We start from the raw sequence: 115,343 nt of genomic DNA on the forward strand, positions 1-115,343 counted from the left end.
TTGACGATGCCCGCGTGCGCGTTCATCGCCCCCTTCGGACGGCCCGTCGAGCCGGACGTGAAGATGACGTACGCCAGCGAGCCCGCTTCCGCCTCCCAACCGGGGTACCCCACCGGTTCTCGGGTTTCCTCGGCCCACCCGCCGTCCAGGCTCACCACTCGCGCGCCCGTCGTCGGCAGCACCGACTTCAGCTTCTCCTGCGTGACGAGGACAGGCGCGTCCGCGTCCTCCAGCATCCCCGCCAACCGCTCCCTCGGGTACGCCGGGTCCAACGGCACGTAGGCCGCTCCCGACTTGAGCACCCCCAGCAGCGCCACCACCAACTCCAGCGAGCGCTCCAGGCACACCCCCACCAGCACCCCCGGCTTCGCTCCCAACGTCCGCAGGTGGTGCGCCAGCTGATTGGCCCGTGCATCCAGCTGCGCGTAGGTGAGGGTGCTTCCCTCGAAGCGGACCGCCTCCGCCTCCGGTGTGCGTCGCACCTGCGCCTCGATGAGCGCGTGCAGCGTCGCCTCCTTCGGGTACGCCTCCGTGCGTCCCTGGAACCCCACCAGCACCTGCTGCCGCTCCTCCTCGCCCATCAGCGGGAGGTCGGCGATGGGGCTCCGGGCATCACGAACCACTGCCTCCAGCAGGACGCGGAAGTGCTGTCCCAGTCGCTCGGCGGACGCGGCCGAGAACAGGTCGAGGCTGTACTCCAGCGCGCCATCGAGCCCGCCATCCGGCTGCTCCATCATCGACATCGTGAGGTCGAGTCGCGCCGTGTTCGTCGTGGTCTTGAGCACGTCCACGCGGACACCCGGAAGCGCGGGAGGCTGCATGGGCGCGTTCTGGAGCGCGAACATGACCTGGATGAGCGGGGACCTGCGGCCCTCGCGCTCGCCACCGAGCGCCTCCACGAGCTGGTCGAACGGCACGTCCTGATGGACGTACGCCGCCAGGGACTCCTCTCGGACGCGAGACACGAGCTCGCTGAACGTCGGGTTGCCATCCACGCGGGCGCGCAGCACCAGCGTGTTGACGAAGAAGCCGATGAGCGGCTCCAGCTCGGACCGGGTGCGCTGCGCCACGGGGCTGCCGACGCAGAAGTCCTGCTGCCCCGAGTAGCGGGACAACAGCACCTCGAACGCCGCGAGCAGGACCATGAACAGCGTGGCCCCTTCCTTCCGCGCCAGCGTCTCCAGCTCCGCCACCAGCTCCGGCGGCAGCGTGAAGAAGTGGCTGCCTCCCCGAATCGTACGGGTCGCCGGACGGACGGTGTCCGCGGGGAGCTCCAGCGCGGGTGCGCCGGTGAAGCGGGCACGCAGGCCCTCGAGCTGCGTCTGGATGCCCTCCGACTTCACCCACTCGCGCTGCCATGCCGCGAAGTCCGCGTACTGCACGGGCAGCGCGGGCAGGGGCACGGACCGGCCCTCCGCGAGCGCCTCGTAGATGGACGCCACCTCGTGGACCAGCACGCCCATGGACCAACCGTCCGAGACGATGTGGTGCATGCACAGCAGCAGGACATGCTCGGAGGCGGACGTACGCACCAGCACCGTGCGCAGCAACGGTCCGCTCTGGAGATCGAACCGGTGATGCGCCTCCTCGGACATCCGGGCACGCAGCGCCGATTCACGCGCGGAGTCCGGCAGCGTGCTCAGGTCCACCACGGGCAACAGCCACTGCTTCGGCGCGGGCTGGATGCGCTGGAACGGCACACCCTCCCGAGCACCGAAGGTCGTCCGCAGCACCTCGTGACGGCGCACGAGCGTCGCGAACGTCTGCGTCAGAACCTCGAGGTCGAGCGCGCCCGTCATCCGCAGCGCCACGGGGACGTTGTAGACGGCCTGTCCCGGCTGGAGCTGCTCCAGGAGCCACAGGCGCTGCTGCGCGAACGACAGGGGCAACGCCTCGTCGCGAGCCACCGATACCAGCGGCGGCATCTGCGTCCGGGACGCCTTCAGCATCAGCTCCTCGAGGTGTCGCGCGAGGCCGGCCAGCGTCGGGGCCTCGAACAACACGCGCAGCGGCAGGTCCACGCCCAGCAGCGCGCGCACCCGGGTCACCAGCTGCGTGGCCAGGAGCGAGTGGCCTCCCAGCTCGAAGAAGTCGTCGTCCGGGCCCACCCGGTCCACCTTCAACACCTCGCGGAACAGCGCCGCGAGCTGCTGCTGGAGGAGGGGCAGGGAGTCCTCGGAGACGGTCGTCGTCGAGCCGAGTTCCGGCGCGGGCAGCGCCTTGCGGTCCACCTTGCCGTTGGGCGACAGGGGCAGTGCCTGGAGCGCGACGAACGCGGTGGGCACCAGGTACTCCGGCAGCTGACGCCGCAGGTGCTCGCGCAGCGCGCCCGTCTCCAGCGACTCCGGGACCACATAGGCCACCAGGCGCTTGTCACCGGGCGAGTCCTCGCGCACCACCACCGTGGCCTCGACCACGCCCGCGTGGGCGCGGAGCACGGCCTCGATTTCGCCCAGCTCGATGCGGAAGCCACGCACCTTCACCTGGAAGTCCGTGCGGCCCAGGAAGCGCAGCGTGCCGTCCTCCGCCCAGCGCACGCGGTCTCCGGAGCGGTACAGCCGCGCTCCCGGCGTCGACGAGAAGGGGTGGGGGACGAAGCGCTCGGCGGTGAGGGCGGGCTGGCCCAGGTATCCGCGCGCGAGGCCATCGCCACCGATGAACAGCTCGCCCGGGACACCCACGGGCACGGGCTGCATCGACTCGTCCAGGACGAAGACCTGGGTGTTCCCGATGGGGCGACCGATGGGCACGGACAGGCCCACGTCGTCACCCGGGGACATCCGGTGGCAGGCCGTGAACGTCGTGCCCTCCGTGGGGCCGTAGCCGTTCACCAGCCCCTGGCCACTCGCCAGTCGCTCGCGCACTCGCGTCGCGGGCAGCACGTCGCCACCCGCGAGCAACTGACGCACGCCAGCGAGCGCCTCCGGCTGATGCTGCTGCATCTGGTCGAACAGCGCCGCCGTCAGCCAGAGCAGTGAGACCTGGTGACGGACCAGGGCCTCGCCCAGCTCCTTCAGGTCCGGCGTCGCCTGCGGGTAGATGACCAGCCGGCCGCCGAACAGCAGCGCGCCCCACAGCTCCAGCGTGGACGCATCGAAGGCCAGCGGCGCGAGCTGGAGGACCACCTCCTTGGGCCCCAGGTCCACGAAGCGCGCACCGGTGAGCAGGCGGATGACGCCTCGGTGCGGGATGGCCACGCCCTTGGGCGTCCCCGTGGAGCCCGACGTGTACGAGACGTACGCCAGGTGGTCCGGACCGAGGTCCGCGCTCACCGCGTGCGTGGGCCGGCGCGCGATGGCGTTCCATTCGGAGTCCAGGCTCACCAGGAACTGCGAGCCCGCGGGCAGCTCGTCCTCCAGCGAGGACTGCGTGAGCACCGCCACCACGCCCGAGTCCTCGAAGAGGAACGCCAGGCGCTGCGCCGGATACGACGGGTCCAGCGGCACGTAGCAGCCGCCGACCTTGAGGATGCCCAGCACCCCCACGACCATCTCCAGCCCCCGATGCAGGCACACGCCCACGCGGGACTCGACGCCCAGGCCCAGGGCGCGCAGGTGGTGCGCGAGCTGGTTGGACCGCTCATCGAGCTGCGCGTACGTGAGCGTCTGACCTTCGACCTCCACCGCCACGGCCGACGGAGTCCGCGCCACCTGCGCGGCGAACAGCGCGGGAATCGTCGCCACGGCCGGCAGGTCCACGTGGGTGTCGTTCCACGTGCGAAGGAGCGTCTCGCGCTCCTCGTCGCGCATCAGCGGGAGCTGGCTGAGCCGCTGCTCCACGCCGCCCCGGGCCAGGGCCCCGAGCACCACGCCCAGGTGCTCGGCCATCCGGCGGATGGTCGCCTCGGTGAAGAGGTCGGTGCTGTACTCGAGCTGTCCCTCCAGCGCGCCGTCGCGCTCCATCAGCGAGAGCGTGAGGTCGTAGCGCGCCGTCCGGGTCGCGCTCGGCAGCAGGTCGACCTGCACACCCGACAGCGACGGAGCGCGCATGGGCGTGTTCTGGAGCACGAACAGCGTCTGGAACAGCGGCGTGCGGGACAGGTCTCGCTCACCGCCGAGGGCCTCGACGACCCGCTCGAAGGGCACGTCCTGGTGCGCGAAGGCGGCCAGGGCCACATCCTTGACCTGCTGGACCATGGTCGCGACGGTGGGGTCCTCGTGCCACTGGAAGCGCAGCGGGACGGTGTTGACGAAGAAGCCGATCAACCCCTCCAGCTCGGGCCGCTCGCGGTGGCCCACCGTCGTCCCGGTGGTGAAGTCCCGCTGTCCCGAGTACCGCGCCAGCAGCGCCTGCCAGCCCGTCATCAACACCATGAAGAGCGTCGCGCCCCGCGCGCGCCCCAGGGACTCCAGCCCCGTCACGAGGTCCGCGGGCAGACGGAAGGCGTGCATCGCGCCCTGGTAGCTGCGCGACGCGGGCCGCGAGTGGTCCGTGGGCAGCTCCAGCACGGGAGCCCCTTCGAGTCGCGAGCGCCACCACTCGACCTGCGCGCCCACCGTCGCTCCATCCAGCACCCGACGCTGCCACGCCGCGAAGTCCGCGTACTGCACGGGCAGCTCCGGCAGCACGGGCGCCTTGTCCTCCAGGAGCGCGGTGTACAGCTCGGCGATCTCCCGGATCAGCACGTCCACGGACCAGCCGTCCGAGACGATGTGATGCATGCACAGCAGCAGGATGTGCTCCCGCGCGCCCAGCTTCAGCAGGGCGGTGCGCAGCAGCGGACCGTGCTCCAGGTCGAAGGGTCGGTGGGCCTCTTCGACGATGCGACGCTCGGAGGCGGCCTCACGCGCGGGGGACTCCAGCGCGCTCAGGTCCTCGACCTCCAACGCCCAGTGCTCGGGCGCGGCGTGGATGCGCTGCACGGGGCTTCCGTCGCGAGCCGTGAAGGTGGTGCGCAGCGACTCGTGTCGTCGAGCCACCTCGCGGAAGGCCCGGCGGAGCACGTCCACCTGGAGCGGCCCGCGCAGCCTCAGCGCCGCGGGCATGTTGAACGCCACGAGGCCCGGCTGGAGCTGGTCCATGAACCACAGCCGCTGCTGGGCGAACGACAGCTCCAGCGCGCCCGAGTCACGGGATACGGGCACCAGGGGCGGCAGCTCGGTCACGGGCGACGCGGCGGACAGGTGCTCGGCGAGCCGCGCCACGGTGGGCGCCTCGAAGAACGCGCGCAGGGACAGCGACGTCCCCAGCCGGGCGCGCAGGCGCGTCACCACCTGGGTGGCGAGCAGCGAGTGGCCACCGAGCAGGAAGAAGTCGTCCTGTCGGCCCACGCGCTCCACGCGCAGCACCTCGCGGAAGAGGTCCGCGAGCTGTCGTTCCAAGTCAGTCCGGGGCTCCTCGAAGTCCGCCGCGCCCGACGTGAAGTGCGGCGCGGGCAGGGCCTTGCGGTCGACCTTGCCGTGGGACGTCTGGGGCAGGGTGGCGAGCGTGACGAACGCGCTCGGCACCATGTACTCGGGCACGTGGCTCCGCAGGTGGACACGCAGTGCCTCCACGTCCACGGTGGCGGGCGCGACATAGGCCACCAGGCGCTTGTCGCCGGGCGCGTCCTCTCGCACCACCACCGCGACCTCGGCGACTCCGGCGTGGGCACGCAGGAGGGACTCGACCTCGCCCAGCTCGATGCGGAAGCCGCGCACCTTCACCTGGAAGTCGATGCGCCCCAGGAACTCGAGCGTCCCGTCCTGACGCCAGCGCACCCGGTCGCCCGAGCGGTAGAGGCGCTCGCCGGGGGTGGTGGCGAAGGGATGCGGCACGAAGCGCTCCGCGGTGAGCGCGGGCTGATGCTGGTAACCCCGCGCGAGCCCCGGGCCGCCGATGAACAGCTCACCCGGGACACCCACGGGCACCGGACGCAGGTGTGCATCCAGCACGTAGACCTGCGTGTTCGCCAGCGGGCGTCCGATGGGGATGGAGTCACCCGGCACGTCACCGGGGTTCAGCGTGTGCTGCGTGGCCGCGACGGTGGCCTCGGTGGGACCGTAGCCGTTGGTGATGGAGCGCCCCTGCGCCAGTCGCTCCTGGACGCGAGGCGCGGGCAGCACATCGCCACCGACCACGAGTCGCCGCACCTGGGCCAGGGCCTCCGGCTGGTGCTGCTGCATGACGTCGAACAGCGCCGTGGCCAGGACGGCCGCGTTCACCTTGCGCTCGATGATGAGGCTCGCCAGCTCCGCCACCTCGGGCGTGTGCGCCGGGTAGACGACGAGCCGCGCGCCGAAGGTCAGCGTGGTCCACACCTCCAAGACGTGCGGATCGAACGTGGGCGCGCAGACCTGGAGGACGATGTCCTCCGGCCCCGTCGCCATGCGCAGCCCCTGGGCCAGCCGGAGCACCGCGCGATGCGAGACGGCCACGCCCTTGGGCTGGCCGGTGGAGCCGGAGGTGTACGTGACGTACGCGAGCTGGTCCGCGCTCTCCGGGAGCGATACCGGGTCCGTCGACTGGCGCGCGATGACGCTCCAGTCCGAGTCCAGCCGGACACGCGAGCGGGCCGGGAGCACCTCGGAGAAGGCGTCCACGGTGAGGACCGAGGAGAGCCCCGCGTCCGCGAGGACATGGGCCCGTCGCTGCTCGGGCCACGTCGGGTCCATGGGCACGTAGCTGCCCCCGGCCTTCAGGACGCCGAGCATGCCCACGATGAGCTCCAGCCCTCGCGTCAGGCACAGGCCCACGCGAGGCTCCGTGCCCAACCCCAGGGACAAGAGGTGCCGGGCCAGCTGGTTCGAGCGAGCGTCGAGCTGTCCGTAGGTGAGCACCTGCGCCCCGGCCTCCACGGCCACGGCGTCAGGGTTGGCCCGGGCCCGCGCGGCGACGAGCGCGTGCAGCGTGGTCTCGGGCGCGGCCTCGGCCACGCGGGTGTCGTTCCAGTCGACGAGCACCTGGCGACGCTCGGCCTCGGACATCAGCGGAAGCGCCGAGAGCCGGCTGCGCGAGTCCTCGACGATTCCCTGGAGCAAGCGCTGGAAGTGCTCCACCAGTCGCGCGGCCGTGGCCGGGGTGAAGAGGTCCAGGCTGTATTCGAGCTGTCCTTCCAGCGTTCCCTGGCGCTCCATCAGCGAGACGGTGACGTCGAACCTGGACGTGTCCGTCGCCGTGGGCAGCAGCTCCACGCCCAGGCCCGGGAGGGACGGAGGCTGGAGCGGCGCGTTCTGGAGCACGAACACCGTCTGGAACACGGGCGTGCGGGACAAGTCCCTCGCGCCGCCCAGCGCCTCGACGAGGCTGTCGAAGGGCACGTCCTGGTGCGCGAAGGCCGCGAGTGACTCCTCGCGGACCCGGCCCAGCAGCTCCAGGAAGGTCGGGTCACCCTCCAGTCGCGCGCGCAGGGCCAGCGTGTTCACGAAGAAGCCGATGAGGCCCTCGAGCTCCGGACGCGAGCGGTGCGCCACCGGCGTGCCCACGCTGAAGTCCGTCTGGCCCGAGTAGCGCGACAGCAGCGTCTGCCAGCCCGCGAGCAGCACCATGAACAGCGTGGAGCCCTCGGCCTGGGCCAGCTTCTCCAGGCGGGAGACCAGGGCCTGCGGCAACGAGAAGAACCGCGTCGCGCCGCGCGAGGTCCGCACCGCGGGACGCGAGTGGTCCGTGGGCAGCTCCAACACGGGAGTGCCCTGGACATGGGTGCGCCACCCTTCGAGCTGGGTCCTCGCGGCGTCGCCCTCCAGGACGCGCCGCTGCCAGGCCGCGTAGTCGGCGTACTGGACCGGGAGCGTCGGGAGCGACGACTCACGCCCCTGCGAGAAGGCCGCGTAGAGCAGCGCCACCTCGCGCACCAGCACGCCCATGGACCAGCCGTCCGAGACGATGTGGTGCATGCACAGCGACAGCAGATGCGCCTCGGCGCCGAGCCGCAGCAGGGCCGTGCGCAGCAGCGGGCTGTGCTCCAGGTCGAACGGGTGATGCGCCTCCTCGGAGAGCCGCTGCTTCACCGCGGCCTCTCGCGCGGAGGGCTCGAGCGCGCTCAAGTCCTCGACAGCCAGCGCCCAGGCGTCCGGCGCGGGGTGGACCCGCTGCACCGGCTGGGCGTCCTGGGTGGCGAAGGTGGTGCGCAGCGGCTCGTGCCGACGGACCACCTCCGCGAAGGTGCGGCGGAGGACCTCGACATCGAGACGTCCCGACAGCCGCAGGGCCACGGGGATGTTGTACGCGGCCTGTCCCGGCTGGAGCTGCTCCAGGAACCACAGGCGCTGCTGCGCGAACGACACCGCCAGGGCCTCGTCCGTGCGCGGGATGCGCTCCAGCGGCTCCGGCCGTGCCTCCGCGGGCGCACCCTGCAGGGGCGCGAGACGCTCGGCGAGGCGCTCGACGGTGGGGGCCTCGAAGAGGGCTCGGAGGGACAGGGAGACGCCGAGCTGCGCGCGCAGTCGGGTCACCACCTGGGTGGCGAGCAGCGAGTGCCCGCCGAGCGCGAAGAAGTCATCGCGCGCGCCCACGCGGGAGTGGCCGAGCACCTCCGAGAAGATGCGGGCGACGGTCTCCTCCATCGGAGTCCGCGGCGCCAGGTACTCGTCCTCGATGACCGAGCGGTCCGCTTCCGGCGCGGGCAGCGCGCCACGGTTGACCTTCCCGCTGGGCGTCAGCGGCAGGGACGGCAGCACGACGAACGCCGACGGCACCATGTGCGGCGGCAGGCGCTCCGTGAGGGCCTGACGGATGCGCGCGAGCTCACGCGCGCTCCGGGCCCCGCGCATCGGGTCGTTCGCCAGCGCGGAGACGGGACGCGGGTCCTTCTCGGACGAGAGGTCGAAGAGCGCGGGCTCGCCCGTGCGGGTGAAGACCACGTCCAGCGCACCGTTCGAGTGCGCGCCCGCCCAGCTCACCTTGACGTCGTAGCCGAGCACTCCGCCCAGCGCGTAGAGGTCCTCCGGCTCCACGCCGCGCGAACCGGGCCAGTCGCGGAGCACCTCGCGCAGCGCGGCCACATGGGGCGGGCGACCCGAGCCGGACAGCAGGTCGACCAGCCGGGTGTCATCGAGGATGCGCGCGTTCGGCAGGCCGCGCACCGCGAGCATCGTCGGCTGGGCCTCCAGCTTCTGGCGCAGCGACTCCAGCGACAGCTGGCTCCCGTCCGTCCAATCGGGGCGCGGGAGCGAGGTGGCCTCGCCGACGTGGAGGATGACCTCGTAGCGGAAGCGGCTCAGCTCGTTGTCGTAGCGGCCATGCTTGGGCAGGACCTCCACGCGGGAGATGCCGGGCAGGCGCGTGGTCAACGACGTGAAGAACGTGGGCGAGAGGACCAGCTCCTCCTCGGCCATCACGTCGCGCTGCACGCGGTACTGGAGCTGCGCGGTGGACAGGTTCGGAGGCGCGCGGTGCAGCCGCACCGAGGCGCGGAAGGCCTCCAGCACCTCCAGGTTGCGCACGTCGCCCAGGAAGATGCGGCCCCCGGGCTTGAGCACCGCCACCGCGCCCTTGAGCACCTGGAGCAGGTAGTCCCCGCTCGGGAAGTACTGGATGACGGAGTTCAGGATGACGGTGTCGAACGAGCGAGGCTCGATGCCCGACAGGTCGTCCGCCGTGCGGTGCAGCAGGTGGACCGAGCGCAGCGACTCCCCGAGCCGCTCCTTCTGACGCTCGATGCGGTCCAGCGCGGGGCGCGCGAAGTCCACGCCCCAGTACGCCTCGCAGCGGGGGGCCAGCCGGTACAGGAGCAGCCCCGTTCCGCAGCCCAGCTCGAGCACGCGTCGGGGACGCAGGGACAGGATCTGTCGGACGGTGGTGTCCACCCACTCGCGCATCTGCGGCGCCGGGAGCGGGCCTCCGGTGTAGCTGTCGTTCCAGCCGGAGATGTCGAAGGTGGCATCCTCGCTGCGCTCACCTTGCGTGTACGTCTCGTCGTAGACGGCCTTCCACTGCGCCGTCTGCTCCACGCTCGCCGAGGTGTCCAGGTCGCCCAGGACGACGTACGCGGCCAGCCGCTTGTCCCCAGGCGAGTCCTCGCGGGCCATCACCACCGCCTCGCGGACCGAGGGGTGGGTGCTCAGCGCGGACTCGATCTCCCCCAGCTCGATGCGGAAGCCGCGGATCTTCACCTGGTTGTCGATGCGGCCCAGGTACTCGAGGTCCCCGTTGGCCAGGCGCCGCGCCAGGTCGCCCGCGCGGTACAGCTTGCGCCCACGCACGGCGCCGAAGCGGTCCTCCACGAAGCGGGCGGCGGTGAGCTCGGGGCGCCGCAGGTAGCCGCGCGCCACGCCCGCGCCCCCCACGTGAATCTCGCCTGGGACACCCACGGGCACCGGCTGTCCGGAGGAATCCAGCAGGTAGATTTGGAGGTCCGGAATCGGGCAGCCGATGACGCTGGACCACGGGCGGTCCACGTCCGCCATCCGGACGGGACGGTAGGTGACGTGCACCGTGGTCTCGGTGATGCCGTACATGTTGACGAGCATCGGCTGCTCATCGCCGTGCCGCTCGAACCAGGGACGCAGCGCGGCCATGTCCAGCGCTTCACCGCCGAAGATGACGTAGCGCAGGGACAGCGTCGCGACCGGTCCTCGCGCCGCGGCCTGCTGCTCGGCGTGGATGAGCTGACGGAACGCGGTGGGCGTCTGGTTGAGGACGGTGACCTGCTCGTCGGCGAGCAGTCGGTGGAACGCCTCGGGCGAGCGGCTCACCCAGTACGGCACCACCACCAGTCGGCCGCCGTACAGGAGCGCGCCCCAGAGCTCCCACACGGAGAAGTCGAACGCGTACGAGTGGAACAGCGTCCACACGTCCTCGGGCCCGAAGTGGAACCACGCATCCGTGGCGGTGAAGAGGCGCACGACGTTGTCGTGGCGCACCATCACGCCCTTGGGACGACCCGTGGAGCCGGAGGTGTAGATGACGTAGGCCAGGTCGCTCGGCGCATTGCAGCGCGGCGGACGCGGGGCGGAGCCCGAGACGTCCGCGTCCGTGTCCATGCGAATCACGGCCGCGCTGCCCTGCGCGGGGATGCGGTCCTCCAGCGACGACTGCGTGATGAGGACCGGGGCCTGCGCGTCCTCCAGCATGAACGCGAGGTTCTCGCGGGGGTAGGACGGGTCCAGCGGGAGGTAGGCACCGCCGGCCTTGAGGATGCCGAGCAGGGCCACCACCAGCTCCAGCCCGCGCTCCAGGCACACGCCCACCAGGACATCCGGGCCCACGCCGTGGCGCAGCAGCACCTGGGCCAGACGGTTCGCGCGTCCGTCCAGCTCACGGTACGTGAGGCGCGTGGACTCGAAGGTGACGGCGATGGCGTCGGGTGAGCGGTCCACCTGCGCCTCGAAGCGCTCCACCAGCGTGCCGTCGCTCGGCGCGTCGGCGCGGGGGTTCCACGCGTGGAGGACGTGCTGACGCTCGGCCTCCGTCATCAGGGGCAGCTCGGCGATGCGCTGCTCGGGGGCCTCGGTCATCGCGCCGACCACGACCTCGAGGTGGCCCAGCAGACGGTCGATGGTCTCCGCGTCGAAGAGGTCCGCCGCGTACTTGCAGCCGATGAGCAGGCCCTCGGGACGGTGGACGGCCTCGAAGGTGAGGTCCAGCTCGGTGGTGCGGTTGTCCAGCAGCGACACGTCCAGCGTGAGCCCCTGGCCCACGGACAGGTCACGGGGGATGTCGTAGTCGTCGAGGACGAAGGCCACGTTGTACAGCTCGCGCCGCTGTGAGCCGGGCTGCACGGCCGCGAGCACGTGGTCGAACGGGCAATGCGAGTGCGCGAGCGCGCCCAGGGTGCTCTGCTTCACGGCGGAGAGCAGCCCCTTCACGGTGGCCTCGGCCGGCAGGCGGACGCGCAGGGGGATGAAGTTGGTGCAGTCGCCCATCAGCGCGCGGATGCCCGGGACCTCGCGGCCGGAGACCGCGGAGCCGAGCACGAAGTCGGACTGTCCGCTCCAGCGGTGGAGCACGGTGGACAGCGCGGTGACCACGCTCATGAACGGGGTGACGCCTTCACGGCGGCCCAGCGCGTGGAGCTTCGTCATCAGCGCGGCGGGCAGCAGCCGTGAGCGGCGGGCACCGTGGAACGACAGGCGCTGGGGGCGAGGACGGTCCGTGGGAAGCGCGAGCAGGGACGGCGCCTCCGCGAGCGCCTGCTTCCACCACGTCAGCTCCTTGCGCAGGGCCTTGGGGGTGAGGTGCTCGTGCTGCCACACCGCGAAGTCCGCGTACTGGAGCGTGGGCGTGGGCAGCGGGGACGGGTGCCCCTGGGTGAACGCGACGAGCAGGGTCGCGAGCTCCCGGGCCATCAAGCCGATGGACCAGCCATCCGCGACCAGGTGGTGCACGGAGACCACGAGGGCGTGGTCCTCGGCAGCGAAGCGGACCAGGGTGAAGCGGAGCAACGGACCCGTCGCGGGGTCCATGGGGCGCTGACCATCGCGCACGGCCACCGCGTCGATCACGGAGGCCCGGTCCGCGACATCGTCCGCATCCGCGATGACCCTTTCGAGGGTGACGGAAGCAGGGGCGTGGACGTGCTGGGTGAGCGCGCCGTCCTTCGCCATGAGCGTGGTCCTCAGGACATCATGGCGGCGGACCAGCTCGTTCAGCGCGCGCTCCAGGGCCTGCGTGTCGAGCGGACCGCGCAGCGAGAAGGCGAGGGGGATGTGGTAGGCGGTCGACGCCGGATCGAGCTGCTGGATGAACCACAGGCGCTGCTGCGCGAAGGACGCGGGGTGGTCTCCCGTGCCGGGTCCGCCCCGGGCCACGGGCCCCGGACGCGAATCCGTGCCGCCCTGGCCGGCCTTGAGGACCTCCGAGATGAGGCCCTGGAGGCTCACGTCCTGGAGCAGCGTGGCCGCGGAGACCCGTACGCCCAGGCGCTTCTCGATGCGGGACTGCAGGTCCGCCGCACCGAGCGAATCCATGCCCAATCGCGTCAGCGGCGCATCCGCGTCGAGTGCCGACGATGCCCCACCCAGCACGGCGGAGATCTCCTCGCGCAGCGCACGCTCCAGCTCCGCTGCTGACACCGAGGACGACGCGGCGACCGCACCTGCCCGCGCCAGCGAAGAGCCCGCGTCCGTGCGGCTGACAGAACCCGATTCATTGAGGGAGGGTCCGCCGTGCGAAGGCACGGTCGAGGCGCTCGCATCCGCTCTCCCCGTGGCGCCCGACGCTGCGATGGTGGACGAAGCGGCGCCTCCGGCAGAGGGCACACCGGACGCGGACGACGCGGCGTCTCCAGTCGAGGGCACACCGGACGCGGAAGGCACGTCGTCGCGCGTCGGCGCAGAGGGCGCATCGCGTGCCGGAGTCGACGGAGCCCCCAGGTCCGAGCGCCACAACACAGTCAGCTCGCCCGAGGCGAGCCCCGCGCGGCACGCGTAACGCTGGATCTTCCCGCTCGACGTCTTCGGAACGGCGCCCGGCGGAAGCAGCGCCACGGTCCTCGGCTGGACCTCCAGCTCCCGCGCAATCGCCTGGCGAACGGCATCCGCCACGGCCGTCAGCGCCTCGGCGTCCTTCGACTCGGCCAGCTCGCGCGCCACCTCGGCCACCACCGCGAGCGCCTCGCCCTCCGACGTCTCCACCCCGAACGCCGCCACGCCCCCGGGCCGCACGCGTCGATGCGCGCGCTCGATGACCGCCTCCACGTCCTGCGGGTACAGGTTGCGCCCCCTCAGGATGATGAGGTCCTTGCGGCGCCCCGTGACGACGAGCTGCTCGTCCTCGAGCAGCAACCCCAGGTCCCCCGTCCGCAGGAACGCGGGCCCATCCTCGGCACCCACGGGCCGCGCCTGGAACGTCTCCCGGGACTGCTCCGGCTTGCGCCAGTACCCCTGCGCGACACTCCCACCGGACACCCAGATCTCACCCACCTCGCCCCGAGCGCGCGGCACCCGCGTCTCCGGGTCCACGATGAGCAGGCGCTGCTCGGCCAGCGTCGCGCCGCAGCTCACGTGCGCACGCACCCCCGCCGCATCCGGGGCCACCCGCACAGCGCTCCCACGCGACAGCGCCGCATCCTCCAGATGATGCACGCGCGGCACGCGGCCCTTCTCCTCACCGGTGACGATGAGCGTGCCTTCCGCCAGGCCGTAGCAGGGATAGAACGCCTCGCGACGGAAGCCCGCGGGCGCGAACACCTCCGCGAAGCGCTCCAGCGTGGCGGCGCGAATCGGCTCCGCGCCACAGAAGGCCACCTCCCACGCGCTCAGGTCGAGCGCCTTCACCTCATCCGGCGTCGCCCGTCGCGCGCACAACTCGAACGCGAAGTTCGGTCCGCCGCTCACCGTCCCGCGGAACCGGGACACCGCCTCCAGCCACCGCATGGGGCGCTGGAGGAACGACATCGGTGACATCAGCGTCACGGTGAAGCCGCCGTACAGCGGCTGGAGGATGCCGCCGATCAACCCCATGTCGTGGTACGGCGGCAGCCAGATGACGCCCACGCTGTCGCGGCGCACCTGGAACGCCCCGGAGATGAGCCCCAGGTTGTGCAGCAGGTTCGCGTGGGACAACATCACGCCCTTGGGCGTACCCGTGGAGCCGGACGTGTACTGGAGGAACGCCAGCGCGTCGGGGCCCACGTCGGGCTCCTTCCACGTGTCCTCCGGGCCCTCGGGCAGGTCGTCGGTGGACAACCACTGGAGCGCCCGGAAGTCCGGCGCCTGCTCGAACACGAAGTCCGCGAGCCCCAGGATGCCCGAGGTCGTGAGCACCACCGTGGCCTGCGCGTCGTCGATGATGGCGCGCAGGCGGGGGAGGGTGCGCTCCAGGCGCGTCGGGTCCGGGGGATAGGCGGGCACCGCCACCGCCCCCGCGTACAGACACCCGAAGAAACCCGCGAGGTAGTCGAGCCCTGGCGGATAGAGCAGCAGCACGCGCTGCCCCACCGCGCCACGGGACTGCAACACCGCGGCAATCCGCCGCGCCTGGCGATCCAGCTCGTACGCCGTCAGCGCGGCTTCGTCGCCGTCCGACTCTCCCAGGAACGTGTAGAGCGGCTGGCGCGACGACTCTCCAACTGCGCGCACACGGAGAGCGTCATTCAGGATTCGATAAGGAGCGTGCATGGGGTGTGGGGCTCGTCGGGGCTGTTTTCGGCCGGCGGCTTAATAACAGGCGAGCCCGACAATCGCGGCCCACAACGACTACCCACATGCAGCTTCATTAGCGGTGTGAAAGTGGAGCACGGGCTGATCCACTCTCAGCATGAAATCGCGCTTCAGGCGCGACCGAACAAGCCCTTCAGCCACTTCATGAAGCCACGCTGCCGCGGCGGGCTGACGAGCGCAGGTACCGCTGGAGCGGCGGTTTGCTGCGCGGCTGTCGGACGCGCCGCAGGCGTGCGATTCACCGCAGGCGTGGATGCCGGGGGCTTCATCGGCACCGGATTGACGACGCGCGCACCGGACGTGCTCGTGGTGCGCGCGGAGGGTGCGGTGGGTTGAGGCGGTACATTCGCCGCCGCACTCTCCGTGTCGAGCTGTGCGAGCCGGGCCTTCACCGCCTCCGGTGTGTCCTTCGTGGAGAACGTGCTCGTGACCTCGCGCCCACTCGAGGACTCGCGCGCGGTCACCTTGAGGAGCGACTCGTTGTTGACCTCGAAGGTCACCGTCACCTGCACCGCGCCGCGAGGCAGCTTGGGCAGGCCGGCGAGCTTGAGCGTGCCCAGGTACTCATTGTCGGACGCTCGTTCAGAGTCGCCCTGGAACACGGTGAGCTCCAGCTCCGTCTGGCCGTCACGGTGCGTGGACAGCGTGTAGCTCTTGGTGGAGGGCAGCGACGTGTTGCGCTCCAGCACGGGCTTGAAGCGCCCGCCGGGCAGCCCCACGCCGATGGCCATGGGCAGCACGTCGATGAGCACCACGCCCTCGAGCTGTCCCAGGCTGTGCGCCAGGAGCGCCGCGCCCAGCGCCACGGCCTCGTCCGGGTGGACGCCCTTGCTCGGAGCCTTGCCGAAGAAGCGGGTGATCTTCTCGTGCACCAGCGGGAAGCGGCTCTGGCCTCCCACGAGGATGACCTCGTCGATGTCCTTGGGCCCCAGGTTCTTCGCCTTGAGCACCTCGTCGCAGACCTTCACCGTCCGGTCGACGAGCCCCTCCGTCAGCTCCACCAGCTTCTGCCGGGTGAGCGTGACGTCCAGGTCGTAGGGCTTGTCGTCGATCATCGTGACGAAGGCCACATGCACCCGCATCTCCGAACGCTCGGACAGCGCGCACTTGGCCCGCTCCGCCGCGTCGTTGATGCGCTGGAGCGCCACGCGGTCTCCCTGGAACGTGCGGCCCGTCTTCTTCTGGAACTCCTCCAGCAGGTACGTGACGATGGCGTTGTCGAAGTCGATGCCGCCCAGGAACGTGTCGCCGCCGGTGGAGATGACCTCGTAGACGTTGTCGGCCAGCTCCAGCACGGACGCGTCGAAGGTGCCGCCGCCCAGGTCGTAGACCAGCACGCGCTGGTTGAGCTTGCGCCCGTACCCGTACGCGAGCGCCGCCGCGGTGGGCTCGTTCAGGATGCGCTCGACGTAGAGGCCCGCGAGCTTGCCGGCCTCCCGCACCGCGTGGCGCTGGTTGTCGTTGTAGTACGCGGGCACCGTGACGACGGCGCGCGAGACGGGCTGGCCCAACTGGTTCTGCGCCACCTCGCGCACCTCGCGCAGGATGAGCGCGGAGATCTGCTGCAGCGAGTAGACCTTGTCGGACAGCTTCACGCCCGCATCGCCGTTGGCGCCGGCGGTGATCTCGTAGTGGAACTTGTCCTTGATGTTCTCGACGATGGCCGAGTCGTACGCGCGGCCCACCAGCCGCTTGGCGCCGTACACCGTCTGTCGAGGGTTGGTGAGCATCTGCCCCTTCGCGGGGTGGCCCACCACCAGCTTGCCGCGCGTGTTGACGGCGATGATGGAGGGCACCGTGTTGTGCCCCTCACGACTGTTGAGCACGCCCGGCTTGCCGTTGCGCACATACGCGGCGCAGGAGTTCGTCGTCCCCAGGTCGATGCCGATGACCACGCCCGCGCGCTTGGGCTCCTGCGTGCTCAGGTCCAGCGCCTCGTCCGACATCATCGTCACGGGCGCGGCGGCCACCGGAGCGCTGGCGGCCTGCTGCTGGGTCACCACCTGCGGGTTGGCCTTCTCCGCCGGAGGTGGGACGGTGTAGTCCGGGGCCCCGACACCCGAGGGGACGGGGGGGACGTCCGACTGGGCGTGGGGCAGGGCGGCGACCGCGGAGTCGAGGAAGCGGCGCGTTTGCGGGTCCAACGACAGGAAGCGCAGGCCCATGCCGGCCACGCCCTGGCCTCCCTGTCCGGTGACGAAGTGGACCACGGCCTGGGCGTGGATCAACCGCTCGCCGCTGGCCAACCGCAGGTCCAGGGTGACGGCCGTGCCGGGCGGCTTCACCGCGCGGGCGCGCAGATAGATGCCACCGCGCGTGACGTTGCCGCCGTACTTCGCCAGGAACTCCTCTGGCGTCGCGAATGGCAGCTTCACGACCAACCCGACCGCCGCCTGATTCGATTCCGTCAAAGCCCGGTTCCTGAGACGTGAGTGGAAAGTCCGGTCGGATTATCGCTTGAAGTGCGAGTGAACGGGCGTCAAAAAGTCCGCCCTTCCAGGTTGCGTGGCGGCAACGTACCTCGTATGGAACCGCACCCGCAGGGCGCTGGTGCCTCGCGGGCCCCATGCCCCGGGAGCGCCGCCCATGTTGAACCCCGAGATCCGGCTCGCACTCACCTTCGATGATGTCCTCCTGGTGCCCGCCGAAAGTTCGGTTGTCCCCAAGGACACCGACCTGACGACCCGCCTCACCCGCAACCTCCGGCTGAACATCCCGCTGTTGTCGGCGGCGATGGACACCGTGACGGAGGCCCGGACCGCCATCGCGATGGCGCAGGAGGGCGGCATCGGGGTCATCCACAAGAACATGACGCCCGAGCAGCAGGCGCTCGAGGTGCTCAAGGTCAAGAAGTTCGAGAGCGGCATGGTGGTGGACCCCGTCACCATCGACCCAGAGGCCCCGCTGGGCCGCGCCCTGGAGCTGATGCGCCAGCACGGCGTGTCCGGCATCCCCGTGGTGAAGGGCAAGCGCCTGGTGGGCATCGTCACCAGCCGCGACGTGCGCTTCGAGACCAACCTCACCCAGAAGGTCGAGGCCATGATGACGCGCAAGCTCGTCACCGGCCGCGAGGGCATCAGCCAGGGTGACGCTCAGAAGCTCCTGCACGAGCACCGCATCGAGAAGCTGCTCGTCGTCAACGACGACTTCGAGCTGCGCGGCCTCATCACCATCAAGGACATCGAGAAGCGCCGCACGCACCCCAACGCGGCCAAGGACGCCAAGGGCCGGCTGCTCTGCGCCGCCGCCGTGGGCGTGTCCCCGGACCGCGAGGCGCGCATCGACGCGCTGGTGAAGGCGGGCGTGGACGTCATCGTGGTGGACACCGCGCACGGGCACTCCAAGGGCGTGGTGGATGGCGTGCGCGACACGCGCAAGAACTTCAAGGGCTTCGAGCTCATCGCCGGCAACGTCGCGACGGCCGAGGCCACGCGCGCGCTCATCCAGGCGGGCGTGGACGCGGTGAAGGTGGGCATCGGCCCCGGCTCCATCTGCACCACGCGCGTGGTGGCCGGCGTGGGCGTGCCGCAGGTGACGGCGGTGGATGACTGCTGCCGCGAGGCGGACAAGCACGACATCCCCATCATCTCCGATGGCGGCATCAAGTACTCGGGCGACATCGTGAAGGCGCTGGCGGCCGGAGCGAGCACGGTGATGATCGGCTCGCTCTTCGCGGGCACCGAGGAGGCCCCGGGCGACGTCATCCTGTACCAGGGCCGCAGCTACAAGAGCTACCGCGGCATGGGCAGCCTGGGCGCGATGAAGCAGGGCGCCAAGGACCGCTACTTCCAGTCGGACGTGGACGCGGTGAAGCTGGTCCCCGAGGGCATCGAGGGCCGCGTGCCGTACAAGGGCACGCTCGCCATGAACGTGCACCAGATGCTGGGCGGCATCCGCAGCGGCATGGGCTACGTGGGCTGCGGCACCATCGAGGAGCTGCGCAAGAACGCCACCTTCGTGCGGATCACCTCGGCCGGGCTCAAGGAGAGCCACGTGCACGACGTCATCATCACCGAGGAAGCGCCCAACTACCGCGTGGAGTAGGCCTCCCCGCGGGGAAACGAAAAGAGGGCCCGCGCCAGGAGGCACGGACCCTCGAAGGGAGCCAGCCCCTCAGGGGCCGGCTCGGACGGCCTGGCTACTTGCGGCCCTTGCGGCCACCGCCGCTGGGCTCCTCGGCGGGCGACGCGGCGGAGATCTTCTTCTCCGCGTTGGCCACCCGGCCCAGCAGCGAGTCCTTGTCATCCGGCTCCAGCGCCTCGATGGCCTGGCGCAGGGTGCCGAAGTCCAGGCGGGCGATGGTGACGGCGTTGCCGCCCTTGATCTCCTGCACGGTGGGCACCTCGACCAGCTCCCGCACGTAGGTCTCGAACTCGATGCGGATGTCGGCCGTCTGCTGGATGCAGTTGTCCTTGGCGTTGACGAACTGCTGGCTGCCCTCGCGGTAGCTCAGGTCCGGGTTGCGGTTCATCGCCTCCTCGAAGGTGGCGGTGCGCTTGCGCAGCGAGCCGTACAGCTCGATGTAGTCCACCAGCCGGTCCGTCTCGGGCCGGTTGACGTTGCGGGCCTTGACCAGCGCGTCGTTGGTGTCGTCACAGGTGAGCTTCTGGAGCTCGGCGACCCCTGGCGTGTCCTTCACCGCCATGTTCTGGGTCTCGCGGTCGAGCCGCTCGTCAGAGGAGATTTCCTTCACGCATCCAGTGGCGGAGAGGAACAAGAGGGTCGCAGCAGTGGAAGCGGACAGGCGGCGGAGCATCCGGACCTCGAACACTTGAGGGGACTTGGGCGTTGCTTTCCGGAAGTTTGTAGCGATAAGGGCCCCCAGCCGTCAACGACGCCCCCTTGGAGAAACTCCGGTGGACCTGCACGCCGAGAAGATCCTGATCCTCGATTTCGGGAGTCAGTACACCCAGCTCATCGCCCGCCGGGTCCGTGAGCTGGGCGTTTATTGTGAAATCCACCGCCCGGACCTGCCGGCCGAGGACATCCGCCGCTTCGCCCCCCGGGGCATCATCCTCTCGGGAGGCCCGGCGTCCGTGGAGGCGCCCGGCTCCCCCCGGTGCGACCCGTTCGTCTTCGAGGCGGGCGTGCCCGTGCTCGGCATCTGCTACGGCCTGCAGCTCACGGCCAAGCTGCTGGGCGGCCGCGTGGACCGGGGCGCCCACCGCGAGTTCGGCAACGCGGAGGTGGAGGTGCTGGCCCCCCGCGGCCCCTTCTCGGAGTTCCGTCCGGGAGACCGCGTCCAGGTGTGGATGAGCCACGGAGACCGGGTGGAGGAGCTGCCCCCGGGCTTCGAGGCGATCGGTCGCAGCGGCAACTCGCCCTTCGCGGCGGCGGCCCACCAGAGCAAGCCCTTCTACGGCCTCCAGTTCCACCCCGAGGTGGTGCACACCCCGCAGGGCAAGGCCATGCTGCGCGCCTTCCTCTTCAACGACTGCAAGGTGTCCGGCTCGTGGACGATGAAGGGCTTCATCGACGAGGCGGTGGCCACCATCCGCAAGCAGGTGGGTGAGCACGGCCGGGTCATCTGCGCCCTGTCGGGTGGCGTGGACAGCTCCGTGGCGGCGCTGCTCCTGCACCGCGCCATCGGCCCCCGGCTGCAGTGCATCTTCGTGGACAACGGGGTGCTCCGGCAGGGCGAGCGGGCCCAGGTGGAGGCGCTCTTCGTGGACCGCTTCCACGTCCCGCTGAAGACGGTGGACGCGCGGGCCCGGTTCCTGGACGCGCTGGCCGGGGTGACGGACCCGGAGAAGAAGCGGAAGATCATCGGCCGCGAGTTCATCGCCGTGTTCGAGGAGGCCTCGCGCGACATCCAGGACGCGGAGTTCCTGGCCCAGGGCACGCTGTACCCGGACGTCATCGAGTCCGTCTCGTACAAGGGCCCGTCCGTCACCATCAAGAGCCACCACAACGTGGGCGGCCTGCCGGAGACGATGAAGCTCAAGCTGGTGGAGCCGCTGCGCGAGCTGTTCAAGGACGAGGTCCGCGCGCTGGGTCGCGAGCTGGGGCTGCCCGAGGAGATGGTGTCCCGTCAGCCGTTCCCCGGTCCGGGCCTGGCCATCCGCGTGCTGGGCGAAGTGACGGAGGCCCGCCTGGAGCTGGTGCGCCGCGCGGACGCCATCGTCCAGGAGGAGATTCGCGCCGCGGGGCTCTACAAGGAGGTGTGGCAGGCCTTCGCCGTGCTGCTGCCGGTGCAGAGCGTGGGCGTCATGGGCGACGAGCGCACCTACGAGTCCACCTGCGTGCTGCGCGCCGTCACCAGCGTGGACGGCATGACGGCGGACTGGGCGCGGCTGCCGTACCCGGTCATCGAGCGCATCTCCACGCGCATCACCAACGAGGTGCGCGGCATCAACCGCGTCGCCTACGACGTGTCCTCCAAGCCCCCCGCCACCATCGAGTGGGAGTGAGCGGGGCAGGGCGGGGCGCGCGACCGGCGGGCCCCGATACCCGCTGAAGAAAACGAGAGAGGCTGCCTGGCGTGGATGCCCAGGCAGCCTCTTCTTGCTTCAGGGGCCGGGTCTTCGTCTGAAGACCCGGTCCGCTGGAGGGTGCATCACCCCGCCGGCTTGGTGGGGACGGTGGGCACCTGGGTGCTGCCCGGGCGCAGCTCCTCGAGGACGCGGGTGGCGCCGTAGATCTTCTTCAGCGACTCGATGATGGCGTCGCTGTGCACTGCCACCGTGCGGTTGACGCTCTCATCGAAGCCGTACTCACCGCCCAGCGACTGGATGTTGCCGTCGAACACCAGGCCGATGATCTCCGCGTCCTTGTTGATGACGGGGGAGCCGGAGTTGCCGCCGATGATGTCGTTGGTGGTGACGAAGTTCATCGCCGTGGCGCCATCGAGGTTCTTCTGGTTCTTCAGCCAGGACGGCGGCAGCGCGAAGGGCTCCTCGCCCGTGGCATGCTCGAAGGTGCCCGCCATCTGGGTGATGGGCTCCACCTTCTTGCCGTCCTCCATGTAGCCCTTCACCGAGCCGTACGACAGGCGCAGCGTGAAGGTGGCGTCCGGGTACTGGTTGGTGCCGTAGACCTCGAACTTCGCCTTGGCCACCAGCTCCGCGTTCTTCTTGATGACGGCGTCGACGTTCTCCTCGTAGTTCTTGCGGACCGCGCGGCCATCCGCGTCGAGCGCCAGCGCCAGCTGGATCATCGGATCCTTGGAGGCCGCGATGGCCGCCTTGCCGCCGTCGAACAGGCTCTTGCGGGCGGACACGTCACACACCTTGGAGCCCTTGACGTCCTTGAGGACGCACAGCTTGGAGCCCTTCACCAGGCGGGCCGCCAGCTTGTCGGGGGACTCGTTGCCCAGGACCTTCTTGACGAACGGGTGGTTGGAGCCCAGCTCCTCGCGCATCTTCGTCAGGCCGAAGCTCAGGCGGAGGATCTCCAGCTCCGGGTAGATGGGAGCGGGGCTCAACAGCTGAGCCTGGAGCGCGGGCAGGTTGGCCTGGTTGAACTCGCGCAGGCGCTGACCGTTCTCCTTGGGGAGCTCCTCGGAGGCGCGCACCAGCGTCTTGGCGATGCTGTACAGGCTGGAGGAGAGGCCCGCGCCCTGCTCGACGAAGGACAGGTCCTTGCGGATGTTGACCATCTGCGCCTGGGCCTTGGCGATCTCATCCCACGCGGCGCCGTACTTCTTCTTCATCTCCGGGTTGGCTTCGACCTTCTTGCGCAGGTCCTGCTCGGCGGCGACCTTCTGGCCGAAGAACTTCTTGTCCTGCAGCGCCTCCAGGCGGCCCTTGGTCGCCTTCAGGCCGTTCTCCACGCCGAACAGCAGGTTGTTGGAGATGCGCTTCTGCTCGGGGCCGCGCTTCTGGAACTCGGACACCATGCCGCGCAGCTCGGACATCATGAACAGCATCTTCGGCATGGCCACGTCGCGCTGGTACTCCAGCTCCGCGATGGTCAGCCCGCGCGAGGTGCGGCCGGGGTGGCCGGACACGAAGGTGATGTCACCCTCCTTGGCGCTCTTCTCGGACCACTTGAAGTAGTTGTCCGTCTTGGCCGGCTTGCCGTCCTGGTAGACGCGCAGGAACGTCACGTCCAGGTCCCACCGGGGGAACTCGAAGTTGTCCGGGTCGCCGCCGAAGAAGGCGATGGCGTGCTCGGGCGCCATGACCAGGCGCACGTCCTGGAAGCGGCGGTACTTGTACAGGTTGTACTTGCCGCCCTGGTACAGGGTGACGGCGTCACAGCGCACCTTGGCGTCGCCCGCGGAGCACGCCTGCTCCAGCTCGGACATCTTCGCCTTCAGGGTGTCGGCGTACTGCTTGCCGGACAGGCCCTGGGTCGCCTTGTTCAGCGTCTCGGTGATGTCGGTGATCTGCTCGAGCTGGTTGATCTCCATCGCCGGGCACTGCGTCTCCTCGGCTTCGGTCTTCGCGTAGAAGCCGTTGGCGATGTAGTCCTTCTTCGCGCCGGAGAGCTGCTCGATACAGCCGCGGGCACAGTGGTGATTGGTCATCACCAGGCCGTTGGGGGACACGAAGCTGGCCGAACAGCCGCCCGCGAGCCGCGCGGACGACAGCCGGGCCTTGTCGAGCCACTGCTGGGTGGGCTCGAAGCCGTACTTCTCCTTCACCTTCGCGGACGGGAAGTTGTTGTACGTCCACATGCCTTCGTCGGCCAGGGCCGGAGCGGCGCCGACGAGGGTGGCAATCAGGAACAACCGTTTCATGGACAGGTCCTTTCCAGGGCCGGGGGTGTCGCGGTTCTGCGGTAACCCATTGCGTGGGTCAACCGGGAAAAAAGCCGGGAAGAATTCCCAACCACCCTGAACATCCGAGCGGCCGGAGGATTCCTCGCGCTGGGGCCATACGTGGGGGCTTGGGCTGTGATTTCCAGGGTGTTCGCGCCCGTTCCTGGGATGAGGTCGATCCCCGGGCCGCCCGTCGCGGTGCGTCGAGGGCGGCCTCGGGGCGACTCAGGTCCGCATGGCGACGAGCGGGTCCACGCGGGTGGCCCGTCGCGCGGGGAGCCAGCAGGCCAGCAGGGCGACGAGCGCGAAGAGGGTGGCCACGGCGATGAAGGTCAGCGGATCTGTCGCCGTGACGCCGTAGAGCTGGCTTTCGAGCATGCGGGTCAGCGCCAGGGCGCCCACGAGCCCCAGGGCGATGCCTACGCCCGCGAGCCTCGCGCCCTGGCCCAGGACCAGCCTCAGGACATCGCTCGGCCGGGCGCCCAGGGCCATGCGGATGCCCAGCTCACGGGTGCGCTGGGAGACGAGCAGCGAGATGACGCCGTAGAGCCCGTAGGTGGAGAGCACCAGGGCCAGCGCCGCGAAGCCTCCGAGCAGGCCGAGCACGAGCCGGCGGAAGCCGAGCGATTCGGTGATGACCTGGTCCATGGTGAGGGCGCGGAAGACGGGCAGTCCCGAGTCGACGCGGCGCACGGCCTCGCGGACAGAAGGCAGGAGGGTTTCGGGGGGCACCGACGTCCGGGCGACGAGGACCAGGCTGTCATCGCCCCAGGGGCGTCCGTATGGGACGTGGAGCTCCGCGAGCGGCGTCTTGTCGAGCCCGGCCTGCCGAACGTCGCCGACCACGCCGATGATGGTGTGCGGCCCGGTACCCAGGCGGAGCTGGCGCCCCAGGGCCTGGCCGTCCGGGAAGTGCCGGCGCGCGAGCGTCTCGTTGATGATGACGGTGGCGGGCTGGCCGGGGGCGGCGTCGGAGGCGGTGAAGTCCCGGCCCTGGCGCAGCGGGATTCCGACGGTGGCGAAGAACCCGGGGCTGGTGGAGCGTCGCTCGGCGCGGGGCTCGGTGCCGGGCTCCGGCGGGGGCTCGCCCTCGATGACGTAGCGGGCGTTGTTCCAGGCGCGCTGGATGGGCAGGAGCGAGGTCATCGCCGCGGCGCTCACGCCCGGGAGGGCTCGGACCTCCTCGAGGATGGGCTCCAGGAGCGTCTGCGGGACGCGGGCGTCCAGACCTTGCTCGTTGAAGAACCGGCTGTCGGGGATGGCGATGTGCAGCGTGAGGAGCTGCTCGGAGGCCAGGCCGGGCGAGGTCCCCAGGAGCTGGAGGAAGCCTCGGCCCAGCAGGCCCGCGCCGACGAGCAGGACCAGACAGAGGGCCAGCTCCAGAACGACCAGCGAGGAGCGGAGCCGACGGCCCGATGACGGCACGGAGCCCCGGAGGTCGAGCCGGGACAGTTGGAGCGCGGGAAGCAGTCCGAAGACCAGGCCGCTGGTGATGGAGATGGCCGCGAGGAACAGGAACGACGTCCCATCGAGGGCGATGGCCGCCCGGTGAGGCATCGACTCGGGGGCCACGGCGAGCAGGCCGTCCAGGCCCCAGCGCGCGAGCAATCCGCCGAGCGCGCCGCCCATGAGCGCAAGCAGGAGGCTCTCGACGAGGAGTTGCTGGATGACGCGGGCGCGGCTGGCCCCGAGGGCCACGCGAACGGCGAGCTCCTGATGCCGGGCGCCGGCTCGCGCGAGCAGGATGTTCGCGACGTTGGCGCAGGCGATGAGGAGGACCAGGGCCACGGCGCCGAGCAGGAGCTTCAAGGGGCCGCTCCAGAGGCGGGTCCGGGCCTCGGAGAGCGATTCGACGCGGGAGGTGCGCTCCTTGAGGGCGTCCGGGCTCGCGGCGGCGATGGCGGCGGTGACGGCCGCGAGTTCCTGGTGGGCGGACTCGACGGTGAAGCCCGGGGCCAGCCGGGCGCGGACCGAGAGCAGCGTGGAGAAGCGGCCACGGGCATCGGCGGGAGCGACCAACGGGAGCCAGACGTCCGTCTTCGGGTCGAAGGACTCGGGGACGACGCCAATCACGGTGTGAGGAATGTCATCGAGGAGCACCGTGCGGCCGAGGACGGCGGGATTGGCGCCGAACCGGCGACGCCACAGGGCCTCGTTGAGGACGGCGACGGGCTCATGGCCGGGCTGGTCGTCGCCGGGGACGAAGGTGCGGCCGAGCAACGGGGGCACGCCGTGGACGGCGAAGTAGCCGGAGGTGCCACGGGTGGCCTCGAGGCGCTCGGAGTCGCCATCGGCGCGGAGGATGGAGCCGCCAACGGTGAAGGCCGTGATGTGCTCGAAGGCCTTGGCCTGGTCGCGCCAGTCCCAGAACGTGAGCCAGGACACCGGGCCGCCGCTGCCGTGGGCACGGAACTCGACGAGCGAGACGATTCGCTCGGGTTCGGCGTACGGCAGCGGGCGGAGGAGGACGCCGTGGACGGCACTGAAGATGACGGCGTTCGCGCCGATGCCCAGGGCGAGGCAGAGGATGGCTGCCGCGGCGAAGCCGGGCGCGCGACGGAACGTGCGGAACGCGAAGCGTGCATCCGCGAGCAGGCTGTCGAGGACTCTCATGGGGCCGTTCGGGGTGAAGCTGGTGGGGGTGGGCGGAGGCCCGCATCTTGGCGGATGGAACGGCCGGAACGGCGCCCGGAAAGCCCGGGGGGCAGCGGGGCGGAACCCGACGAAATCGACCCCTGGTTCCCCAGGGGCTTAGTTTACATAACGTATGTTATCGGACGTCATGACAGAGGGAGACCAGGGTGGGCGGCGGGCTCTCCTGGGCCATCCCCGGGCCTCCTGGCGTCCCTCCCGTAGCCCCTGAGTTGGGGCCCCACCGGAGCCTCTGCCCGTACCTCCGACACTTGAGCCGACATGCCGTCCCAGACCTTCCGCACACTGTTCGTCGTCCCTCGTTTCCGGACCGAGCGCCTGCCCGGCTGGGCGCTGGTCGCGACTCCTCGCTTCTCGCGGCCACGCTGGACGCGTACCGTGCCCGCCATGCGTTTGCTTCGACGAACCGCGCTGGCCTCCGCGTTCTGCTGCGGCCTGCTCGCCCTGACTGGCTGCCCGGACAAGACGGCCCCCGGAGCCCCCGATGCGAGCGTCGCCGCCGTGCCCGAGGCCCCCAAGACCCCGCCTCCGACCACGTTCGCGCTGCGCTACCAGCCCCTTGCCGATGCCGGCACGAGCGACCTCGCGGAGATCTCCCTCGAACCCGGCGACAAGCCCCTCATCCAGCCCACGTCCAGCCTCGAGCTCACGGCCTCGCACGGCCTGCGCAACTACCGGGTCCGCCTGTTCGACGAGGCCGAGCGCGCCATGGTCTCCGACGACGTCGCCGAGGAATCCGACGACAAGCTCGTCTACCGCATCGTCCTGCCCCAGCCGCTGAAGACCGGCTTCTCGTACACGCTGGTCGTCGACGCCCAGACTGGAACGGCCTTCACGGACACCCTGGGCCGCGAGGTCGATGAGCTCCGGACCACGTTCCAGATCGCCGGCGAAAAGGAGAAGCCGGCGCCGGCTCCAGCGCCCTCGAAGAAGAAGCGCCGCTGAGCAGAGGCCTCAGGAATATTCCTGAGGCCCGGCGGAACATTCTTCGCGCCCCAAGAACATTCTTCCGGGGCCCAGGCGTCGCCCCAGAACATTCACGCCCGAGGCCCGGCCCTGGAACAGCTCGGTTCCAGGATGTAGCGCCCTCCCAGGCCCGCTACCGCTCCGCCACGGGAGGCAGCTCCAGCGCGGTCTGAAGCTCCTTCAGCTTCGCCTGGATGACCCGGATGTTCTGCGGGCCCATGCGCAGCAGGTGCTTCTGCGCCTTGCTCAAGCCCTCCAGCTCGGGCGACGCGTAGACATAGAGCCCGGCCTGAGGCTGGACCTCCAGCGCGCCCTCCGGAACCGGAACCGAGAGCAGATGCTCGATGGCCCGGTTGAGCGTCGAGTCGAACGACTGGCCCGGCGGCGCAATCTCTCCGTGGGCCTGGTCGATGAGCGGCTTCAAGTCCTTGAACAGGCTCCGAGCCACCTGCGCATCGAACGTCCCGAACACACGCGCGACCAGGTCGTACCGGGCATGGCTGCGCGGGTCGATGGTCACCTTCTTGTCCTTGCCCTCGACGACCTGGAACCCACCGGCCGGCGCCAGGAACCCCAGCACCATCCGAGGACTCGTGCCGTCGGCGACGTTGTTCACGGCCGCCGTCACCCGGCGCACCAGGTCCTTCTCCTGGAGCCAGCGCTGGAGCTCGGCTTCCTCCGACATCCGACTCGCCAGCTCACGGACCCGGCCGTCACTCTCCGGAAGCGACGCCGTGGGCGCCGCGGGAGCGACTCCAGCATCCACGGGCTTCGGCGCCTCCGCCACCACGGGCACGGGCACCGGCTCCTTGCGGAACGCGCCCATCGCCACGGCCACGCCCACTCCCACGGCCACCAGGGGACCTCCGATCAGCGCGGCCTTCTTCCCAGCCGAGCCGGGCTTGGGCGTCTCCGAGCTCTGCATCGGGTCCGTCGGTTCGCTCATGTGCGCATCCCTCCAGGGTGAGTCACACCCTACAAACGACTCCCCGGCGCATTCCACGGCCCCGGCCACGCGCCGACGCCCGGTTGTTCACCGGAAGAGACTCCAGAAGGGTGACGACACGAAACCACCCTGCCCGCTCCGGCTCAGGGAAGCTGCTCCTCGGCGCGGACCCGGGCAAGCGTCTGCAGATCCCGCTCCGTGGGTCCCAGCTCCAGGATGATGCGGCTCACGTCGTACAGGACATCCCCGCGCTCGAACACGGGCAGCCGGGGCACGTCCTGGTTCAAGTCATCCGCGCCGCGGTTGTACGCCACGTCCATCAGCGTGCGGAGCTGGAACGAGTCATACAGGTTGTACTCGACCAGGAACCGCAGGGCCTCCACGTCGCCGCGCCGCGTGTACGCACGCCACAGCAGCACCGCGTCGTAGCCGTTCACACCCTTCATGTGCGGCGGACGCTCGGCGCCAATCTGGCCCTCGATGTCCTTCAGCCCGCCGCCCATCCCCAACCGCCGCGTGACGAAGCGCAGATCGATGTGCGCCTCCGGCACCGGGAAGCGCGCCGGCCCGAAGTAGTTCTTCAACACCGGCACGTCGAAGGTGGAGCCGTTGAACGTCACCCACAGCCGGCGGGCCGCCATCGCCTCCGGCAGCGCATCCATGTTCCGCCCCTGGATGAACACGTGCAGCCCGGTCGAGTCGAACAGGCTCACCACCGTGGGCGCCTGTGCCTCCCGGCCATCCGTCTCGATGTCGAAGTAGACGGCGTCGTGCTGGAACTCGGGATACAGCCGCCAGTGCTCCCGCGGAGGAACCAGCTCCGCGAGCCGCCGCAGGTCCCGGCGCTCCAGCGCCTCACGGGCCTGGGCAATCCGCTCGCGCGCGATGTCGTCCGTCTTCCGGGTGATGGCCACACCCTGTCCGGCCGCCGGAAAGTCATCCCAGCTCTTGATGCCCCGCGCCCACAAGTCCTTCTCACGCCAGGGCCCCACGCCGGGGATGTGCTGGAACGTCCGCTGAAGCATCAATCGAGCGCGCCCAGCCTTCCCGCCACCAGCTCGTCCAGCAGCGGGATGTCCGCCTCGCAGAACGGCAGGGCCTGCATCTCCACCGGCGTGTGGAACGCCAGCGCATGCGCCCCCAGCGGCTTCGGCTCGCCCGACACCACCCGCGCCGCGTAGAGCACCAGCTCCACCGTCAGGTCCGGGTACGGGTGCTTGCCCTCCCACAGCCGCCGGCCCACGGAGAGCTCCACATCCAGCTCCTCGCGACACTCGCGGGCGAGGGCCACCTCGTCCGTCTCCCCGGCCTCCACCTTGCCGCCGGGGAACTCCCACAGGAGCGCGCGGCTCCCACCGGGGAGCCGCTGCTGCACCAGGAAGCGCTGGGTGTCGACGGGACCGGGAATCAGCGCCGCCACCACGCGGACCGTCCGGGTCGTCACCGCCGTCACCCCTTCAATCCGTTGAAGTCCAACGCGTAGAGCCAGCCGTTGTTGGAGAGCACGAACAGCTTCGAGCCCGCCACGAAGGGCGTCGCCGAGACGCCGTCCCCAGGGTTCCACGACACGCGCGCCTGACCCGTCTTCGGGTCCAGGAACAGCAGCGAGCGCTGGATGGGGACGATGAGCATTCCCTTGGCGAACACTGGAGCCTGCGCGGCCCTTTCACCCAGGGGGTGCGTCCACAGGAGCCGCCCGTCCTCCGCCAGGTAGGCGTCCACACGGCCATCGCCCACCGCGAAGAGCATCTTCCCCTTCGACAGCAGCGCCGTCATGCCGCCCACGGAACTGGTCCAGACCAGGTCACCGGACTCCGCCTCGAGCGCGTAGATGCCGCTCTTGTACGAGGCCACGTAGAGCTGACCGTGCTCGTCCATCACCGGCGTCGAGTCCACATCCAGGAACTCGTTGCCGCTGCCGGACAGGGACTTCTCCCAGTTGGCGCTGCCGTCCCGCATGGTCAGCGAGACGACGTAGCCGTCGGAGAAGCCCACGTAGACATTGCCCTCGCGCACCAGCGGCGTGGACGCGCCGCGCACCGAGAAGCCCGACGGAGGATCCCTGCGGTACTGCCAGGCCCACACGCCATCCGCGGCCTTCACCGCGAACAGGGTGTCGCTCTCCGAGGCCACCAGCACCAAGCCCTCGGCCACGACGGGCACCGTCGCCAGCGACTCGCCGGCCGCGTACCTCCACTTCTCCTCGCCCGTGGCCGCGTCCAGCGCGTACAGCGTGCCGTCGCCCCCGGGGATGAAGGCGACGCCGTCGCTCACCCGGGCGCCCGCCGCGAAGCGCGTGCTGGTCTTCTTGGACCACTTCACCTGGCCGTCCGGCCCGATGCCGCGGATGAACCCGTCCCGCGTCAGCGCGATGACCGTCCTGCTCAGCCCGTCATACGCCGGCGTCGCGACCTCGCGCGGGGCGTACTCCATGAGGGTGGGCGTCACCAACGGCGCCCACCAGGCCACGGAGAAGTAATCCAGCGGCGGGGCCTGCTCCGTCCGAGGCAGCTCCGGATTGCCGTAGCGCGGCAGGCTGCTGCACCCGCCCAGGAGACCGAGCGCCACAGCGCTCCCCAGCCAATGCTTCCAGCTCACGCGCTGCTTCCTCATCGTCCGTGCTACCCCGCGTCCGTACCAGTGGCGGCGGGCTGCGCCGGCACCGGAATCTTCACGCCCTGCGAGGCCAGCACCGCCAGCCGCTCGCTCGACAGCCGCGCCGCGGTGGTGTTCGGGTGGTCCGTCGACACCTTCGACAGGACGCTGGCCGCCTCGTCCTTCTTGTCCTGCGCGATGAGCATGCGGCCCTTGTGGTAGTCGCCCATGCCCGCCAGGAACTCCCCACCGCCCGCGGCGCCCATCTGCTCGAAGGCCTTCAGGGCCTCGTCGAACTTCTTCTCCGCCTCGAAGGCGTAGCCCTGACCCTCGAACGCGCCCGCGCGGAGCGGATCATTCTGGGCGGCGCCCTTGAGGAACTCGCCGAAGGAGGCCTGCGCGTCCGCGAAGTTGCCCAGGCGGAACTGCGCCTCGCCCAGCGACAGCGCGGCCGTGGTGGCCGAGCGGGTGCCGCCGTGCTCCTTGCGGAAGTCCGACAGGGCCTTCACCAGCGCCTCGTCGCGCTCCTTGACGCTCTTGAAGGGCGTCTCGGTGTCGCCGGGCTGCGCGGGCTGCACGCCGTCGATGGGACGGTCCAGCACGGAGAGCGCCTGGCCCAGGGCCTGGGACGCCTTCTCCTCGCCGCGCTTGGACAGCTCGCTGGCGATGGCCGCGCCCACGCCGCCGAGGATGATGACGGCGACGACGATGCCGATGAGCTTCTGCCGCTGGGCCAGCCAGTCACGCGCGTCGTTGCCCACCTTCTGGAAGGTGTCCGGCTGACGAAGCTCCTGCTGGCGAATCTTCTCGGTCTTGGTTCCAGCCACGTCGGTCAACCTCTCTCTGCGCTTCGATGCTCTACCCTGTCGGAGAGCGGGAGGGCGGCGCACTGTACGGAGCGCGCGCCGCGAGTGTCAACGCACGGACGCTTCAGTGTTTGCCCTGGAGGTGGGGCTTCTTTCGCGCCTCTCGCTTGGCCTTGCCGGGGCGCTCCTTGAAGAAGAGCCGGATGGGCACGCGCAGGTCGAACGTCTTGCGGAGCTGATTGGTGATGTAGCGCTTGTACATGTCCGGAACGCCCTCCGGGTAGTTGCACGTGAGCGCGAACGTCGGGGGCGCCGCCGCCACCTGGGTGATGTAGTACAGCCGCAGGGGCTTGCCCCGGGCGATGGGCGCCGGGTGGTTGTCCACCATGTGCTCCAACAGGCGATTGAGCTGGGGCGTGGGCGCCCGGAACCGGAACTGCTCGGCCAGTTCCACCGCCACGTCCACCACCTTCTCCACCTTCGAGCCCGTCAGCGCGGACGTGAAGAGGATGGGCGCGTAGCCCACGAACTTCAGCGCGTGCTTGAGCGACTCGCGGTAGGCCTCCTGGCGACGCTGGTCCTGGTCCACCAGGTCCCACTTGTTCACCACGATGACCAGCGCGCGGCCCCGCTCCTCGGCCAGGCCCGCCAGCTTCGCGTCCTGGTCCACCGCGGGCTCCGTGGCGTCCATCAACAGCACCGCCACGTCGCTGCGCTCCATCACCTTCAGCGCCGCGATGACCGAGTACTTCTCCACCTGGTGGGCAATCGTCTTCTTGCGCCGGATGCCCGCGGTGTCCGTGAGGAGCAGCTTCTTGCCCTTGTACTCGAGCGGCGAGTCGATGGGATCTCTCGTCGTGCCCGGCACGTCGCTGGCCACCACCCGCTTCTCCTTCAGGATGGCGTTGACCAGGGTGCTCTTGCCCACGTTGGGCCGGCCGATGATGGCCACGCGGATGATGCCGTCGTCCGGGGGCGCGGTGTCGTCCTCGCCCTCCTCCTTGGGCGGCAGCTTCTCCACCACCTCGTCGAACAGGCCGTTGATGCCCAGGGCGTGCTCGGCGGACAGCGCGTGCACCTCGCCCAGGCCCAGCTTGTAGAAGTCCGCGGCCAGGGCCTGCATCGTGCCCGTGGTGTTGTCCAGCTTGTTGGCCGCGACGATGACGGGCTTGCCGCTCTTGCGCAGGTAGCCGGCCACCGCCTCGTCCGCGGGCGTGACGCCGTCGCGCCCGTCCACGACGAAGACGATGACGTCACACTCCTCCACGGCCAGCTGCGCCTGCTCGCGCACCTGCTGCAGCAGGGAGTCCTTCTCGCCCGGGACGAAGCCGCCCGTGTCGATGAAGGTGAACGAGCGGCCTCCCCACACCGCGTCCGCGTAGTGACGGTCTCTCGTCACGCCCGGCTGGTCCTCGACCAGCGCGAGGCGCCTGCCGATGAGACGGTTGAACAGCGTGCTCTTGCCCACGTTGGGGCGTCCGACAATGGCGACCAGGGGCTTCATCTCAGTCGTATCCCAGCTTCTTGAGGCCTTCGGGGCGCTCGCTCCAGCGCGGCTCCACCCGGACGCGCAGGTCCAGGTAGACATGCGCTCCCAGCAGCCGCTGCACGGACTTGCGCGCGTCGGTGCCAATCGTCTTCAACATCTGTCCCTGCTTGCCGATGATGATGGCCTTCTGGCTGTCGCGCTCCACGTAGATGGACGCGGCGATGCGGATGAGTCCGCCCAGCTGGCCCGGCGGCGTGCCCGGACGGGGCTCGCGCTCGGATTCATCGAAGATGTCCACCAGCACCGCCGTGGAGTACGGAATCTCCTGACGGCAGTGACGCAGCACCTGCTCGCGGATGTACTCCGCCACCAGCGTGCGCTCCTGCTGGTCGGTGAGCATGTCCTCGTCGAAGATGCGCTCGCCTTCCGGCAGGTGGCCCAGCACCGCGTGGAACAGCCGCTCCACGCCGTCCTTCTCGCGGGCGGAGATGGGCACCACCTCCGCGAACGGGAACTCCTGCCGGTACAGATCAATCAGCGGCAAGAGCGCCGCCTTGGGCAGCGAGTCGATCTTGTTGATGACCAGGAAGGTGGGCTTGCCCAGCTTCTGCAGCCGCTCGAGGATGGTGCGGTTGCCCGGGCTCACCTCGAGCTTCTCGCCGGCGGGCGGCTCGATGAGGAAGAGGACCAGGTCCACCTCCTCCGCGGCCTGCAGCGCCGTCTCCACCATGTAGCGGTTGAGCTCCCCCTTGGCCTGGTGGATGCCGGGGGTGTCGATGAAGGCGACCTGCCCCTCGGGGCGCGTCACCACGCCGAGGATGCGGTTGCGGGTCGTCTGCGGCTTGCCGGAGACGATGGCGATCTTCTCACCGGTGAGCGCGTTGAGCAGGGTGCTCTTGCCCACGTTGGGGCGTCCGATGAGCGCGGCGAAGCCGCTGCGGTGGTTCTTGGGAGAGGCCATTGCTTCGAAGGTGGTCTGGGAGTCCCGCGATGCCGGGAGCCCCTGAGGGGAGACTTCCAAATGAACGCCCTATAACAGACCCGCGTCCCTGGCTTCTGCCGGGGAGCGGCGGGCAGGCGGGCGGCCTACGGCTGGGACGTCGGGCGGCTCACCGTCCGCGGTGCGTCCTCCATGTAAAACGTCACGACACTCCTCCCATCTACCAGAGGCCCGCCGAAGTCGCAGGCCCGTCTTTCACGTCTCACCACGGCCGGGTCGACTCGGGCTGCTGCGACCCCTTCCGCTTCGGCGTCGCCCCGGGCCGGGTCGGCGCATCCGCCGGGGCCTGCGTCGCGGCGAGGCTCGGGGGCGCCTTGTCGCTCAGCTCCACCTTGGTGAGCACCACCGCCTCGCGGGGCCGGTCGCGGTTGTCCCGGGGCAGGCCGCCGATGCGCTCCACCACGTCATAGCCCTTCACCACCTCGCCGAAGATGGTGTGCCGGTTCGTCAGGTGGTCCGGCGTGCTGGTGGTGATGAAGAACTGGCTGCCGTTGGTGCCCGGCCCCCGGTTGGCCATGGCCAACAGGCCCACCTTGTCGAAGGTGCGGCCGGACTGGAACTCGTCCTCGAAGCGGAAGCCCGGGTCACCCGAGCCCGTCCCCGTGGGGTCTCCGCCCTGAATCATGAAGCCCGGGATGACGCGGTGGAACACCGTGCCGTCGTAGAGGGGCTTCCTGGACATCTCCCCGGACTTGGGGTCCCGCCACTCCTTCTCCCCGGCCGCGAGGCCCACGAAGTTCGCCACCGTCTTGGGGGCGTCCTTGGAGAAGAGCCGCACGGTGATGTCCCCCGCGCTCGTCTTGAGGGTGGCGTAGACGTCCTTGCCGGCCGCCACCTTCTTCGTCCACTTGCCCGACGCCGCCGGCGCCGCGGCCAGGGCGGCCCCTGCCCACAGGCAGGCCACCAGCGCGAGCGACAGACGGAAGGGGGCGGAGGGACGCATGGGCGCGGCACCTTATTCCCCACCCCTCTCCCCTCCAAGGGGTTTCACGTCGGGTTGTCGTCCGGTGGCACTTCCGGGGTCGCCGGCGCGGGGGCCACGGTGCCCTCCTCGGAGGTGGGGGCCAGCCCCTCGGGGCCGGGGGGCGGGCTGGCGGCGGCCTCGCGCTTGAGGCGCTCCAGGGTGACCTGGGCCGCGCACTGCTCCGCCTCCTTCTTGCTTCGCCCGGTGGCCCGAGCGAAGGGCGCCTCACCGAGCGACACCTCCACCTCGAACACCTTCGAGTGCTCCGGCCCCGCCTCGGACACCACGCGGTAGCGCGGCGACACCTTCAGCTTCTCGTGGGCCATCTCCTGCAGGAGCGTCTTGTAGTCCAGCCGCCCCTGGCCGCTGGAGACCTCATCCAGGAGCTCCGCGAAGCACTTGTCCACCAGCTGCGCGGCGGTCTCCAGGCCCGCACACAGGTAGATGGCACCGAAGACGGCCTCGAGCGCGTCCGCCAGCACGGAGTTCTTCTCGCGCCCGCCCGACAGCGTCTCGCCCCGGCCCAGCAGCAGCAGATCACCCAGCGGCACGCTCCGGGCCACGCGGGCCAGGCCGTCCTCGTTGACGATGCGGGCGCGCAGCTTGGTGAGGTCGCCCTCGGGCATCGTCGGGAAGCGATCCATCAGCCGGTGACTCACGGCCAGGTTCACCACCGAGTCCCCCAGGAACTCCAACCGCTGGTTGTCCTTGAGGTCCTTGTCCCGCGTCTCGTTGACGTAGGTCTTGTGGGTGAGCGCCTCGAGCGCGACCTCCCTGCGCGAGAACACGAACCCCAGCCGCTTCTCCAGGGCCTCCACCCGCTCCGACGGACTGAGCTTCTCCACGGACGTCTCTCACTCCTGCGGCGCGTCGGGGCCCACCAGCCTCACGGCCTCCGGACGCACCTTCAACAACGACGCCACCATCCGGACGATGCCGGGGAACTCATCCAGCTCGAACCGCCCCGCCCACACCTTGCCCTGGGCTCCCGCCAACAGGCCCCGGAAGGTGCGCCCCGCGACCCTCGCGGCGGCGAAGCGGTACGGCCGGCCCTCCACCTGCAACTGCGCCAGCAACTCCAGGCTGCTCCTGGGCGGCACCAACGACTCCGCGCCGAACTTCTCCACGATGTCCGAGAAGCGCACCAGCCCCGTGGGCGTCGGCTGGGGACGGCTCGCCGGCTCCCCCAGGAGGGCCGCCAGATAGCCCGTCAGCGCCGCCCGCTCCCGGAACTCCGACAGCTCCAGCGTGTGGCCCGCACCGCCGGCCACGTCCACCTTGTCGCGCTGCACCCGCGCGATGCGGAAGTTGCCCAGCCGGTCCGCCGCGAGCAGGACCGACAGGTCCCCCTCCACCACGTCCGTGGTCAACTCCAGCGTGTCCGCGTCCACCCTGGGCGACAGCCCCAGGACCTGGAGCTCCGCGGAGCGGCGCTGCACGTGGAAGATGTGCTCGTTGAAGGCGTCCGACAGCAGCGCCTCGATGTCCGCCACGTCGCTCAGCGCGCCGATGAGGATGGGCGCCAGTCCCACCACCGCCGCCGGGGAGATGGGGATGAGCCGGTCCCCCATCACCTGGAAGGTCACCTCGGCGATGAACGCCTTGGTCACGGGATTGACGAGCGGCGACGACTCCAGGTCCAGCACCGCCTCGGTGCCGGCCACGTCCTCACGGACTTGAAGCCCGAGTCCCTCCAGCCGTGCGGTGTCCATCAAGCCCCTTTGAAGGTCTCTCTCGCGATGATGGTGCGTTGGATCTCGCTGGTTCCTTCGCCAATTTCACACAGTTTGGCGTCGCGGAGGTAGCGTTCAACCGGGAATTCACGGGTGTAGCCATAGCCCCCGTGGATCTGCACGGCCTTGGCGGCCGAGCGGGTGGCGACCTCGGAGGCGAAGAGCTTCGCCATGGAGGCCTCCTTGGAGTACGGCTGGCCCGCATCGGCGAGCCTCGCGGCCCGGTGGACGAGCAGCCGCGCGGCGTCCGTCTCCGTCTTCATGTCCGCCATCATCCAGCGCAGGGCCTGGAAGTCCGCGATGGGCTGACCGAAGGCGGTGCGGTCCTTGGCGTAGCGCGCGGACTCCTCCAGCGCGCCCCGGGCCAGCCCCACCGCCAGCGCGCCGATGGTGATGCGGCCCTTGTCGAGGATCTTCATCGTGTCGATGAAGCCGTGGTCCACCTCGCCCACGCGGTGCGAGTCGGGGACCTCCACGTTCTCCAGCACCAGCTCCGCCGTGTCCGAGGAGCGCATGCCCAGCTTGCCGTGGATGGCGCGCTGGCTGAACCCGGGCATCCCCTTCTCCAGCAGGAACGCGGTGATGCCCTTCTGGCGCTTGTCGGGGGACGTCACCGCGAGCACCACGAAGACGTCGCCCACGGTGCCCTGGGTGATGAACATCTTGGTGCCGTTGAGCACCCAGCCGTCGCCCTTGCGCACCGCCGTGGTCTTCATGCCCGACGCGTCCGAGCCCGAGCCCGGCTCCGTCAGGCCCCAGGCGCCCAGGAACTCGGCGGAGGCCAGCTTCGGCAGGTACTTCTCGTGCTGGGCCGGGGTGCCGAAGACCCGCAGGTGGCTGGTGCCCAGGCCGTTGTGGCTGGCCACGGTGAGGGCGAGCGAGCCGTCATAGCGGGCGATCTCCTCCACGGCCACCGCCACGGCGAGCGAGTCCATGTCCGCCCCGCCGTACTGCTCCGAGACCAGGATGCCCATGACGCCGAGCTGTCCCAGCTCCCGCACCACGTCCATGGGGAACTTCTCCTCGCGATCCCACTGGGCGGCGTACGGCTTCACGCGGGCCTCGCAGAAGTCGCGAAGCGAGGACTGGAGGGCGCGGTGACTCTCGGGAAGTTCGAAGTCCATGTCGGGCGGATCTATCGCAAAGGGTCCCCGCGCGGCGACCTTCTCGCACCGCCTGGAGGCCCGGGGAGCGCCCGGCGACATACCAGAAAGCCCCGAGCCTGGCTGCCCCCTCTCCAAGGGGGTGGGCCTGGGAGTGCGTCCAAACGGCGACGCGACGAACGACCCCCAGGGCGCGGGGGGTGGCGACACGGGCTCCCCTGCCTACCTTCAAGGCTCATAGGGGTCACGCCGCGCCCGCGACGCGGCCCCGACCACACTGGCCCTGGAGGGATGCATGTTCGCGAAGAAGAAGGCGAAGTGGACGGCGAAGGGTTTGGCCAAGAGTGAGCTGTACCGCAAGTGGGTGGCCCACAAGCTCCTCGACGAGCTTCCCCGCGTGGCCAAGGACCGCTGGGATGACTTCGAGCCGGATGATGCGCTGCGCCACATCGGCCTGACGACGTACAAGCCGGCGCGCTCCGGCCTGGGCGGCCTGGGGCTGTTCGTCATCGGCGCGGTGGCCGGCGGCGTGGCGGCGCTGCTGCTCACGCCCAAGACGGGGGATGACCTGCGCACCACCGTCAAGGACAAGGCCATGGGCTACATGAACAAGCAGAACATCGGCCTGGCGCCCGAGAAGAGCGCCAGCGCCTGAGCCGGTGGCCGCGGGCCCCTCGCGAGCGGGGGGCCGACGGCGGCCGGGCACTTCACGGGGCGGGGTCCGCGAGCTGCTCGCGGGCCGCCGCCCTTCGTGCGTCGCGGCTCAGCGGCCCTTGTAGACGGGGGCGCGCTTCTCCGCGAAGGCGCGCAGGCCCTCGAGGCGATCCTCCGTCTTGAGGACCTCCTCGTACTTGCGCAGCTCCAGCGCGAGCGCGTCGTCCAGCTCCAGGCCCGTGCCCTCGTCGATGGCGTGCTTGGCGGTGGCCACGGCGATGGGCGCGTTGTCGACGACGGACTCGGCCAGGGCGTGCGCCACCTCCAGGAGATGTCCCTCGGGCGCGAGCCGGTTGACCAGGCCGATGGCGAACGCCTCCGCCGCGTTGAGCCGGCGCGCGGTGAGGATGAGGTCCTTGGCCCGACCCGGTCCCACGAGGCGAGACAGGCGCTGCGTGCCGCCACCGCCGGGGATGATGCCGAGCTTCACCTCGGTGAGGCCCAGCTCGGCCGCGGGGGCCGCCACGCGCAAGTCACACGCGAGCGCCAGCTCGGTGCCTCCGCCAAAGGCCGCGCCGTTGATGGCGGCGATGAAGACGCAGTCGCTCTTTTCGATCGCGCGGAAGGTCCGGCGCAGGCCGTCGAGGAACGCGCGCACCTCCGCCTCCTGCATGCCCGCACGCTCCTTGAGGTCCGCGCCCGCGCAGAACGCCTTGTCGCCCGCGCCGGTGATGACCACCGCGCGGACCTGATGACCCGATGACACACGCTCGACGAGCGCGCCCAGTTCCTGGAGCATCGCGCGGCTGATGGCATTGCGGCGGCCCTCGCCGTCGATGGTCCAGATCTCGATGGCACCGCGTGCGTCGACCTTGAATTCCGGCATATCCGCTCCCCTTCCAGGGCCCGCCCGGCGGGCTGCCCTGGGACGCGGCAGAGTGCGGTGGGAAGGCGGGTCTGGCAAGGCGGAAACGGTTAGCATCCCCGCATGCCTTCGCCACGCAACCTGCTCCGACAGCTCGCCCCGTGGGCGCATCATCTGCCCTCGGCACTCGCCCTGGTGGCCCTGGCCCTCGGTCCCCTGGAGGCCCTGGCCCGAGGCGGTGGCGGCGAGCACTACACCCGAGGCAACTCCGACAGCCGCGATCGCGGCGGCGACGGCCTGCCCATCTGGCTGCTGTTCGAGGCGTTCCGCCTGGTGTTCCGCTACCCCAAGGTGATGATTCCGCTGCTGGTCATCGGCGGCGTCATGTACTGGCTCTACAAGCGCAACCTCCACCCGGACGCGACGACACGCAAGGCGCTGGACCAGTACGAGGCGCAGCAGCGCACCCAGGTCAGCTCCAGCGACGTGGCAGGCTGGGTCAACGCGCTGAAGCTCAAGGACCCCGCCTTCGAGCCCGGCCCCATGCTGGACCGCACGCGCCGGCTGTTCCTCGACTTGCAGCAGGCCTGGTTCCAGCGCGACATGACGCCGGTGCGGCCCTTCCTGTCGGACGCGACGTGGCAGCGCTTCGGCGTGCAGTTGAAGCTGCTCGACGCCCAGGGCGTCCGCGACGCCATCACCGACATCGAGGTGCTGGACCTCCAGCTCATCGGCCTGGAGCAGAGCGAGTGGTTCGACAGCGTCCAGATCCGCGTCCACGCGCGGATGCGGGACACGGACGTGTCGGCGAGCGACTCTGACGCGCAGGCCCTCCAGTCCGCGCGCAAGGCGCCGTTGGAGGCGTTCACGGAGGTGTGGACCTTCGTGCGCAAGCCGGGCGCGCAGACGCGCATCGGCGCGGACCTGTTCCAGGGCAAGTGCCCCAACTGCGGCGCGCCCTTCCAGGGTGGCGCGGCGAACAGCTGCGAGTTCTGCGGCGCGGTGGTCAACTCCGGCAACTACGACTGGACGCTGGCGGAGATCACCCAGGGCGTGGAGCACTCGCGCTACCACCGCAACGTGGATGGGCTGATGCAGGCGCGCCAGGACGACCCGGCGCTCAACCTGGAGATGCTCGAGGACCGCGCGTCCCTGCTGTTCTGGAAGTGGATCGACGCCCAGAGCCGGGGTGACACGACGGGGCTGTCGAAGGTCGCCACGCCGGAGGCACTCGAGTCACTGGGCTCGGAGCTGGAGGGCCTGCGTCAGCAGGGACGGCGGCGCGTGTTCCTGGAGTGCGCGGTGGGCTCCGTCGACGTGCGCGCGTTGGAGATCGACCCTCGCGGGTACGACAAGGCGCAGGTGGAGATTCGCTGGAGCGCGCGCATGGGCATCGGCCCCGTCAACGAGCGGCCGCCCCAACTGCCCACCCTTCCCCAGCGCTTCGTCTTCACGCTGGTGCGCAAGCACGGAGCGAAGACGAACACCGCGAACGGTATGTCCACGGACCGCTGCCCGCAGTGCAACGCACCGCTGACGAACAGCGCGGCCACGACGTGTGAGTTCTGCGGCACGCAGCTGGCGAACGGTGAGCGGGACTGGGTGCTCGCGTCCGCGCTGCCGTTCGAGTCGTGGAACGCGCGCGAGGACGCGGGTTTCCGTGAGAGGCCGCGGCGCGCGTCGGTGCCTCGACCGCCGAGCGTCACCCGTGCCGCGTCGGCCCCCGCCTCGGGCTCGGACACGGTGATGGACCTCCAGGAGCGGCAGCGGCTCATCTACATGATGGCCGCGATCGCCTCCGCGGACGGCACCGTCACCGCGGCCGAGCGGCGCCTCCTGAAGCTGTGCGCGGAGCGGTGGAACGTGGAGTGGTCACAGGTGGAGATGGCGCTCAACGCGGGGCCACAGCTCTTCGACCGGCTGGTGGCGCGCGGCAGCCCCGAGGCCGAGGTCTTCCTGCGCAACATCGTCGAGATGGCCCTGGTGGACGGGCGCATCGACCGCAAGGAGCGCCGGATGCTGGAGTCCGCCGCCGCCCACCTGGGCCTCCAGGAGAAGCTCGCTTCGATGATCGACGGCCGCTGACGCAACGCGGCGGCTCCTTGCCTGCCCTGGGAGGAGCCCCACCGGGCCTCGGGATGACTGGCGACCCCCACGCGCACAACCATTACATGGAGTGAAGTGCCTGCCCGCGCCGCTCCGGTGAACGCTGGTCACCACCAACGTCACATCAGGCCCTGCGGCGAGCTCATCAGAGGGGGCCGGGGCGGCCGAGCAGGCGCTTGTCGGCATGCCGACCCAGACCGGCATCAATGATTACTGGGAGTGAAGTCACCAGCGCCGCGCCCTACCTGCGACGAGCGCCTCAGGTCTGAGCGCGGCGGGACGCCTTCTTCTCCCGCTCACCCAGCGCGGCCTGGAGGAACTTCCCGGCCAGCTTCCGGCCGATCAGCTCCTGGGCAATCTCCCCGGCCTCCACCAGACGGTCCAGGTTGATGCCGGTCTCCACGCCCATGCCGTGGAACATGAAGACGGCGTCCTCGGTCGCCAGGTTGCCCGCGGCGCCCGGCGCATAGGGGCAGCCGCCCAGCCCGCCGATGCTCGCGTCGAAGGTCGTCACGCCCGCGGACAAGCCGACGAGCGAGTTGGCCAGCGCCGTGCCCCGCGTGTCGTGCAGGTGCAGCGCCAGCTTCTCGACGGGGATGTGCTTGAGCAGCGCGTCGAGGATCTCCTCGGTCTGCCTCGGCGTGCCCACGCCAATCGTGTCGCCCAGGCTGAGCTGGTAGATGCCCGCGTCCACCAGATGCCGGCAGATGTCCACCACGCGCTCCACCGGGACATGGCCCTCGTAGGGGCAGCCCCACACGGTGGAGAGGTAGCCGCGCACGCGCATGCCGGCCTGGAGCGCCGCCGTGGTGACCTCGCGCGCGCCGGCCATGGCCTCCGCGATGCTCTTGTTGATGTTCTTCTTGGAGTGGGCCTCGGACGCGGAGATGAACACCGCGGCCTCCTCCAGCCCGGCCTCCTTCGCGCGCTCCAGCCCCTTGAGGTTGGGCACCAGCGCGGAGAACACCACGCCCTCGCGGCGCCCCACCAAGCGCAGCAGCTCCTCGGCGTCCGCCAGTTGGGGAATCCACTTGGGCGAGACGAACGACGTCACCTCGATGCGCTTCTCGCCCGCTTCCACCAGGGCATTGATGAGCCGCGCCTTGTCCCGCGTGGGCAGCGTGCGCAGCTCGTTCTGCAGGCCGTCGCGAGGACCGACCTCGTACACGTCCACCCGCTTCGGCAGCTGGCCCAGCAGGTTCCCGCGCGCTCGTGAATGTGAGGTCTCAGGCATCTCGCAGCACCGCTCCAACAATCAGGTCGGCCGACCGTCGCGTCAGCGGCTCGCCATCGAGTCCGCCATGCACCCAGGAGATCGAAAACCCGGTGCTTTCCAACAGCGCGGTCAGTTCCGCAAGGGGATAGTAACGAATGGAGTAGGACGCAGACAGGACACGGCCATCCCGCAGGGTGAGGGTCCGCCGTCCCTCGTCGCGCCCCGTCGCCGCGTCGAAGTGGCTCTCCTCCTCCAACACGGCCCCGTCCGGAAGTGTCCGCTGGAACGCGGCCCCCGGTGACGCGGCCAGTCGCTCGTGCGGCACCGTGTGGAACACCAGGAGCCCTCCCCGCCTCAACGCCCTCGCCACCTCCCGGAGGATGCGCACGTGCTCCTCGTCCGTGAAGGCGAACAAGGTGGAGTACCACGCGTACGCTCCGGACAGGGAACCCTCCCGGAAGGGCAAGGCCCGGAGGTCGCCTCGCACCACGGGGAACCCCGGACGTCGCATGGCCAGCGACAACGCATCCCGCTCCAGCCCGATGACGCGCCCCGCCAGGGGGCCCGAGGCCTGCAGTCGCGAGGCATGGCGCCCATGGCCGCAGCCCAGGTCCGCCACGGGCTCCGGGCCGGGCACGTCGGCGAACGCGCGCGCCAGATAGTCCGCCTCCCTCGCCGTCACGCTCTCGGACAGGAAGGGCAACGTGCTGCGCAGGTACAGCTCGCCGAAGAAGTCCACGCGCGCACGTCAGCGGCCGGGAAGAACGACGCCGCCCTCCTCTGCCGGGGGATGTAGCAACCCCGTCCCGCCGTCGCAACGCGGGGGCGCCGGCCTTCAGCGCCCGGGCCCGAGCTTCGCGCGCAGCCGGCGCACGGCCTCGTCCAGCACCGCGTCCGTCTTGCAGAACGCGAAGCGGGCGAGCCCATGGCCCAGGTGGCGGTGCTCGGGGCCGTAGAAGACGCTCGGGGGGATGGCCGCCACGCCGACCTCCGACACCAGGTGCCGGCAGAAGGCCACGTCGTCCGCGAAGCCCAGGCCGGAGATGTCCGTGAGGATGAAGTAGCTCCCCTCCGGGACATGGGCCTTCAGGCCCGCGTCGCGAAGACCCGACAACAGCCGCTCCCGCCGCGCGGCGTAGGCCGCCGACAGTCCGTCGAAGTACGCGTCCGGCAGCCGGAGCGCCGCCGCCATGGCCGCCTGGAAGGGGGACGCGGTGGCGAAGGTCACGAACTGATGCGCGCGCTGGATGGCGTCGCGCAGTGGGGGCGGCGCGATGACCCAGCCCACCTTCCAGCCCGTGAGGCTGAACGTCTTGCCTCCGCTGCTCACCGTCACCGTGCGGTCCGCCAACGAGGGCACGGTGGCCGGGCGCACGTGGCGCGCGGGGGCGAAGGTGATGTGCTCGTAGACCTCGTCGGACAGCACCTTCACGTCATGCTCGGCGCACAGCGCGCCGATGCGCTCCAGCTCCTCGCGCGTGAAGACCTTCCCCGTCGGATTGTGAGGCGTGTTGAGGATGAGCAGCCGCGTGCGTGGACTGAAGGCCGCGCGCAGCTCGTCCCAGTCGAACCACCACTGCGCATGCGCCGCGTCCGGCGGCCTCAGGGGAACCCAGCGCGCCGTGGCGCCGACGAAGGTGATGTTGGCGTCGTACGAGTCGTAGAACGGCTCGAACGCGATGACCTCGTCCCCCGGGTCCACCAGGCCGAGGAGGACGTCGAGGATGGCCTCCGTGGCCCCGCTCGTCACCGTCACCATGGTGTCCGGGTCCACCGCCTGGCCGTGGAAGCGGGCCGAGTGCTCGGCGATGGCCACGCGCAGGTCCCGCGCGCCGGTGCTCATGGCGTACTGGTTGACGCCGTCGTGGATGGCGCGCCGCGCGGCCTCCTTCACGACCTCCGGCCCGTCGAAGTCGGGGAACCCCTGCCCCAGGTTCACCGCGCCGTGCTTCTGGGCCAGGGCACTGAACTCGGAGAAGACGGTGGTGCCGAACCGCGACACGCGCTGCGACGACACGGACCTGGACATGGAGCGCTCCCGACACGGCCGGCCTCGAGGGGCCGGAGCCGTGCTCAGGGGCGCAGGATAGCGTCCACCGGGACGGAACGCGCGGCCCTCTCGCTCTCGCGATGCCGCGCCGCCCGCGTCAGCGCCGTGGCCATGCCCACCACCACCATCACCAGGGGCACCGCGCACAACAAGTCGGTGGCGTAGTGGAAGCGCCCGGCGAGCGTCGCGAAGATGAGCCCCAGGCCCGGCAGCAACATCACCCAGAACACCTTCCGGGAGAACCGCCACGCATAGAAGAGCACCAGCAGCGTGGTGCCCGTGTGCCCCGAGGGGAAGCAGTCCCGCGCGAAGACGGGCCTGCGCATCAGCGAGTCCAGCCACGGCGTCAGCGTGCCCTGCAGCGGCGCATCGAACGCGTCGACGAAGAAGTAGCGCGGCCCCACGGCCGGCACCAACGAGTACGCCGAGTAGTTCAGGATGAACAGCAGCCCCAGCCCCAACAGGTACTCGTCGAACTCCGGCGAGGCGCCGCGCGCGCGCCGGTACAGGCCGATGCCCAGCACCAGCGGCCACACGAAGTGGCCGTAGTAGCAGATGAGCAGCACGTCGTTGAGCCAGCCGGGGATGACGTTCGCCAGCACCACGGAGGCCTGGAACCCGAAGATGCGCTGGTCCGCGGCCACCAGCTGCGCGTCCCGCAGGAACGGGTTGAGCGTGTCCACCACGGGGGTGAGCCAGCCGTGCGTGAGCACCGCCACGGGCAGCAACCAGAAGTCCGCCAGGACGGTCAGCCACCGCTGCGTCGGGAAGCGCGACTCGAGCGTGCGCAGCACCAGCGGGCCCGCCGCCATCGAGGCGAACAGCCAGACATGGTGGAGCGACCCCATCGTCCACCGCCCGGGGCCGAGCAGCACCAGCGCCGCGAGCGAACAGGCGATGACGATGATGAGGTCCACGGGCCCGAGTCGGACCTGCGCCTCGCGGGAACCCTTCAACGGGACGGAGCCACGCAGCCCCTGGGCATTCAAGAGACTCACGCCGATTTCCGCTCCCCCGACGCCCCCACCTCGGAGGTGGCCGCGTCGAGATCGAGACTCCGGACGACCGCGCCCTCTTGGGTGACGAGCAGGCCCTTGCGCCCCTTCCAGCGCTCCAGGAGGGCAAGCAGCGCGGGGAAGAACACTGTGGTCCCCAGAAAGGTGCACACGACCCCGAGGAGCGCAATCTGTCCGATGCTGCGCAGGCCCTGGTGGTTGGCGACGAGCAGCGCACCGTACCCGGCCGCGTTCGACAGCGTGGCGACCACGGCCGCCAGCCCCGTGTGCCGCACCACCTTGCCGAGCGAGCCGGGGCCCTCCTCCTCGTACCGGTGATACAGGTGCACGGAGTTGTCCACCGCGATGGCGAGCAGGTTGGGCAGCACCACCGCGTTGATGAAGTTGAGCTGCACGTCGAAGAGGTACATGCCGCCCGCCAGGCACGTCATGCCCAGGAACAGCGGCCCCGTCACCAGCAGCGTCCGCTTCACGCTGCGCAGGCTCACCAGGATGACCAGGAACACCGCCGCCGCGGCCGCCCAGAGAATGAGCGGGCCGTCCGCGCTCACCAGCGCGAAGATGCGCGAGGCGATGCGGTTGCTGTCCAGCACCGCCATCTCCACGCCCGCCGCCTTCGCACCCTCCACCACCTGGTCGATCTGCGCCGCCCAGCGCGTGAGGTCCTTGGTGTCGTAGTTCGACACGGAGGGGAACAGCAGCAGGAAGGTGCCCTGCCCGTCCGTGGCCTCGAACCGGCGGCGCACCTCCACGGGCAGCGAGTCCAGCCCATACGGCTTCGCCTCCACCATCCCCTGGAACTCCTTGAGGCGCGGGTCCTCGTACGCCGCCTCGGGCAGGCCGTGCAGCAGCGTGCGGATGCCGCCAATCTCCGCGCCCCGGCGCTCCACGTCTCCGGGCACCAGGTCGTTCAAGGAGGTCGTGCGCAGGAACACCGAGTCGGCGCCGTTCTTCTGCTTCACCTCGGCGATGATCCGTTCGACCTTCGCCGCCTGCCCCAGGTCGTCCACCAGGAAGATGGCGGGGTTGAGCGGCTGGCCCAGTTGCTCGGTGACGTGGTCATCCAGCCGCGACGCCGGGGAGTCCCCCTTCAGCTTGCGCATGTCCGTCTCGAAGCCCAGCCGGGGCGCGATGGAGACGGAGAACGCGGCGAAGCCCACCACGGACAGCGCGAGCACGACGAGGACGGACGTGGGCCACCGGCGCCACTCCCGCTCGGGCTTCGGCGGCGCCACCACGGGGGCGGCGACCTCGGAGGCGGGCGCCGTGTCCACGCGGGCCGGGCGCAGCCGCTCCGCGATGGCCAGCAGCGAGGGCCCCAGTGCATAGGCCGCCAGCACCGCGAGCAGCACGCCCAGCCCCGCCAGGAAGCCGAACTGGTTGAAGGCGTGGAACTGCGCCAGCATCAGCACGAAGAACGCCGCCGCGTTCGTCACCGCGGACGTCATCGCCCCGCTGAAGGTGCCGCCCACGGCGGTGGCCAGCGCGTCGCGCGCGGAGCGGGTGCGCCGCTCCTCCCAGTAGCGCATGCACAGGTGCACGCCGTACTCGATGCCCAGGCCGATGAGGATGGCGACCAGGAAGCCCGTCACCACGTTGAGGTGGCCGATGGCGAGCCACGCGATGCCGAACGTCATCAACAGGCCGACGACGACGGGCAGGCCCACCACCGCCAGCGCCGCGATGCGCCGGGTGGCCAGCAGGATGAGGCCGATGGCGATGAGCGCGGACAGCGTGCCGGCGCGCGACAAATCACCGCGCATCACCGCGTCCTCTTCGATGCGGTTCTGGAAGTTGCCCGTCGCCTCCAGCTTCACCGCCGGGTAGCGCTCCGAGGCCAGCGTGCGCCCCGTGCCCAGCGCCAGCTCCACGAAGCGACGCGCGAAGTCCAGGTCCCCCGCGGTGCCCATGGGCTTGAGCATCAGGTAGACCTCGGTGCCGTCCGCGTTCGCCAGGGACTCGTGCACCGGCGCGTTGGGCGAGTGCTTCCGGGCAATCTCCTCGAACGTGGGCGGCGGAGGCGTGGCCCCCAGGTCGATATAGAAGGGATTGGCCTGCTGCCGCTCGTAGCGCACCCGCGCCGAGAGGTCCGCGCGCAGCTCCGCCAGCGTCTCCGCGGGCAGGAGCCACAGCGCGTGGCGCTTGAAGAACTCCACGTCGTAGCTGTGCTCGACGTAGCGCACCTCGGGGAGCGCCTCGAGCCGTCCCTTCAGCTCGCGCGCGTAAGCCTTCAGCCGCTCGGGTGTGTCTCCCTTCGCGACGATGACCAGGTACCCGTCCCCACCCGCCTTCTGTGACACGCGTGTCAGGTCCTGGACTTCGCGGGCACCCTGCGGGAGCAGCTCGACGAATGAACCACGGAACTCCAACCGCGACGCCAGTGCCATACCGCCGGCGGCCAGCAATGCGGAGATCAGCAGCACGTACCAGGGCCGGGAGACCGCCGTCTGGATGAACCCCTTGAACCACCGTTGCCGCAGAGACCTGGCCACCGTCCACTCCTCGATTTTCGCCGGGCTTAGCAAATTCCCGGCCAGTCGTAGCCCCCTCAAACAATGGGCGACCGGAAAGCCTTCCGTCCCTGGGTCGGCTGCTTGCGCACGAAGGCGGGCGGGCGACCTCGCTTCCCATTATCCACTGGAAGACGGTCTGCGTCGGCGGGGTGCCACCAATGCAACGGTGCTGTCAAGCCGAGGGGACTTTTGGCCCCTCTCGCAAGGGTCCCAAGCAACGGTCCGCGCCTTGACACTGCCCCTCGGCCTCTTTATTCACGGCCCCGCGTCCCCCGAGGGAGGTCGTCGGGCGCATGGTTGCCCCCGGCTCGGGAACGAGCCCTGCATGGTGAGTGGCGACCGCAGTGCCGCACTCCGCCTCTCCTGAAGAGGCCCAAACCCTCCCCCGACGCAGGCCTACAGAAAGAGCACCATGAGCGACGTCTTCGACAAGTGCAGCAATTGGAAGGACTACCGCATCGCGAAGGCCACCGGCCTCTACCCCTATTTCCGCGTCATCGAGGCGTCGCACGGCGCCACCGAGGTGGAGATCGAGGGCAAGCGGGTGATCATGGTCGGTTCCAACAACTATCTGGGCCTGTCCGCGGACCCGCGCGTCAAGGAAGCCGCCATCAAGGCGACGGAGAAGTTCGGCACCACGTGCTCGGGCTCGCGTCTGCTCAACGGCACGCTGGCGCTGCACGAGGAGCTCGAGGGACGGCTGGCCAAGTTCCTCAACCGCGAGGCCGCGGTGGTCATCTCCACCGGCTTCCAGACGAACCTGGCGCTGTCCTCCATCCTGGGCCGCCACGACATCGTCTTCAGTGATCGCCAGAACCACGCGTCGCTGGTGGACGGCATCCGGCTGTCGTTCTCCACGGAGCGCAAGTTCCGCCACAACGACATGGACCACCTGGAGCAGCTGTTGTCCCAGGCCGATCCCAACGCCGGGAAGATCATCATCACCGACGGCGTCTTCTCCATGGAGGGAGACGTCTGCAACCTGCCGCGCATCGTGGAGCTGGCGAAGCAGTACAACGCCCGGGTGATGACGGATGACGCCCACGCCATGGGCGTGCTGGGTGAGAAGGGCCGGGGCACCTCCGAGTACTTCGGCCTGGAGAAGGAGACGGACCTCGTGATGGGGACGTTCTCCAAGAGCTTCGCGTCGCTGGGCGGCGTGCTGGCCGGCCCCTTCGACGTCATCAACTACATCAAGCACAAGTCGCGCTCGGTCATCTTCTCCGCGTCCATGACGCCGGCGTCCATCGCCTCGGCGCTCAAGTCGCTGGAGATCATCGAGGCGGAGCCCCAGCGCCGCGCGCGCCTGCTGGACATCGCGGAGAAGATGCACAACGGCTTCCGCGCCATGGGCTTCGACACCGGCGTGTCCGTGACGCCCGTCGTCCCCGTGCACATCGGCGACCAGACGAAGTGTTTCCGCTTCTGGCGCGCGCTGCACGAGGCGGGCGTCTTCGCCAACCCGGTGATTCCGCCGGCGGTGGAGGCGGGCCACGCGCTCATCCGCACCTCGTTCATGGCCACGCACACGGACGCGCAGTTGGACCGCGTGCTGGACACCTTCGAGACCATCGGCCGCAAGCTGAACGTGATTCCGCAGACGCGCCCCACGGTGTACGAGCCGGTGCAGATCGCCCGCCCGGGCACGTCCGTGCGCTCCAACAAGGCGAGCGAGAAGTGGGCGGCGGGCTCCGCGGGCCTCCTGGCGGACAAGGGCGGCATCACCCTGGACCAGCTGTCGCGCATGTCGTCGCGCGAGGTGGCCGGGAAGATCTTCGACGCGGTGGAGCAGCTCACCTGGCGCGCGGCGAACCTGCAGCCGGAGGACCTGCGCCAGCTGCGCGCCGCGCCCATGAAGCTGTGGGAGAAGCGCGGCGAGCTGCCCGGCTTCCTGTTGGAGAAGGGCGCGCACTTCTTCCTGAAGAACGGCACCGACGGCAACTCCGCCGAGAGGACCTGATTCCACCATGGCCCTGCCCGCCGAGCCGCCCGCAGTCCAGCCCGCCCTTCCGCCCCTCCCCTCGGACGTCCTGGTGACGCCCGTGCGGGACGCCGCGGCGCGGATGACGTTCATCCGCTTCCCGTTCTCGCTCTACACGGGGGACCCGAACTGGGTCCCTCCGCTGGAGATGGAGCGCAAGGACTTCCTGGACCCGAAGAAGAACCCCTTCTTCGAGTACGGCGAGGTGGAGCTGTTCCTCGCGTGGCGAGGCCAGGACGTGGTGGGCCGCATCGCCGCCATCCGCAACCCCCGGCACCAGGAGATCCACGGCACGAAGGAGGGCTTCTTCGGCCTCTTCGAGTGCGTGAACGACGCGGGCATCGCGCGGCTGCTCCTGGACGCCGCGGCATCGTGGCTGAAGGAGCGCGGGCTGGACAGCATGATCGGTCCGGCCAACTTCTCGTCCAACCAGGACTGGGGCCTGCTCATCGAGGGATACGAGTCACCCCCGGCCATCATGATGCCGTACAACCCGCCCTACTTCGCCACGCTGCTGGAGGCGTGCGGGCTGGTGAAGGCGAAGGACCTGTTCGCCTTCGATCTGTCCTCGTCCGCGGAGCCGCCGGAGAAGGTGGTGCGCATCGCGGAGAAGATGCGGCAGCGCGAGGGCATCACCGTGCGCGCGGTGAACCTCAAGGACTTCCCCGCCGAGGTCGAGCGCATCCGGGAGATCTACAACTCCGCCTGGGAGAAGAACTGGGGCTTCGTGCCCTTCACCGACAAGGAGTTCGACCACCTGGCCAAGGAGATGAAGACCATCGTCCGGCCGGAGCTGGTGCTCATCGCCGAGGTGAAGGGGGAGCCGGTGGCCTTCTCCATGACGCTGCCGGACGCCAACGTGGCCCTCAAGGCCGCCAACGGGCGCCTGACCACCTTCGGGCTGCCCATCGGCCTGACGAAGATGCTGCTGGCCTCGCGCCGCATCCACCGGCTGCGCCTCATCACCCTCGGCATCAAGGAGGGCTACCGGCGCCGGGGCCTGGACGCCATCCTGTACCTGGACACGCTGCGCACCGCGCACCGTCTGGGCTACTCGGGCGGGGAGATCTCCTGGACGCTCGAGGACAACCACCTCGTCAACCGCGCCATCGAGTCGATGGGCGGCAAGCGCTCGAAGACGTACCGCCTCTACCAGCGTTCGCTGTAACCCCAGGGAGTCCTCGCCGTGCGTTTCCTGCTCACCGGTGGCACCGGCTTCATCGGCCAGCGGCTCGCGAGCCGCATCGTCGAGCGAGGCGACTCGCTCACCGTGCTCGTGCGTCCCAGCTCGCGTCGCGACGCGCTGGCGGCGCTCGGCGCCCGGTTCGCCGTGGGGGATCTGACCACGGGAGAGGGCCTCACCGAGGCCGTGCGCGACGTGGACTGCGTGCTGCACCTGGCCGGCGTCACCAAGGCCCGGGAGCTTGCGGGCTACTTCGAGGGCAACGCCAACGGCACCCGCCGCCTCGCCGAGGCCATGGCCGCCCTGCCCCACCCGCCCCGGCTCGTCTACTGCTCGTCGCTCGCCGCGGCGGGCCCGTCCACCCCCGAGCGCCCTCGCCGCGAGGAGGACCCGCCGGCCCCCGTCTCCACCTACGGCCGCAGCAAGCTGGGGGGCGAGGAGGCCGTGCGCGAGCTGGCGGACAAGGTGCCGTCCGTCATCGTCCGTCCGCCCATGGTCTACGGGCCGGGCGACGTGGAGTTCATCCCCTCCGTCATCCCCATGGCGAAGAGCGGCTTCGCGCTGAAGAGCGGCTTCGGCCCCAAGCGCTACTCGCTCATCCACGTGGATGACCTGAACACCGCGCTGCTCGCGGCCGCCGAGCGCGGCCCGACGCTCGACAAGGCCGACGCGGCGCGCGGTGTGTACACCGTGTCCGACGGTCGCGAGTACACCTGGGAGGACGTCTGCGCCGCGGTGGCCCGGGCCCTGGGCCGCAGGCCCCCCACCGTGCTGCCGGTGCCCGACACCGTCGGCTATTTCCTGGGCCTGGGCTCCGAGGCCATGGCCCGCCTGCGCGGCACCGTGCCCATCCTCAACCGCGACAAGGTTCGGGAGATGAAGTGCGCCGCGTGGACGTGCACCACCGAGCGCGCCACCCAGGAGCTGGGCTTCGCACCCACCATCCCCCTGGACCAGGGACTCGTCGGGACGCTCGCGTCCTACGGCCACGCCTGAGCCCTGGAACGACGAAGGCCGAGGCTCTCTTTCGAGGAGCCCCGGCCCGAAGTCAGCGCGAGCTGTGTTCAGCTCACTTCGCGGGCGCCGCGGAGCCGCCGGTGCCCTTGGCGGACTGGGCCGCGTTCTCCTTCTCCAGCTGAGCCCGCTTGGTCTTCAGCGTGGAGAGCAGGCCGTCGAACCCCTTGGTGCTCAGCAGCTTCTGGAACTGGCCCTTGTACGTGTCCACGAGGGACACCTCATCGGTGACGACGTCGTAGATGCGCCAGTCGTTCTTCACCTTGTAGAGGCGATAGTCGACGGGGATCTGGTCCTTCTTGAGGGTGAGCGTCGTGTCGACGGTGGCCTCGGAGTCCTTGATGGTCTCCTTGCCGTACTTCACGTCCGCCTGGGCCTGGCCGATGGCCTTCTGGGCGTAGGAGGCGCGAAGCAGGCCCGTCATCGTCTCGGAGAAGTCCTTGCGCTGGGCGGGCGTGAGCGAGTCCCAGGTCTTGTCACCCAGGGCGCGCCTGGCCAGCTCCTGGAAGTCGACGAACTTCTCGACGACGCTGGCGAGCGACTCGACGGTGGCGCCGGGAGCATTGGCCGCCTTCTGGACATCCGCGTTCCCGGACTTGACGACGGTGAGGGGCGTGGGCGCCGCGGCCAGCAGGGTTGCGGCGAGCAGGGAAGCAATCATGGTTTTCGGCTCCGTGCAGAAGGTCGATACAGCGGACAGGCGCGTGGCCCCGATTATTCACGCAGGGCCGGGGGCGTCCCGGTGACACGAGAGAGGGCCGCCATTCCCAACCGGACGTCGAACCAGCTCTTCGCCCGGTCGCCTGTAACCTGCGCATAGGCGGTGAAGGCGTCCACCAGGTCTCTCGTCTCCCCGGTGCCCAGGTCGAAGGCGGCGAAGGCGGAGGTCACCCAGCGACGGGCGCTCTTCTCCGCGTCCGTGAAGGCCTTGGCCTTGGCCCACGCGGCCACCAGCTCGCCGTGGACCTTGGTCACCTCCAGGCGGATGGCGGCGTGGATCTGCTTCTCCTGGGCGCGCAGCTTGTCGAGCTCCGCGCGCGCCTGGTCCAGCTGCGCGTCCTTGATGGGGATGTCGAACGTCCCCCGCATCACCAGGCCGACGCCCGCGGTCCGGTCGTTGTAGGGGTCATACGCGAAGGGGCTGCGCTGCCGCGTCGCGCTGGTCGTGAAGCGCAAATCGTAGAAGCCCGCGAGGCCGAAGTCCGGGAAGTAGCTCCGCTCGCGAATCAACACTTCGGACTCGCGCGCGACGATGCCGGCGGCGACCGCGGCGAGCTCGGGGCGGTACTGCTCGGCCAGCTCCAGCGCGCGCTCCAGCGACGGGGGCTGCACCTCGTCCTCGAGCGGCAGGTCCTCCTCGACGACGGCGACCTCCTCGCCCGGCGGCGCGTTGGCGAGCAGGCCGATGGCCGTCATCGCGAGCGCGCGCCCCTGGATGACGTCCGCCTTGCGCGCCTCCACCACCTGCCGGAAGAAGCGGACCTTGTACGTGTCCACCTGGGCCACCTGCGGCGACTCCTCCTTCAGGAGCGCGGCGATCTTCTCGGCGGCGTCCTCCAGGCGCTTGGACACCTCCTCCATCTGCTGGAGGCCGGCGCGCGCCAGCTGATAGCTGTAGTACGCCTGCGCGGCCTGGAAGCCGACCTCGTCCCGCACACGCTCACGCAGCGCCGCGCCGAGGATGGGCCCTTGGGCCCCGGCCTTCTCCAGCGCGGACAGCTTGCCGAAGGTGTAGATGGGCAACACCGCGTTGCCGTTGGAGAACACCGTCACGCCCACCTTGCCGAAGTCGAGGTCTCCCTCGAGCGACGCCTTGGTGGTGGGCGGGCCGCCGAGGCCATCGTTGCGCGCCTCGGGGATGGGGCCGCCCATGCCCACGGTGATTTCGAACTTGGGGAACCAGGCCCACCGCGCCTGCTTGTAGAGCGCCTCGAACTTGCGCAGCTCCGCGGAGGCCTCCTCCACCCGCAAATCAGACGTGCGCGCGCGCTCCACCAGCTGAGCCAGCGTCAACGGACCGGCCTTCCGCGGGGCCTGTGTGTCGGGCACGTTGGCGACGCCCTGCTTCACCTGCTGGGCCTCTCGCGCGGGCTCCTTCATCGGAGCCGGAGACACCGTCCGTCCGCCGGAGGGCGTCGATGCCGAGTCCACCGACTCGGGAGCAATTGTCGGAGGCCCCGGAGGAAGCGTGCCGCCACCGGCGCCCGTCGTCGGCGCGGGCGTCTGCGGCCCCGAGACACCAGGCGCCGCGGAGCCAGTCCCCGGAGTCGGTGTCGCCGTGCCCGTGCCCGAGGTCGTCGGAGTCCCAGACGCGCCACCCGTGGTGCCCGTGCCGGAGGTGCCGGACGTCGTGCCCGTCCCCGTCGTCCCTGGCGTCGAACCGCCACCCTGCCCCGCTGAGCCCGGTGTGAACTGCGCGGCCGACATCCCGGCCGCGAGCACCAGCGCCACTGTCACGCCTCGATCCAGGTGTCTGCGCATCACTCGGCCTCGTGCGGGCCCCATATCCGAGAACCCGGCGACGGCGCAGCATCTTCGTTCGCCGACGCCCAGTCATTGACCAACTTCGTTCGCTGTCGAGAGTCGCCCGTCACCACGCGCCCCTGTCCCGCACCACGCCGTCGCACGAACAGATGCGTGATGACGCGAAACGCAGCGGCGATTTCTCGAGGACTCCGAAGCAGCGAGCCGACGCGAGCCACCTGGCCCGGTGACATCCGAGGTGGCTCGGGAACGAGGGGCCCGCGGATCCGCGTCGTGCCACGAGACTCCATCGCGCGCGGACCGTCGCTCTGCCCGGCGACACTCACCGGAAAAGAAAAAGGCCCGCCGGGTTTCCCAGGCGGGCCTTCCTACTTCAGAGTGGAGCTAACCGGGATCGAACCGGTGACCTCTTGAATGCCATTCAAGCGCTCTCCCAGCTGAGCTATAGCCCCGTCTTTTGCTGCCGACCGCCTTGGGGAGCGGCCCGACGTCGAAAGTGGGTGCCTTCTACCGCCTCTTGTTCCCAGGGCCAAGAACTGTTTGCGGCTTCGGTGCGTTTTTTCCAACCTTCAACCGCTCAGCGACTTCTTCCCCTTCCCGGAGGATGTCCGTCAGCTCGCGCGCGTGCGCCTCGGCCGCCTGCTCGGCGGCCTCGATGGCCTTGAGCGCGGACGCGAAGCCGGCCGGCAGCTCCAGCCTGCCCTTCTGGATCTGCCGGTAGACGACCTCGCCGAGCTCCTTGAAGGCGCGCTCCTTCTGGTCCTTCAGCACCGTGGCCTTGGCGTTCGCCCGGGCCAGGTCCGAGTTGCGCTCCACCGCCTCGCGCAGCTGCGCCAGTCGGGCCTGCGCCGCCTGGAAGGCCTCGTTGATCTGCTTCACCACCTCGGACTGCTTCGGGTCGGCCGGCACGTCGGTGACACCCCTTGAAGGACCTACGCTGGCGTAGCGTGTGGCCTCGTGGACTGTCAACCCTGCCCGGTCCGCCGGAGCCGCGCCGCGAAGAAGCCGCCCCCGGGCACGCGAGGAGGCAGCGCCTTGAGGTACGGCCCCTGGGCGGCGAGCGCCGCCCGTTCCGCTCCGAGCACGTCCGCCACCGGCTCCAGCGTGAACTCCGGGTGCTTCGCGAGGAAGCCCTCGACGACGGCCTCGTCCTCGTCCGGCAGCACCGAGCACGTGGCGTAGACCACCAGCGCCCCGTGCTTCGCCTGACGACTCACCTCGTCGAGCAGCTCCGACTGGGTCGTCTGGTACTTGGCGATCTCCGCCGCGTTCAGCTTCCACTTCTGATCCGGCTCGCGCGCCAGCGAGCCCGTCCCGCTGCACGGCGCGTCGATCAGCAGCACGTCCGCCTCCGACAGCGGCAGCGGATGGGGGAAGGCCACCTGTCTCAAGGAGAAGTGGCGCACGCGCTCCCGGGCCTCGGCCAGCCGGCGACGGGAGCGATCTCCCGCGAGCACCTTCCCCGTGGGACCGACGAAGTCCGCCAGCGCCAGCGTCTTGCCGCCCGCGCCCGCGCAGACATCCGCCACGGTGAGCCCCTGCAGCGAGCCGCCCACCGGACGACACACCTCTGAGATCAGCTGGCTGCCCACGTCCTGGACCTGGAGCCGCCCGGTCTTCATCACCCGCGTCTCGAAGATGCGGTGGCTCGCGTCCACCACCCGCACCGCGTCCGGCGCCGCGAGCACCGCCTCCGCGGCGACGCCCTCCTCCTGGAGCGCGGCCAGCACCGCGTCGCGAGTCCCCGGCGGCCGCACCCGGAAGTGCAGCCCGGGCTCCTCGTCGAGTGAGGACAACAGCCCCTCCAGCACCGACTCCGGATAGGCCTGCGCCAGCTTCTGCACCAGCCAGTTGGGGAACGAGTAGCGCACCGCCAGCCGCTCCGCGTGGGTGTCCGGCAGCGGCGCCTCCGGCAGCGGAGACTCCACCACCTTCTGGAGCACCTCGTCCTTGAGGGTGCGCGGCCTCACCGGCCCGGGGAGCCGGACCTCCGGGCCGATGCGCGTCCAGCCCTCACCACAGAAGATGCGCCGCCACAGCGCGTAGCGCACCAGCGCCTGGTCCTCCGTGAGCACCAGCTTCCCCGGAGGATGCCCCAACAGCTTCGCCGCCAGGTCCAGCAGGCGCTGATGCCGGGACAGCTCGCGCACCACGAGCGCGGCGAACCGGCGCTCCTGGCCTCCGAGCCCGTCCGCGTCGCGCAGCGCATTGGCCAGCGCGGCCTTCAAGGGTTCGCCGCGCAACACCGCGATGTGCGCCTCGAGCGCCGCCGTCGCGCCCCGCCTCGAAGGACGACCGAGCCGCGCCGCCTCCAGCGGATGTGTGGGCCAGACAGTGTCCACGGATGCCAACCTGCCCTTTCAACCGTCCACGCCGAGCGTGATGACCAGGCACCCGGTGGCCGTACGCACCTCGGGAGAGTCCTCCGCGCCCACGAAGAACGACGCCGGGGCCACGAAGCGCGTCCCCTCGACGTCCAGCTCACCCTCGAGCAGCAGCGCCGCCTCGCGTCCCCGCGGCCGCGCCGCCCAGGCCCACTGGCCGCCCGCCACCAGCCGCACCCAGATGGCGCCGCCCGCCCCACCCCCTGGCGACGCCAGGTGCACACCGGGCGAGCACTCCACCCAATCTCCCTCCGAGGGAACCGTCGTCCCCCGAGACGCGGCCTCCACGCCCCGGTGCACGGCGAGGAAGCGCTCCACCAGCCCGAGGATGTCCTCGATCTGGAAGGGCTTCACCAGGATGCCGTCGGGGACATGGGGACGCAGCGCCCGCGCCACCTCATCCGGGGACGCCGCGCTGACCATGGCCACCGCCTGGCGCCCCTTCCGGGCCGCCTCCAGCACGGCCCGCCCGCCCGCCTCGCTGCCGCCGATGCGCAGGTCCGTGAGGACCAGCTCGAAGCGCTCCTGGGAGAGGACCTCCAGCGCCTGGGCCACGTCGCCCACCGAGCGGACCTCCGCCAGGTCGGCGATCAACTCGCCCATCCCTTCCCGGAGGCTCGCGTCGTCCTCGACCAGCAGAACCTTCATCGCGGGGTATCTCCGACGCCCCTGACGGGAGCTCGTCCTCCACACTCCCGGGCAGGGGGGCCGCCCAGCGGATGCTGGCAGCCCGCCCCTCGTGGGAAGTGGCCCTCCCCGGACTCGAACCGGGACGCGGGGTCAGCCGCAGCGGATTTTGAGTCCGCCTCGTCTACCAATTTCGACAGAGGGCCGTTTGTTGGTGAAGCGGCCAGACGTATACCGCGATGGCCGCGCGGATGCATCCGAAGATTGCGGTGCTGCACGTACATCGCTATGAGGGCCCCCGCATGTACAACCTTCTTATCTCGCTGGCAGTGGGAATCGTGGTCGCGCTGCTGGTGAAGCTCGCCAACTTCTCCATCTGGGCCGGGCTCGTCCCGGGCCTCATCGCGGCCGTCATCACCTTCTTCTTCCTGGGCCGCCGGGTCGCCGGGCAGATCCAGGCGCTCATGACGACGGTGCAGTCGGACCTCCAGTCCCAGCCCACGAGCAAGAAGGACGCCGAGGGCCGGGTGGAGCGCGCGGTGAAGACGCTGGAGAAGGGCCTCGTCTACGACAGGTGGCAGTTCATGGTGGGGCCGGAGATTCACGCGCAGATTGGAATGTTGAAGTACATGGTGAAGGACCTGGACGGCGCGCTGGTCCACTTCAAGCAGGGCAGCTCGCGCAACTACATGGCCAAGGCCATGGAGGGCGCCCTGTACTTCCAGCGCAATGACACCCCGGCCATGAAGGCCGCCTTCGAGGCCGCCGCCAAGAGCGGGAAGAAGGAGGCCATCGTCTGGGCGGTGTACGCCTGGTGCCTCCTGCAGAAGAAGGAGAAGGACGAGGCCCTCAAGGTGCTCGGTCGCGGGGTGGAGGAGAACCCCAAGGACGAGAAGCTCAAGGCCAGCCTCGGCCAGCTCCAGAACGACAAACGACTGAAGATGAAGCCGTACGAGCCCATGTGGTGGCAGTTCGGCCTGGAGACCCCGCCGATGATGCCCCCCATGGGCGGTGGCGGTGGCCGGCGCATGCAGTTCGTTACCCGACGTTGATCCGCCGCGACGGGCCGGAGTGGAGGGCGCCCCGCCCTCCTCCGCCCGGGAATTCCTACCGGTTCCCCACGACGCACGCTGGAACGACTTCCGCCTGGCTCCTGCTGGCGGCGCCGCGCGCGAGTGCAACCCCCTGAAATGACGTCCGCTCGGATGCCCTCCTCGAGGGCATGCAGCTTGCTCCACGCCCACGCGCGTCGGTGGGGGTGACTCCCCGTCGGGCAAGGGCGATGGGCTTGGCGGCCGGAGGTCTCGGGTGAAGGTTGCGGGAGGCGGTGGGTGCTCGCAGGACCGGGAGGCGGCGGATGCGCCTGGGGCGCAGGGGCGGCGGGAGCACCTGGTGGGGCGTGGCATCCGAGACCTCTGGACCGCCAATCATCAGGAGCGCAACGAAGCGGAGAGGTTCATGCAACGGCGAGGGCGCACCTCGGAGCGGTCCCTCCTCCTGGTCATCGAGGACGACGCGAGCGTGCTGGAGAGCCTGTCGGATCTGCTCGCCTCGCGTTTCGACGTGCTGGGGGCGGCGGACGCGGGCGTGGGGTTGGAGCTGGCGAGGGAACACCGGCCGGACCTGGTGCTGCTGGACAGGTTCCTGCCCAGCGGGGATGGGCTGGCGGTGCTGGAGGCGCTGCAGGAGGACTCCCGGACGGAGTCCACGCCGGTCATCTTCCTGACCGGGGACGCGGACGAGGCCACCCTGGAGCGCTGCCTGGAGATGGGCGCGGTGGACTTCATCCACAAGCCGGCGAGCGCGAGGGAGCTCATGGCACGGATCGACCGGGCGCTGCGGCAGAGTGAACAGCAGCGGCGGCTGCAGATCCTCGCCCAGACGGATGCCCTCACGGGGCTGGCGAACTTCCGGGCGCTCACCGTGCGGCTGGAGGAGGAGCTGCGGCGCGCCCAGCGCTACGGCTACCCGCTGAGCGTGGTGATCATCGACCTGGACCACTTGAAGGCCATCAACGACGGCATGGGCCACGACGTGGGCAACCGGGCCATCCTCGCGCTGGCCAACCAGCTCAAGGGCAACCTGCGCGAGTCGGACTTCGCGGCGCGCTTCGGCGGCGACGAGTTCGTGGCGCTCCTGCCCCACCAGACGGCGCTGGAGGCGGCGGTGTTCGCCGAGCGCATCCGCTCCGGCCTGCGCTCCGTGGGCGTGCAGAAGAGCGACGGCCGCCCCGCCTCCTTCGGGTTGAGCGTGAGCGTGGGCATCGCGGACCACACATTGGAGACACCCCGGGGCGACACGGAAGGGCTGATGAAGGCCGCCGACGCGGCCCTCTATGAGGCCAAGCGCGAGGGGCGCGACCGGGTGGTGGTGTTCGGCCGTCCGGCCATGGCGCCTTCCGTGCAACGGCACTGAGCGCGGGCACGACGCAGCAGGCGACGGCGGGAAGCAAGAGGGCGCGGATGATTCTGGGCAACAGGCTGACGAGCGGTTCGAGGGTGGCGGTCGTCGGAGGCGGTATCGCGGGTGCGGGGCTGGCGGCCTCGCTGCTCTTCAATGGCAGGGCGCGGGGGCTGACGCTCGATGTGCGCGTCTACTCGGGTGGCCTGTCGGAGCGCACCGCGCCGCCCGCCGTGCTGACGCCGGAGTGTCGCTCGCGGCTGGCCGCGCTGGGCTGTCGCATCCCCACCGAGTGGCGCGCCCACGAGCTGCGCGGCGTGGAGATCATCTCCGAGGGGCGGCGCGAGCTGCTCCCCTCCTCTCCCGGTGGCCTGTGGGTGGTGGACGGCTGGCCCCAGGGGCAAGGCGGGCTGGCCCAGGTGCGGGACGTGCTGGCCACGGCGGCCAGCGCCCAGGGCGCGCGCTTCCTCGAGCGGCACGTGGACCGGGTGGAGCGGCAGCCCGCGGCCCCCGATGCGCCGGCGTCCGTGCGAGGCGCGGGCCCCCTGGTGGTCCGCGCCCAGGGAGGCGGCGAGCGCTTCCACGCGGTGGCCCTGGCGGGGGGTGCGGGGCCCCTCATGGGCGACCACTTCTTCCCGGGCTTCCGGCCCGCGCCGACGATGCCCGCGGTGCAGGCTCGGCTGCGTCATGCGTCGTCGCGGCTGGAGATCGCGCCGGTGGCGCGGCTCTGGGTCGCGCCGCTTCCCACGGTGGATGGCTTGTTCCTCCTGCCGGGCGCGGACTCCGTCTACGCGCTGGCCTTCGGGCCCGCGGTGACGCCGGCCGACCTGTGCCAGGCGCTGATGATGGCCTCGCGGGATGGGCTGCTGGAGGAGGGCTTCGAGCTGGCGGCGCTGGAGACCACGCGGCTGCCCTTCGGGCCCGGGCGCACGCTGGTGGCTCCGGGGCAGATTGCCGTGGGTCCGGCGGCCTTCGGACATCCGCTGCAGGTGGGGCTGTCGGAGACGCTGGCGTCGTGCAGCCGGGCGGCGGTGGCGCTCCTGGATGGGGGATTGGACGCGGGGGCCCTGGAGCGCCGGTATGTGCGCGAGGGCCTGTGCGAGCTGATGGAGGACGCGTCGGCCGGCGCCCGGGCGGTGGGCTGGTTGCGGCGCGCCGGCAAGCGGGCGCCCTCCGCCTTCGTCGCGGCGAAGGGGCGGCGCACGTCCGTGGGCGTCCATGGCGGTGGTGTGCTCGGGTTGAACGCTCCCACGCCGCTGGCCCTGCTGGGGGCCGTGCGCTGGGCGGGCCTGCGCGAGACGATGAGCAACTGGCTGCGGATGTCGCTGGAGCCGGTGCCCCTGGCCATCCCGGAGCTGGAGCCGGACCTGTACTACGTGGTGGATGACGACGCCGATGCCCGCGAGGCGCTCACGGCGCTCCTGGAGAGCACGGGGGCCAAGGTCGTCGCCTTCGCGGACGAGCTCGCGCTGTTCTGCGCGGTGGCGCGCAGACCTCCGACGGCCATCGTCCTCGACGTCGTGCTGCACTGGGTGGATGGGCTGCGGCTGTGCGAGGGCTTGAAGCAGCATCCCCTCACGCGCAACACGCGGGTGGTGGTGATGAGCGGGCTGAACCGGCCCCACGTGCGTCAGCGCGCGCTCGACGCGGGGGCGGAGGCCTTCCTGCCCAAGCCCGTGGACCCGGAGCTGCTGATGCGCATCCTCACGGGCCGACTGACTTCGTCCGGCGGCACGAACGAGCGGGTCGCGCCCCCGCCCCCGAGCGAGACGGGCGCATCGGACCGCTACGCCGCCTATTAGTCACACGAGGCGTCTGCGCGAAGAACAAGGGCACGGTGGCCAGACGGTCACCGTGCCCTTTCAATCTGGAATCAGCGGCCTGGGGTCAGGGCGACACGGAGACGCTCCGCATCGCGCGACGCAGCTCCAGGGAACCCGCCATGAGGGCGATGCCGCGCATGAGGATGGAGATGCCCACCAGGGTGCCCACCAGCCACACCGCGGAGATGGGCCACTGGGCCATGACGATGACGCCCAGCGCGATGGAGATGGCGCCGTAGGCGAAGTCCCAGCCCCACTTCGGATAGCGGTCCATCAGCGACGTCACCACGTGGAAGAGGCCGCTCGCGAAGAAGTAGCCCGCGAGCAGGAGCGTCAATGCGCCCAGGCCCGCCGCGGGGTTCATGAGGACGAAGATGCCGACCACGGTGGAGAGCACGCCGTTGAGCAGGTAGAGCCAGAACGGGCCTCCGGACTTCCGCACGCGGAAGGAGGAGACGATCTCCGCGATGCCCGTCCCCGCGAGCAGCGCGCCGAAGAGGATGACGGAGACCATGCTCGTGATGAACGAGGAGCCCAACGCCACCAGGCCCAGGATCGCCATCAGCACGCCGAGGACGAAGAGAGGTCCCCAGGCCGCCGAGGTGGCTCTTCCTCCTTCGGTCGAGATGGGGTCACGTCTGAACTGTGTATCCATGTCGCTCCGCTCCCGCGTCGAGAAAGGATTCAGCGGCGAACATGGGTGCCTCACGTCGCGGGGACAACGTCGCGCCTTCCCGGTCCCTCCCCTCCTCGCCCCTCCCTCGGGGGCAGGCCTCACCCACGGGGGGCGAGGCACCAAGGCCTCACCCGGGGGATTGCGGTGAGTGCTCGCGGAGCGCGGCGTACGGAGGCTGGACGAAGACGGCGCCCGCCTCCTTGCGGAACCAGGTGAGCTGACGCTTGGCGTACCGGCGTGTCTCCTGCGCCGTGTCCTGGATGGCCTCCGAGAGGCTCATGCGTCCGTCCACCACCGCGCGCGCCTGCACGTAGCCCACGCTGCGCATGGGGGCCGCGTCCGCGAACCCCCGCTCCATCAACGCGCGTGTCTCGTCCACGAGGCCCGCGGCGAACATGGCCTCGGTGCGCGCGTTGATGCGCGCGTACAGGTCCTCGCGAGCCGGCTCCAGGACGAAGAGGCGGAAGGGATAGCGGTCCGGGAGGAACGCATGGGCCTTGCGGAACTCCGAGGCGGGCACGCCCGTCTGCGCGTGGATCTCCAGCGCCCTGACGACACGCACCAGGTCCTGGACCGGCAGCTTCGCGGCCGTCTCGGGATCCACGGCGGCCAGTCGACGGTGGACGGCCTCACGTCCCTGCTCGGCCGCGACCGCCTCCATCTCGGCGCGCAGCGCGGGGAGCGCGCCTGGAGCCTCCACCACGCCGTGCAGCAGGATGCGCAGGTAGAGCCCCGTCCCGCCCACGACGATGACAGGCCGACCGCGGCCGGCGATGTCCGCGATGGCCGCGTCCGCGCGACGCTGGTACTCGGCGGCCGAGAACGTCTCCAGCGGGTCCACCACGGACAGCAGGTGGTGCGGCACCGCCGCGAGTTCCTCCACGGACGGCTTCGCGGTACCGATGTCGAAGTGCCGATACACCTGCTGCGAGTCCGCGCTGACGATCTCTCCGCCCAGGCGACGCGCCAGCTCGATGCCCAGCGCCGTCTTCCCGGAGGCCGTCGGCCCCGCGACCACCGTCAACACCGGCCCCTTACCCATGTCGCGACGCTCCCAACGCAGCCCTCACCACCGTGACGGCGGACTCATCCCGAGAGAACACCAACCGCGCCGACTCCACCTCGGACAACAGTCGACCCGCGGACGCCAGCATCGCGGCCCTGCCCGCTGGGGACGCCTCGGGCAACAGTACATTGTGCACCAGCATCCGCCCCGTCTCTCCCCCACCCTGACGCTCCCAGCGCGAGCTCGAATCCCACGCCAGCGTCCCCACCGCCCCCAGTCGCGCCTCGCGAGGGAAGCCCACGTTCCACGGCGTCCCCGAGGCCCGCCACAGACCCGGTGCCTCCGGCCATATCGCGACCAGCTCGTCCGAGAGCAGTGACTCCCCCGCCCCCATCCACAGTCCGCCCAGCGTGCTCTTGCCAGCGCCCGAGTGCCCCGTGAACAGCGCCGCGGCCCCGTCATGCACGAGCGCCACGCCGTGCACCAACATCCCACCGCGCCGCGCCAGCTCCGCCGCCAGCATCACGCGAAGGACCACCTCCACCGGGAAGCGCCCCGCGCCGACCACCGCGCCCCGCGCACCCCCCGCCTCGATGCGCGCCGAGTAGTCCTCCCCTTCGAGGACGAGCGCGCCATCCTCCGCGCGCCAGGGACGGGGAAGCGCTCGCGTCGCCGGCTCCGCGCGCGGCACCTCGGGCGGACGCACCTCCAACCGGGAGACGCGAGCACCCGCCGGAGGCGCGTCGACGATGAAGCCCGCGAGCGAGCGCCGGAGCAGCTCCTGGACACGGGCTTCCGGCGCATGAAGCCCCACCGTCCAGCCCGCCAGCGTGAGCCAGGGGCCGGACGTCTCCTGCGAATCATCGAGGCGGCCCGAGCGACGGGGACCGGACGGGCCGGCTCCCGACGAGCTCAGGGCGTGCACTCCGACTCGCCAGGGATGTTGCACTGGGACATCGCCGCGAGCGCGACGAAGGGCTGCTCCCACAGGATGGCCGGCGCCTCGTAGCGAGGCGTGACAACGGACGACGGAGACGTCTCCACCGCCGGGGACTGCGGGGCCGAGGGGGTCGAGGGAGGGTTCACGGGAACGGTACCGGGAAGGCGCAGATGCGGCCGTCCTGAGAGCCGACGTGCAGTCGGGAGACAGTGGTGTCGATGGTCGGCGTGCCGATGAGCTGCGTACCACCGATGGCGACCTGGCCGGAGTCCACGCCGCCGATCATCTCGAGCTGGTGCACGCGGCCATCGGAGCTGCCCGCGTAGATGCGGACCACGCCGGCCTGGTTGAGGGTGAACGTACCGGACGGGTTCGCGATGGGCGTGGTCCACACACGCGAGGGCGCCGTCGCGCCGGGCGCCGAGTAGTCCCAGAACTCCACGGCGCCGCTGGCCAGGCTCGCCACGAAGCCGCCGCCGAGCGGGCGCACGAAGCTGGTGAACGCGGGCGTGCTCGGCGAGGGCCGGGTCCCCACGTTCACGTTCCACACGGCCTGCATCGTGTTGCCGTCGACGGCGTGCACCACGCCGTCGCTGTTCGTCGCGAAGATCTGATTCGCCACGCCGTTGCGCACCAGGCTGTGCTCCAGATCCCCCAGTGACAGGCGCCCCACCTCGGCGCCGTTGAGCGTGTTGAGCACACGGAACGTGGCCGCGGACCCGTTCGCCTTCGCGCCGATGAACAGGCGGTTGGTGGTGTAGTCGACCACCATGCCGCCGCTCACCATGCCCAGGTCCCCGGGCTGGTAAGTGAAGACGGGCGCACCCGTGCGCGCATTGAGCGCCACCACGCGGTTCTGCGCGGCGTTCGCCAGCCGCGTCGCGAAGAACACCAGGTCCGTGTTCGGACGCGCGGCCTTGTACGCCGCGTTCGCGTAGTCGTGGAGCTGCGTCACCGGGAACGACTGGATGGTGCCGATGGGCGCGCCGTTGTTGTTCCAGCGCCACAGCACCGTGCCCGTGGTCGCGTTGAGCGCATACGCCACGCCACTCTGGTCCGCCGTGAGGATGTACTGGCCCGGCAGGCCATTGAGCGGCACCACCGGGAAGCGGCTGCCGATGAGCCCCGACAGCGGCAGCGGACGCCAGCGCTCCGCGCCATCCGCGGAGGGGTGGGTGACGTTCGTCAGGTTGGCGACCACCGAGTCATTGAAGGAGCTGAAGATGCCCACGCCCAGCTCGGTGATGGGCTGCAGCCGCGCGTCCAGGCCCACCGAGTAGCACCACAGCGGCGCCGAGCCCACGCGCGCCCGAGGCGTGGCCATCAGCGCCACCGAGGCCGTGGGACGATTGCCCGCCGAGTACAACCCCACGTCATCCGTGTTGTAGACGCGGTAGTAGTACGTCGTGCCGTTGACGACGCCCGTGTCCTCGAAGGATGTCGCCGAGCTGAACGACTCCGACAGGACGACGGTGGCGTTGCCCAGCGTCGCACCGGCCGCGTACGTCTGGCCCGCGACGGGCGCCGCGTTCGGCGCGGCACCGGCGGAGCGGAGGATGAGCACCCCGTTGTGCACCGAGGGGTTGTCCCACGTCACCGTCACGCTGGCATCGCGAGCCACCGCGGTGAGGCGCTCGACCTCCGGCGCCAGGCCCGTGGCGAGCACCAGCGGCGTCTCGATGCGGGCAGCAGCATCCGACGCGTAGGCCAGAGGGAGGTGCACGCGGTGTCGGAACACGGTGGGCGCGTTGACGTTGGCCACGGAGGCGTACGTCACCGTGAAGGTGCGCTCCTGGTTGGGCATGATGCGCACCGCGTTGGTGTTCGCCAGCCACGTGTAGCTCGCCGTCGCCGTGTCGTAATAGGACATCCATCCGGTGGGCGCGGGCGGGTTGCCGGTGATGCCGAAGAAGTTCACCGGCGGCCGGAGCAGCTTGACCTCATCGAGCGGCACCGTGCCGCGGTTCTGCACCGTGTACGTCACCGTCTGATTGCCCTGCCCCGGCACCAGCACCGACGGGCTGACCTTCACCCGGTGCGCGACGACGCGGCCCTCGGCCGAGCGCACCACCGGCGTCGAGACGGTGGCGCCATTCAGCGTCGCGTCCGCCTGGACATCGAACGCATAGGTCGAGAGTTCCGCGCCGGTGACGGTGTAACTCCAGATGAAGTGCGCGGACGCTCCCGGCGCCAGCCGCGCCACGCTGGCCGGGCTGGGCCCCGACGCCAGCGCCACCTGCGCCGAGCCGACCAGCACGGGCGCCCGAGGCGTCACGTTCAGATACGAGCTGGTGGGGGACGTGTTGGTGACGCTCAGGCGCACCTTGACCGTCTCGCCCGTGAAGGCCTGGGTGTTGTCCACGTCTCCGGCGGCGGCCAGCGGCGCCACGTTCACCATGGGGGTGTCCGCGACGTTCGACGTGACGGAGGCCGAGCCGTTGCGTCCCCGCACGCTGGCCACCATGGTTCCCCCCGTCTGCGTCGTGGCCCGGGCGGAGAGGATGCCCGCGCCACGCTGGGGGATGGTCACCGCGAAGTTGGCGGGCTGCACCTCGACGACCTGGAACGTCACGCCACCGGCGCCCGTGCTCGGACCCTCGGCCGTGATGTTGGTCTGGTTCGCGGTGGAGGAGCGGTTCTCGATGACCAGCCGCGCGGTGATGTCGTCCCCCACGCCCACGGCGCGCGGGGAGATGTCCACGCGCGTCGCCAGGCTCACGCGCTGCCACTCGGCCTCGTCCTGCGTGCGATTGGTGCCGAACGACAGGTTGCCGCAGGCCTCGTGCGCGGAGAGCTGTGTCGTGAACTGCTGGCCGACGGCGTTCGTCGCGCTGATGTTCGGGATCATCCGCAGCGTGAACGTCGCGGACTCGTCGAACATCAGCCCGGCATCCGCGCCCGCGCAGTTCACCGGGAGGTTGTAGCGGACGCTGCGCGTCGCCACGTTGTGGGTGGCGACCCATCCGGCGGGCGCGGGGCTCTCCAACAGCGTGTAGCCCGTGGGCAGCACGAAGTTGACCTGGTTGATGGGACGGAACTGCGGCGAGTTGGCGCGCGTGTTGTTGCGCACCCGGACGCGCAGCTCGGACACCTCGTCCATCACCACGGTGGCCACCGTCTCCCCGGGTCCAGGGAGCGTGGTGAAGACGGCGGCGCGCGTGGTGCTCTGCGCCAGCGCGGCCGAGGGCAGCACGAGCGCGGCGACGAGCGCGGCGAGGCGGGCGTTGACGGACTTCAGGGGGGCGGGGCTCACGTCACGGCTCCAGGGTGAAGGCGGCCGTGGTCAGCGGCGCCCCGTCGAAGAGGAAGCGCACCTGCCAGGTGCCGCTCATGGCGGAGGTGGCCACCGTCGTCCCGGCCACGGGCAGCGAGAAGCGCAAGGTCCGCGTCATGTCCGGCTTCGCCACCACCACGCTCGTCCGCCGCTCATACGGGTGGCCGGCGGGCGACACGAACTCCACCTCCACCGTGCCCTTGCCGCGCACGCCCGTGAGCGTCAGGTCCACGTCCACCTGGGACACGTCGGACAGGCCTCGCGAGCCGGACTCCACCACCTCGGCGTGCCCCGTCAGGGGCGCGGGCATCGGCTCGCCGACGACGGGAACATCCGCCGCGGGAGGCCGGGCCGCCACGTCCTCCTCGCCCAACACGTCCGTCGGGGACACCGGCGGCACCTCCCGGGAAGGCGCGTCCGTCCACTCCGACACCTTGGGCGCCACGCCGCCCTCCGTACAGGCCGCCAGCAGCAGCGCCGCCGCCGAGAAGCCCGCAATGCGCGCTCGCATCACCGCACCTCCTGAAGCTCTTCGATGAGGCCCAAGCGGGCCAGTTCCGTCAGAAATCGCAACGTGTCCGCGAGCACCGCGCCCACGTCCATGGAGAACTCACGGGCCACCACCTCGGCCACCGAGCGCGCCGAGCGCGTCCCGTCGCTGAGCTCCCAGATTCGCACCGCCGTCGCGTTGAGGCCCCGCAGCGTGCGGCCCTCCGCGTCCAGCAGCAGGAAGTCCGCGCCGAAGCGCTGCCCCTCCGCTCCCGAGCGACGCCGGGGATGACTGTCCCCTCCGAAGTCGCCGCTCATGAGCGCCGCCCCAGCCACCGCGCCACCCGCCCGCGCACCAACGCGCGCAGCCGTCCCAGGCGCGACGGCCCACCATCCCACGCAGAGCCCAGCTCCACGCCCCTCCTGCGCACGCGCGCCACGCACCCGAGGATCCGCGACGCGGCGATGGGAGGGTCCTCTCCGGCCGCGTTGTCCCCGCGCAGCGACAGCACGCCCTCGCGCACCGCGCACACCCGATGGAGCACCAGCGCATCGTCGAACCGCGCCAGCACGACCTCACCAGGGCGGGGCTCGCGAGACAGCGGCTCGACACCCGCCACGTCTCCATCCCGCAACGACGGCCACATGCTGTCTCCCCGAACGGGAATCCAGCGCAAGGCCTGGGACGGAGCGGAGCTGGGGGACTCACTCGACATTGACGGCGGAAGTCTACCGCACCGGCCAAGGTCACGCGACTGAGTCGCCCGGAGTTCTCCCTGGATTTCCCGGAGGTTACAGACCACCTCCGGGATTCGTGGAAATGTCAGGGATTCAACACAATCCCTGACTGAGACATCAGGTCGCGTTGCCGCGCTGCGCAACCTCGGTCGCCGCCGAATGCTCACGCACCGCGGCGGCGAGGCCGCTCAGGCTCACGGGGATCAGCGAACCATCCGCCATCCGCTTGAGCTTCGCCTCTCCCGAGGTGCGCTCCTGCTCACCGAGCACCAGCGTGAAGCGGGCCCCGCTCTTGTCGGAGCGCTTCATCTGGCTCTTGAGGCTGCCACCCCGGGTGTCGAAGTCGACGCGCAGGCCCTCGCGCCGCAGCTTGCTGGCCAGGGTGAAGGCCGTGTCCTGCGAGCCCGGATCCGCCACCGCGATGAACAGGTCCGGCGACGCACCGAACTTCCGGGTGCCCTCTTTCAAGAGCAGCACCAGCCGGTCCAGACCACACGCGAAGCCCACGGCGGGCACGTCCGGCCCACCCAGGCTCTTCACCAGCTTGTCGTAGCGACCACCGCCGCCCACCGTGCTCGCGGTGCCGAGCGCCGGGTGCGAGGCGATGAACTCGAAGACGGTGCGCGTGTAGTAGTCCAGGCCGCGCACCATGCGCGGGTTGACGACGTACTTGATGTCCAGCGCCGTCAGCTTGCGCTGCACGTCGTCGAAGTGCGCCTTGCACGGCTCGCACAGGAACTCGAGCACGTTGGGCCCCTTGCCGGCGACCTCCTGGCACTTGGGGTTCTTGCAGTCGAGCACGCGCAGCGGGTTCGTCTCCATGCGGCGGTGACAGTCGCCGCACAGCTCGTCGATGTGCGCCTTGAGGTACTCCACCAGCTTCGCGTGGTACGCGGGCCGACAGGCCTCGTCGCCGAGCGAGTTGAGGTTGAGCGCGATGTCCTGGAGCCCCAGCGCCTGGAGGAACTGGGCCACCATGTCCATCACCTCGACGTCCTGGGCCGGCTCCTTCGAGCCGTAGGCCTCCGCGCCGACTTGATAGAACTGCCGGTAGCGGCCCGTCTTCATCCGCTCGTACCGGAACATCGGCCCCGTGTAGAACCAGCGCGTCAGCGGCTCCTGGTTCAGGATGGAGTGCTCGATGTACGCGCGCGCCGCGGGCGCCGTGCCCTCGGGACGCAAGGACAGGCTGCGGCCACCCTTGTCGTCGAAGGTGTACATCTCCTTGCCGACGATGTCCGTCTCCTCGCCCACGCTGCGCACGAAGAGCGCGGTGTCCTCCACCATGGGCGTGCGGATCTCCCCGTAGCCGAAGCGCCCGAACAGCTCCCGGGCCAGCCCCTCCACGTGCTGCCAGATTTCAATCTCCCCTGGCAGGAGATCATTCATGCCCTTGACGGCGGCGAGCGTCTGGCTCACGGCACCACTCCGATGCGCTGCCCCAGCCGCAGCACCGCGTCCTCCTGCAGCACCGGGTCCCACTTCACGCGGCCCGGCTCGAACAGCAGGATGACGGTGGAGCCCATCTCGAAGCGGCCCAGCTCGCCGCCCTTCTCCACCTTGTAGCCCTCTTGATACCGGTGCACCTTGCCCGGCTGGCCCGTGTGCGTGGTGACGTCGTCGTACGCCGCCTTGATGCGCGACACGCAGGTGGCGCCCACCTTCACCACGGCGCACTTGCCCGCGGCCGTCTCCAGGTACGTCACCAGCCGCTCGTTGACGCAGAACAGGGACTGCTTGTTGAGCACCGACGCCGGGTTCACCGGCCAGAACTCACCGGGGATGTACGCGTAGCCGGTGATGGTGCCCGCCAGCGGCGAGTGGATGCGGTGATAGTCCCTGGGCGACAGGTAGATGGTCGTCCAGGCGCCACCGTGGAACGGCTTCGCCGCCTCCGCGTCCCCCAAGAGCTCGTCCACCGTGTACTCGATGCCCTTGGCCTGCAGGCACCGCCCCAGGTCGGAGTAGCCCACCTGCGACACACGCCCGTCCACCGGCGATACCACGGACTTCGCGTCCGCGTCGATGGGACGCAGGCCCGTCTTCAGGCCGCGCGTGAAGAACTGGGCGAACGTCGGGTAGTGCTCGATGGGGTGCTCGGCCTCCGCCATGTCCACGTTGTAGGAGCGGGCGAACGCGCGCATGGCCGCCTGGTGCACGGGCGCGGGCAGCGGGGCTCGAGTGGCCATGCCCACCACCGTCGACAGGGCCGACTTGGGCAACAGGCGCATCAACTTCATGAAGGTCTGGTCGTTCATGGGGCGTCTTTGATTAACGGCCGGCGTCCGTCGCCGCGGGGGGCACGGTCCCGGCATCCAGCGTCCGCGTCACCGTCGTCACGGAGCTCTTGGGCAACAACATCAGGACCCGGCCTTGTTCGGTCAGCAGCACCGTGCCCACGTGGCCCGGGTACTCCAGGCGGCAGGCCGTGCTGTCGGTCATCTCCCACGCGTCCCGGATGCCCCGCCCCTCCACGTCGATGGGCGTGCCGCGCTTGAAGCAGCCGCGGAAGCCGGCCACCAGCTCGCTCGCCGGAGAACCGACCTGGGGACCGTTGACGGGGCCCGCGTCCGGAGGCCCCGCGTCCACGGGCTCGGCGCGAGGAGGCGGCGGCGGGGGCGCGAGCGTGGTGGAGGGCGCGCCGGGCGGAATCTCGCGGGCGCTGGCCACGGCCTTCTGGCGCGCGGCGAGCTCCGACTGCATGCGGGTGCGCTCGCGCTGGATGCGCTGGAGCAGCTCCTGCGCGGAAGGGGCATCCAGGCTGTCCTGCGGCACGCGCTGGAGCTGCGCCTCGATGGGGCCCATCTTCGGGTCCAGATAGGCCTCATCCAGCTTCTGCGCGTACAGCTCGCGGAACTGGCGCGTGGCCTGCTGGTACTCCGGCGACGACGGTTGCGGCTCGCGGCGGCAGGCCGACAGCAGCAGCAACAGGGAGGACAGCAGGGCCGCGAAGGGCCGGAGGGACACTCGGAGGACCTGGGGGCGCACGGACCCGGTTTATTTCATGTCCCCCGGCCCGTGCACAGTTTTCCGAAGGCGGCGCGTCAAACCCCGAGGAACAGTCGCTTGCCGAAGTTGAGCGCCAGGTCCGCGTCGAAGATCTTCTGCGCCGCCGTCTCGATGTCGTACTCCACCCGCAGGTACTCCACCGTGCGAGCGTCCGTGTCGCAGATGACGAAGCAGGCCCGGTTGTCGTAGTCGCGCGGCTGGCCCACGCTGCCCACGGAGATGATGTACTTGTAGCCCCGGCGGATGCCGAACTTCTGGGCCACCACGTCGTTCACCTCGCCATTGCCGATGGCGAACGCGCGGCACAGGTGGCTGTGCCCGATGAACGTCACCTCGGGCAGCTCCTCCACGTACGGCGTCAGCTCCCGCGCCTGCTCGAGCGCGAAGATGTACTCGTACGCCTTCGGGTCGATGGGCGAGCCGTGGCAGAAGCCCACCTCGCCGATGCGGTACGTGTACGGCAGGCTGCGCAGCCACGCCATGTTCTCGTCCGTGAGGACGTTGGCGGACCAGTCCAGCGCGTGCCGGGCGGCGTCGTAGTAGTACGAGTAGTCCATCCGCCCCGCCACCGCGGCGTCGTGGTTGCCCAAGAGCGTCACCTCCGCCACCGAGCGCACCAGCTCACAGCAGGGATTCGGCGACGCGCCGTACCCGACGATGTCACCCAGGGAGACGATGCGGTCCACCTTCTGCTGCTCGCAGACCCGCAGCACCTCGGTGAGCGCCTCGATGTTGGAGTGGATGTCGGAGATGACGGCGATGCGCATGGATGCCTCGGCTGGTGGGAGCCCGGCGCTCAGCCGGCCCAGACCGCCTTCACGGGGTTCTTCTGCTGCTGAGAGATAATCCGCCGGAGCCGCCCCAGGGTTTCCGCGTCCAGCGACTCGAACCGCAACCCCATCCCCGGCGGATAGGCCCGGTCCTCCTCCTCCCGCAGCCATACCACCGTGGCCGCGGTCTGCACCTCGGGATCATCCCCCGGGGTCAGCCGGAGCACCGCCTTCGCCCCTCGCTTCAGCGGCGTGCTCGTCCGCAGGAACAGGCCGCCCTCGCTCAGGTTGGTGATGCGCGCGTACAGGGTGACATTGTCGGTCTCGCACCAACAGCGAAGCAAGGTCGGCACCCGCGCGGACTTTCGGTTATCGCTCAACCCTCTTCCTTCCCCGAGCACCCAAAAGGAGGAAAGCCTAGGGACGGCCTGAATCCACCGTCAAGTTCATGGGTGGGGCCGGACCCCACCCTGCCCGCCCGGCACTCAGCGCTCCAGCGGCCCCAGGTCCTCGAAGTGGGTCAGCTTCTTGAATTCCGCGAAGCGGGCGTGGATCTCCGGGCGCGTCACCTCGCGCAGGCGCTCCAGGCTGAACTTCTCCACGGTGAAGGAGGCCATGACGCTGCCCATGACCATGGCGCGGCGCAGGACGGCCGAGTCCACCCCGGACGCCGCGGTGGCCACGGTGCCCATGAAGCCACCCGCGAAGGTGTCTCCGGCGCCCGTGGGGTCGAAGACCTCGGCCAGGGGGAAGGCCGGGCAGGCGAAGATGTGGTCCTTCTCGAAGAGGAGCGCGCCGTACTCACCGCGCTTGACCACCACGCGCTGGGGCCCCATGCCGAGGATGGCGCGGGCGGCCTTCACCACGTTGTGCTCGCCGGCCAGCTGCCGCGCCTCCGCGTCGTTCACGAAGAGCAGGTTGACCCGCTGGAGCGTCTTGAGCAGCGCGTCGCGGCTGCCCTGGATCCAGAAGTTCATGGTGTCCGCGGCCACCAGCTTGGGGTTGCGGACCTGGTCCACCACGCGCGCCTGGAGCTCCGGGTGGATGTTGCCCAGGAAGACGTAGGGCGTGTCGCGGTAGGACGCGGGCAGGTCCGGCGAGAACGCCTGGAAGACGTTGAGCTGGGTGTCGAGCGTCTTCGCCTCGTTCAGCTCGTAGCCGTAGCGGCCCTTCCAGCGGAACGTGCGGCCGGACTCGCGGGTGAGGCCCTCCAGGTCGATGCCCCGGCCCTTCAGGAAGCTGACATGGGCCTCGGGGAAGTCCTCCCCCACCACGGCGACGACGCGCACGGGGGAGAAGAACGACGCCGACGTGGAGAAGAACGTGGCGGACCCGCCGAGGACGTCCTCCTTCTGTCCGAAGGGGGTTTCCACCGAGTCCAATGCGACGGAGCCGACGACGAGCAGGGACATGCGAGCTTCCTGGAAATGGCCGAGAAAGCACGGCTTCCTACCAGGACCCCGTGCCCGTGCCGGGTACGCGGTTTCACGGCCGGCGTCAAGCTCGCCGCGCTCCGGCGACGCTCAGGGCGAGGGGATGCCGGTGGCCGTGATGATGGCCTTGAGGTCGTCGTCGGTGAAGAACAGGCCGCCGCCCACGAAGAAGTCGCGGCCGGCGATGAGCCGCTGGGTGACGACGTCGCGCTGCTGCGCGTTGAGCATGTCGTCCATGCCCGCGACGACGAACAGGTGGTCGAAGGCCTGGGCCCGCAGCGTGGCGCGCAGCCGGGGGTAGCGCAGCTCGTCCGCGGCGAAGTTGAACGCGTCCATCTTCAGGGTCAGCGCGTCGTCGAACAGGTGCAGGTCCGCGCCCACGCCGCCGGTGGACTCGATGAGGCCCACGCGCAGGGTGGTGAAGTACCAGCGCTTGGCGAACTGCGCGCTGATCTTCAGGCTCTCCTTGGTCACCTTCTGCGTCTGGATGACCGGGTCGCCTTCCGACGGCGGGTTGGTCTGCACCACCTGGGTGGTGACGGTGCCGCGCGGGTCGTCGACGATCTCCAGCAGGTAGTACTTGTCCGGCCGGGGGATGAGGCGCAGGGACAGCATGTTCTTCGAGCGGCCCTGCGCGGCCAGGTAGGTGCTCTGGATGCCCACCTCCGTCTGCAGTTCCGTGAGGCGGGAGACCAGGCTGGACACGTCGCGCACCGTCTCGCGCACCTCGCGGCCCACGCTCTCGTCGGTGAGCAGCATGCCGGCGGTGCTCTCGCCGTCCTTCACCTTGCGGGTGATCTCCTCCAGGTTGCCCAGGGAGTTGTCCAGCTTGGTGAGCGTCTGCTTGAGGCTGGCGACGCTCTCCTTGAAGTCCCCTTCCCCGCTGCCGACGATGTTCTTGACGCTGGCGAGCACCTCGCGCACGTCGCGGGTGATGAACTCGATGTTGTCGACGATGCGGCCCACGTCGGCCTGGTTGCTCTGGGTGATGGTCCGCACGTCGGACGACACGCCCTCGAAGTTGGCCAGGATGACGTCCAGGCGGTCCGCGTTGCGGCGCACGGTGGCGTCCACCGAGTCCGACAGCCGCACCAGGTTCTCGACGATGCGCTGGAGCGAGCCCGCCCCGCGCTCGCCGCCGAGCACCTCTCGCAGCGCGCCCGTCACCTGCTGGATGTCGGAGGTGATCTGCGACAGCGACTCGAAGATGGCCTCCATGCCCTGGCTGTCGATGACGCGGCGGATCTGCCCGTTCGTCTCCAGCTTGGGGGCGTTCTCCGTGCCCGGGTTCAGGTCCAGCAGGTAGTCGCCCAGGAGCGACTCCGAGCGCTTGGTGAGGACCGCGTCCTCGCGCAGGTCCACGTCGTTGCGGATCTTCAGGAACACCCGCGCCCGCGTGCCCTCCAGGACGATGTCGTCGATCTCTCCCACCCGGATGCCGGCGATCTGCACCCGCCCGCGCACCGCCAGGCCGGACGCATCCCGGAAGTAGGCCCAGACACGCGTGGAGTCACTGTCGCTCAGGCCGCCCTCGCGCGCGAACAGCACGAAGCCGACGAAAAAGGCCCCCGCGGCGATGACCAGCAGGCCAACACGGAAAGGCGTAACGAGCTTCTTCACCTGATGTGACTCCGAGGGCTACCGGCCGGGCGCGACTCTAACGTTTTGCATCCGGAGTGCCACATTTTCCTGAAACCGGACCCGGCGGGCGCAGACCCTGTCAATTCTTCCCGAACCACGTCTCCAGGAACACCTTCACCGCGGGGTGCTGGGACATGCGCAGCTGCTCCGGGGTGCCGTTCTCCACGATGACGCCCTTGGACAGGAAGGCGATCTGGTCCGCCACGTTGAAGGCCGAGGAGATGTCGTGGCTGATGACCACGCTGGTGACCCCCAGCCCCTTTTGAGCCGCGAGGATCATCTCGTCCACGGAGTCCGTGGTGATGGGGTCCAGGCCGGTGGTCGGCTCGTCGTAGAGGACGATCTTCGGGTCCAGCACCACCGCCCGCGCCAGGCCCACGCGCTTGCGCATGCCGCCCGACAGGTCCGAGGGGAACTTCGACTCCACCTCCCGCTTCAGGTCCATCAGGTCCAGCTTGGCGCGGACCTTGGCGTACAGCTCGTCCTCCGACAGCTTCGTGTGCTCGCGCAGCGGGAAGGCCACGTTCTCGAACACCGTCATCGAGTCGAACAGGGCCGCGGCCTGGAACACCATGCCGAACTTGTTGCGCACCCGCTGCAGGTCCTCGACGCCCATGGGGACGATGTCCTCCCCATCGATGTTGACCTGGCCGCTGTCCGGGCGGAGCAGGCCGATCATGTGCTTCATCAGCACCGTCTTCCCGGAGCCGGAGCCCCCGAGGATGACGCACGTGCTGCCCTGGGGCACGGAGAGGTTGATGCCGGTGAGCACCTTGTTCTCACCGAACGTCTTCTGCAGGTCCACGATTTGAATCATCGGCTTCGTGGACGCGCCGGCTTCGGGACGCGGAGGAGGACCGGAGGCAGCCATCAGTGCATCACGATGCCCACGAGGAAATCGAGGATGAAGATGGACAGCGCGCTGGCCACCATCGCCTCCGTCGTCGCCTGACCGACGCCCTTGGCGCCGCCCGAGGCGTTGAAGCCCTTGTAGCAGCAGATGAGCGCCACGGAGAGGCCGAAGACCGCGCCCTTGATGACGCCCTCGTAGACGTCCGCCGGCTCCAGCCAAGCCTGGGTGCGCGTGAGGAACGTGCCCGGGGAGATGCCCAGCCCGCCCACCGCGACGAAGTAGGCGCCGGACATGCCCGTGGTGTTGAACAGCATGGTCAGCATGGGGACCATGAACAGGCCCGCCAGCACCCGGGGGACCAGCAGGTACTGCACCGGGTTGACGGCCATGGTCTCCAGGGCGTCCACCTGCTCGGTGACGCGCATGGTACCCAGCTCCGTGCACATGGCCGAGCCCGCCCGCATGGTGACCATCAGCGCGGAGAACACCGCCGCCAGCTCCCGCGTCAGCGTCAGCGCCACCGTGGGGCCCACCAGGCTCTCCGCGTCGAACATGCGGAAGGCCTCGGAGGTCTGCAGGGCGAACACCATGCCCGTGAAGAGGCCGGTCAGCCCGACGATGAAGATGGAGCCCACCCCCACGAAGTCCAGCTGGGCGAACAGGTTGTGGAGCCGGTAGGGAGGTCGGACGCTCCACCGGGCCACGTCGAAGGCCAGCGTCACCACGCCACCAATGGAGCTGACGACGTCGATGAGGCCCTTGCCGAAGCTGCTCACCGTCTGGGTGAGCATCCCGGGCTCGCGAGCCGGCTTGCTGGGGGTCTGCGTGGTCATGCGTTCAGGCGCCTACTCTTACGTGGTGCGAAGGGGGGCACAAGCGAAGTGTTCCCGTGCGAGCGGACGACGAAGGGACTACCTCACTTCGAAGCGTTGCGTTTATGTTCCGCGCCCCTTTCCTTCATGCCCGGCTCCCCGTCACAGGCGCGCCGGGCCGAGAACTCAGACGAACATGGCAACTCAAAAGGTCGGCGGCGAGGTGGACGCGTACTGTACCCGCTGCAAGCTCACCCTCGCGCACACCATCCTGGCGATGGTGGGGACGAAGATTGCTCGGGTGCGCTGCAACACGTGCAACGGGGACCACGCCTACCGCGGGGCTCCTGGCACCACGGACCGCCCCACCTCCACCAGCAGCAGCACCCCGCGCGCGAGCCGGGCGTCGTCCAGCGGCACCACCAAGGCGGAGAAGATCATCATCTCCTTCGAGGAGCAGCTGGCGGGCAAGGACGTGGCCAACGCGCCCCGCTACAGCCCGAAGGACACCTACGCGGTGGATCAGGTCCTCCAGCACCCGACGTTCGGCGTGGGCTTCGTGACGGCCGTGCGGGGCGACAAGTTCGACATCACCTTCCGCACCGACACCAAGACGCTGGTGCACGGTCGGGGCGGCGCTCCCACCGAGAAGCCCGCCTTCAGCCCGCCCGTCCGGCAGGCCACCGGCCCCGCGGACAAGCCGCAGGCCGCCGCGCTGGACACCCCCGCCGAGGACGCCCCCGTCAGCGAGGGTTGACCGGAAAGAGCCTGGAGGGCGAAGTTCGGCGGAATCGCTCGTGCGCACCCGCTTACCGCCCTTCCTGGCTTTTCTAGTCTTCGCCGTGGCCGCGTCGTCGGCCATGGCGGTCCCGGTTTCGGGAGGGCCCGGGTTGGAGGTGCTCGCCTCCCCCACCCGGGTCGTCCTCGGGAGGGACAAGACGGTGTCCCTCAAGGTCCGCGTGCCTCCGGAGACGGGGGGGCTGCGGGTGGCCGCCTCCTCCGGACACTTCGCCGAGGAGCGCCTGGCGCACGGCGCGGTGCGGACGTTCCAGTGGACGCCGCCGCCCGTCCGGCATCCGCTGGTGGCGGTGTTCCTGTTCTGGGTGGAGGCCGCCGACGGCCCGCCCGAGGTCACCGTGCTGCGGCTCGCCCTGCTGGGGCAGACGACGCTCGACGTGGCGACCTCGCCCGGGGCCTCCGTCACGGTGCTCGTGGGTGAGACGCACTTCGGCCCGGTCCAGGCGGATGGGAAGGGCAAGGCGCGTGTCCCTCTCGAGGTGCCTCCGGGGGTCGCTTCGGCGCGGGTGCTCGCCACGCGCGGGGAGCTGCGCACGGATGCCTCCGCGCCGTTGGATGTCCCGAGGGTGAGTCCCCATGTCGCGGCCCTCACGCCCGCACCGCTGCCTGCCCGGGGCGGGTGGTTGCTCGTGGCGGGCGAGGGGCCGCTGGATGTGGCGCGGTTGAAATTGCACGTCGATGGGGGACGGGCCGAGCCCATCGAGGTCGGTGACATCGCCCGCTTCCGGGTGACGCCGGAGGAGGACGCGGCCTCGGTGACGGCCGTCGTCCAGGCCGACGGCGCTGGAGACGACGTGCGCGCGCACGCGGAGGTCTTCCGGGTCGTCGTCGTGACGAAGCCTCCCGCGGCCAAACCGCCCCCTGCCCTCGTGGGCGATGCACCGTGGCGCCCGGCGGTCCAGGTGCTCGCGGGGGGCGTGTTCGCGCGGGGCGACAACTCGGGTCCCTTCGGTGCGCTGGGGGTGGCGTTCACCACGCCCTGGTGGGAGCGACGATTGGCGGGGGAGCTGGAGGTGGGCGTGCGGGCCGCGTCCTTCCGGGGAACGGTGGGCGCGCTCGGCGCGGTGCGCTCGCAGGTGTTCGCGGTGCCGGTGCTCGTGTCGGCGCGCGTCGAGTTGTTGCGCGGCGCGGCGCTGTCCCTGTACGGCCGAGCAGGAGGAGGAGTGGCGCCTTTCCGTCACCGACTCCAGACCGACTTCCCGGCGGAGGTGAAAGAGAGCAAGCTTTCCGGCATGGGGTTGCTGGCCATCCAGGGCGCGTACCGATTCGGGCGCTGGAGCGCGTTGGGAGAGCTGCGCGGTGCGTGGGCTCCGGCGAGCACGCCGTGGTTGGACGCCCAGCTCGGCGGTGTTTCGGTGCTGCTGGGGATGAGGTTCGAGCCATGACCCGCGCGCTCGTGCTCCTGGCGATGGTGGTGTTGTCCGCCTGTGGCTCGAGCACATCGCTCCCCGCGCCACGCATCGTCTCCGTCCGGCCCGCCTCGGACACCGTCGGACGCACCGACCCCATCCTCCTGGAGATCGATGCGGCGTTCCCCGTCCGCCTGGACTACGCCGAGGGAGAGGCGCAGCTCCAAGGCCGCACGCGGGTGTGGATCGGAGATCAGGAGGCCAGGGTGATCGCGCTGAACGCGCAGAGCCTCTTCGCGGTGGACCTCCCCGCGAACCTCGGCGCCGCGGCCTATGACGTGCGCGTGGCGCTGGACGATGGGCGTGAGACCACGAGCCCCCAGGGATTCACGCTCTGGAATCAGGACGCGGGAACGCCGGACGCGGGGCCCGATGGCATCCCCGACGGAGGCGTCTACGTCGCGGATGGAGGCCCGGAGCCCGACGCGGGGCAGGATCCGACCCGACCGATGGGCGAGGGAGACATCACCGGCTACGCGTTCGAGCCCATCTCGGACCAGGACATCGGCCAGCCCTTCACCATCACGGTCCGCGCCGTGGGCCCGCGCGCCGCGGACTTCACGGACAAGGTCGACCTGTCCATCAGCAAGAACAACGGCAACGTGAACCCCACCTCACTGGACAAGTTCGTCGGGGGCATCTGCGTGCAGAACATCGCCATCGACGCGCAGGGCGCCAACGTGGTGCTGACCGTGACGGACCGCTTCGGCGTGCAGGCGTCGTCCAACGCCTTCAAGGTGAAGTAGCCCGTTCGGCTCGACAGGGCGCGGGCCGAAGCAGCATGCGTGCGCCATGTCGCCAGCAGCGGCGCAGGCACCTCACACGGCTTCACCGGCGCAGGCGCGCGCATCCTCCGGCAGTGACGCCCACCTCGGCGCCACCCGCTCAACCCAGCGTGCGCCGGAGCAGGTCACGCGCGCGCACCATGTCCTCCGGCAGCGGCGCATCCACTCCGCGAGCCTCCACGCCTGGCAGCGCGGGCCACTCGACCCGCGCGGCATGCAGGGGCGTGCGCTCGAGGACCACGCCGTCGCCCTGCCCTCCCAGGTCCTTCTCCGTCAACGCCGTGTCGCGGCCGTACTGGTGGTCCATCAGCAGCGGATGTCCCAGCGACAGCAGGTGCACGCGAATCTGGTGCGTGCGGCCCGTGAGCGGCTCGGCCTCCACGAGCGTGGCCTTGTCGAAGCTCTCCACCGGACGCACCCGCGTGCGTGACGGCTTCGCCTCCGCCTCGCCCGGCCTCGCCACCCGCATGCGGCCCTTTCGCGCGGCGATGAGCGGCGCGTCGACGAGCGACGGCGCGTCGATGCGGCCCTCCACCAGCGCGAGGTAGCGCTTGCGCACCTTGCCGGACTCGAACGCGATGGACAGCGCGCGGTGCACGGCCGCGTCGAGCGCGAACACGAGCGCCCCCGACGTGTCCCGATCCAACCGGTGCACCACGAAGATCTTCCGCCCGCGCTGCGACTCCAAGGCATCGCGCAGCGAGGGCCCGCCGTCCCGCCCGGGGATGACGGGCACCCCGGGCGGCTTGTCCACCACCAGCACCCCTCCCCCTTCGAAGAGGATGCGAGGCTCGGTCACTCGTACTCCGACGCCGGCACGACGGTGATGGGCCCCAGGCCCTTCAGCTGCTTCTTCACCGCGGCCGCGTTGCCCAGCACGACAATCGTGGGCGGCTCCGCGAAGCAGTACTTCTTCGCCACCGCCGCCACCTGCCGGGGCGTCACCGCCTTGAGCCTGTCGCGGAAGCGCAACACCCAGTCATCCCCCAACCCGTTCAACCGGATGTCGGAGATGGCGCTCGCGATGGACTCGTTCGTCTCCGTGCGCAGCGGATACAGCCCGCCCATGTACGCCTGCGCGTCGCGCAGCTCGGTCGGCTTGAGGCCGGAGTCGCGCACCTTGGCGATCTCCCCGAGCGATACGTCGATGATCTCCCGCGTCGACTCCGTCTTGGTGAAGGTGGACAGCGCGAAGATGCCGGCCGCGTGCATCGCGTCGAACCAGCAGCCGATGCCGTACGTGAGCCCCCGGTTGACGCGGACCTCGTTCATCAGGCGCGACGTGAAGCCGCCGCCCAGCGCGGTGTTCATCACCGCCGCCGGGAAGTAGTCCTCGTGCCCCGTGCGATAGCCCGGGCCGCCCATGCGCACCTGCGACTGCGTCTGGTCCGGCTTGTCCACCACGATGACCCGCCCCGCCTTGGCCACCTTCTCCAGCGGAGGAATGACGGGCGCCTTGTCCGGCCCGCCCGTCCAACCGGCGAAGGCCTCCTCGGCCGCCGCGGCCACCCGGCCCGGGTCCACCGAGCCGACCACGACCAGCATGGCGACCTTGGGCCCCAGTCGCTCCTGGTAAAAGCGCACCACGTCGTCCCGGGTGAAGGTGCTCACCGTCTTCACCGAGCCGCTCACGTTGTGCCCGTAGGGGTGCTTGCCCCAGAGCGCACGCACCAGGGCGCGGTCGGCGATGACGGACGGCTCGTCCAAATCATTCGCGAACTGGGCCAGCGCGCGCTCGCGCGCATCGGCGACCTCGGACTCCGGGAACGTGGGCTCCATCACCAGTTGGCCCATGACGCCCAGCATCTGCGCGAAGTGCTCGGCCGGGGTGGTGATGGCGACGGACAGCGTGTCCTCGCCCACGCCCACGCCCAGGCTGGCGCCGACGAACTCCACGGCCTCGTCGATGGCCTGCGCGTTCAGCCTCCGCGTGCCCCGGCGCAGCAGCTGGCCCGCGAAGTCCGCGATGCCGTGCTTGCCTTCGGGGTCCGTGGAGCTGCCGGCGCGAATCACCAGCCGCATGGACACCAGCGGCAGCGGTCCACGCTCGGCGGCGATGACCTTCAGGCCGCTGGACGTGGTGCTCTCGTGCAGCGTGGGGAACACCAGCTCCCGGCTCGTCGTGGCGACGGCGGACGCGGTCTTCCGGGAGGAGGACTTCTTCTTCGCCGCCCGGGCCGGGGCCTTCTTCACGGCGCGGCGGGGGGCGGCGGACTTCTTCGAGGTTCGGCTCTTGCGAGAGGCCATGGAGTCTTTCTGGAGTCGGTCCGGGCTCACGCCTCGGAGGGCGCGGGCAGCAGCGTCACGACGGAGCGGCGCTCGGGGATGAGGTACTTCCTGACAGCGGCCTGCACCTGCTCGCGGGTGATGGACGCGTAGGCGGACGGCAGCGTGAGCACATGGCGCCAGTCACCCAGCAGCGCCTCGTAGTTGCCCATGGCGTGGGCGCGGCCGTTGTTCGTGCCCAGCTCGCGCAGGTGGTCCGAGCGCAGGTTGTTGAGGGCCTTCTGCAGCTCGCGCTCGGTGATTCCGTCGCGCGCCAGCTTCTCCAGCTCCGCGTACAGCGCGGCCTCCGCCTTCTGCGGATCGGAGTCCGGCATCAGCTCCAGGAAGAAGAGGATGGTGCCCGGGTCGATGCGCCAGGACCAGTCCAGGCCCACGCCCACCACCACCTTCTGCTCGTACAAGAGCGAGCGCGTCAGCCGGCTCCCCTCGCCCTTGGTGAGCACGTACTGCGCCACGTCCAGCGCCAGCGTGTCCTCGTCCCGGGCCGGGGGGCCCTTGTAGCCGATGACGACGGCGGGCGACTGCGCGGGGTGGCGCACCGTGGAGCGGCGCTCGCCGCGCTGCTCGGGCTCCGCGTTGATGACGGGCTGGGGCGCGGGGCCCCGGGGGATGTCGCCGTAGTAGCGGCGCACCAGCGCCAGCGTCTTCTTCGGGTCGATGTCCCCTGCGATGTAGAGGATGGCGTTGTTGGGCGCGTAGTAGGTGCGGAAGTAGTTCTGGCAGTCCTCGCGAGTGATCGCCTCGATGTCCGCCATCCAGCCGATGACGGGCCAGCGGTACGCGTGGGCCTTGTAGACGAGCGAGCCGAGCTCCTCGTCCATCATCCCGCCGATGTCGTTGTCCATGCGGACGCGGCGCTCCTCCTTCACCACCTCGCGCTCGCTGGTGAGCATCTCCTGGGAGATGCGCAGGGAGCGCATCCGGTCCGACTCCAGGTCCAGCACCGTCTCCAGCGCGTCCGACGAGAAGTCGTCGTAGTACACCGTCATGTCGTGGGACGTGTACGCGTTGGAGCTGCCGCCGTTGGACTCGAGCGTCTTGTCGAACATCTTGGGGCCGTACTTCTTGGCCCCGTTGAACATCATGTGCTCGAACAGGTGGCTGATGCCGGTGATGCCGGGGCGCTCGTTGCGGCTGCCCACGTTGAAGAAGGTGTAGAGGCTGACGACGGGGGCCAGGTGGTTGGCCAGCAGGCGCACCTGGAGGCCATTGGGCAGCGTGGCCTCATGCACGTCGAACAGCGACTGGAGGGAGGGGTCCGCGGCGCGGGCGGGAGCCGACGTCTTCGAGGGGGCCTTGCGCATAGACCCCCACCGTATACAGGGCGCGGCTACAGGTCCACGACCCCTTCACGCAGGGCCATCACCACCGCCTCCACGTGGGAGTTGACCCCCATCTTCCGGTAGATATGAGACAGGTGCGTGCGCACCGTGCGCCGCTCCAGCGTCATCACCTGCCCCACCTCCGCGTTGGACAGGCCCTTGGCCACGTAGCGCAGCACCTCGAACTCGGTGGGCGTCAGCTTCCAGGGGTTGTCCGCCTTCTTCTCCGGCGTGGCGGGCTTGCCCTGGATGGACTGGAAGTAGTTCCAGAAGCGCCGGGCGATGATGGGCTCCAGCACGGTGCCGCCGCCCATGACCTCGTGGATGCCGGAGCGGATCTTCTCCGGGCCCACGCGCTTGACCAGGTAGCCGGACGCACCCGCCTGGATGGCCTCGTAGACCTTCTGCTCGTCGTCGAAGGACGTGAGGATGAGGATCTCCACCTCGGGCGCCTGACGCTTCACCTTCTGCGTCACCTGGATGCCGTTGATGCCCGGCAGCTCCAGGTCCAACAGGACCAGCTGTGGCCGGACGCGGACGATGTCCTCGACGGCGGCCTCCCCTTCCTGGCTGCTGCCCACCACCTCCAGCTCGTCGAAGGTGCTCAGCACCTTGAGCAGGTTCTTGAGCAGCTGCGGCTGGTCCTCGACGACGAAGATGCGGGTGCGGTCCATGGAGTCAGTCACCGTCGGGGAGCGGGGCGGAAGTCGACCACGATCGAGGAGGTCAACTTCCCTCGTCGGATCTGAACGGACAGGGGCATGCGCTCGCCGGTGGTGCGCGCGACCAGCTCCAGCTCGTGCGCGCCGACGCGCATGGGATAGCGCTTGAGGGGCGTGGTCCTGCTGATGAGCTTTCCGTCCAGATACACCTTGGCCGGCTCGTTGGTCGTGAGCGTCAGGTAGCCGCGCTGCGAGGCCGGAATCGCCTTCGCGGGGACGACCTCCTCCTCGGGCTCCTCCGCGCGCGGCTCCGGCTCCCGCTCCACCACCGCGGCCTTCGGCGCAGGCGCGGGCCGGGGGATGGGGATGGCGGGCGACGGGCCCGTGCCGAGGGGCTCGACCTCCTCCTCGGCGGGCGCCTCGGAATCACCCAGCCGCCACGCGGCGACCAGGAACGTCGCGAACCCCACCAGTGCCAGCACGCCGGCGATGGCGAGCCAGCGGCCCCGACGCGCCTCCGTCGCGAGGATGAGCCGCGCGCGGGTGCTCGGGCGGGCGGGCGCCGCGGAGCTCACGGGGATGTCCTGGGAGGTCGACGCCGGCACCGCCATGTCGGCGCGATGGCCCGGGCGAACCACCGCGGGCATGGGGTCCGGCAGCGTCTGCGGGCCCTTCTCCACGGGCGGCGGCGGACGCTTCGCACGGGCCGCGGCGCGACGGCCGGCGACGGAGAACTCCTCGTCATCATCCGACAGCGGAGACGGCGCGGAGAAGTCCTCCACCACGCGCATGCGAGCGTTGCGCGCCGGCGGACGCGCACCGGGGGCCGCCATTCCCGTCCCCTGCTGTCCCTGCTGACGCCGCGGCTTGGGCGGCGCGGCGCCCGGAGGCGCATCCCAGTCCTGCTCGACCGCCGCCGTGTGCGTCCCCTCCGTCCAGTCCTCTCCGTGAGCGGGGGCCTGGGGCGCGGGGGCGTCCTTCACGCGGGTCTGCGTGGAGGCGATGTCCTGCTCGTACTCCTCGGGCCGGTACTCGTCGAAGCCGGGAACGGACTCCTGGGTCTCCGCGCCGGCCTCCGCCTCCGTGAGCGCCCGACTGTAGGGAGCGCGCTGGACGATGGAGGCCTCGGGCTCCTCGGCGCCCAGGTCGTCCATCTCCGCGCCGGAGATGGGCTCCAGTTGGAACGGCTCCTTGAACGGCGGGGCCGTGCTGGCGACGCTGACCTCGTTGGGGAACAGCTCGTTGACGAAGCGGCGCACGTCCTCGATGCCCGGCATGCCGCCGCTGGCCGAGAGGAAGTTGCGGAGCGCGTTGGAGAACTCGCCGCACGAGCGGAAGCGCCGCCCGGCGTTGGGCTCCAGCGCGCGGAGGATGAGCGGATCCAACCGGCTGTTGATGCGCCGGTCCAACCGGCTGGGCGGAGGCAGCGACTCGCTGCGCCGCGTGGAGACGCCGCCGCTGCCCGGCACCACCGGCTCGCGCTGGGTGAGCAGCTCGTAGGCGATGGCGCCCAGCGAATACACGTCCGCCACCTCGGTGGCGGCCTCCCCTCGCGTCACCTCGGGCGCGCGGTAGGTGCCTCGACCGCGGCCCGCGAAGGACTTGCGCAGTTGGGGCACCGCGAGCAGCGCGCGCATGGCGCCGAAGTCACAGACGGCGGGCGTGCCGTTGCGCCCCAGCACCACGTTGCCGGGCGTGAGCGCGCCGTGGACGACGCCCGCCTCGTGCGCCTTCTGCACCGCGTCCAGGAGCTGGATGACGATGTAGAGCGCCACCGTGTACGGGAGGACGACCTCCTTGGTGTGCAGCCGCTGGAGCGCGGTGCCCAGGAGGTAGCCGTCCATGTCCTCGCGCACCACGGCGAGCCGCTGGCGCACGACGCCCATGTCCACCACGTGGAGGATGCCCGGGTGGCGCACGGGCTGGAGCAGGCGCGTCGTCTCCGCCAGGTCCAGCGCGTAGGCGGGGTCCGACGTCTTGGGGTGGAAGAGCTTGACCACCACTTCGCCCGAGGGAGCCTGGACGGCCTCGTAGAGCTCCGCGAGCTCTCCGGACTCGATGCGTCCCGTCAGACGGTAGGTGGCGCTCATCGCTTCTTTCGTGCCGGGCGGCGCCGACTCACGGCGGAAAAGACGAAGCCACACCAGACGCACGACTCGCCGCGTCGGCCCGGGGGCAGCTCCAGGGTACAACCCGGACAGCGGGGACGCGCGCGCCGGGACGCGGGCGCCGAGGGCTCGGTCGCACGCCGGGGCGACGCACGGGGCGCGGGCGGGGCGGACGCGGCGCGCAGGCGGGCCTCCAGCCGACGCACCCGGTCCTCGAGCGCGGCGACCCGGTGGGCCAGGCGCGCATGGAGGTCCTCGGGCGCTTTCGAGGGCTGACGTCGGGCGGGCGAACGCATCGCGGTCCGTCAGCGTGCCATGGCCCAGCGGTGCCCTCAAGGACCGAGCCGTGGGCCCGTACGCGTGTTATGTGTCGACGTCCCGTGGCTCCAACCCTGTCACCCTTCCGTCCGATCCCGGGCGGGCCCTCGCCGGACCCGCTTCACGGGAGCTTTCGTTCTCCACTCAACCGCGCGCGCGCCGAGGCCGCCGAGCGCCATGCCCAGCAGCTGCTCGAAGATGAGACGCTGACGCGGCTGCTCACCACCCGGCGCGAGCCGAGGGACTCGGTTCCGAGGGCGCGGGAGGTGTTCGTCAACCGCAACCTGCGCATGTCCGGCGTCGAGCTGATCGGCTTCGACATGGACTACACGCTGGCCATCTACCACATGCGCCGGCTCGAGCAGTTGTCGTTCGACATGACGCTCGCCAAGCTCATCTGCGAGTACCACTACCCCGCCGTCGTGGGGCACCTGCTCTACGACCATCACTTCGTGATGCGTGGGCTGGCGGTGGACCGGGTGAACGGCAACATCCTGAAGATGGACCGCTTCGGCCACGTGGGCCGCGCGTACCACGGGCTGCGGCCGCTCAAGTCGGAGGTCTCGCGGGAGCTGTACCGCAACAAGCGCGTGCGGCTGCGCAACCCGCAGTTCGCGTGGAACGACACGCTCTTCGCGCTGCCGGAGACGTGCCTGTTCGCGGGCATCATCGAGCTGCTGGAGTCGCTGGGCCAGAAGGTGGACTACGGCAAGCTCTACGACGACATCCGCGAGGCCATCGACGCGGTGCACCGGGACAACTCGCTCAAGCGCGAGGTGCGCAAGGACCTGGGGCGCTACGTGTTCCTGGACCCGGAGCTGGGGCCCGCGTTGCACAAGCTGCGCTCGGGTGGGAAGCGGCTGTTCCTGCTGACGAACTCCGCGTGGGACTACACGGACGCGCTGATGAAGTACCTGCTGGACGGGCAGCTGCCGGAGTACCCGAGCTGGCGCAACTACTTCGACGTGGTGGTGACGGCGGCGGGCAAGCCGGGCTTCTTCACCGACGGCCGGCCGTTCCTCGAGCTGGATCCGTCCACCGAAGAGGGGCGCGTCATCGGCGAGGCCACGACCTTGGACCGCGGCAAGGTGTACTCGGGCGGCAACCTGGCGCGCTTCGAGGAGCTGACCGGTTACCGTGGGGAGAACATCCTCTACGTGGGCGACCACATCTACGGCGACATCCTCAAGTCGAAGAAGTCGTCGCTGTGGCGCACGTGCATGATCGTCCAGGAGATCGAGGACGAGATCACGTACACGGCCACGCGCCAGGAGGAGATCGGCACGCTCACGCAGATGGAGATCCTCCGCGAGCGCCTGGACGACGAGGTCAACCACCACAAGACGCTCTTGAACCTGCTGGAGCGTCGGTTGGACCGCGAGCCGCTGACGCCGGAGGAGCGCGAGGCGACGGAGGAGCAGCGCCGTCAGCTCAAGTCGGAGCTGGACAAGATGCGCCGCGCGCTGAAGGAGGCGACGGACATCGCGGACACGCTGGAGGAGGACGTCGAGGAGGGCTTCAACCCGTACTGGGGCCTGCTGTTCAAGGAGGGCAACGAGAACAGCCGCTTCGGCTACCAGGTGGAGCAGTACGCGTGTCTGTACACCAGCCGCGTGTCGAACTTCCTGCACCACTCGCCCATGCAGTACTACCGCTCCCCAAGAGACCAGATGCCCCACGAGCAGGCCGGAGCGCTCTCCGCGCGCCTGTCGCCCATGGGCGGCGAAGGACCTCCGAAGGGCGCGGGGAAGGACTGACGCTCACGGTGCCTGGGGCAGCGCGGCCACCCTGCCCCAGGTGACGTCCGAGAAGCGCGAGGTCGGCTCCGGAGCAATCCCCAGCTTGCGCAGGTCATCCGAGTAGCGCGCGCCCTTCACCACCACCCAGCGGCGCGCCACGCGTCGGGCCTCCTGCAGCGCCTCCGCCGTCAGCGGCGCGTGCTCAGCGAAGAGCCGCAGCACCTCGAACGCGGCCTGCGCCTTCTTCGGCTTGCCGAACATCGGGTCGAAGAACACCACGTCGAACGACGCGGAAGCCAACCCCTTCAGATACGCGTGCGCGTCCGCGTGGTGTACCTCGATGGCGCACGAGTCCGGCCCGAGCTCGAAGTGCCGCAGGCCCTCCGACGCCACCGCGCACAACGGGAGGCTCTTCTCCACGCCCACCACGCGCCCGGCGGGCCCCACCGCCAGCGAGGCCACCAGCGCGTCCTGCGCCAGGCCCAGCGTGCAGTCCAGCACCGCGTCTCCGGCGCGCAGCTCCGCCACCCGGACGAAGGTGTCCGGCTCCCCCGCCGCCAGCCGCAGCCGCCTCAAGTGCGCCATGCCCGCATGGAACCCGAAGGAACCGCCTGGCGCCCACAGCGTCACGCCGTCATCCCCCACCACCAGCAGGGCCTCGGCCTTGATGCCCAGCCACGGGGCGATGCCCTCCTTCGGCTTGCGCGACATCCACGGCAGCCCCCAACGCGCGGCCACCGCCCGGGCCTCCTCTCGCTGGGCCTCGTCCGCCTTGCTGCTCGTCGTCACCGCCAAGGGCACCGGTTGCATGAACGCCGCGCATCCTGCCCCAGGCCCACCTCAACGCAACGCATCAGGACGCAAGTCCGTCCTCTCACGAATGTCGGGATTTAGACCCTAGTAGCTAAAATTTCCGAACATCATAGGAATTCTTGTCTGCCCGGCCTAAACCTCTACTTCCTTCGGATGGTGGAGAAAGCCGAGGCCACCATGCGGAGGTTCCCCCTGGAGAACGCGCATGCGTAACAGAGCAACAGGAATGGCCGTGGCATTGCTGTTGGCGGGCCTCGCGGCGAGCACCGCGAGCGCCGCCACCTATGGCGCTCAGCCGTCTGGCTCGTCCGCCATCTTCTTCATCGACACCACGTCGTGGGCCGACATCCACTACAAGGTGAACAACGGTGGGCAGCTCAACATCCGGATGGCCGTGACGAACGGCCGCAACCAGTACACGGTGAGCGGGCTGAACACCGGCGACGTCGTCGACTATTCGTTCACGTACTGGGACGTGGCGTGCAACTGCGCCTACGACACCGCCTGGGCGCGCTACACGCACTCTGGCACGCAGACGCCGGACGCGGGCTCCGGGACACCGGACGCGGGCCCCGGACCTCAAGACGCCGGCCCTGCCCCCGACGTGGGCAACATCGTGCCGCTCTTCAACAGCGGCACCGCGCAGGAGCCCGCCACCACGCAGAACACGACGTCCGCGCTCATCACCCGCGTGGGAGATCGCGTCCGTGACAGGCACGCGCGCGAGTCCCAGTACCAGGCGTACGACCACTACCTGGCGCGCTACTTCGAGAACCGCACCTTCTGGCTCGAGATCATCGACGAGGTGGCCAAGGGCGGCAGTCAGATCAAGGTGAACCTGCACACCGTCTACCCCCACGACGGCACCAACTTCCGCGCCTTCTTCCGCGGCCTCAACACCGTGGCGGAGTACTTCCACAACGGCACCTTCGAGCGGGTGAACGACTACCTCTACACCGCCAGCGTCAACTTCAACGCCAAGGAGGGCCGCGCCATCCGCGTGGGCGACCGGATGGAGATCGAAGCCGGCGTCTTCCTTCGACAACCGGTGGAAGGCCGCTTCAACTACTACGGCCGCGCCCTGCTCTACATCGTCGGCACCGCCGGCATCGTCCCCTTCGAGGGCCAGGGCGCCATCCTCGACTCGTTCCCCCTGCCGGAGACGGCCTGGCTCGGCGGCCGCACCACGCTGAACTACCCCTACTCCAACGAGCCGAGGAACCGGTTCCTCCAGATGGCGCTGAACATCGCGCCCGTGAACGCGCAGCCCTTCGTCGAGGGCCGGCGCCTGCACCACACGGACTTCAGCGACGGCAGCCACTCGGAGCCGGGCAACCCGCTCTTCACCGCGCACGCGAACAAGCTGGGGCCGAACTACATCTCCCGCTCCTGCATCGCGTGCCACACCCAGAACGGCCGGGGCCTGCCGCCCGCGGTCAACACCACGCTGGGCAACTACGTGGTGAAGGTGGGGCGCGTCAGCGGCACCACGGTGACGGCGGACCCGTTCCTCGGCTTCCGCCTCCAGCCGCGCAGCACCAGCGGCACGCCCGAGGCGGACGTGCGCATCGCCAGCTGGACGACGAGCACCGGCACCTTCGCGGACGGCACGCCGTACGAGCTGCGCAAGCCCAACTACAGCTTCCTCAACGTCATCCCGACGAACCACTCGGCCCGCATCACCCCGCAGCTGGTGGGCCTGGGCCTGCTGGAGGCCATCCCGGAGACGTCCGTGGCCGCGCTCGCGGACCCGAACGACAGCAACGGCGATGGCATCTCCGGCCGCATGCAGGCCGTCGTCGACCCGGAGACGGGCCAGACGCGGCTGGGGCGCTTCGGCTGGAAGGCGGGCATCGCGCGGCTCAAGCACCAGGTGGCCGAGGCCCTCAACCGGGACATCGGCGTCACCAGCGCCGTGTTCCCCTCCCTGGACTGCGGCTCCTCGCAGCAGGGGTGCTCGGGCACAAGCCAGGAGCTGAACGCCACGGACCTGGACAAGATGGTCCGCTACGTGGCGCTGCTCGGCGTGCCCGCGCGGCGCGACCTGCGCGACACCCAGGCCCAGCGCGGCGAGACGCTCTTCCAGAACGCCGGCTGCGCGAAGTGCCACGCCACCAGCTTCACCACCAGCGCCTTCCACCCGAACGCGGAGCTGCGCGGCCAGACGATCCGCCCGTACACGGACCTGCTCCTGCACGACATGGGCACGGGGCTCGCGGACAACCTGCCCGAGGGCATCGCCAGCGGCGCCGAGTGGCGCACCCCTCCGCTCTGGGGCATCGGCCTCACGGCGGGCGTCAGCGGCGGCGAGGCGTACCTGCACGACGGCCGCGCCCGCTCGCTCACCGAGGCCATCCTCTGGCACGGCGGTGAGGGTCAGGCCGCTCGCAACGCGTTCGCCGGCATGAACGCCGCGGACCGCGCCGCCCTGCTGCGCTTCCTCCAGACGCTGTAACCGAAGCCTCATCCCGGGCTCGGGGAGTCCGCCACACGCGGGCTCCCCGGGCTCGGAGGACTCAAGCCTCGTTGACGGCCTGCAGCTTCCGGCCACCCTGCATGATGGCCACGGTGACCGACTGGTTCCGGCCGTTGCGCTTGGAGTGGTAGAGGCACTGGTCGGCCAGGTCGATGAGCTGCTGCTTCTCCATCCCGTTGTCCGGGAAGGTGGCGATGCCCAGCGACATGGTGATGCGCAGCGGGCCCATCTCGGTCTGGAAGACCTCCGCCTTCACCGCCTCGCGGATGCGCTCGGAGATGGTGTACGCGCCCTTGGCGTCCGTCTCCGGCATGATGATGACGAACTCCTCGCCGCCGTAGCGGGCGACGATGTCCGTGTCGCGCGCCATGGACTTGATGATGCGCGCCACGCCCTTGAGCACCTGGTCTCCCGTCGGGTGGCCGTAGGTGTCGTTGACGCTCTTGAAGTGGTCCACGTCCGTGAGGATGACGGAGCACTTGCGCTGGTAGCGCCGCGCCTGTGCGAGGATTTCGTCCGCCTTCGTCTGGAAGGTGCGGTGGTTGAACAGGCCGGTGAGGCCGTCCGTGGTCGCCATCCGCTCCATCTGCTCGTAGAGCTGCGCGCGCAGCACCGCCTGCGCGGCCTGGATGGCGATGACCTCGATCATCCGCAGCACGTCCTGCTCGAAGTTCGCCTTCTTGCGCGAGCCCGCCACCAGCGTGCCCAGGATGCGGTCACCCGCCACCAACGGGAAGATCTTCAGCGCGCCCAGGCCGCGAATCTGCGTCTCGTCGTCGAAGATGACCTGGCGGTCCATCGCCTTCAGGTCACGCCCCGGCAGCGGCGCGCCGTAGCGCACCACGTTGGCGACCAGGCCGTTGTTGTCCTGGAACGAGCGCCCCTCCAGCGCCTTGCCCTGCGCCGTGACGCCCGTCATCCGCGCCACGCGGTGCATGCGCTTGCCTTCCACTTCCGACACCAGCGTCACCGCGCAGAAGTCCAGGCCCGCCAGCTGCCGGGTGCTCTCCAGCACCGCGACGAAGACCTGCTCGGGGCTGCCCGCGCGGTTGAGCTCCTCGATGGCGCGGAAGAACCGGTCCTTCTCGTCGCGCGTCTTGCGGATGTAGCTCATCACCCGCTCGACCTCGATGGAGCGCAGCACCTCGCCGGCGATGGTGGACAAGAGCTTCTCGTCCTGGTCGCTGAACGGCTCGTTGCCCAGCCGGTCCGCCACGAGCACGCCGCGCACCAGTCCGCCGCCCTCGATGATGGGCACCGCCAACAGCGCCTGCACGCCCGGGCCACCGCCGTCGTAGTACGAGACGCCCTTCAGGCCCTGGGGCGAGTTCATCCGCACCGGCGCGCGGCGCTTGAGCACGCCGCCGATGATGCCCTCCCCTGCCCCGAAGCGATCCCGCTGCACCCGGTCCGAGCCGGAGCGGCAGTCATAGAGCTTCAGGCTCCGGTCATCCGACGTGAGCAGGAACGCCGCGCAGGTGTGCGTGCGCAGCCCCGTCTCGGCGATCTCCAGCGCGGCGTGCACCGCGCCTTCAATCTCCTTCACCGAGGCGACGAGCCACTTCTCGTCGGAGCTCATGCCGCTGAAGCTGTCCTGCGTGCCGGAGCTCACCAGGCGGAAGGTGCGCGCGCGCTCCTCCACCTCGCGGATACGCTTCTGCACCGCGTCGCTCTCCGCCCGGCGCGCCACCGCGATGCGCGAGGCGAGCACCAGGTGGTACAGGCCCGCGAAGAGCACGAGGAACGCCGAGTGCGTCGCGAAGCTGGCCGGGTTCGGCCACGGGCCGCCCAGCGTCACCAGCCCGTCGAACACCAGCGCCACGCCCAAGAGCGTCAGCCCCGCGTTGCGCGGCAGGAAGGCGACCAGGAACGCCATCAACAGATAGACGATGGGGAACAGCTCGCCGCCGCCGATGGCCACGACGATGAACGCCGCGGCGATCAACCCGCCGCCCAGCTCCAGGTCGTCGCGCAGGTCGATGACCGCGCCCACCGAGCCGCGCATGGCCCGGCGCCACGCCGCCACGGCGATGCCCACCAACAGGAACAGCACCAGCCCGGCCTCGGTCCACTCCAGGGTGTGCAGCCCCCGGAAGCCCCCGCGCGCCAGGTGCACGAAGGTGGACAGGCCCGCCGCGGCGGGGATGAGCCGCACGACGTGACGCAGCAACTTCCCGGGCGACGGAAACGTGCTCAGCGACGTCATGGGGACTCCAGGTGGAAGACGAGTTCGCCCGGCTTCACGTAGCCAAGCTCTTCACGGACGGCCCGCTCCAGCGCCGCGGGGTCCTTGCGCAGGGCGGCGATCTCCTGACGCAGCGCCTCGTTCTGCGCGTCCAGGGCGGCGTTGCGCTGCTGCAGCGCGCTCACGTCCTGACGCAGGGAGAGGTAGCGCCGGAAGCCCTTGGCGTCCGCCACCGACAGCAGGCTCAAGGCCCCCGCCACACCCACCGCCACACCCAGGAGCTTTCCGCGTGCCGTCATGAACGCCACGGACGGTACCAGCGAGCCTTGCCCCCGCAAGTAATCCGCTCCAGCCCTGTAGCAGTCGACGCGGCCTCACGCGCGCGCGACGCAAGCCGCGCGACTCGGAGCCGTCAGTCCTGCTTCAGGAGCTTCTCGATCGCCTTCGCCACGTCCGCGTGCCCCTCCACGCCCTGCCACCCGGCCACCGCGCGGCCACGCCTGTCGAGCAGCACCGTGGTGGGCAGCCCCTTGATGGGGCCGAAGGGACTGCGGCCGTCGATGATGCGCTCGGAGGCGAGCAGCACCGGGTACGGCGACGCGTAGTGGTCCGCGAAGGGCTGGAGCACGCGGGCGCCCTCCAGGTCCATGCCCACGGCCACCACCTGGAAGCCCTGGGCGCCGTACTCGCGCTGGAGCGCCTCCAGCGTCGGCATCTCCGCCAGGCACGGGAAGCACCACGTGGCGAAGAAGGAGACCAGGACGACCTTGCCGGACAGCTTGCCCACGTCGTGCCGCGTGGGCCCCACCGACGGCAGGGCCAGCGCGTGCAGGAAGGCCGGCCCCGCGTCCACCGGCCGCGACCCGGCGCAGCCCGCCGACGCGACGGTCAGCAGGACGGCACAGGCCGCGACCCGGAGGACGGCCCGCATGTCACGCTTCCGAGGGTGGGCCGCCACCGCGCTGGCAGTCACGACACAAGCCGTACAGCTCCATCTTGTGCGACGTCACCGTGAAGCCGTGCTTGCGGGCCACCGCGTCCTGGAGCGTCTCGATGCGGTCGTTCTCGAACTCGACGATGGTGCCGCAGCGGGTGCAGATGAGGTGGTCATGATGGTCCCTCCCCGCCGCCGCCTCGTAGCGCGTCTGGCCGTCACCGAAGTTGCGAGCGTGGGCCAGGCCGCACTCGTTGAGCAGCTTCATGGTCCGATACACGGTGGCCACGGAGACCTTCGCGTCCTGTGAGCGAACCTTGTTCCACAGCTCCTCCACCGACAGGTGGCCGCCGACGGCGAAGAAGGTGTCGATGATGAGGCTGCGCTGCCGCGTGCTCTTGAGGCCGTGTTGGGCCATGTAGCGGGCGAGCACCTCGTCCTTGTCCTTGATTTCTTCGTGGCCCTGCATGGAAATCCCTCGGTAGGAGGCCGGCCTTGCGGCGCCCCTCCTCATCCTTGTTGTAACCGCGCCGAGCGAATCGCGCGCTTCCCGCCCCGCCCCAGGCTCCGGTCATCCTCGAAGTAAAGCGTCAGCGACGACTGTTGGTCTCCGGACGTGGGGCATCTGATACCTCCAGCCCACCCCGCCGGCAACGTCCGGCAGCCGGTGCCAGCAAGCCCTCCCCCCTCCGCTCGCCCCCCATCGCGACTTGCAACCGCCACAGGCTGTTTAGAATGGAGTCGGACTGGCTCATTGACACCTGTCTGGCCGCGAAGATAGAGGCATCCGCCCTCGTAAACGAGCATTTTTCCGCACCTTTCCATGACCAGCCCCTGGCAGAGAAGACGACAGCCCGACGACGTTCCCACCCCCGTGGCGGTTGCCGTCTCGGATTTCTGCCGGCGCGCGAAGTCGCCGGCCCCCGCCCCGGAGGTCCGGGAAGCACTCGCCTTGTTGGCCGAGGACGACGACTTCCGGGTCCGAGCCCTCGCCGACGGTGAGCCGGAGACCTCCCCCCTCGGCCCCTTCGCCGTGGTGGACATCCTCCAGGGCACCGCCCCCGCCGTCGCCGCGCAGCGTCAGTCCTGCGGCTTCTACGACGTGGCGCGGGAGCTGGCCTACGTGCGCGAGCAGAAGACGCCCAAGCCCGCGCCCGCCGCCAGCCCGGCCATCCCCTCCTTCGCCACCCCGGCCCCCCAGCCCTCGGGCGACGGCGCCAGCAAGGCGGCGAAGAAGGGCGCCAAGGCCGAGGAGCCCTCCATCCTCGAGCGCATCGCCCCCAAGAAGCGCGTCGCCGTGGACGAGGAGACGACCTCGCCCATGGATCAGGACGAGGGGCACAGCTTCCTGCGCCGCGACCTGCCCCGCCCCCGCGGCCGGTTCACCCGCGTGGAGGCGCCTCGCACCCCGTTCGTGGAGCTGACGCGCCAGAGCGGCAAGGACGTCCTGGAGGCCTCGCTGGAGGGCTCCGAGCACCGCTTCGCCCTGCTGCGAAACCTCTCGCACCGCTTCAATGGCTCGCGTGGAGACCTGTCCCTGGTGGATCTGGAGACGGTGCTGCGCGATCACGGCCTGCTGGAGGCGCTGCAGGAGAAGGAGCGACTCCAGCTCCTGGACGCCTACACGCAGCAGCGTGGCGCCACGGGCCGGGTGGGCTGGGCGCTGGGCGTGAGCCCGCCGGAGCTGCAGCGGCTGGTGTCCGCGGTGGGGCTGACCGAGGAGGTCGAGGCCCTGCGCGAGCGCTTCCGCCGCGAGGCGCTGGCCACGTCCCATCTGACGCACCGGCTGGATCTGCTGGGGCGCGAGAAGTACCTCGCGGACCTGGGCATCCAGCGCAAGTTCAACGACTCGCTCCGCAAGGAGCTGGAGCGGCTGCTGAAGGACGAGGTCCCCACCGCCTCGGACCTGCACGGCCTGGCCGAGGCCGTGGGCCGCAAGTATGGCTCGCCCGGTGAGCTGGTCTTCCGCGCCATCGAGCGCCTGGGGCTGGCGGAGGGGCTGCGCAAGCAGCTGCACTCCGGTGGCCCTTCCTCAACACCCTGAAGAGGCAAACCACCCATGCCCATCTACGAGTACGCCTGCCAGAGCTGTGGAAAGATCATCGACGTGCTGCAGAAGATCTCCGACCCGACGCCCGCGGCCTGCACGGCCTGCGGCGCGGAAGGCTCGCTGACCAAGGTGGTCAGCCGCTCCAGCTTCGTCCTCAAGGGCGGAGGCTGGTACTCGGACCTGTACAGCTCCACGAAGAAGGACGGCGACTCGTCGTCCTCCTCCAGCTCGTCGTCCAGCAGCTCGTCCTCGTCGAGCAGCGCGTCGTCCAGCAGCAGCTCGTCGTCGAGCAGCACGCCCGCCGCGTCGAGCCCCGCCGCCTCCACGCCGGCGGCGGCCTCCAGCGACAAGAAGTAGTCGCCCGGGCGGGAGGGGCTGAAAATTCGCGCGGGGTCCGGGAGCGACGCACACTCGCTCCCCGTGCCCTTCCCTCCCTCCAAGCGTCCTCCCCGTCGCTGCGCCCTGTGTGGCCATCCGGAGCTCACGGATACGCGCGGGCTCGGCCGCTTCCTGCTCGTTCCGGACCCGCATGGCCGAGGCCCCGTGTGTCCGTCGCAGCGCGGCTGCCGTGGCGGCAAGCGGGACAGCGCGGCCGAGTCCACGCTGACGCAGGCCTCGCGCTGAGCTAAACCGGGACCTCCCGCGCGCCCTGTCGCGGAAGGTGCCCCGATGCTCGCTCGACGCCCCCACTCCCTCCTGACTGTCCTCGTGCTGACCGCGCTCGCGGCCGGCTGCGGCAACTACACCCGCATGGCGCCGGACGCCCGCACGTCCCTCCAGCGGACCCTCACCGGCCCCGACGCGGAGCAGTACCTGCGCCTGTCCGGCAACGTCACGCCCTTCTTCGGCGACGGCTCCAAGCGCCTGCTGACGCCCTACGCGCCCGAGGACGTGCGCCTCCTGGACGACAGCAGCGGCAAGCCCATCTCCCCCGGCGCGGTGGAGCGCACCCTGCCGGTGGGCACGAAGCTGCGCATCACCAAGGTGGAGTTCCCCACCGCGTGGGTGGTGGCCGAGCGCGTCCTCTACACCCCGCGCACCTGGCCCTGGGTGTACCTGGCCGAGGACGGCGCGAAGCCCGACGCCCCGCCCCTCATCCTCGTGCTGCCGCCCAACCTGGATCAGCCCAACGACTTCCGCGCGGAGCTGGAGAAGTACCTCTCCCCGCAGAACCCCAAGGCCCTGATGGAGGCGTTCGCCGCCCCCGTGCGCGACGCCATCCGGGAGAAGCGCCTGGTCGCCAACATGTCGGCGGACGCGGTGCGCATGGCCTGGGGCCCGCCGGAGCTGGTGCGCCGCTCGCTGGAGGGCGCCGCCAAGAACGAGGAGTGGACGTACCCGGGCGGGCGCCGCAAGGCCTTCCTGTCGGACGGCCGGCTCGCTCGCGCCGAGGAGGCCGGGGCCTCCGTTCTGCCTTGAGACGAGGCCGGGGCCTGCGTGCCGCCCTGAGCCGCCGAGGCCCTACCGGCGACCGCCGCCACCACCGCGGCGGCGCTTGCCACCCCCACCGCCGCCCTGCTTGCGGGCCGCCTGGGCCTCCCCCGGGCGCGTCAGCCGGGGCAGCTCGCCGGCCATCACCGGCCAGAACTCGCCCTTGAGCAGCTCGGCGATGAGCTGGGCCTGCGACGTCACCGGGTTCTTGAAGAACGTGGCGCCCCGGCCCACCTCGTCCAGCGAGCCCCGCGCGTCGCTGCCACCGGTGCACGGCAGCTTGAGCGCCTCGGCGGCCTCCACGGCCAGATCATTGGACGTCTGCTTCACCCGGGCGTTGTAGCCCTCCACCGCGCACAGCACGTTGAGCGAGCGGACGTAATCCATGGCCGGGTTCGGCGAATCCCTGTCGAAGGGCCGGGCGGCGACGATGGCCGCACCCAGGGCCTTCACCTTGGGCAGACACTCCGCGGCGCTCCAGGGCTTCTCGCGGTTGCTGCCCCACATCTGCACGGGCTCCGGGGCCAGCTCCGGCTTCGGGAAGAAGCACAGGTATTGGCCTCGGTCCGTGACCAGCTCCAGCCCGACGAAGACCTTCACCTTCGCCTTCGCACCAATCTCGAACAGCTCGTCGCAGCCGTCCTGGGTGTTCGTCTCGGTGAAGGCCACCCCGTCCAGGCCGAACATCGCGGCCCGTTCCAGCACGGCGCGAGGGTCCAGCTCGCACCCCTTGGACAGGTGGGAATGGGCGTGCAGGTCGATGAGCATGGGCGCCGCTCCCTAACAGGCTCCCCCGGGGCTGTCGAGCCCGTGCTGCCCGCCCCGCCCCTCTCAGGCGAAGGCGTAGGACTGGAAGGTCCCCTGCTTGGCCTGCGTGTTCTTCTCCTCGTAGGTGCGGATGAGGTAGCCCATCAGCATCAGCGAGGACGTGTTCTCCAGCACCCGGGACGGGTCCTTCGAGATGAGATTGGCGCTGTAGTTGAGGAAGAACTGCGCCAGCTCCTCCCCCGCCTCCTTGACGATGAGCGCGTTCAGCGCGGTGGGCTCCATCGTCCGGATGGTGTTGATGAAATCAACCGCCAGATCCTTCTTGGTCTTCACGTCCACGGGCCTGCCCCCTTCCCCAACACGCCGCCACTCGTGGCCCCTGCCGCGAGCGCCCCCAACCGGGTGCGACCAGGACAATCTAGGCATGTCCCCCGCGCTGCAAACCCCCGCCACGAGGCCACCCCCACACCCCCCGCCAGGAAGCCGGGTTTTTGACACCTCTGAACACCCCGTGCGATAAAGCCCCCTTGTCCTGTGTCGGGACCGCACAAGGAGTGGCAGGCGATGTTCACGGGCGTGAAGGTCTTCTCCGCCACCAAGGCGAAGGAGCGCGAGGAGCTGGGTGAGAACGTCACCCGTTGGATGAAGAGCAACTCCGATCTGGAGATCGTGGATCGCGTGGTGTGCCAGTCGTCCGATAACGAATTCCACTGCTACACCCTCGTGCTCTTCTACCGGCACGGGAAGCAGCAGCAGCCGTCGCAGCCGTAGTCTCAGGCAGTCCCCGCGGCCCTTGCCGGGTCCGCGGTCCGGAAGGGGGCGGCCCCCCTCCTCCCTCATCCCGAGCGGCCTATTCGGCGCGAGGCACGTACACGGCGACGCTGCGCGCGGGGACGACCAGCTGGGTCTCCGTGCCGGCGAGCTGGAGCGTCCTTCCGCTGAAGACGTCCACGTACGTCGCGGCGCTGGCCGCCAGGCTCCCCAGGGGCTCCACCACCAGCGGGCGCTCCACGTCGCTCCGGTTGATGGCCACCACCGCGCCCTGCCCGTCCGGCAGCGAGCGCTGGTACACGTACAGGTCCTTCTCCACGCGCAGGGTGTTCCGCGAGCCCGTCTGCAGCGCCGGTGACGCCCGCCGCGCCTGACCCAGCTTGCGCACGTGCTCGAGCAGGTCCGCCTCCAGCTCGGTGAGCGTGGAATCGAAGCGCATCAGCCGGCGGTTGTCCGGGTCTCCCGCGCCGGGCAGTCCCACCTCGTCGCCGTAGTAGATGAGCGGCACGCCGGGCTGGGTGAGCACGAAGGTGAAGCCGTACTTCGCCTTCTCGAACGCGGCCGCGTCCGTCACCGTGGCCGCCGGGCGCGCGCTGCTCCAGGGGTCTCCGCCCTCCCCGTCCAGCTGCTTCGCGGCCTGGGACATGAAGCGGGCCACGTCGTGGTTGCCCAGGAAGGGCGAGTTGAGCGTGCCGGGCGCGTAGTAGACCTCGTTCTCGCGCACGGCCTGGTCCACGCGCTCCAGGCTCTGGCCGTCCGCGAAGGCCTCGCGCACCGGCCAGTACAGCGGGAAGTCGAACTGGCCATCCAGCTCGCGGGGGCTGATGTAGCGGGCGATCTGCGAGCGGCCATCCGCGCCCACGAAGGTCTCACCCACCAGGTAGAACTCGGTGCCCGTCATCGCGGTGAGGTCGCGCAGGCGCCCGCGCAGGGTGCGGCCCGCCACCTGGTCCATGTGCTTCACCGCGTCCATGCGGAAGCCGTCGAAGTCCGCCTCCTCCAGCCACCACAGCGTGTCCGCGATGAACTGGTCCACCATGTTCGACGAGCGCCAGTTGAAGTCGGGCAGGTAGTCGGTGAACTTGCACGTCAGCCGCTTCTCCTCCCAATCGCAGTCCTGGCTGCCGCACACGCAGCTGGCGGAGGTGTTGAACCAGTCGTCATCGCGGTGGGTGACCCAGTACGGGTGCTCCTGGTGGACGTGGTTGAGCACCAGGTCGGCGATGACGCGGATGCCCTTCTTGTGGGCCGCGGCGGTGAGCGCGCGCAGCTCCTCGAGCGAGCCGAAGCGGTGCTGCGTGGTGCGCGGCCGGGTGGGCCAGTAGCCGTGGTAGCCCGAGTAGTACTTGCCGCCCGTGCCGATGAAGCGGCCCTCGGGGTTCTGGTCCACCGGCGAGATCCACAGCACCTTGACGCCCAGCGAGTCGAAGTAGCCGTCCTCCAGCTTGCGGGTGATGCCGGCGAAGTCGCCGCCCTGGTAGTTGGCGATGGGGTCCACGTCCGCCACCGGCCCGTCATTGTCCGGGCGGGCGTTGAGGAAGCGGTCCGTGAACGCGAAGTACATCAGCCCGGACTCCCACCGGAACTTCTGGGGCTCCACCCAGAACGGCAGGTAGAGCGGCTCGGCCGAGCGGCCCGCCTTGTCCGTGGCCACCACCTTCACGTGGTGCTTGCCCTGCCCCAGCGCCTCCTCGCGCAGGGTGATGCGGCCCGTCTTCGCGTCGAACGCGTCGGGGCGCGGCTGGCCATCCAGCGTCACCACCACCTTGCCCGTGTCGGGGCCGGCCTCGTCGGTGCCGTCGACGTACGCGACCTCCACGTCCAGCACGCCCTCGGGCGTCGCGGTGAAGCGGCGCAGCTCCAGCATGGGCTGCCGGCAGTCGGGCACCGTCAGGCGCGAGTACTCCTCCGCGCGCACCCAGCGGGAGTACGGGTTCTGCGGATCCATCACCTGCTGCTGGCCGATGACGAAGCGGTAGCCGTAGTCGCGCGGCTCCAGCCCCTCCAGGCGCGCGGTGTAGACCCCGTCACCCCGGTCCGCCATGCGCAGCGCGGAGGAGGAGAAGCCATTCCATTCCCCCGCGACCGACACCGCGCCCACGAGCGACTGCTGCGGCGCGTACGTCAGCACCACCTCGCAGGTCCGGACGGGGATGGAGTCTTCGGAGTCACCACAAGCCGCGGAGAGGAGCAACACCGGAAGCGCGAGCGAACGGACCATGCGGGAGTGCGTCATGCGAGCGCCTTTCTACGGGAGGCCCGCTCGGTTTTCCAAGCCCCCACCCGGCGCCTTTTTGACTCGCCGCATCACGCCCCGGGATTGACCGGCACCGGACACCCGGCCGTCTCGGGCCTTCCTATTGCTGGGAGGCGCCCGTCACGCCCTCGTACTCCTGCAGCGCGCGCAGCACCTTGCTCGCCTGGGGGTGGCTGCTGGGCGCCAGGTCCAGGAAGAGGCGGTAGTGCTTCGCCCCCTCCTCCTTGCGCCCGAGCCGGGCCTCCACCGAGCCCAGCAGCAGGTGGCACTCGTAGTTCCCAGACTCCACGGAGATGCACTCGCGGGCCTTCGCCCTGGCCGGCTCGTACTGCTTCGACCTGAGCAGCTCACGCACCTCGGTCAGCAGCTTCTGGCCCGGGGTCTCGGCCTCGGGCGTCTCGTCGATGACCAGCGAAGCCGCCGGCCGGGGCCCGGAGGGAGCCTTCGCGGTCCCCTGGCGCTGGGGCGGCGGAGGAGGCTCCGTCGCGCGGGCCGAGTCGGCGAAGTCCTGGTCCAGCGCGCCCTTGGCGGACGTGATTCGGACCTCCACCTGGCCCTGGTTGTCCGAGGGGTCATCGTCCACGAAGCCGCAGTGGAGCCCGTGGACGCCGGTGAGCGGGACGTCCGCGCCCTGGGACAGGAGGAAGCGCCTGGCGCGGGCCGGAGGCGTCCCGGGGCCGTCGCGCTCCAGGGAGACCTGCTGGACACAGGCCACCGTCACCACCGGCCCCTGCTCCGGGCCGCGGGTGAAGGCGCCCGTGCCCACCGACGACAGCGACAGCGTGTAGCTGTCCGAGGGGTCCATCCCGTCGAGCAGGAAGCTGCGGCCCACGTCGGTGACCATCCACTCCGGGTGGATGAGCAGCTTGCGCTCCTGATGGGTGCGGGTGTTCACCACGGAGACGATGCGCTCGGGAAGGTCGTCCTGGGGCGTGGGCCCGCCCACCGTGAAGACCATCACCGACGCGGCGCCCGCCGGCGGCGTGTCGCGACCGACCATGCCCACCGCCGCGTCCGCCGCGACGTTCTTGCCCGTCAGCAGGTAGAAGAGGCTCGGCAGGGGCTTGGCCCGGTCCGCCGCGGTCAGCGACGTCGACTCCGTGACGCGGTAGGTGTGCGCCGGATCCATCGCGCCCAGCGCCGCGCGCCCGGAGGACACCGCGAACAGGTGCCGGGCCGCGTCCAGCCGGAACGAGGCGACGGGCATCCGGGCGGAGTCCACGCCCTCCTTCCTGGGCGTCACCACCGCCTGCTGCGCCGGCTTCACGACGGGCGGCCCCGGCGCCACGCGCGGCGCGTCCGCGTCCTTGAGCTGCGGGCCGGGCAGCGGGGGCCTCGCCGGCCCCGCGCTCGCGGGCTTTTCCGGCGGCATCCAGTCCGCCTTGAGCCGGTCGAAGGACGACCACAGGAGCGCCAGCAGGATGAGCAGCCCCGTGCCCACCACGACGTGGTGCGTGGAGATGCGGAAGCCGTTCTCGAAGAAGCCGCCCCGGTCCGGCGAGTTGCCGTCCGTGTCGTCCTCGTCCTCCGCCAGGCTCTGACCGCCGTCGGGCAGCTCGCTCGGGTGGCTCTCCTGCGTCGCGGGCTCGGTGCGCAACTCCGGGGCCGACAGCTCCGTGGGCCGGGGCAGCAGGTTGGTGGTGGCGCGCCAGACGGACAGCTCCTCCACGAACGAGGCGGGGACCTTGGTGTCCTTGCCCAGCTCCGTCATGTCGGGACGGAACAGCTCGCGCAGCAGGTAGGCGGCGGACATCGCGGAGAAGCGTGGCGCGGCCTTGAAGAGGAACCCCGCGAGCGCGTCGCCGAAGGCATGCGCGGACTCGAAGCGGTCCTCCTTCCGCACCGCGAGCGCCTTGTGGAGGATGGCGTCCAGGCGCACCGGCACGTCCGGCCGCACGTCCCGCGCGCGAGGCATCGGCTGGCGCGTGTGCAGCTTGTGCAGCACCGCGTACTCGGGCCCCTCCAGGGGCAGCCGGCCGCACACCATCTCGAACAACACCACCGCCGTGGCCCACACGTCCGTGCGCGCGTCCACCTCCTCGCCCCGGGCCTGCTCGGGGGAGAAGAACAGGTACTTGCCCTTCACCACGCCGGGCGCGGTGTCGAAGCTGCGCAGCGAGCGCGCCTTGGCGATGCCGAAGTCGACGATCTTGACCTGGCCCTCGTAGCTGATGAGCACGTTGTCCGGGGAGATGTCCCGGTGCACGATGTGCAGCAGCTCACCCTTGTCGTCCGTGCGCGTGTGCGCGTAGTGCAGCCCCCGGCACATCTCCAGGGCGATGTACGTGGCGATGGGCACCGGAAGGCTGGCGAACTGCGAGCGCAGCGCGCGCTTCATCACCTTGTTGAGCGGCTGCCCGTCCACGAACTCCATGGCCAGGAAGTACTCGCCATCCACCTGCCCGAAGTCGAAGACCTGGGCGATGGCGCCGTGCGACAGCGAGGCGGAGATGCGCGCCTCGCTGATGAACATGGAGACGAACGCCTCGTCGTTGGCGTACTCCGGCAACACCTTCTTGATGAGGACGGGCTTGGTGACCCCCGCGGCCCCCAACAGCTGGGCCCTCCAGGTCTCCGCCATCCCCCCGCGGCCGATTCGCGACTGGAGCTCGTACCGGCCAAACTGTTCGTGCTGCGCATTCGCCATTGCGGCGTAGGGTATCCCGGGGCATCCCGTTCAAAAAGGGTCGTCAGGGAATACCCGCGACCTCTCATCTCCCGAGGGGCGGGGGCGTTTTCCCTGAATTTGTCTGGCCATACGTCTGGAGGATGCCATTCACCGAGCGCGCCTCGGGGTGGTGGGGGTGCCGCTTGACGAAGGTCCGGTAGCGCTCGAGGGCGCCCTCGGTCCTCCCGAGCAAGAGCTGCATGGCGCCGGAGAGGACGAGGCAGTCGGGCTGCTCGGGAGCCATGCGCAGACAGTCCTCGGCGAGCAGGAAGGCGTCGTGGTGCTGACCGGAGCGCGCCAGCCGTTGCGCCTGGAGGGCCAGTCGCTCGGCCTCCTCGTGATTCGGGGTGGAGGGCCGGCGCGCCTTCTCCCATGGGGTGACGTGGACCTCGGCCTCGCCCTCGTTGTCGAAGCTGGCGTCGTCGATGAAGGCGCAGCGCATGCCCTGGATGCCGCGGACGCGGGCCTCTCGCCACTCGGAGATGAGGACCTGCAGGGGCTGCTCGGCATGGGCGCCCGGTTCGCGGGGGCCCGGGGCGGACTCGTGGGGAGACCATTCGAGGCAGGCCACCTGGGCGGCCGGGCCGTGCGCGCGGCCTCGGAGGAACACGCCCTCCCCTCGGGGCACGAGTGAGAGGGCATAGGTCTGCCGGACGTCGAGCCCCTTGATGAGGAAGCCCTTGCGAGCGGAGAGGCGCATGGGCTCGGGGTGGAAGGTGAAGCGCTGTTGGTCCTCGGTGTTGACCTTGCGGAGGTAGACGGACTGGGGCGAGAGGTCCTCTCGCGTGGGCTCGCCGAGGGTGAACAGCGAGATGGCGCGGACGCCCTGGAGGGTGATGGGGTGGCGGGACACGATGCCCTCGCGGACCTCGGGACGGACCGCGTCTCCGGAGAGCAGGAAGAAGACGAGGGGCTCCCTGCGCGGCGTGGGCTCCTGGATGAGCGGGTCGGCCATCCACTTCGCCTGCGTCATCCCCCAGAAGCTGTAGCTGGCCGAGGCATCGAGGCGGGAGAAGGCGACCAGGTCGAGCGGCACGCGCAGGACGTGGCGCTTCGAGTCGAGCACGAAGGCCGTCTCCTTCGGGTACTCGCCCACGGACTCGGGCTCGTCGGTGGGCTCGGTGCCGTCGGCTCCTGGCGAACCGTGGGGCGAGACGGCCACGAGCGGCCGTGGGTCCGGGGACGCGGCGGTCGGGTCACCGGGGGCAGGCTGGGGTCGCGCCTGCGGACGGAGGGGGTTCGCCCCACCGGGTTCCGTCGGAGCGGGGATGGGCTGGGTCGGGGAGATCTCCCCGGGCTCGGACCGCCTCGATACGAGGAAGGGGATGGCCACCGCGGAGAGCAGCAGCAGGGCGGCGCCCGCGGCGATGACGGTTCGACGATGACGCCTCGGGATGGAGATGGAGGCGAGCCGGACCGTGGGCGCGCTCCCGGCGGGAACCGAGTTCAGCACCACGGTGGGCGCGTTCGCGGCGCGCGCCGAGGCCTCCTGATTCGACATGGGCGCCATCCCCGCGGGCAGCGTGCGACGCGGAGGCGGCGACGCGGGGAAAGGCGGGGTCGGCACGGCGTCCGAGCGAAGCACCTCCGTGGGCGCGCTCGCCGCACGTGTGGAGGCTTCCGGGATGGCCCTGGGAGCTGAATCCAGGGTGTGGGTACGACGTGGCGCCCCCGGCGTCGCGGAGGTGGCCCCTGGGTGCGGTGACTCCACGGAGGCGCTCGCCGCACGCGCGGATGACTCCGGGACGACCGCGGGAATCGAGCCGAGGGTGCGAGTACGACGTGGCGACGAAGTGGAGGTCGCCACGGTTCCTGGCGCGGGAGCTGAGTGCCCCTCCGCGGGCGAGCTCGCCGCACGAGTCGACGCGTCCTGGGCGACCAGGGGAACCGGACCCGAGGTCTGGGTGCGACGTGGGGGCGGAGAGGCCGCCGCCGAGGTGGATGGGGCCGATCCGGGGTACCCCTCCGGATAGCTGGTCGCCGCGCGCGCCGACGGCACCTCCTGGAGGACCATGGGCATCGAGCCCGAGGTCTGCGTGCGACGTGGAAGCGGAGGAGCCGCCCCCGAGGTTGTTTGGGCGGATCCGGGGTACCCCTCCGGATGGCTGTTCGCCGCGCGCGCCGACGACACCTCCTGGAGGTCGCTGGGCATCGAGCCCGAGGTCTGGGTGCGGTGTGGTGACGACGAGGAAGGCCCCTGGACCGAGGGGAACCGCACGGTGGGCGTGCTCACGGCCGACGAGGCGTCGTGAACCGCCGCGGGGAGCGAGCCCGCAGTCTGCGTACGGCGAGGTGACGAAACCGAGCCCCCCGACGAGCTCGAGGCGGAGACCGAGAACGCGGGCATCGTGTTCTCCGCCGCGTCATCGCTCGCCACGGAGAACAAGGTCGAGGTCTGCGTGCGACGCGGTGGCGTCGTCGACGAAGGTCCCGATGCGATCAACGCCGAGAGCGAGAACTCCGGCCTCGTGAACTCGGAAGCCTCGGGGACCACCGAGGGCAGCGAGCCTTCCGTGCGGGCGCGTCGGGGCGGCGACGATGAAGGTCCCGACGGGTTCGAAGCGGAGAGCGAGAACTCCGGCACCGTGGAGTCGGGAGCCTCGGGGACCACCGCGGCCAGCGAGCCCTCCGTGCGGGTGCGTCGAGGAGGCGGCGACACGGATGGCCCCGACGGAGCGGAAGCGGAGAATGCGAACGCGGGCACCGTGAGCTCAGGTGCCGCGGGCAACGAGCCCTCGGTGCGGGTACGACGTGCTGGAGACGCCGAGAACGACCGCGCCTCGGAGGTGCTGGCCGAGGACGCAGGCAGCTCCCCAGACGTCTGGGTTCGACGCGGTGATGAGGGGCCCGGAGTCGTCGGACTCGGGGCTCCACCGTTCGACGCCTCCACCGAGGACACCGCGCCGCCAGGCATGGCCCGGGGGCCGGAAGTCACCGCGGACCGAGGCGGCGTGGACCGGGTCGCTGACCCCGACGTCGAGGCGCGCGGCGGCGTTGCTGGCGAGGCGCCCCCGCCGGTCGAGCGCTCCCCTGCCCCGCCATCCCCTCTCACTGCCTTCGCGGGTCCAGGCGTCGTGGGCCGCGTGGACGCCAGCGGAGGACCGGATGGCGCGGGGCGAACCCCGGCCCCCACTCCGGGCGTCGTGGGTCGAGCATCCTCGGGCGTCACGTCCGGCAGCGGGGCTCGGGGACCGGAGCCTGGTGACTCCTGCTCGCGCCACGTCGACAGCTCCTCGACGAAGGCGGGAGGGACCTGGAGCTCACGGCCGTCCTTCTGCAAGTCCTCCCGGAACAGCTCACGAACCAGGTAGGCCAGGTTCATCGTCGAGAACCGGGGCGCGAACGAATAGAGGAACGCGGCCAGCGTGTCGCCGAAGGCATTGGCGGACTCGAAGCGCCGCGCCACGTCCACCGACAGCGCCTTGAGGATCAGCTCATTCAGCTCGGGCGGCAGCTCCTGGCGCAATTGGATGGGCGGCGGGAAGTCGCCCTGGGCCATGCGGGTGAGGACCACCGGCTCGGGGCCCACCACGGGAGGCTGTCCGCAGAGCATCTCGTACAGCACCAGTCCCGTGGCCCAGATATCCGTGCGAGCATCCACGTCGCGCCCCCGGGCCTGCTCGGGGGAGAAGTACAGGTACTTGCCGCGCACGACGCCGGGCTCCGTGTGGAAGCCGCGCAGCATGCGGGCCTTGGCGATGCCGAAGTCGACAATCTTGACCTGGCCCTCGTAGCTGATGAGGACATTGTCCGGAGAGATGTCGCGGTGGACGATGCCCAGCGGCACGCCCCTCTCGTTCGTGCGCGTGTGCGCGTAGTTCAATCCCCGACACATCTCCAGGGCGACATAGACGGCCAGGGGGATGGGTAGACGCGGCAGGCCCATCCGCGCGCCCCGCTTCAGGACGCGATGGAGCGGCTGTCCATCCACCAGCTCCATGGCCAGGAAGTACTGGCCATCCATCATCCCGAAGTCGAAGACCTGCGCGACGTTGCCGTGGGACAGCGAGGCCGAGATACGCGCCTCGCTGATGAACATGGAGACGAAGGCGTCGTCGTCGGCGAACTCGGGCAGGACCTTCTTGATGAGGACGGGCTTGGTGACTCCGGCGGCGCCGAGCAGCCGCGCGCGCCACGTCTCCGCCATGCCGCCACGGCCGATGAGGAACTGGAGCTCGTAGCGTCCGAACTGCTCATGTGGATCATGCGCCATGAGTGCCCCCCCGGGCCTTGCGCGGAAGATACGACAGGTCACGAACGAACGCTCACCGCGGTGGATCCACCCCTTCCAGACCTGACAACAAGCCCTTCACGACCTCCGTCTGTGCATGCCGGGGATGCAGCTCCAGGAACCGTCTGTAGAGGCGCGCCGCCTCGTCCGGGCGCCCCTCCAGCGTCGACGCGGTCCCGGACATGAGCAGACATTCCGCGTGCTGGGGGGCCAAGGACAGACACTTCTCCCCGAGCGAGCGCGCGCCCCCGGCGTCACCGGCCTGCAGCCGTTGCCGCATCTGCAGGACCAGCGTCCCCACGTCCGCGCTCCGCGCCTTCTTCGGCGGCGGACGCTGGGAGGGCTCCGGCTCCTCGATGCGCAGCCGCAGCGCGCCCGAGTTGCCGTCCACGCTGTCGTCGATGAATGCACACCGCAGCCCGAGCACGCCTCGAACGCGACGCTCGGTACCGACGGAGAGGAGGAACTGGAGCAGGGCCCCTTCCCGCTCGGGCCTGGGGGCGTTGCGTGGCGCCGCATCGGCGTCGGGCACCCACTGCGCGCAGAGGACGGCGCGCGCGGGTCCTGCCTTGGGTCCGTGGAGGAACGCGTCGCGCTCGGTCGGCTCCAGCTTGAGGGAGTACAGGACCGCCGGGTCCAGACCGGTGAGCGTGAGCGCTCGCTTCATGAGGAGGCCTTCCGCGTCCGGGCGGAAGGTCGTGGTCTGGAACTCTTCGCGGCCACGGCCCGCGAGTCGGATGGTGCGTCCGGGGATGGCGCGAAGCCCCGGCGGTCCCAGCCTGAACAGCGAGGCGAAGCGGGCCCCCGAGAAGCGCGTCGGGGCGAGCGTCACCTGACCGAGACGGACGGCCTCGGGGAGTGTGTCCGCGTCCCCGGACAACAGATGGAAGACCGGGGTCGGCCCGTCGACGTCGGGGGTGAGGACCTCGGGCTCGTCCTGGGCGGGGACCGTCGCGTCGCCGAGCGCATAGGTCCGCGAGGGGTCGAGCGACTCGAAGGTCCGGAACGTCCGCGGAACGATGAGGACATCGCGGTCCGCCTCGAGCATCAGCTCCCTCACGGGATACGCGATGACGGCGGGAGGGCGCAGCTCGCCGGTCACGGGCCGCGTGTCGTCCCCCGCTACCGGAGTGCCGGTGGAGTCCGAGGGGATGGCGCGGGCGATCAGGAGTCCGGTGAGCACCGTGCCGATCCCCCCGAGGGACACGAGTCCGGCCACACGCCATCTGCGGGAGAGCCACAGGCGCGACATGAGCCCGAACGCGCCGAGCAGCTGCGTGGGCGGCTCGCCGGACAGGCGCGCGGCATCGAGCACCGTGCGGTCCAGGTCCGGACTCCTGGCCAGGGGCATGGTGCCGGGGTGTGGAGCGGCGGGGAGCTCCAGGGTCTCCCGGGGGTGCGGCTTCGAGGGGGGCCTGGAGCGGGCCTCGGAGGTGCGCCAGGACGCGAACTCCTCCTCGAAGGAGCGAGGGACGTTGAGGGTGCGTCCCTCCTTCTGGAGGTCCTCGCGGAAGAGCAGCCGGAGTGCGTGCGCCAGGTCCTGGGACGAGAACGAGCGGTTCTGGGAGTAGAGGAACTCCGCGAGCCCTTCGGCGAAGACATGCGCGGAGTGGAAGCGCGCGGACAGGTCCACCGAGAGGGCGGACATGATGAGCGCGTCCAGCTCGGCGGGGAGGCTGGGGCGAAGGTGTCGGGGTGGAGGGAACTCGCCGTAGGCCAGCCGCAGCATCACCGAGGCCTGGGTGCCGGTGACGGGAGGTTGTCCGCAGAGCATCTCGTAGAGCACGAGCCCCGTGGACCAGACGTCACTCTGGGCATCGACCTCCAGGCCCTTGGCCTGCTCGGGGGAGAAGTAGAGGTACTTGCCGCGCACGACGCCGGGCTGGGTCTCGAAGTCGCGCGCCATGCGGGCCTTGGCGATGCCGAAGTCGACGATCTTGACCTGGCCCTCGTAGCTGATGAGGACGTTGTCCGGAGAGATGTCGCGGTGGACGATGCCCAGCGGGGCGCCCTTCTCGTCGGTGCGCGTGTGCGCGTAGTGCAGGCCCCGACACATCTCCAGGGCGATGTACGCGGCGAGCGGAGGCGGCAGTCGCGGCAGGCCGAGCCTGGCGGCGCGCTTCAGGACGCGATGGAGGGGCTGGCCGTCGACCAGCTCCATGGCGAGGAAGTACTGGCCTTCGACGCGCCCGAACTCGAAGACCTGGGCGATGTTGCCGTGGGACAGCGTGGAGGAGATGCGCGCTTCACTGATGAACCGGGAGATGAAGTCCGAGTGGTTGGCGAACTCGGGCAGCACCATCTTGATGAGGACCGGCTTGGTGACGCCCGCGGCACCGACGAGCTTCGCGCGCCACGTCTCCGCCATCCCGCCCCGGCCCAGGAGGGACTGGAGCTCGTATCGGCCGAAGCGTTGGTTCCGTTCGGTGGACATGGGCGCGTGCCGTGGCGGTAGAATGGGTCAATAGCGGCTTGAGTCGTAGGCCTTGAGCAGACTCGTCACTCCGCTGCGGCTCGGATGGTTTTTCGGAGCAAGCTCAAGGAAACGCCTGTAGCTCTTTGCCCCCTCATCGATCTTGTTGAGCCGGGCGTATGTGATTCCCAGGACCAGGTGGCAATCAGGATCTTCGGGAAACATCGCATGGCATTCCTGCGCGATCTCCAGAGCCGCCGGGTATTTCTGTCGCTTGAGCAACTCCCGGGTCTTCTGAACCAAGTCGCGCGCCACGCTCTCAGGGGTGCTCGGGTTCGAAGATGTGGCGGAACCAGCTCCCGCTGGTGGATTCGCAGGGGCATCCTTGTCGTAGATGACCTTGTATCCGGGAGGAGCTTCCTTGGGTTGCGCGACCTTCGCCTCCGCGCTCTTCCTCGAGTACTCCTCCACCAGGGTCCGCGCGGTCTTCGCGAAATCATGCTCGGGGTGACGCTCGACGAACCGCTGATACCGAGCAGCGGCCTCCTCGAACCTCCCGTCTCGCGCATGGCTGGCCCCAGCAATCAACAGACACTGAGGATGGTCCGGTACGTTCTTGAGACATTGATCCGCGAAGTCCGCGGCGCTCCGATAGGCCCCGTCATCCCGAGCGCGTTGAGCCTTCTTCCGAGCCTCCTCGGCGAGCTCCGCGGCCGACATCCGGCGCGCGCCCTGTTCTTCGTCGAGCCGCCCCGGAATCGGGTACGCGGGATTCACCTGCGGGCGGGAGGACTGCGGCAGGGGGAGCTCCCGACTCCTCCCGAAGAGCCAATAGACGCCCCCCCACAGCGCGCCCACGACCGCCGCGGCGACCATCAGCATCCCCCATTTCGTCCCGCGTGCGAGGCTCCCCGTCGCGTGCGTCGGAACCTCGGGCGCATCATCCACGACCGGAGGCGGCGCCTCGCTCACCGCGGGCAACAGCTTCCGCGTCGCCCGCTGAAGCCGGGGCTTCAAGTCCGTCTCGACCTTGGACAGCACCTGCGAGACCACCGGCTTCGACCCACGTGAGGGCTGCGGCGGCACCTCCGCCGGCGTCTCCGCTTGCTGCCGCCACAGCGTCAGCTCATCGATGAACGACGGAGGCACGGACAACTCCCGCCCCTCCTGTGCCATGTCCCCACGGAACAGCACCCGCGCCAGGTACGCCAGGTTCATCGCCGAGAAGCGCGGTGAATACGAGTACAGGAACCCCGCCAGCGCATCCGCGAACGCATTCGCCGACTCGTACCGCGCCGACAAATCCACCGACAGCGCCTTCATGACGATGTCGTCCAGCTCCTCCGGGATGCCCGCGTACACCTCCCGAGGCGAAGGAAACTCCCCGTTCGCCATCTTCATCATCACCGCCGCCTGCGAGCCCGACACCGGCGGCTGCCCGCACAACATCTCGTACAGCACCAGCCCCGTCGCCCACACATCCGTCCGCGCATCCACCTCCCGCCCTCGCGCCTGCTCCGGCGAGAAGAACAGGTACTTCCCCTTCACCACCCCCGGCTCCGTCTGGAAGTTGCGCGCCATCCGCGCCTTCGCGATGCCGAAGTCGACGATCTTCACCTGCCCCTCGTAGCTGACCAGCACGTTGTCCGGAGAGATGTCCCGGTGCACGATGCCCAGCGGCACACCCTTGTCATCCGTCCGCGTGTGCGCGTAGTGCAGCCCCCGGCAGATCTCCAACGTGATGTACGTCGCGATCGGAATGGGCAACCGCGGCAGGCCCGTCTTCACCGCCCGCTTCATGATGCGGTGCAGCGGCGGCCCGTCCACCAGCTCCATCGCCAGGTAGTACTGCCCATCCACCCGCCCGAAGTCGAAGACCTGCGCGATGTTCCCGTGGGACAGCGTGGCGGAGATTCTCGCCTCGTTGACGAACATCGACACGAACGCGTCGTCCGCCACGAACTCCGGGAGCACCTTCTTGATGAGGACGGACTTCGTCACGCCAGCGTCGCCCATCCACCGGGCACGCCACGTCTCCGCCATTCCCCCCCGACCGAGCCAGGACACCAACTCGTATCGGCCGAACCTGTCGCCGGGCTGCAAGGCCATATCAAGAACAGACCCTACCCCACTTTCCTGGGACCCCGAACTTCCCAGGTCTTCCCCGTGCTATGTTCCGGACCGTGGCAAGTATGGGAGACGAGGATGGGGATGACGCGCTGGTCCGGACCGATACCCTGCCGGCACTCCGGAGCGCGCGCGTCCGGGTGAAGCTGGCGGTGCTGTCCGGGCCGGATGCCGGACGGGTGTATCCGCTGGCGCCAGGGCGCTACCGGGTGGGCTCCGAGGCGTCGGCGGACATCGTCCTGCCGGATCGCGCCGTCTCCAGGCAGCACCTGCTGCTGGAGGTCCGGGACAATCTCGTGCGCGCCACGGATCCGGGCTCGCGCAATGGCTCCTTCTGCGAGGGCATGCGCTTCTCGGAATTGGAGGTTCGTCCAGGGGCCACGCTGACCCTTGGTACGACGGAGCTGCGGCTCGTCGCCGAAGGCGAGAAGTCCAAGGCTCCGCCCCTCTCCACCCGGACGAGCTTCGGGGGCCTGGTGGGCACCAGCCGCCGCATGCGGGAGGTCTTCACCCTCCTGGAGCGGATGACCCAGCAGGGCGAGTCCGACGTCCTCATCCAGGGCGAGACGGGCACCGGCAAGGAGCTGTGCGCGGAGGCCATCCACACGCACGGCTCGCGCGGCAAGGGCCCCTTCGTCATCGCGGACCTCGCGGGCATCCCTCCCCAGCTCCTGGAGAGCGAGCTGTTCGGCCACGTGAAGGGCGCCTTCACCGGGGCCCAGGCGGATCGCGCGGGCGCCTTCGAGCGCGCCCACGGCGGCACCCTCTTCCTCGACGAGGTGGGCGAGCTCCCGCTCGAGGTCCAACCGCGCCTCCTGCGCGTGCTGGAGCGCCGGCAGGTCAAGCGCGTGGGCGCC

At 70.1% G+C, this 115,343-nt stretch carries 82 protein-coding genes and 2 tRNA genes (1 of these 84 running past the window's edge); 21 read left to right on the forward strand and 63 right to left on the reverse strand.

Features of this window, described 5'->3' with window-relative positions; genetic code table 11:
* Nucleotides 1-14,978: amino acid adenylation domain-containing protein (locus tag K8640_RS22895; protein ID WP_370640379.1), on the reverse strand; the 14,978-nt coding region annotated here is incomplete at its 3' end.
* 152 nt (nt 14,979-15,130) lie between these two features.
* Nucleotides 15,131-17,431 carry a TIGR02266 family protein gene (locus tag K8640_RS22900; protein ID WP_223748983.1) on the reverse strand — a complete coding sequence of 767 codons (2,301 nt, stop codon included), beginning with the start codon at nt 17,429-17,431 and terminating at the stop codon, nt 15,131-15,133.
* A gap of 175 nt (nt 17,432-17,606) precedes the next feature.
* Between K8640_RS22900 and guaB the strand changes: the two genes are divergently transcribed.
* On the forward strand, nt 17,607-19,064 hold the full coding sequence (gene guaB, locus K8640_RS22905; RefSeq protein WP_141324073.1) for an IMP dehydrogenase: 1,458 nt from the start codon (nt 17,607-17,609) through the stop codon (nt 19,062-19,064).
* Nucleotides 19,065-19,158: 94 nt separating this feature from the next.
* Here guaB and K8640_RS22910 read toward each other — a convergent pair whose 3' ends face one another.
* A complete protein-coding gene (locus K8640_RS22910; protein WP_223748984.1) occupies nt 19,159-19,791 on the reverse strand; it encodes a hypothetical protein in 633 nt (210 codons plus the stop codon).
* A gap of 85 nt (nt 19,792-19,876) precedes the next feature.
* On the opposite strand from K8640_RS22910, the gene guaA reads away from it, so the two are divergent.
* Entirely contained in the window at nt 19,877-21,430 is a 1,554-nt protein-coding gene (gene guaA, locus K8640_RS22915) for a glutamine-hydrolyzing GMP synthase (RefSeq protein WP_223748985.1), read from the forward strand.
* 146 nt (nt 21,431-21,576) lie between these two features.
* Here the strand turns inward: guaA and K8640_RS22920 are convergent, their stop codons facing one another.
* Nucleotides 21,577-23,703, reverse strand: coding sequence for a S46 family peptidase (locus tag K8640_RS22920; protein WP_223748986.1), 2,127 nt, complete (start codon nt 23,701-23,703; stop codon nt 21,577-21,579).
* A gap of 246 nt (nt 23,704-23,949) precedes the next feature.
* Entirely contained in the window at nt 23,950-26,337 is a 2,388-nt protein-coding gene (locus tag K8640_RS22925; protein WP_223748987.1) for an ABC transporter permease, read from the reverse strand.
* 300 nt (nt 26,338-26,637) lie between these two features.
* Between K8640_RS22925 and K8640_RS22930 the strand changes: the two genes are divergently transcribed.
* Nucleotides 26,638-27,321 (forward strand): hypothetical protein, encoded by a 684-nt coding sequence (locus K8640_RS22930; RefSeq protein WP_223748988.1) that lies wholly within the window; start codon nt 26,638-26,640, stop codon nt 27,319-27,321.
* A gap of 154 nt (nt 27,322-27,475) precedes the next feature.
* Here the strand turns inward: K8640_RS22930 and K8640_RS22935 are convergent, their stop codons facing one another.
* The 11 genes from K8640_RS22935 to K8640_RS22985 all read right to left on the reverse strand — a co-directional run bounded on the left by K8640_RS22935 (nt 27,476) and on the right by K8640_RS22985 (nt 37,999).
* Nucleotides 27,476-28,288, reverse strand: a complete 813-nt coding sequence (locus tag K8640_RS22935) for a DUF3014 domain-containing protein (RefSeq protein ID WP_223748989.1) — start codon at nt 28,286-28,288, stop codon at nt 27,476-27,478.
* 143 nt (nt 28,289-28,431) lie between these two features.
* On the reverse strand, nt 28,432-29,313 hold the full coding sequence (locus tag K8640_RS22940) for a ribonuclease H-like domain-containing protein (RefSeq protein WP_223748990.1): 882 nt from the start codon (nt 29,311-29,313) through the stop codon (nt 28,432-28,434).
* The gene (locus K8640_RS22945; protein WP_223748991.1) at nt 29,313-29,741 is read right to left on the reverse strand and encodes a (deoxy)nucleoside triphosphate pyrophosphohydrolase; all 429 of its coding nucleotides are present in this window, start codon (nt 29,739-29,741) and stop codon (nt 29,313-29,315) included. The genes K8640_RS22940 and K8640_RS22945 overlap by 1 nt, the downstream gene beginning before the upstream one ends.
* Entirely contained in the window at nt 29,738-30,901 is a 1,164-nt protein-coding gene (locus tag K8640_RS22950; RefSeq protein WP_223748992.1) for a PQQ-binding-like beta-propeller repeat protein, read from the reverse strand. The genes K8640_RS22945 and K8640_RS22950 overlap by 4 nt, the downstream gene beginning before the upstream one ends.
* A gap of 8 nt (nt 30,902-30,909) precedes the next feature.
* Nucleotides 30,910-31,710 (reverse strand): tetratricopeptide repeat protein, encoded by an 801-nt coding sequence (locus K8640_RS22955; protein ID WP_223748993.1) that lies wholly within the window; start codon nt 31,708-31,710, stop codon nt 30,910-30,912.
* 103 nt (nt 31,711-31,813) lie between these two features.
* Nucleotides 31,814-33,193, reverse strand: a complete 1,380-nt coding sequence (gene der, locus K8640_RS22960) for a ribosome biogenesis GTPase Der (RefSeq protein WP_141324063.1) — start codon at nt 33,191-33,193, stop codon at nt 31,814-31,816.
* Nucleotide 33,194: 1 nt separating this feature from the next.
* Nucleotides 33,195-34,139, reverse strand: a complete 945-nt coding sequence (gene era / locus K8640_RS22965; RefSeq protein WP_223748994.1) for a GTPase Era — start codon at nt 34,137-34,139, stop codon at nt 33,195-33,197.
* Nucleotides 34,140-34,380: 241 nt separating this feature from the next.
* Entirely contained in the window at nt 34,381-35,121 is a 741-nt protein-coding gene (locus tag K8640_RS22970) for a peptidylprolyl isomerase (RefSeq protein ID WP_223748995.1), read from the reverse strand.
* Between the two features lie 44 nt (nt 35,122-35,165).
* Complete coding sequence (gene rnc, locus K8640_RS22975; RefSeq protein WP_223748996.1) at nt 35,166-35,987, reverse strand: ribonuclease III; 822 nt, start codon at nt 35,985-35,987, stop codon at nt 35,166-35,168.
* A 9-nt stretch (nt 35,988-35,996) separates the two neighbouring features.
* Complete coding sequence (locus K8640_RS22980) at nt 35,997-36,854, reverse strand: hypothetical protein (protein WP_174816821.1); 858 nt, start codon at nt 36,852-36,854, stop codon at nt 35,997-35,999.
* A complete protein-coding gene (locus tag K8640_RS22985; RefSeq protein ID WP_223748997.1) occupies nt 36,854-37,999 on the reverse strand; it encodes an acyl-CoA dehydrogenase family protein in 1,146 nt (381 codons plus the stop codon). The genes K8640_RS22980 and K8640_RS22985 overlap by 1 nt, the downstream gene beginning before the upstream one ends.
* A 274-nt stretch (nt 38,000-38,273) precedes the next feature.
* On the opposite strand from K8640_RS22985, the gene K8640_RS22990 reads away from it, so the two are divergent.
* The gene (locus K8640_RS22990; protein WP_223748998.1) at nt 38,274-38,633 is read left to right on the forward strand and encodes a YtxH domain-containing protein; all 360 of its coding nucleotides are present in this window, start codon (nt 38,274-38,276) and stop codon (nt 38,631-38,633) included.
* Nucleotides 38,634-38,741: 108 nt separating this feature from the next.
* Here the strand turns inward: K8640_RS22990 and K8640_RS22995 are convergent, their stop codons facing one another.
* On the reverse strand, nt 38,742-39,518 hold the full coding sequence (locus tag K8640_RS22995) for an enoyl-CoA hydratase-related protein (protein WP_223748999.1): 777 nt from the start codon (nt 39,516-39,518) through the stop codon (nt 38,742-38,744).
* Between the two features lie 102 nt (nt 39,519-39,620).
* Here K8640_RS22995 and K8640_RS23000 point away from each other — a divergent pair, with 102 nt between their 5' ends.
* Nucleotides 39,621-41,582 carry a TIM44-like domain-containing protein gene (locus K8640_RS23000; RefSeq protein WP_223749000.1) on the forward strand — a complete coding sequence of 654 codons (1,962 nt, stop codon included), beginning with the start codon at nt 39,621-39,623 and terminating at the stop codon, nt 41,580-41,582.
* A gap of 280 nt (nt 41,583-41,862) precedes the next feature.
* Here K8640_RS23000 and K8640_RS23005 read toward each other — a convergent pair whose 3' ends face one another.
* From K8640_RS23005 to K8640_RS23025, 5 genes are all read right to left on the reverse strand, one after another.
* The gene (locus K8640_RS23005; RefSeq protein ID WP_046713845.1) at nt 41,863-42,837 is read right to left on the reverse strand and encodes a hydroxymethylglutaryl-CoA lyase; all 975 of its coding nucleotides are present in this window, start codon (nt 42,835-42,837) and stop codon (nt 41,863-41,865) included.
* On the reverse strand, nt 42,830-43,558 hold the full coding sequence (locus K8640_RS23010; protein WP_223749001.1) for a class I SAM-dependent methyltransferase: 729 nt from the start codon (nt 43,556-43,558) through the stop codon (nt 42,830-42,832). The genes K8640_RS23005 and K8640_RS23010 overlap by 8 nt, the downstream gene beginning before the upstream one ends.
* A gap of 96 nt (nt 43,559-43,654) precedes the next feature.
* Nucleotides 43,655-44,848, reverse strand: a complete 1,194-nt coding sequence (locus tag K8640_RS23015) for an aminotransferase class I/II-fold pyridoxal phosphate-dependent enzyme (protein WP_223749002.1) — start codon at nt 44,846-44,848, stop codon at nt 43,655-43,657.
* Nucleotides 44,849-44,892: 44 nt separating this feature from the next.
* Nucleotides 44,893-45,858 carry a phosphatase PAP2 family protein gene (locus tag K8640_RS23020; RefSeq protein WP_223749137.1) on the reverse strand — a complete coding sequence of 322 codons (966 nt, stop codon included), beginning with the start codon at nt 45,856-45,858 and terminating at the stop codon, nt 44,893-44,895.
* A 5-nt stretch (nt 45,859-45,863) separates the two neighbouring features.
* Entirely contained in the window at nt 45,864-48,377 is a 2,514-nt protein-coding gene (locus K8640_RS23025) for an MMPL family transporter (protein WP_223749003.1), read from the reverse strand.
* Between the two features lie 433 nt (nt 48,378-48,810).
* On the opposite strand from K8640_RS23025, the gene K8640_RS23030 reads away from it, so the two are divergent.
* Genes K8640_RS23030 through K8640_RS23040 form a run of 3 tightly spaced genes read left to right on the forward strand, consistent with a single transcriptional unit; the run spans nt 48,811 to nt 52,558 of the window.
* The gene (locus K8640_RS23030) at nt 48,811-50,358 is read left to right on the forward strand and encodes a pyridoxal phosphate-dependent aminotransferase family protein (protein ID WP_141324050.1); all 1,548 of its coding nucleotides are present in this window, start codon (nt 48,811-48,813) and stop codon (nt 50,356-50,358) included.
* A 7-nt stretch (nt 50,359-50,365) separates the two neighbouring features.
* Nucleotides 50,366-51,547 carry an N-acetyltransferase gene (locus K8640_RS23035; RefSeq protein ID WP_223749004.1) on the forward strand — a complete coding sequence of 394 codons (1,182 nt, stop codon included), beginning with the start codon at nt 50,366-50,368 and terminating at the stop codon, nt 51,545-51,547.
* Between the two features lie 18 nt (nt 51,548-51,565).
* On the forward strand, nt 51,566-52,558 hold the full coding sequence (locus K8640_RS23040) for an NAD(P)-dependent oxidoreductase (RefSeq protein WP_223749005.1): 993 nt from the start codon (nt 51,566-51,568) through the stop codon (nt 52,556-52,558).
* Between the two features lie 73 nt (nt 52,559-52,631).
* Here the strand turns inward: K8640_RS23040 and K8640_RS23045 are convergent, their stop codons facing one another.
* The 7 genes from K8640_RS23045 to K8640_RS23075 form a co-directional block, all read right to left on the reverse strand.
* Nucleotides 52,632-53,237 carry a phospholipid-binding protein MlaC gene (locus tag K8640_RS23045; RefSeq protein ID WP_223749006.1) on the reverse strand — a complete coding sequence of 202 codons (606 nt, stop codon included), beginning with the start codon at nt 53,235-53,237 and terminating at the stop codon, nt 52,632-52,634.
* A 53-nt stretch (nt 53,238-53,290) separates the two neighbouring features.
* On the reverse strand, nt 53,291-55,057 hold the full coding sequence (locus K8640_RS23050; RefSeq protein ID WP_223749007.1) for a TolC family protein: 1,767 nt from the start codon (nt 55,055-55,057) through the stop codon (nt 53,291-53,293).
* A gap of 382 nt (nt 55,058-55,439) precedes the next feature.
* Nucleotides 55,440-55,512, reverse strand: a tRNA-Ala gene (locus tag K8640_RS23055).
* Nucleotides 55,513-55,567: 55 nt separating this feature from the next.
* Complete coding sequence (locus tag K8640_RS23060; RefSeq protein WP_223749008.1) at nt 55,568-55,969, reverse strand: hypothetical protein; 402 nt, start codon at nt 55,967-55,969, stop codon at nt 55,568-55,570.
* Between the two features lie 56 nt (nt 55,970-56,025).
* Nucleotides 56,026-57,306: an RsmB/NOP family class I SAM-dependent RNA methyltransferase gene (locus K8640_RS23065; protein ID WP_046713856.1), complete on the reverse strand. Its 1,281-nt coding sequence runs from the start codon at nt 57,304-57,306 to the stop codon at nt 56,026-56,028.
* A 114-nt stretch (nt 57,307-57,420) separates the two neighbouring features.
* Nucleotides 57,421-58,092: a response regulator gene (locus K8640_RS23070; protein WP_223749010.1), complete on the reverse strand. Its 672-nt coding sequence runs from the start codon at nt 58,090-58,092 to the stop codon at nt 57,421-57,423.
* 99 nt (nt 58,093-58,191) lie between these two features.
* Nucleotides 58,192-58,277, reverse strand: a tRNA-Leu gene (locus K8640_RS23075).
* Nucleotides 58,278-58,373: 96 nt separating this feature from the next.
* Between K8640_RS23075 and K8640_RS23080 the strand changes: the two genes are divergently transcribed.
* From K8640_RS23080 to K8640_RS23090, 3 genes are all read left to right on the forward strand, one after another.
* Nucleotides 58,374-59,123, forward strand: coding sequence for a lipopolysaccharide assembly protein LapB (locus K8640_RS23080; protein WP_223749011.1), 750 nt, complete (start codon nt 58,374-58,376; stop codon nt 59,121-59,123).
* A 406-nt stretch (nt 59,124-59,529) separates the two neighbouring features.
* On the forward strand, nt 59,530-60,486 hold the full coding sequence (locus K8640_RS23085; RefSeq protein ID WP_255653393.1) for a diguanylate cyclase: 957 nt from the start codon (nt 59,530-59,532) through the stop codon (nt 60,484-60,486).
* A 47-nt stretch (nt 60,487-60,533) separates the two neighbouring features.
* Nucleotides 60,534-62,273, forward strand: a complete 1,740-nt coding sequence (locus tag K8640_RS23090) for a two-component system response regulator (protein WP_223749013.1) — start codon at nt 60,534-60,536, stop codon at nt 62,271-62,273.
* A gap of 85 nt (nt 62,274-62,358) precedes the next feature.
* Here K8640_RS23090 and K8640_RS23095 read toward each other — a convergent pair whose 3' ends face one another.
* The 17 genes from K8640_RS23095 to K8640_RS23175 all read right to left on the reverse strand — a co-directional run bounded on the left by K8640_RS23095 (nt 62,359) and on the right by K8640_RS23175 (nt 77,956).
* On the reverse strand, nt 62,359-62,949 hold the full coding sequence (locus K8640_RS23095) for an HdeD family acid-resistance protein (protein WP_141330825.1): 591 nt from the start codon (nt 62,947-62,949) through the stop codon (nt 62,359-62,361).
* Nucleotides 62,950-63,097: 148 nt separating this feature from the next.
* A complete protein-coding gene (miaA, locus tag K8640_RS23100) occupies nt 63,098-64,012 on the reverse strand; it encodes a tRNA (adenosine(37)-N6)-dimethylallyltransferase MiaA (protein WP_223749014.1) in 915 nt (304 codons plus the stop codon).
* Nucleotides 64,005-64,901, reverse strand: coding sequence for a hypothetical protein (locus tag K8640_RS23105; protein WP_223749015.1), 897 nt, complete (start codon nt 64,899-64,901; stop codon nt 64,005-64,007). Before K8640_RS23105 ends, miaA begins: the two co-directional genes overlap by 8 nt.
* The gene (locus tag K8640_RS23110) at nt 64,889-65,062 is read right to left on the reverse strand and encodes a hypothetical protein (protein ID WP_223749016.1); all 174 of its coding nucleotides are present in this window, start codon (nt 65,060-65,062) and stop codon (nt 64,889-64,891) included. Before K8640_RS23110 ends, K8640_RS23105 begins: the two co-directional genes overlap by 13 nt.
* On the reverse strand, nt 65,059-68,169 hold the full coding sequence (locus K8640_RS23115; protein ID WP_223749017.1) for a PQQ-binding-like beta-propeller repeat protein: 3,111 nt from the start codon (nt 68,167-68,169) through the stop codon (nt 65,059-65,061). Before K8640_RS23115 ends, K8640_RS23110 begins: the two co-directional genes overlap by 4 nt.
* A gap of 1 nt (nt 68,170) precedes the next feature.
* Nucleotides 68,171-68,701, reverse strand: a complete 531-nt coding sequence (locus K8640_RS23120; RefSeq protein ID WP_223749018.1) for a hypothetical protein — start codon at nt 68,699-68,701, stop codon at nt 68,171-68,173.
* Nucleotides 68,701-68,997 (reverse strand): PqqD family protein, encoded by a 297-nt coding sequence (locus K8640_RS23125; protein ID WP_223749019.1) that lies wholly within the window; start codon nt 68,995-68,997, stop codon nt 68,701-68,703. Before K8640_RS23125 ends, K8640_RS23120 begins: the two co-directional genes overlap by 1 nt.
* Nucleotides 68,994-69,395: a S24/S26 family peptidase gene (locus tag K8640_RS23130; protein WP_223749020.1), complete on the reverse strand. Its 402-nt coding sequence runs from the start codon at nt 69,393-69,395 to the stop codon at nt 68,994-68,996. Before K8640_RS23130 ends, K8640_RS23125 begins: the two co-directional genes overlap by 4 nt.
* Before the next feature lie 139 nt (nt 69,396-69,534).
* A complete protein-coding gene (gene hisS, locus K8640_RS23135; RefSeq protein WP_223749138.1) occupies nt 69,535-70,806 on the reverse strand; it encodes a histidine--tRNA ligase in 1,272 nt (423 codons plus the stop codon).
* A gap of 26 nt (nt 70,807-70,832) precedes the next feature.
* Nucleotides 70,833-71,675 carry an archaetidylserine decarboxylase gene (gene asd / locus K8640_RS23140; protein ID WP_141330837.1) on the reverse strand — a complete coding sequence of 281 codons (843 nt, stop codon included), beginning with the start codon at nt 71,673-71,675 and terminating at the stop codon, nt 70,833-70,835.
* A 13-nt stretch (nt 71,676-71,688) separates the two neighbouring features.
* Complete coding sequence (locus tag K8640_RS23145) at nt 71,689-72,384, reverse strand: hypothetical protein (RefSeq protein ID WP_223749021.1); 696 nt, start codon at nt 72,382-72,384, stop codon at nt 71,689-71,691.
* A 77-nt stretch (nt 72,385-72,461) separates the two neighbouring features.
* Nucleotides 72,462-73,193 (reverse strand): metallophosphoesterase, encoded by a 732-nt coding sequence (locus K8640_RS23150; protein ID WP_141330841.1) that lies wholly within the window; start codon nt 73,191-73,193, stop codon nt 72,462-72,464.
* Between the two features lie 29 nt (nt 73,194-73,222).
* Complete coding sequence (locus K8640_RS23155) at nt 73,223-73,576, reverse strand: TIGR02266 family protein (RefSeq protein ID WP_223749022.1); 354 nt, start codon at nt 73,574-73,576, stop codon at nt 73,223-73,225.
* 105 nt (nt 73,577-73,681) lie between these two features.
* Nucleotides 73,682-74,608, reverse strand: coding sequence for a PfkB family carbohydrate kinase (locus K8640_RS23160; protein ID WP_223749023.1), 927 nt, complete (start codon nt 74,606-74,608; stop codon nt 73,682-73,684).
* A gap of 111 nt (nt 74,609-74,719) precedes the next feature.
* Nucleotides 74,720-76,249 (reverse strand): MlaD family protein, encoded by a 1,530-nt coding sequence (locus tag K8640_RS23165; RefSeq protein WP_046713871.1) that lies wholly within the window; start codon nt 76,247-76,249, stop codon nt 74,720-74,722.
* Nucleotides 76,250-76,349: 100 nt separating this feature from the next.
* On the reverse strand, nt 76,350-77,141 hold the full coding sequence (locus tag K8640_RS23170; RefSeq protein WP_370640380.1) for an ABC transporter ATP-binding protein: 792 nt from the start codon (nt 77,139-77,141) through the stop codon (nt 76,350-76,352).
* Nucleotides 77,141-77,956 (reverse strand): ABC transporter permease, encoded by an 816-nt coding sequence (locus K8640_RS23175; RefSeq protein ID WP_223749024.1) that lies wholly within the window; start codon nt 77,954-77,956, stop codon nt 77,141-77,143. Before K8640_RS23175 ends, K8640_RS23170 begins: the two co-directional genes overlap by 1 nt.
* A gap of 175 nt (nt 77,957-78,131) precedes the next feature.
* Between K8640_RS23175 and K8640_RS23180 the strand changes: the two genes are divergently transcribed.
* The 3 genes from K8640_RS23180 (at nt 78,132) to K8640_RS23190 (ending at nt 80,888) form a co-directional block, all read left to right on the forward strand.
* On the forward strand, nt 78,132-78,692 hold the full coding sequence (locus K8640_RS23180; protein WP_223749025.1) for a hypothetical protein: 561 nt from the start codon (nt 78,132-78,134) through the stop codon (nt 78,690-78,692).
* A gap of 103 nt (nt 78,693-78,795) precedes the next feature.
* Nucleotides 78,796-80,118, forward strand: a complete 1,323-nt coding sequence (locus K8640_RS23185) for a hypothetical protein (RefSeq protein ID WP_223749026.1) — start codon at nt 78,796-78,798, stop codon at nt 80,116-80,118.
* A complete protein-coding gene (locus tag K8640_RS23190; RefSeq protein WP_223749027.1) occupies nt 80,115-80,888 on the forward strand; it encodes a hypothetical protein in 774 nt (257 codons plus the stop codon). Before K8640_RS23185 ends, K8640_RS23190 begins: the two co-directional genes overlap by 4 nt.
* A 139-nt stretch (nt 80,889-81,027) precedes the next feature.
* On the opposite strand, the gene K8640_RS23195 is transcribed toward K8640_RS23190, so the two are convergent.
* The 5 genes from K8640_RS23195 to K8640_RS23215 are packed head-to-tail and all read right to left on the reverse strand — an operon-like array spanning nt 81,028 to nt 87,287.
* Nucleotides 81,028-81,726, reverse strand: a complete 699-nt coding sequence (locus tag K8640_RS23195; RefSeq protein ID WP_223749028.1) for an RNA pseudouridine synthase — start codon at nt 81,724-81,726, stop codon at nt 81,028-81,030.
* On the reverse strand, nt 81,723-83,174 hold the full coding sequence (locus K8640_RS23200) for a pitrilysin family protein (protein ID WP_223749029.1): 1,452 nt from the start codon (nt 83,172-83,174) through the stop codon (nt 81,723-81,725). Before K8640_RS23200 ends, K8640_RS23195 begins: the two co-directional genes overlap by 4 nt.
* 26 nt (nt 83,175-83,200) lie before the next feature.
* Nucleotides 83,201-84,517, reverse strand: a complete 1,317-nt coding sequence (locus tag K8640_RS23205; RefSeq protein ID WP_223749030.1) for a pitrilysin family protein — start codon at nt 84,515-84,517, stop codon at nt 83,201-83,203.
* A gap of 26 nt (nt 84,518-84,543) precedes the next feature.
* Nucleotides 84,544-85,209, reverse strand: coding sequence for a response regulator transcription factor (locus tag K8640_RS23210; RefSeq protein WP_223749031.1), 666 nt, complete (start codon nt 85,207-85,209; stop codon nt 84,544-84,546).
* Nucleotides 85,210-85,217: 8 nt separating this feature from the next.
* On the reverse strand, nt 85,218-87,287 hold the full coding sequence (locus K8640_RS23215; protein WP_223749032.1) for a serine/threonine-protein kinase: 2,070 nt from the start codon (nt 87,285-87,287) through the stop codon (nt 85,218-85,220).
* Nucleotides 87,288-87,670: 383 nt separating this feature from the next.
* On the opposite strand from K8640_RS23215, the gene K8640_RS23220 reads away from it, so the two are divergent.
* Nucleotides 87,671-89,380 (forward strand): HAD-IG family 5'-nucleotidase, encoded by a 1,710-nt coding sequence (locus K8640_RS23220; RefSeq protein WP_223749033.1) that lies wholly within the window; start codon nt 87,671-87,673, stop codon nt 89,378-89,380.
* A 3-nt stretch (nt 89,381-89,383) separates the two neighbouring features.
* Here K8640_RS23220 and K8640_RS23225 read toward each other — a convergent pair whose 3' ends face one another.
* A complete protein-coding gene (locus tag K8640_RS23225) occupies nt 89,384-90,172 on the reverse strand; it encodes a class I SAM-dependent methyltransferase (RefSeq protein ID WP_223749034.1) in 789 nt (262 codons plus the stop codon).
* A 229-nt stretch (nt 90,173-90,401) separates the two neighbouring features.
* On the opposite strand from K8640_RS23225, the gene K8640_RS23230 reads away from it, so the two are divergent.
* Complete coding sequence (locus K8640_RS23230) at nt 90,402-92,630, forward strand: di-heme oxidoredictase family protein (protein WP_223749035.1); 2,229 nt, start codon at nt 90,402-90,404, stop codon at nt 92,628-92,630.
* Nucleotides 92,631-92,691: 61 nt separating this feature from the next.
* Here K8640_RS23230 and K8640_RS23235 read toward each other — a convergent pair whose 3' ends face one another.
* The 4 genes from K8640_RS23235 to K8640_RS23250 all read right to left on the reverse strand — a co-directional run bounded on the left by K8640_RS23235 (nt 92,692) and on the right by K8640_RS23250 (nt 96,239).
* Complete coding sequence (locus K8640_RS23235) at nt 92,692-94,857, reverse strand: sensor domain-containing diguanylate cyclase (RefSeq protein WP_223749036.1); 2,166 nt, start codon at nt 94,855-94,857, stop codon at nt 92,692-92,694.
* On the reverse strand, nt 94,854-95,135 hold the full coding sequence (locus K8640_RS23240) for a septum formation initiator family protein (protein ID WP_046718030.1): 282 nt from the start codon (nt 95,133-95,135) through the stop codon (nt 94,854-94,856). Before K8640_RS23240 ends, K8640_RS23235 begins: the two co-directional genes overlap by 4 nt.
* A 113-nt stretch (nt 95,136-95,248) precedes the next feature.
* The gene (locus K8640_RS23245; protein ID WP_223749037.1) at nt 95,249-95,767 is read right to left on the reverse strand and encodes a TlpA disulfide reductase family protein; all 519 of its coding nucleotides are present in this window, start codon (nt 95,765-95,767) and stop codon (nt 95,249-95,251) included.
* 1 nt (nt 95,768) lies between these two features.
* Nucleotides 95,769-96,239, reverse strand: coding sequence for a Fur family transcriptional regulator (locus K8640_RS23250; RefSeq protein WP_194869482.1), 471 nt, complete (start codon nt 96,237-96,239; stop codon nt 95,769-95,771).
* 483 nt (nt 96,240-96,722) lie between these two features.
* Here K8640_RS23250 and K8640_RS23255 point away from each other — a divergent pair, with 483 nt between their 5' ends.
* From K8640_RS23255 to K8640_RS23265, 3 genes are all read left to right on the forward strand, one after another.
* Entirely contained in the window at nt 96,723-97,814 is a 1,092-nt protein-coding gene (locus tag K8640_RS23255; protein ID WP_370640381.1) for a hypothetical protein, read from the forward strand.
* Between the two features lie 15 nt (nt 97,815-97,829).
* Nucleotides 97,830-98,177: an FmdB family zinc ribbon protein gene (locus tag K8640_RS23260; protein WP_223749039.1), complete on the forward strand. Its 348-nt coding sequence runs from the start codon at nt 97,830-97,832 to the stop codon at nt 98,175-98,177.
* Between the two features lie 312 nt (nt 98,178-98,489).
* On the forward strand, nt 98,490-99,239 hold the full coding sequence (locus K8640_RS23265; protein ID WP_223749040.1) for a hypothetical protein: 750 nt from the start codon (nt 98,490-98,492) through the stop codon (nt 99,237-99,239).
* Between the two features lie 42 nt (nt 99,240-99,281).
* On the opposite strand, the gene K8640_RS23270 is transcribed toward K8640_RS23265, so the two are convergent.
* Both K8640_RS23270 and K8640_RS23275 read right to left on the reverse strand, forming a co-directional pair.
* Nucleotides 99,282-100,019, reverse strand: a complete 738-nt coding sequence (locus K8640_RS23270; RefSeq protein WP_223749041.1) for a PHP domain-containing protein — start codon at nt 100,017-100,019, stop codon at nt 99,282-99,284.
* Nucleotides 100,020-100,082: 63 nt separating this feature from the next.
* The gene (locus K8640_RS23275) at nt 100,083-100,358 is read right to left on the reverse strand and encodes a hypothetical protein (protein ID WP_046713894.1); all 276 of its coding nucleotides are present in this window, start codon (nt 100,356-100,358) and stop codon (nt 100,083-100,085) included.
* A gap of 225 nt (nt 100,359-100,583) precedes the next feature.
* Here K8640_RS23275 and K8640_RS23280 point away from each other — a divergent pair, with 225 nt between their 5' ends.
* A complete protein-coding gene (locus K8640_RS23280; RefSeq protein ID WP_141330411.1) occupies nt 100,584-100,790 on the forward strand; it encodes a hypothetical protein in 207 nt (68 codons plus the stop codon).
* Between the two features lie 79 nt (nt 100,791-100,869).
* Here K8640_RS23280 and K8640_RS23285 read toward each other — a convergent pair whose 3' ends face one another.
* The 5 genes from K8640_RS23285 to K8640_RS23305 form a co-directional block, all read right to left on the reverse strand.
* Entirely contained in the window at nt 100,870-103,026 is a 2,157-nt protein-coding gene (locus tag K8640_RS23285; RefSeq protein ID WP_223749042.1) for an alpha-amylase family glycosyl hydrolase, read from the reverse strand.
* A gap of 121 nt (nt 103,027-103,147) precedes the next feature.
* Nucleotides 103,148-105,694: a protein kinase domain-containing protein gene (locus K8640_RS43200; protein ID WP_370640382.1), complete on the reverse strand. Its 2,547-nt coding sequence runs from the start codon at nt 105,692-105,694 to the stop codon at nt 103,148-103,150.
* 64 nt (nt 105,695-105,758) lie between these two features.
* Nucleotides 105,759-109,928, reverse strand: a complete 4,170-nt coding sequence (locus K8640_RS23295; protein ID WP_223749043.1) for a serine/threonine protein kinase — start codon at nt 109,926-109,928, stop codon at nt 105,759-105,761.
* Between the two features lie 52 nt (nt 109,929-109,980).
* Entirely contained in the window at nt 109,981-112,380 is a 2,400-nt protein-coding gene (locus K8640_RS23300; protein ID WP_223749044.1) for a serine/threonine-protein kinase, read from the reverse strand.
* A gap of 27 nt (nt 112,381-112,407) precedes the next feature.
* Complete coding sequence (locus K8640_RS23305; RefSeq protein ID WP_223749045.1) at nt 112,408-114,468, reverse strand: protein kinase domain-containing protein; 2,061 nt, start codon at nt 114,466-114,468, stop codon at nt 112,408-112,410.
* 62 nt (nt 114,469-114,530) lie between these two features.
* Here K8640_RS23305 and K8640_RS23310 point away from each other — a divergent pair, with 62 nt between their 5' ends.
* Nucleotides 114,531-115,343, forward strand: the 5' portion of a protein-coding gene (locus K8640_RS23310; RefSeq protein WP_223749046.1) for a sigma 54-interacting transcriptional regulator. 585 nt of this gene lie beyond the right edge of the window; 813 of the gene's 1,398 nt are visible here — the first part of the coding sequence; the start codon lies at nt 114,531-114,533; its stop codon lies off the right edge, out of view.

This window comes from Myxococcus sp. XM-1-1-1 (assembly GCF_020037095.1).
Taxonomy (GTDB): Bacteria; Myxococcota; Myxococcia; order Myxococcales; family Myxococcaceae; genus Myxococcus; species Myxococcus fulvus.

Excerpts from the sequence above, each read along its gene's own strand:
- K8640_RS23240 (WP_046718030.1), bottom strand. The coding sequence starts at position 95,135 with ATGACGGCACGCGGAAAGCTCCTGGGTGTGGCGGTGGGTGTGGCGGGG.
- K8640_RS23265 (WP_223749040.1), top strand. The coding sequence starts at position 98,490 with ATGCTCGCTCGACGCCCCCACTCCCTCCTGACTGTCCTCGTGCTGACC.
- K8640_RS43200 (WP_370640382.1), bottom strand. The coding sequence starts at position 105,694 with ATGGCGAATGCGCAGCACGAACAGTTTGGCCGGTACGAGCTCCAGTCG.
- K8640_RS22995 (WP_223748999.1), bottom strand. The coding sequence starts at position 39,518 with ATGCCGGAATTCAAGGTCGACGCACGCGGTGCCATCGAGATCTGGACC.
- K8640_RS23050 (WP_223749007.1), bottom strand. The coding sequence starts at position 55,057 with ATGCGCAGACACCTGGATCGAGGCGTGACAGTGGCGCTGGTGCTCGCG.
- K8640_RS23230 (WP_223749035.1), top strand. The coding sequence starts at position 90,402 with ATGGCCGTGGCATTGCTGTTGGCGGGCCTCGCGGCGAGCACCGCGAGC.
- K8640_RS23295 (WP_223749043.1), bottom strand. The coding sequence starts at position 109,928 with ATGGCGCATGATCCACATGAGCAGTTCGGACGCTACGAGCTCCAGTTC.
- K8640_RS23215 (WP_223749032.1), bottom strand. The coding sequence starts at position 87,287 with ATGAGCGCCACCTACCGTCTGACGGGACGCATCGAGTCCGGAGAGCTC.
- K8640_RS23045 (WP_223749006.1), bottom strand. The coding sequence starts at position 53,237 with ATGATTGCTTCCCTGCTCGCCGCAACCCTGCTGGCCGCGGCGCCCACG.
- K8640_RS23175 (WP_223749024.1), bottom strand. The coding sequence starts at position 77,956 with ATGACCACGCAGACCCCCAGCAAGCCGGCTCGCGAGCCCGGGATGCTC.
- der (WP_141324063.1), bottom strand. The coding sequence starts at position 33,193 with ATGAAGCCCCTGGTCGCCATTGTCGGACGCCCCAACGTGGGCAAGAGC.
- K8640_RS23235 (WP_223749036.1), bottom strand. The coding sequence starts at position 94,857 with ATGACGTCGCTGAGCACGTTTCCGTCGCCCGGGAAGTTGCTGCGTCAC.
- K8640_RS23200 (WP_223749029.1), bottom strand. The coding sequence starts at position 83,174 with ATGGCCTCTCGCAAGAGCCGAACCTCGAAGAAGTCCGCCGCCCCCCGC.
- K8640_RS23180 (WP_223749025.1), top strand. The coding sequence starts at position 78,132 with ATGGCAACTCAAAAGGTCGGCGGCGAGGTGGACGCGTACTGTACCCGC.
- K8640_RS23220 (WP_223749033.1), top strand. The coding sequence starts at position 87,671 with ATGTGTCGACGTCCCGTGGCTCCAACCCTGTCACCCTTCCGTCCGATC.
- K8640_RS23015 (WP_223749002.1), bottom strand. The coding sequence starts at position 44,848 with ATGTCCAGGTCCGTGTCGTCGCAGCGCGTGTCGCGGTTCGGCACCACC.
- K8640_RS22985 (WP_223748997.1), bottom strand. The coding sequence starts at position 37,999 with ATGGACTTCGAACTTCCCGAGAGTCACCGCGCCCTCCAGTCCTCGCTT.
- K8640_RS23205 (WP_223749030.1), bottom strand. The coding sequence starts at position 84,517 with ATGCGCAAGGCCCCCTCGAAGACGTCGGCTCCCGCCCGCGCCGCGGAC.
- K8640_RS23300 (WP_223749044.1), bottom strand. The coding sequence starts at position 112,380 with ATGTCCACCGAACGGAACCAACGCTTCGGCCGATACGAGCTCCAGTCC.
- K8640_RS23245 (WP_223749037.1), bottom strand. The coding sequence starts at position 95,767 with ATGCGGGCCGTCCTCCGGGTCGCGGCCTGTGCCGTCCTGCTGACCGTC.
- K8640_RS22990 (WP_223748998.1), top strand. The coding sequence starts at position 38,274 with ATGTTCGCGAAGAAGAAGGCGAAGTGGACGGCGAAGGGTTTGGCCAAG.
- K8640_RS23280 (WP_141330411.1), top strand. The coding sequence starts at position 100,584 with ATGTTCACGGGCGTGAAGGTCTTCTCCGCCACCAAGGCGAAGGAGCGC.
- K8640_RS23190 (WP_223749027.1), top strand. The coding sequence starts at position 80,115 with ATGACCCGCGCGCTCGTGCTCCTGGCGATGGTGGTGTTGTCCGCCTGT.
- K8640_RS22930 (WP_223748988.1), top strand. The coding sequence starts at position 26,638 with ATGCCGTCCCAGACCTTCCGCACACTGTTCGTCGTCCCTCGTTTCCGG.
- hisS (WP_223749138.1), bottom strand. The coding sequence starts at position 70,806 with ATGAATGATCTCCTGCCAGGGGAGATTGAAATCTGGCAGCACGTGGAG.
- K8640_RS22950 (WP_223748992.1), bottom strand. The coding sequence starts at position 30,901 with ATGAGGAAGCAGCGCGTGAGCTGGAAGCATTGGCTGGGGAGCGCTGTG.
- K8640_RS22925 (WP_223748987.1), bottom strand. The coding sequence starts at position 26,337 with ATGAGAGTCCTCGACAGCCTGCTCGCGGATGCACGCTTCGCGTTCCGC.
- K8640_RS23090 (WP_223749013.1), top strand. The coding sequence starts at position 60,534 with ATGATTCTGGGCAACAGGCTGACGAGCGGTTCGAGGGTGGCGGTCGTC.
- era (WP_223748994.1), bottom strand. The coding sequence starts at position 34,139 with ATGGCCTCTCCCAAGAACCACCGCAGCGGCTTCGCCGCGCTCATCGGA.
- K8640_RS23150 (WP_141330841.1), bottom strand. The coding sequence starts at position 73,193 with ATGCGCATCGCCGTCATCTCCGACATCCACTCCAACATCGAGGCGCTC.
- K8640_RS23085 (WP_255653393.1), top strand. The coding sequence starts at position 59,530 with ATGCAACGGCGAGGGCGCACCTCGGAGCGGTCCCTCCTCCTGGTCATC.
- K8640_RS23210 (WP_223749031.1), bottom strand. The coding sequence starts at position 85,209 with ATGGACCGCACCCGCATCTTCGTCGTCGAGGACCAGCCGCAGCTGCTC.
- K8640_RS23000 (WP_223749000.1), top strand. The coding sequence starts at position 39,621 with ATGCCTTCGCCACGCAACCTGCTCCGACAGCTCGCCCCGTGGGCGCAT.
- K8640_RS22970 (WP_223748995.1), bottom strand. The coding sequence starts at position 35,121 with ATGCGTCCCTCCGCCCCCTTCCGTCTGTCGCTCGCGCTGGTGGCCTGC.
- K8640_RS23250 (WP_194869482.1), bottom strand. The coding sequence starts at position 96,239 with ATGCAGGGCCACGAAGAAATCAAGGACAAGGACGAGGTGCTCGCCCGC.
- K8640_RS23005 (WP_046713845.1), bottom strand. The coding sequence starts at position 42,837 with ATGCCTGAGACCTCACATTCACGAGCGCGCGGGAACCTGCTGGGCCAG.
- K8640_RS22920 (WP_223748986.1), bottom strand. The coding sequence starts at position 23,703 with ATGAAACGGTTGTTCCTGATTGCCACCCTCGTCGGCGCCGCTCCGGCC.
- K8640_RS23170 (WP_370640380.1), bottom strand. The coding sequence starts at position 77,141 with ATGGCTGCCTCCGGTCCTCCTCCGCGTCCCGAAGCCGGCGCGTCCACG.
- K8640_RS23130 (WP_223749020.1), bottom strand. The coding sequence starts at position 69,395 with ATGTCGAGTGAGTCCCCCAGCTCCGCTCCGTCCCAGGCCTTGCGCTGG.
- K8640_RS23160 (WP_223749023.1), bottom strand. The coding sequence starts at position 74,608 with ATGTCCCTGCTCGTCGTCGGCTCCGTCGCATTGGACTCGGTGGAAACC.
- K8640_RS23080 (WP_223749011.1), top strand. The coding sequence starts at position 58,374 with ATGTACAACCTTCTTATCTCGCTGGCAGTGGGAATCGTGGTCGCGCTG.
- asd (WP_141330837.1), bottom strand. The coding sequence starts at position 71,675 with ATGAACGACCAGACCTTCATGAAGTTGATGCGCCTGTTGCCCAAGTCG.
- K8640_RS22935 (WP_223748989.1), bottom strand. The coding sequence starts at position 28,288 with ATGAGCGAACCGACGGACCCGATGCAGAGCTCGGAGACGCCCAAGCCC.
- miaA (WP_223749014.1), bottom strand. The coding sequence starts at position 64,012 with ATGGGTAAGGGGCCGGTGTTGACGGTGGTCGCGGGGCCGACGGCCTCC.
- K8640_RS23125 (WP_223749019.1), bottom strand. The coding sequence starts at position 68,997 with ATGAGCGGCGACTTCGGAGGGGACAGTCATCCCCGGCGTCGCTCGGGA.
- K8640_RS23270 (WP_223749041.1), bottom strand. The coding sequence starts at position 100,019 with ATGCTCATCGACCTGCACGCCCATTCCCACCTGTCCAAGGGGTGCGAG.
- K8640_RS22940 (WP_223748990.1), bottom strand. The coding sequence starts at position 29,313 with ATGCTTCAGCGGACGTTCCAGCACATCCCCGGCGTGGGGCCCTGGCGT.
- K8640_RS23285 (WP_223749042.1), bottom strand. The coding sequence starts at position 103,026 with ATGACGCACTCCCGCATGGTCCGTTCGCTCGCGCTTCCGGTGTTGCTC.
- K8640_RS23095 (WP_141330825.1), bottom strand. The coding sequence starts at position 62,949 with ATGGATACACAGTTCAGACGTGACCCCATCTCGACCGAAGGAGGAAGA.
- K8640_RS23260 (WP_223749039.1), top strand. The coding sequence starts at position 97,830 with ATGCCCATCTACGAGTACGCCTGCCAGAGCTGTGGAAAGATCATCGAC.
- K8640_RS22980 (WP_174816821.1), bottom strand. The coding sequence starts at position 36,854 with ATGGACACCGCACGGCTGGAGGGACTCGGGCTTCAAGTCCGTGAGGAC.
- K8640_RS23305 (WP_223749045.1), bottom strand. The coding sequence starts at position 114,468 with ATGGCCTTGCAGCCCGGCGACAGGTTCGGCCGATACGAGTTGGTGTCC.
- K8640_RS23185 (WP_223749026.1), top strand. The coding sequence starts at position 78,796 with ATGGCGGTCCCGGTTTCGGGAGGGCCCGGGTTGGAGGTGCTCGCCTCC.
- K8640_RS23030 (WP_141324050.1), top strand. The coding sequence starts at position 48,811 with ATGAGCGACGTCTTCGACAAGTGCAGCAATTGGAAGGACTACCGCATC.
- K8640_RS23035 (WP_223749004.1), top strand. The coding sequence starts at position 50,366 with ATGGCCCTGCCCGCCGAGCCGCCCGCAGTCCAGCCCGCCCTTCCGCCC.
- K8640_RS23120 (WP_223749018.1), bottom strand. The coding sequence starts at position 68,701 with ATGCGAGCGCGCATTGCGGGCTTCTCGGCGGCGGCGCTGCTGCTGGCG.
- guaB (WP_141324073.1), top strand. The coding sequence starts at position 17,607 with ATGTTGAACCCCGAGATCCGGCTCGCACTCACCTTCGATGATGTCCTC.
- K8640_RS23070 (WP_223749010.1), bottom strand. The coding sequence starts at position 58,092 with ATGAAGGTTCTGCTGGTCGAGGACGACGCGAGCCTCCGGGAAGGGATG.
- K8640_RS23225 (WP_223749034.1), bottom strand. The coding sequence starts at position 90,172 with ATGCAACCGGTGCCCTTGGCGGTGACGACGAGCAGCAAGGCGGACGAG.